Origin of the sequence: Bacillus sp. S2(2019), assembly GCF_005144805.1 — a bacterium.
Taxonomy (GTDB): Bacteria; Bacillota; Bacilli; order Bacillales; family Bacillaceae; genus Bacillus; species Bacillus altitudinis.
The window spans coordinates 1-115,343 of the sequence record NZ_SWFL01000005.1; the positions used below are offsets into that span (position 1 = coordinate 1).

Here is a 115,343-nt window from a genome sequence, read left to right on the forward strand (position 1 = left end):
TGGCTCCGGTCGCTCCAGTAGCACCTGTATCTCCAGTAGCGCCGGTCGCTCCTGTTCCTGTTGCCCCTGTGGCACCCGTATCTCCTGTGGCTCCGGTCGCTCCGGTTGCGCCTGTATCTCCAGTAGCACCGGTCGCTCCTGTTCCTGTTGCTCCCGTGGCACCCGTATCTCCTGTGGCTCCGGTCGCTCCAGTAGCACCTGTATCTCCAGTAGCGCCGGTCGCTCCTGTTCCTGTTGCCCCTGTGGCACCCGTATCTCCTGTGGCTCCGGTCGCTCCGGTTGCGCCTGTATCTCCAGTAGCGCCAGTCGCTCCTGTTCCTGTTGCTCCTGTGGCACCCGTATCTCCTGTGGCTCCGGTCGCTCCAGTTGCGCCTGTATCTCCTGTTGCTCCTGTTCCTGTTGCTCCGGTTGCACCCGTATCTCCTGTCGCACCCGCAGCGGCTAGAAGCGTATAATCTGGTGATGTATCCGGTGTACCCGTTGGTGATGCTGTGTTTGCAAGATACGTTCCACCTTCATATGTCACTACTTGACCCAATGGATATCCTGGTGCCGCTGCCGCATCAAAAGGAACGACTCCAGTTAGACCTACACCAGTGGCTCCTGTTGCACCCGTCGGACCTGGATCTCCGGTGACACCTGTTGGTCCTGTACCTGTTGCGCCCGCAGCTGCTAAAAGCGTATAATCCGGCGATGTATCAGGCGTACCTGTTGGTGGTGCTGAATTTACCACATACGTACTGCCATCATATGTCACCACTTGACCTACTGGATACGCCGGGGCTACCGCTGGATCAAATGCTACAACCCCTGTTAACCCAACGCCTGTTGGGCCTTGTGGACCTGCCGGGCCGGCTGGACCCGCTGGGCCTACTGGACCCACTGGACCCGCCGGACCTGCTGGGCCTCTCCTTCCTCTTCCCCCTGGCGGTCCTTGAATGACACACACACAAGGATCTTTTCCGCAGCATGGATTTTTTACTGGTTTCCTTTGTTTGTCTGATTTACCTTTCTTACAACTATCACATTCCCAGCCATCATCCTTATACGCATCATACCAGCTTCCTTTTTGGTAGTGGTCTGTCGAATGAGTTGGGTATATCTTTCCGCATTGTCTACATTTTCTCATAGAATCACCCCAATCCATCGTATTCATCATGATCGATAAAGGTGTATGTACAATTTTATTTTTATCAAAAAATTTGAAAGGCCTTGCACTCTACGTGCAAGGACCTCTCTCCATCGTTAAAATGTCATCGTCATTTTTAAATCTTTTCCTACCATACTATATTCAATATCCGCTGGACGGATCGCCTTTTTTAGTTTTTTCACACCTTCTCCTTCAAAAAAAGTAGGTGCATCTTTCCCTCCGATTAATAAAGGTGCCATATAGATAACAGCTTCGTTCACAAGGGATGCTTCTAAAAATGACGCACTCACACTGCCCCCTGCCTCTACAAGCACTGACATCACAGAGCGCTTCTTCAACATGTGTAACACATCCTGAAGATCTGTCCGGTGTTCTCCGCTTGTGACAAATACTTGATGACCTTTTTGTATCAACTGTTGATACTTTTGATGATCATAATCTTGTGATGTACAAATTATGGTTTCTGCCCTATGATCTGTTAAGCATTTGGCATGAAGCGGTATCCTTAATGTTGAATCTAAAATGACACGAATGGGCTGATGGTTGAATGAATCCTTTACAATTAAGCCGGCATCATCTTGAATAATCGTTTCCACTCCTGTCAGCACCGCATCTGCTTCTTGACGTAAGCGCTGCACTTCTGTTCTCGCTTCTATTCCAGTGATCCATTTGCTTTCTTGCTCAGCCGTGGCAATTTTCCCATCTATCGAAATAGCTGATTTTAAGACAACATATGGAAGGTTTGTTTGCATCAAATGAAAAAAAGGAGCATTTAAACGATCTGCTTCCTGTTTACATATCCCTTGCTCCACTTCAATTCCAGCCTTTTTCAAAAAGGCAATTCCTTTACCTGCAACAACCGGATTCGGATCTTGGGTGGCAATCAACACTTTCTTCACACCACTTTTGATGATTGCTTCGGTGCAAGGGCCTGTTTTTCCGTGATGTGTACAAGGTTCGAGTGTCACATACATGTCAGCTCCCTTCGCCTTTTCTCCTGCCATTAGCAGTGCATGAATTTCAGCATGAGGCTCGCCAGCCTTCATGTGCGCACCAATCCCAACGATCTTACCGCTCTGAACAATCACTGCACCAACAAGCGGATTGGGTGAGGTTTGTCCTTTCATCGCCTTCGCGTTGGCAATCGCCAGCTTCATATAAAAAACATCGTCTTTCATCTCGGGCTCCTTTCTTCTCTCAAGGGAAAGAACTCCTTCAGAAAATGAAGGAGTTCTATTCTCATGTGCTATACTTTCTCAAGCCGTTTCTTTTCAGATCGATCATAGTAAGGCAAGGAATAAAACAGTTTATATGATGCTCGTTGTTTACAAAAACAGCATTTGCGACATTCATATTTATTAATGAGGAGCACATGCGGACAATTGAGTACAGTCAGACCTTTTTTCATATGTTCCTTGCAAACACTTATCATGAGAATCCCCCGCTTACATTCTTTTTCTTAATGAGAGATTACTTCTTTCGGAAATTGTTCAAATAAGCGCAGTACTTCCGTATGTGTGCCATCTTCTCGAATATGATAAATACCACCGTCATATGAGCTTGCATACACATCATTTCCTAGTTGTCTAATGGCACTAATGCCATTCTTAGCAATTCGAATCGGACCTGTATTGACATCTAGCTCTGGATTCCAGACCACAATATATCCCCAATAGTCTCCGCTCACAATATAGCCAGAGTCTGTCACAGTGATGGATTTAATGGAATATTGATGCTCGTTGTGCTGATTTAAAATTCTGCCTGTATGCAAATCAAACAATCGGACGTTTTTATCACGGCTGACAATGGCAATACGATCTCTTTTGCTATCAATAAATACATCATTTAACAGCTCTGTCGCCCCGATATATTCTGCTGTTAAGGACAAACTCTTTTTATCGAGAAGACAGATGGTTCCTTCAACTGCCGCTGTGATGATATGATCTCCTTCTACCTTTAATGCTTTGACCGCGCAATCATGTGCTTTAGAACGGCCGATTTCCTTTAAGTGTTCAGTCGAAATGACATGCACATAACCGCCATAAGTGCCGATATAAAATTGACGATCCTCCTCATGGAAATACACACTATTGACAGGACCTGTGTTGAGATCAAAAGAGACCATTTGCTGCAATGACTCGTGTACAATATGCACCTGACTCGCATGATCGCCCCATGCATAATAGCTTCCATCCCGTGCAACAGCCACTCCATTTGTGAGAACACCTGTTGACTTTGCGATTTCGATTCCATTCTTTCTGAATTTTCCGTCATCTGATGCAGTGATAATATCACCCGCTTCAGTCAACGCAATATCATTAATAGAAGGTGTCGCCAATTCCTGCTCATCAGAGATCACTTTTCCTTCTTGAATTGACCATTCACAATACGTTTTCCCAAAGCTGGCTCCTAAAATGGCTTGCTCGTCTTCTGTCCAAACAAGCGAGCGCTCCCATTGATATTTATGAGGCAGCAACGTATCAATTAATTCACCGGTTTCATAATTCCACAGCTTAATTAAATGGTCATAACCCGCTGTGAGCAAGTAGTTACCGCTCGGCGAAAAGTTTACACGTTTCACACCTTGTAAATGAGCTTTAATGATTTTTTTCTCCTGTAATGTAGCGGCATCATAAATGATGACCGTGCCATCGTCTCTACCAAAGGCGAATACTTCTTTTTGATTGCTGCCGCTGATGGTATCCAGCTCATAATCAAACGGGCCAATTTCACCTACAATTTCTCCTGTTTCATAGAGCCATACAAGGACATAGCCATCGTCACCAGTTGTATAAGCTTTATCCTCATGAATCCATACAGCTAATACATCCTTGCTATGTCCATGAAATTCTCTTAAAATGGCTCCCGTTTCAATATCCCAAACTAAGCATCTTCTGTCTCTGGACACTGATACAAGAAGCGTATCCTGCTTTGCAAATGCGACAGCTTCCACATCATCCGCATGACCATATAGCGTACGAATTCTTGTATGTGTGCCAGTATCATATAATTGAATGGTATAGTCTGACGATGCACTCGCTAAATACGTTCCATTTTCCGAAAGGGATAAAGAGTTGATGATATGCTCGTGACTGCCAATGAATGTTCCTTCTCCCGTGGCACGGTCCCATTTATAAATACAGCGATCATAGCCACCTGTGTAGACAATTTGGTCATGCTGAGTTGATAAAACGGATGTAATCGGTCCTCTATGCATGGTTTTACACTCCCACCTTTATATGTTGTTTTTGACGAGTAACTACACGAAAACCAGTAAATCGAAAAACAGGGTCTGGGTGTTTACCGTGTCTTCTTGCGACTCTGCATAAATCTCCGCCTCTTGCGAAGGAGCCACCTTTTAAAATGTAGTAATCACTGCCGAGTGTCTCGGTTAAATCATCTACAACCTCAATTCCGCCTTCATATATGTGATACTTGGTGTTGACCCATTCTTCGACATTGCCACCCATATCATATAGTCCAAATAGAGATCTTCCTTTTTCGTAATGACGGACAGGTGTCGTTTTTTCAATATTTGATTCGTGTGTATTACAGTAAGAGGGGTTAAACTCATCTCCCCAAGGATATTGATGTCTCGTATTGCCCCGGGCAGCATATTCCCATTCTTCCTCAGTAGGAATCGATACCTCATATCCAAGCTTCCCGCTCAGCCACTGACAAAATGAGAAAGCTTCCTCGATGTCCATGCCCCAAGCTGGATGGTCTTTTCCCCCGCCAAGTTCTAGGTTCGTCAAGCTCTCTGGATAAGGCTTTCCTGTCTCGTCGCAATAGCTTTGATACCATTCATTGGTGACGACCGTATCTGAGATGAAAAATTCACTCATATACGGCTGATAAGATGGAAATTCTTTGTACAGCCATTTTTGAAATTTTTTCTCACGGCCATAGGCTGGATTCAGAAGTTTGTCCTTCCAAAATTCTGATGCCTTTTTCATATCTTCTTCATTACTTCCAATCGTCGCATAGCCGCTTGGGATTTGAATCCAATTGATATCAGGTTTCACGCTTTTCTCCCGCCTTCTTTAAATAAACTCATCTACTGATTAATTAATTTCTTCTCATCGACCATATGCCCTGATGCTGCTTTTGCCTTTAAATACGCCTCATTATAGAGAGAGGCTTCTACCGTATGATCAAACCGTAAAACCGGAAGACCGTAAGCAGCAATGGAATCGACTTTATCTGGATTATTGGTTAAGAGATGCAATGGTTTCCCTTTGTTTAAATAGTGCAAGACAGCCGCTGCTTCCTCGTAATGCCGATCATCATCTCCGCAGCCGATCAACCTGTTCGCCTCAAATGTATCCAGTTTCATTTCCTGTAATTTATACGTGAAGGCTTTGGCCATTAGCCCAATAGAGCGCCCTTCTTGATTGGCCATATACACAAGCATGCCTTTTCCGTAATCGGTGATTTTTTTTAGCGATGATGCAAGCTGTGGACCGCAATCACATTTCAGTGACCCAAACACATCCCCTGTTTGGCAGACACTATGAATTCGCACAAGCGGCGGCACTTCATTTTCAAAGTCGCCAAAAAGGAGACAAGAGGAAAATGTTTGCTGCTCGGTACTCATTTGTACAATAGACTCAACCGTTGGCGTTGTATCAGCTTCTACAGACGCAAAGGCATACCATGTAAACTGCACTTCTTCATGTTCAATAGAGATCGGCAGGTTCACTGGCCCCACGAGCAAATAGTGTTTTTCTTGAAATGTAAAATGATGAATCATTGATTGTAGTTCAGCTACAAACTTGTTCATTTGTCTCCCCCTATTCATCACTGCACCCCATTGAACTCTCTCAGCGCAGTGATGGCGTGATGAATATGTGTATGCACTCCCTTTGCACCCTGAGCACCGGTTCCAGCTAGAATCATGGCTCAGGAGAAATTTCCTGACATACTGGCTGAATAGATGTGCGATGCCAATCATCCATCAGTACCTTTCATAAAGACTCTTTTTAGACTGTCACTTGTCCAGTACAAAGGAGCAGAAATCGAGCTTCATACGCTGTATTCTCTGTAAGAGAGCAACACCATTTGATGATTCTTGAATGGAAACTGACATGCTCTTTCTCTAAAAGAATATCTCTGCTAGCTTCGAGCTGCTTTCTCCTTTACTAGAAGCTCTGGTCCTTCAAATGCACGTCATCCGGTTGTACCCTTTGATTGGATGAATAGTCCGTACTTCAATTCAGCTACATTGATTGAAGCACTCGCCTAGGTATGCACCAAGAACCATCACATCAAACATCGCGTTTATCCTCCTTTGCACTAGATTTTGACAGCAATGACATGATGCTGGCTGATCCCAGCCTTCGCTTGTAATGGTGTAATCGAAACGAGCTCAAGCCCTGATGTACAAATCTTTTCTCCAAGCTGAGTATCTGAGAATGAAAAATGGAAGCGTCCATCTTCTCCGATTAAGCCTGTTTTCCACTCTTCTCCCCATACAACAAGGGAAAACACACCACCTTCATGAAGCAGCGAGGAAATCTGCTTTAAGTATCGTTCGTGGTCATCAGGGTGCTGATGGTGAAAGCAGCCATGATCTAAAATCAAATCAAACGTCAGCTCGCGCCCTTGATCCATTGACCAAGACATAAAATCTTGATGATAAAAATGGACAGGAACCTCTTTTCTCTTCTTCAATCCTTGCCATTCCTCATGCTCATAAAGGTCAATGCCGGTATATGCCGACAGTCCTTGTAAATGTTCAAGAGCCCGTCCATTCCCGCAGCCGATATCCAGCACAGAAGCAAGTGCATCCTTTTCCCTGGAACGCCATGCCTTGAGAGACATCACAGCAGCGTCTGTTAATGATGGATCAGTAGACCACATATCTGTTCTTTGCTCATAGTGTTCTTGAAAAGCCATGCGCATTTTCTCTAAATACAACCCGCTGTCTTCATGATACAAAGCCTTTTTCATCACTTGACCTCCTTCAATTCACAATCACCTTTCCTAACAAAGGTGGTTTTCAAGCAAAAAGCCTTATGATAAAATGAAAGATGGATTTTTTAGGAAATCTGTTTTCTGAAAAAGGAGAGAAGCATCCCACATGTCACTCTTCTTTTTCAGCACTCATCTTCACATACAACCACAGCCATTCAACTATTACAGCGCCTCAGTTTGTTATACATTTTCTTCATATGGGTTCACCTCCTTAACAGCGCTAGGAAAGCGCTTTCTTTATGATGATCCTCTGAATATTACCATTGAGAAGTAGGCATAGTAGAAAAACGAATCTACCGTTCTAAGCTATCTATCATTCATTTCTTTTTGTCTAATAGATATTTCTTCAGTATCGCTTTGCCCCAGAAGTGCTCTTCCTTAGGTCTTAATGCATCATCATTTACAGAATTGATCCTGAAATCCACCTATCAAAAATTTAACAACTAATTCCATAATGACTTGATTAAGCCAAATATATTGTTTTTAGATTATTTTGTCAACAAATTATTTCCTAAACATTAGAATGATTTTCTAATTGAAAATACAGGTATATTTCGTGGTTTTTTGACCTTAAAACACTTATTTCTACACAAAAATACAACTTAAACCAATAGAACTAAGAAATTTATCTACTAAATTACACAAGATTTTTATTTCATTTTGAGATAAAAATAAAGATATCATAATTATTTCCCGAATGGTTTTTTGTGATATTTTCACTACTTTTTTCTTTTTTTTGATGGTATCCTTTGATATTTCTATATTTTCAATTAGACATTTTACTGTTTACCCCAATTTTTTAACCTGTCTTATTATAGTGAAAAAGACAGATGGTAGATTTTAATTATCGCAGCATGAAAAAAAGCCCCTTACAAAAGTAAGAGGCTTTCAGCGTGTAGACAAACCCTCGCATTCTTTGTCAGTCCTGCGTGCTGGTGCTCACGAATGTGAAATTCGCTCCGCGTCAGTACTCGTCCTTCCTAGACTGCAAAGATTTTCTATCACGCTGAAAAGAAGACAAAGGACTAAAATCAAGTTCATTTTAGCCCTTTGTCAAAAATCTGAAAAAAGCCCCTTACAAAAGTAAGAGGCTTTTTACGATGGCGTTTATGCCCAATTTTTCACTTTTTCATGGTCAGTCACAAAGAGAAGAACTTTTCCTTCGTCTAAATGTTCTTCAAATGTCTCAGCTTCTTCTTTTGAGAAACCAATTTCGTGAATCTTATTGCGGAGTTCATCTCCCTTTTTGCTAAAGATGTTTCCAACCGCATGCTTGAGTCCAACTTCTTTTGGACCTATCGTATTGGCATCTGCGTTGCTTGCAATACGCTCAGTTCGATCATCGTCATGGGACAGAACATAAATGTCCTCTCTTGCAACACCGAGTTGTTTTAATTGCTCCACATCTCTTTGAAGTGTTTCATCATTTGAATACTCTCTTACAACAGGTTTCATTTATTATTCCTCCTTTAACGTCTTACGAATCTTTTACCCGTCACTTTTGTCATTAAACCCTCCTCCGGCACATCCATTTTTACTCTGTGAACTTAATGCGTCTATGGACTTATTTTTGACAAAAAGACTGTAAAAATGACTAAATTTTCTGAAAAATTATATGCTTTCCTTGTCATTTGTTGTACAATTCTTATACTGGAGGCTAGAAATGGGGGGGAGCTGATGTATTATTTTTCAGCTGAGCAGCAGTTTAATGCATGGGTTGTCAGTGATTTGGTGAAACAGCTTTTTCAAAAATGGAATCCTGAAGAATCAAAAGCAAAGCCGCTTACTTTGTTTGCTGAACAGCACTTTCACATCTGCATCGATTATCTCTTTTCTATTATTATTAACATTGGAGATATCGAGTCAATCGAACAAGATCCACAAGACCTGTTGTCCTCATATTTAAATATCCTTTTTCCTTTTGTGACGCACGATATGATGAAAGCCTCCATGCAAAATGCAAATGAATATTTATTAAAAGAACGTGATGCGGATGAGTATCAACTGTTTGGTTGTCTCCCGCCGCTCCTTTCTGTCTCTCTTCAAAAAAAGTAGTCCCCTTCTTTTAGATGGTGGCTGCTTTTTTGTATGTGCTTGGAAAAGACCGTATGTTTTGAACGAAAAGAAGCATCATGTTAATGTAAATCTAGGTTGCAAGTGAAAGGGAGGATTTGACATGAGTCAACAAAAACAAATTCAATTAGCAAAACGTCCAAAAGGGTTACCTACTAAAGATGTTTTTCATTTTGAAACAGTTGATATACCAACGCCGCAAGATGGCGAAGTCTTGATTAAAACGAAATATGTGTCTGTAGATCCTTACATGAGAGGACGAATGCAAGATACAAAATCCTATACACCTCCGTTCAAGCTGAATGAAGTCATTCAAGGTGGAGTGGTCGGAGAAGTCGTCGAGTCCAAATCTCCTCAATTTGAGAAAGGTGATTTTGTACTTGGATTCCTTGGCTGGCAGGAATATTCTACTGCCAAAGCAGAGTCTCTGACAAAAATTGATCCATCCATTGCGCCGTTATCTTATTACTTAGGGATTTTGGGCATGCCAGGACAAACCGCCTATTTTGGACTTCTTGCGATTGGTCAGCCAAAAGAAGGCGAAACGGTTGTCATTTCTGGAGCCGCAGGTGCCGTTGGTTCTGTTGTCGGACAGATTGCTAAAATCAAAGGTGCCCACGTCGTTGGAATTGCCGGATCCGATGATAAGCTGGCTTATTTAAAAGAACTGGGCTTTGATGAAACCATTAATTATAAAACAACCAATGATTTAGATGACGCCATTGCAAAAGCCTGTCCAAACGGTGTCGATGTGTATTTTGACAATGTGGGCGGCGAAATCTCTGATGCTGTGATGAATCATTTGAACCGTTTTGCACGTATTCCAGTCTGCGGCGCCATTTCTTCTTATAACATTAGTGCAAGCGAAGACATTGGCCCTCGTGTGCAAACAAAACTCATTAAAACAAGTGCATTGATGCAGGGCTTCATTGTTGCCAACTACTCTGATCGCTTTGAAGAGGCAGCAAAAGATCTCGCACAATGGGTAAAAGAAGACAAACTGACTTACAAAGAAACCATTATCGAAGGCTTTGACAACATTCCTGATGCATTCCTTGGACTATTCAAAGGGGAAAATGTCGGAAAACAACTTGTCAAAATTTCATAACAAAAAAGGACCCTGCCAATTATGGAGGGTCCTTTTATTATGCCTGCTTGGGCGCAAGGTGCAGCTGGCCTTGCTTATACACAATTTCTTCAAGCGAAAGATTCAGCTTTTTCGCCATTTTTTTCAGCATTGATTGCTCTTGAGGTGTGACAAGACTGATGACTGCGCCTTCTTTTCCTGCGCGTCCGGTTCTACCTGAACGGTGGATGTAACCCTCTTCATTTGGCATATCTGCATGAATCACATATGGCAGATCATCAATATCGATTCCTCTTGCTGCAATATCTGTTGCAAGGAGGAGCGGGAATTCACGCTGTTCAAATGCCTTTAAGATGACAGCACGCTCTGCTTTTTTCGCTTCACTGTGAAGCACACCAAGGTCGACATGGTGATACGCTAATTTTTCTGCATAAATGCTCAAATTCGTAATATCTCGCACAAAGACAAGTGCCTGCATGTCCTCAAGCCGTGATAGCTTTTGCAGTAATTTCACCTTGTCGCGCTGATCACATAACAGGTAATAATGCCCTACCTTCTGCGCTTCTTCTTGGCTTCTGCTAATTCTCAATACCTCTGGTTCAGATGCAATGTCTTTGATCAGCTGAACGGTTTCTTCTTTCAATGTTGCAGAAAAACAAAGGATTTGTCTTTCTTTTAATGTGGATTTAATGATCGCTTGGATCGTTTTCATATGCTCTGGGACAAGAAGTTGATCTGCTTCGTCTAATACAATCGTTTTGACTTCGTGCATTTTCAGTTTCTTGATTTTGATTAACTCTTGTACGCGACCCGGTGTCGCCACCACGATATTCGGGTGTTTTTTTAGCTTTTCCTGCTGCTTCTTGATATTTGCCCCGCCTATTAAGGAAATAGCTTTGATGTCTGAACCTTGTTTGAACTCTTGCACGACATCAAAAATTTGCATCACAAGCTCTCTTGAAGGTGCCAAGATTAAGACTTGCGGATGTTTGATAGTCACATCAATTTTATTTAAAAGCGGCAGAACATACGCAAGTGTCTTCCCTGTTCCAGTCGGTGATTCTGCGATCACATCGCGTTTTTCCGTAATCCACTCTGCTGTTTGTTCTTGTATCGCTGTTGGCTTCTCAAAGCCAGCCGCTTCAAAGTTCTTTTGAATAAATGGCTTTGCTTCTTTAAAAAATGCCCAATTTTCCGTCATGTTGATCTCCTTTATCCTCATTCAATCTATCCTTAAGTATCTCAAAATCAGCTTTGAAACGCAATTTTTCTTTTGATGCTTTTATCGAGCCGGACAGTTCGATATAATCATGAGAGGCACTAGCCGTTTTGAATCTATTTGAGGTGTAAAAAATGATATTATCTGTTAAAGATTTAAGTCATGGCTTTGGCGACAGAGCCATTTTCCACGAAGTCTCCTTCCGGTTATTAAAAGGCGAGCATGTCGGCTTGATCGGCGCCAACGGTGAAGGAAAGTCAACGTTTATGAATATTATTACTGGCAAGCTTGAGCCAGATGCAGGAAAAGTCGAATGGGCAAAAAATGTCCGTGTCGGCTACCTCGATCAGCATACCGTGCTTGAAAAAGGAAGAACCATTCGTGAAGTCCTTCAAGATGCATTCCATTATTTATTCTCAATGGAAGCCGCAATGAATGACATTTACGAAAAAATGGGTGAAGCAGATCCTGATGAGCTAGAAAAGCTTTTAGAAGAAGTAGGCGTCATTCAGGATGCCCTGACGAACAATGATTTTTATATCATTGATTCCAAGGTAGAGGAAATTGCAAGAGGTCTTGGGTTAACAGATCTCGGGCTCGATCGTGATGTGACAGAGCTGAGCGGCGGACAGCGTACAAAAGTACTGCTTGCGAAATTGCTGTTAGAGAAGCCTGAAATTCTTCTTCTTGACGAGCCGACCAACTATTTAGATGAACAGCATATTGAGTGGCTGAAGCGCTATTTGCAGGAATATGAAAATGCATTTATCCTCATTTCACATGATATCCCGTTCCTAAACAGTGTCATTAACTTGATTTATCATGTCGAAAATCAAGAACTCACGCGATACGTTGGTGATTATGATCAATTTAAACAAGTATACGAAGTGAAAAAGCAGCAGCTAGAAGCAGCGTATAAAAGGCAGCAGCAAGAAGTGGCTGAACTAAAGGATTTTGTCGCAAGAAACAAAGCACGTGTCAGCACTCGAAATATGGCGATGTCTCGTCAAAAGAAACTGGATAAGATGGATATGATTGAACTGGCGGCCGAAAAGCCAAAACCAGAATTCCACTTTAAACCGGCACGTACGTCTGGGAAACTGATTTTTGAAACGAAAGATTTAGTCATCGGTTATGATGAACCGCTCTCCCGCCCATTGAATTTGAAAATGGAACGTGGTCAAAAAATTGCGTTATACGGTGCCAACGGTATCGGAAAAACGACACTGCTCCGAAGCTTGCTTGGAGAAATCTCCCCCATTTCTGGTGAGGTGGAACGCGGAGAATTCCTGCATATTGGTTACTTTGAACAAGAAGTAAAAGAGCAAAACAGCAACACTTGTATCGAAGAGGTGTGGAGCACCTTCCCATCGTACACACAATATGAAGTCAGAGCCGCCCTTGCCAAATGCGGTTTAACGACAAAACATATTGAAAGCCGTGTGTCTGTTTTAAGTGGTGGTGAAAAAGCGAAGGTCCGCCTTTGTAAGCTGATCAATGAAGAAACCAACCTACTTGTTCTCGATGAGCCGACAAACCACTTGGATGTCGATGCAAAAGAAGAATTAAAGCGCGCATTAAAAGAATATAAAGGTAGCGTCCTATTGATTTCCCACGAACCTGAATTTTATCAAGATGTGGCCACTGAAACTTGGAATTGCGAATCCTGGACAACCAAAGTATTATAAAGACAAAAAAGCCTTATATCGTTTGCAGATATAAGGCTTTTTTCTATTAATGACCTGCCTGGATATTCACCAAATGCTTACGGCCAAGAAGCAGGATGACCAATCCTAAGAGAACAACAGCCGCCCCTACATAATAAGGGGTGCTTGCTGTGTAAGTTTCAGCGAGTACTCCTGCAATCCAAGGCGCAATCGCACCACCAATAAATCGTACAGCACTGTATGAGGATGATGCAATTGAACGCTCAACAGGAGCTGATCCCATCACAGCCGTCGTCAGCACCGTATTGATCATGCCGAGAATTCCCCCAGCAATGACAATACCGCAAATGACCACGACCACATGTGATGTCCATATTCCAATGCCGAATAAAATCACAGCAAACGAAGCGAAGAGAACAACAAGAGCTGTTAATGTACCCAATTTGCGATGAATGACCGGCGCTGAGAAGACAGATGTCACAGCCAAAAATAATCCCCATCCAAAAAAGACATAGCCAAGACCATGCTCATCAAGATGAAGCACAAATGGCGAATAAGCTAGAAGAACAAAGAATCCAAAGTTATATAAGAAAGCAGCAGATGCCATCGTTAAAAGCCCCTTATATTTCAAGGCTCCAACAGCTTCAAATAACTTCACCTTTTTCTGCGGCTTTTGCATCGGTGGAAGCATAAACGTAATGGCTAAAAGAGCAACGAGCATTAACACTGCCACACCAAAGAATGGCCCGCGCCAAGAGATCGTCCCAAGCTCTCCGCCAAGCAGCGGTCCAACCGAAATCCCAAGACCTAGTGCAGCCTCGTATAAAATAATGGCCTTCGCACTTCCTCCAACAGACACGCCGACAATGACAGAGAGAGCCGTTGAAATGAATAAGGCATTCCCAATGCCCCATCCGCCTCTAAAGCCGATTAATTCATTAATCGTTGAAGAGGTACCCCCTAAAGCAGAAAAGACAATAATAAAAATAAGTCCGATTAATAACGTCCATTTCGCACCAATCCGACTAGAAATAAAACCGGTAAAAAACATCACAAAGCCAGTCACAAGTAAGTAGCTCGTAAACAAAAGAGAGACCTGACTTGGAGATGCATCTAATTGTGATGCAATGGCTGGCAAAATCGGGTCTACAAGCCCTATGCCCATAAATGAAATCACACAAGCAAAGGCCACCGCCCAGACGGCCTTTGGCTGTCTAAGCAGACTTGTACGCTGTTTCAATACTTCTTCTTCCTTCATTCCATCAGAACCTTTCCTACAGTTGTTTAACAAAATAAAATAAACACGCTGAGGTGTTTATTTTTGTAATTGCTCAATCGCATGAGCCGCTCTATCTTTCATCGTTTCAAGATCCTTTTTAAAGGCTTGAATCGTTTCAAGCTTTTTTGTAATCAATTGATGCTGCACAGTTAGCTGCGCCTCAATATCTAACAGTTTTTCTAATCGTTCCTTAGGATCAAGTGACAGCAAGTAGCCTTCTTTATTCAGCTCAAGCTGTTTTCCGATTTCCATAAACGATTGAAGCTCTTGTAAAGAAAAGCCAAGTACTTCTTTGGCCTGCATTACTTTCTCCAGTTCTTCCATGTCATCCTCTGAGTAAAGTCTGACTCCGCCCTCTGTCCGCTTTGGTGCTGATAATAAACCAATCTCTTCATAGAAACGAATGGTCCGTTTCGTCAGACCGCTTCTTTTCGCCACTTGATCAATTTTCATCCATTCCATCACCAGTGCCTCCTGCTCATCAATTCATGTTTTATTATACACCTTTGTGACCTTAACGTAAACGTTAATGTTTGATCACTTGATTTCTATTGTGGTTTGATGCAGAATAAATAGGAATCATTACGTTTTAAAGGAGGTACCATATGTGTTCATTTCCATCCAAAAAAGAACGACACGCACAATTCGGTTCTGTCCCGCCAAGCGCTAGAACAAAACCTAGTCAAAAAGAGGACATGATAGACATCCAACAAACCGAACAGGACTTTTATTTTGATCTGGAACAGGTCGGAATTTGCCGTGTGTCGTACCCTGTACATATTTTGTCTAAAACGACTCCACAGCACCAAACCGCTTCCGCTGATTTTACGCTGAGTACATATTTGCCAGCTCATCAAAAAGGCATTCATATGAGCCGTCTCACCGAGCAGCTTCACTCATTTTATGAGAGCGGAAAGCCAGTTGATGTGGATTCCTTAAAAGAATTGACGGCACAGCTTGCCAAGCAAATGAATCAGCCATCTGCCTCGATTCAAGTTTCCTTTCCGTGGTACATGGAAAAAAAGAGTCCCATCAGCAGAAAGTCCGGTTTGATGCATGCAGACGTGCAATACGACATCCACTTTCATGAAGAAAACGGATGGATTTGTCATATTGGCTGCACTGCTCAGGTGACAACGTTATGTCCTTGTTCAAAAGAAATCAGTGAATACGGCGCACATAATCAGCGTGGCACTGTATCGATTCAGGTAGAGCTGTTTGAACAAGGTCAACTCCCTGACGACATGAAAGCAGATCTACTGCGGATCATCGAGTCTAATGCGAGTGCGCCCCTTTACCCTGTACTCAAAAGACCAGATGAAAAACAAGTGACAGAAGAGGCCTATGAAAATCCACGTTTTGTAGAGGATGTTGCGAGGTTAATTGCAGCAGAGCTATATGAACAAAACTGGATTAAAGGCTTTCAAATTGAGTGCCGAAATGAAGAATCCATTCACCAGCACGATGCTTATGCCAAATGTTCTTATCAAAAAAAACTGTAGAATGTCTCTACAGTTTTTTTAACAGCCTTTATTTTTCATTACTTTCTAATTCCTCAATCATCATCGACAGTTCTGTCCAGCGATCCATCGCATGTTCTAATTCTTCAGCGACGGCTTTTTGCTTGTCCATCAGCTCTTGAATTTTCCCAAAATCACTGCCAGCCTCAGCAATGCTGGCTTCGAGCTGCTGGTGTTTGTCCTCTAGTGCTTGTATCCGATCTTCAATCCCATCCCATTCAAGCTGGTCCTTATAGGATAGTTTTTTCCTCTTTTTCGGTGCAGCTTCTACTGGTTTTTCAGCAGGTTTTGTCTCTGTTCGCTTCTGTTCTTTTTCTTGCTCCATGTAATCGCTGTAAGCACCTTGGAAGTGTGAAATACGTCCATTCCCTTCAAACACAAGCAGACGATGGACGACTCGGTCTAAGAAATAACGATCATGCGACACGGTGATGACTACGCCTGGGAACTGCTCCAAATAATCCTCTAAAATGCTGAGCGTCTCTGTATCAAGATCATTCGTCGGCTCATCTAAAAAGAGAACATTCGGCTCTTCCATCAATACCTTCAATAAATACAATCTGCGGCGCTCTCCCCCTGACAGCTTGCGGATAAACGTGCGCTGCATGGATCTAGGGAATAAAAATCTCTCCAGCATCTGCTCTGCTGTCACAATGACGCCATCTGCCGTTTTGACAATTTCAGCTGTTTCTTTGATGTAATCAATGATATTCAGCTCTTCATTCATTTCGTTATGGTCCTGCGTGTAATAGCCAATGCGGACTGTTTGTCCAATGGTCAATTGTCCATTCGTCGGTTCGATTTTACCCGCCAGGCAATTGAGTAAAGTCGTTTTGCCCACTCCATTCGGTCCGATAAATCCGATGCGATCCCCTGGCACGACTAAATCGCTGAACTGGTCCACAAGGGTTTGACCAGCAAATGTGATGCTGATCTCTTCTGCCTCAATCACTTGTTTTCCAAGCCGGTGAGAACCGATCGCAAAATCAAGCTCTCCTTTTGCATCAGGTCCCTTTTGATCCTTCAGCTCTTCCACTCTGCCGATACGCGCTTTTTGCTTTGTCGTTCGAGCCTTTGCCCCTCTTCTCAACCATGCTAGCTCACGTCTAAGCAGGTTTTGACGTTTCGTTTCTTTTACTTGAGCTTCTGCTTCTCGTTCCGCTCTTTTTTCTAAAAAGACTTCATAATTTCCTTTATATGTGTAAAGCTGCCCCTGATTTAATTCATAAATCCGATTGGCGACACGGTTTAAGAAATAACGATCATGGGTGACAAGAATGACAGCCCCGCTGTATTGACTCAAATATCCTTCAAGCCATTCAATGGTTGCGTTGTCTAGATGGTTTGTCGGCTCATCTAAAATCAGCAAACCCGCAGGCTGAATTAAGTTTTTGGCGATCGCCACACGCTTTTTCTGTCCGCCTGATAACGCATGAACAGATCGGCTCACATCTTTGACGCCAAGCTTTGTCAAAATCGTTTTCGCCGAAAGGTTCGCATCCCATGCGTCGTCCTGATCCATTTTATTTTGCATACGCATAAGCGCTTCTTGTTTTGCCTCGTTTTGTGGATCATGCTCTAAATCAGCCAGCGCCTTTTCATAGGCTTTCATCGTTTGAATCATTGGTGCTGTTCCTGAAAAAATATAGTCGAGAATCGTTTCATCCCCGCTCATTTCAGGATCTTGCTCGAGAAATTCGATATCAAGTGTCCCTGCCTTTGTGATGTCGCCTTCCTCAAATGATTCAAGTCCTGCAATGACTTTTAAAAGCGTTGACTTCCCTGTTCCATTCGGTCCAATTAACCCGATGCGTTCCTTTGGTTCTATATGAAAAGAGATATGATCAAACAGCGTTTTTTCGCCATAGGTTTTATATAATCCTTCTACATTCAATAAACTCATTTTATCAGCCCTTACATAGATTCTTCCTTTATTTTAAATCAGCCAGTAGCAGAAAACTAGTTTTAAAAAAACCCGCTGCTGAAAAGAATGTTTCCTTTTGATGCTCGATACACTATGAAGAGGTGATCTAAAGATGATAACCATTAGTTTATGTATGATTGTGAAAAATGAAGAGGAGGTTTTGGCTGACTGCCTGTCTTCTGTTCAAGACATTGTAGATGAGATGATCATTGTTGATACAGGATCAACGGATCAAACAAAGGACATTGCTCACTCCTTTTCAGCAAAGGTACTCGACTTTGAATGGGTCCAGCATTTTGCAAAAGCACGCAATTTCGCTTTTTCCCATGCGACAAAAGAGTATATCTTATGGCTGGATGCCGACGATGTCCTACTTGAAGAGGACCGGCAAAAACTGCTTCAGCTCAAACAGACGCTAGATCCCGCAGTAGATGCCGTCTCGATGTTTTACCACGTTGGATTTAGCGAGGACGGTCAGGTGAATTTTAAATATAGAAGAAATCGGCTCGTCAAGCGTGCCTTGAACTTTCAGTGGTATGGGGCCGTTCATGAATTCCTTCAAGTGTATGGCAACATTTTTCCCGCTGATATCGCCGTCACCCATCAAAAGCGTAAGAAAACAACCGCCGGAGAGCCTGGACGCAATCTGCGCATTTATGAAAACATGCTTGCAAAAGGCGAAGAGATGACACCTCGTGATCTCTTTTACTTCGCCAATGAATTACGAGATAACAAGCAGCATGTGAAGGCGATTCGCTTTTATCACAAATTTTTAGCCACAAAACAATGCTGGATTGAGGATGAAATTCGCACATGCCAAAATTTAGCTGACTGCTATTATGCAGTCGGTTTTGAGGAAGCCGCCTTATCCTCCTTACTGCGATCCTTCTTATATGATCAGCCCCGTCCAGAATTTTGCTGCCGGATTGGGGATCATTTCAAAGCACAAAATAAATACAAAGCGGCCATCTATTGGTATGAGCAGGCACTGAAGGCACCTGAAATCGAAACAGCCTTTACACTGACACAATATAAAACATGGTATCCTCACCTTCAGCTTTGCTATTGTTATTATCAGCTCGGTGATTTGGCTCAAGCCAAAACCCATCATCTTGCATCCTCAGCCCATTACCCAACCCATCCTAGTGTACTGTACAATGAAAAAATATTTGCTGAAGAAACGTAAATCTCCTGTTATCACATCCGCCTGTCAATGACGGCGGATGTCTTTTGATGCACATTAGACTATTGTGACATTTAATACTTTAGTGATTTAAAGCGTTTTTCAACCAATTGACTAAATTGTCATTTACGCATATACTAACATTCGTCTTACGAAAAGATTTATCCATTAGGAGGTCAACATGAGTTCTTTATTTAGAAAAAAGTCTCTCGATCAGCTCATGCTTGAAAGTCAAACGAAGCGGCTGAGCCGTTCTTTGAATACATTTGATTTAATCTTGCTTGGCATTGGCTGTGTGGTCGGGACTGGAATTTTTGTGATAACGGGGGTTGCGGCTGCGAAAGATGCGGGACCTGCGATTATTATATCTTTTATTTTGGCTGCGATCGCATGCGCCCTTGCTGCTTTTTGCTACGCTGAATTTTCCTCGTCCATTCCAGTGTCAGGAAGTGTCTATACGTATTCTTACGCAACACTTGGAGAATTCCTCGCCTTTTTAATGGGCTGGGATTTAATGCTTGAATATGTTGTTGCGCTCTCTGCTGTGGCAAGCGGATGGTCATCCTATTTTCAATCACTACTCAGTGGATTTGGTCTGCACATACCGAAGGCTTTATCGGCTGCACCCGGAGCCGCTGATGGGGCCATCTTTAACCTGCCAGGCGCACTCATTATTTTACTCATTACCTTTATTGTCTCAAGAGGCGTAAAAGAGAGCACAAAGCTGAATAACATCATTGTGCTCATCAAAATTGCCATTGTCCTCCTCTTTATCATTTCAGGCTTTGCTTACGTTAAACCTGAAAATTGGACACCTTTTATGCCAATGGGCTTCCATGGCGTGATTGCTGGAGCGGCCACTGTCTTTTTTGCTTACCTTGGATTTGATGCAATCGCTAATGCATCTGAAGAAGTCAAAAACCCGCAAAAAGCGATGCCGATCGGAATCATTGGTGCGCTCGGCGTTTGTACGATTTTATACATCGGGGTTTCATTTGTCTTAACAGGCATGGTTCACTATACGAAGCTGAATGTCAGTGACCCTGTCGCTTTTGCGCTTCAAGTGGTTGGCCTGAATAGTGTGGCAGGTATTATATCAGCAGGTGCCATTATCGGGATTACAACAGTGTTAATTGCCTTGGTCTATGCACAAGTTCGCTTAACCTTTGCGATGAGCCGAGATGGGCTCATGCCGAAAATCTTTTCAAACGTTCATCCAAAATCGAAGACACCGGTTGCCAACACTTGGCTGACAGGCGCTGTTGCGGCATGTATCGTTGGATTCGTCAACTTATCAACACTTGCTAATTTAGTCAGCATCGGTACACTTGCGGCCTTTACGGTGATCTCGATCGCTGTGATTATACTCCGGAAAAAACATCCGAATATGAAAACAGCGTTTAAAGTACCCTTTGTTCCTGTTCTTCCCATCATTAGTGCGGTCATTTGTATGATCTTGGCTGCTACACTGAAATGGGAGACATGGCGAGCCTTCCTCATCTGGGTAGCCATTGGTGTCGTTGTGTATTTTACCTATGCAAGACGCAAAAGCCACCTGAATCAAACACAATAGAAAAGAGACACGGGGAATCCCGGTCTCTTTTTTTGTTTAAATCACACTGTTTTTCACTGAATTCGAATCCACCATATCTGGATCGAGTACGCTTGAAATTGGAATGACAAGCGGTGAACAATCTCCATTGTCCTCACCAAAACCCTGGTTCAATTTCATCGAGAGAAAATAATCGATCTGCTGATAAGGTCCTAGCGTCAGTGATGCCCCCCGATCCATTGCATTGATTTTAAAAGCACCGACATTGACGACTGAGGGTGAGAATAACATCACACATCACTTCCTTGGAATAGGTTTAGCTGCTGGCGAAAAAGAGGCAGGTGAGTCCACTTGATCTCGATCATCTACATGGCTCTTTGTTCCGACAAAACCGCTGGCATCTCCAAAATTCTGTCCGTACCCCTGATTTTTTTTATCTGAGTTTTGCCACTCTGCTAACAAATTTTGTCCGACATTCACCGCCGACGCATTTTCAAAGGAATTAATTTTTAACATGAAAATATTAATATTGATATACGGAGTTGGTTGAACCACAGATAAACCTCCTTTTTATAGGTATATGCGAGCACCCATCAAGTATGTTAACAGGAGGTCTTCACATGGACTTCGAAAAAATGAAGCAGTGGATGGACATTGCCCAGCAAATGCATGGAGATGATTTTTGGAAAATGATATTCGATGATGAGCAAAGATCTCCCTTTATGGCAAATGGTCCGTCTCCCTTTACATTCTCGCAGCAAGATCAGCGAGGAACAGATGCATCGTTTCCACCAGTCGACATTGTGGAAACCCCTACTGAATTTCAGTACTTAATTTATCTGCCTGGCTACCGGAAGGAAGATGTTCAGGTGCTGTCATATGGTGAATATTTAGTTGTAAAAGGACAGCGTTTTTCCTTTTTTAACGAACAGGATTTTCGCCAAAGACAAGGAAAGTATGGTCCGTTTGAAAGAAAAATTCGGCTCCCAGATATGATTCTTGGTCAAATGAATGCGGCTTTTAAAGACGGCGTGCTATATATTCGGTTGCAAAAAGATGAAGGAAAAGCAACTGCGATTATCATAGATGACGAATATTGATACTGACTGCGTCTATTAGATCACGATCATCAATCGTTTCAATCGGCAAGATCGTGATCACGCCATCGGCATTTTGTTCACCAAAACCATTGTTTCTTTTGATCGTCGAGCAGTGATTTCGTACGATCGTCGAACCGAATGTCATCGAGGACCCTGTACCAATCGTATTCGTCTTCATATGGGTAATCTGAATGCGTGTAGGCAGCATGCACTTCTCCCCTTTCATGTATCTCTATAAGTATATACCGGGCAGCTTTTCCATAGACTAGAGCAAGGCGAAAGAAAAGGTTGTGGTCCACTTGAAACATTTCATTCAATCACTCTTTAAAAAAACCGAAGCCAGTCCATCCCTCTCTGTCGTCGAGCTGGAAAAAAGACTCACCGCTCTTGAGCAGAAAATGTCTGCACCTGCTCCGCCTGTCTCGGAGGATACGCACATTCACATTGAATCACTGCATGTGGACAAAATTGACTACCATTTAGAGTTTGGTGAGCTTTCCATTGATCAGCTTAAAGGCAGACTCAACATTGGAGCTACCTATTACACGCCAAAGGACCCGCACCTCAAAAAGGCAGCTTCAGTACCGAAGCCAAAAGAAACAAAAACACCAAAAGTCTCCATTCGATCAAAGTCTTCATCTCAGCACGACCGGAAGCCAGAAATAAACCGCAAGCACAATCGCTACAATACTGATCACATTTAGCCAAAAGCCAGCCTTGACCATATCAGATATTTTCAGCACATCTGCACTAAAGACAGCCGCATTTGGCGGTGTGGAAATTGGCAACATAAACGCACATGAGGAAGCTAACGCAGCCGCAGCCATTAAGCCGTACGGCTCCATGCCAATTGCAAGTCCAAGCCCGACTGTAATCGGAATGATCATGTTCGCAACTGCTGTATTAGACATAATTTCGGTCATAAATAAAATTGAAGCCGTTAAAATAATCAGCAGCATGAGGTAAGACAGCCCATTTAAATGCTGTAAATTTTCCCCGATCCATCCTGTTAGATTCGTTTCCGCAAATCCTGTAGCGAGCGAAAGCCCGCCTCCAAACAAAAGCAAAAGCCCCCATGGCAGCTGTTTCATATCCTGCCATTCTAGTATTCTCTCTCCATTTGTCGCAGGAATGAGAAATAACAGCATCGCCCCAAAGATTGCGATCGACGTATCCGAGACAGGAAGCCCGCCAAACAAAAAGATTTTAAAGATCCATAAAAAAGCCGTCATAAGAAAAATAGCAAAAACCCATTTTTCTTCTTGTTTCATTTTGCCTAAATCCTCTAAACCCTTCCGTATAAACGCTGCTCCCATTTCCCCTGTGTGCTCTACCTTGAACTGTATCTTGGTCAAATACAGAAATAAGAGAATAAGCAAAACAGCCGCCACCGGAAAACCAAACAAAAACCATTCAAAAAACATAATTTCTCGATCTAACAGCTTTTTTGACATCGCCGCAAAAACAGCATTTGGCACAGACCCAACGAGTGTCGCCAGTCCGCCAATAGAGGCTGAATAAGCGACCGATAATAGGATGCTTTTACTGAATCGGTCAAGAGATGCACCAGACAAAATATCGTTCGCTTTCACCTCTTTAATCACAGCCAGTGCCACCGGCAGCATCATAAGTGCTGTGGCTGCATTTGAAATCCACATAGATAAAAAGGCCGTTGCTATCATAACCCCTAATACAATGCGGTCACTTCTTGTCCCAATGATGTTTAAAATATGTAAGGCCATTCTTCTATGTAAATTCCATTTTTCAATGGCAATGGCAATCATAAATCCGCCCATGTACATAAAAACAATCGGGTCTCCATAAGCTCTTGATGTTTGCTCCATCGATAGCCCGCCAAGTGTTGGCAAAAGGATGATGGGCAATAAAGAGGTCGCCGGTATAGGCAAAGCTTCTGTGACCCACCATGTCGCAGTCCATGCTGTAATGCCAAGTACCACTCTCGCTGCATAGGTCAATTCACTTTCTGGAATGAGCAAAAAAATAAGCAAAAAGAAGATCGGTCCAAGAACAAGTCCAGTTAGATTCACTTTTTTATAAACGATCACAATTCCTCCTTCATGAAAACGCTTTTAATTTTTTCTAATTTTTCACATTCGATGATCACATAAAAAATCCTTTAAATCATAAGAAAAAATGAAGATATCCTTAAGCAGCAACTGTGTCTTGATTTCATATTTCCACTTCATATCTTGGTCTATTTTCATAGGAGAAACTATACAAATCCTACACAGTAACTGTAAACTATAGAGGATCTAATCAAAAATTGAGGTGTTTTCATTGTATACAGATCAACGAAAATCATTTTGGAAACAGAAAAAAGTCATCATTCCCCTTCTTAGCATCATCGCGATTGCTGCTGCTCTCTTTTTCTTAAAAGATACGCTTTTCTCAAAAGAAAAAGAGGCGCTGAAAGCCGCTGAATCCTTTACGAAACATCTGGAGAAAAAAGAATTCACGAAACTAGCAGATGAGGTCACCAGCGGCTCTCTGAAAGCCAGTGACTTTTCTAAAAAACAACTTGCCGAAAAATACGATAAGATCTTTAGCGGCATTGGTGCAAGTGATCTAAACGTCTCAAACGTCAACGTAGAAAAACAGGACAAAGGAAATGGGTATCAATTCACCTATGATGTCACGATGAAAACGTCACTTGGAAAACTGAATAAACTCTCTTACAAGGGCGTTCTCTCCGAAGAGGATAACAAGTGGAAAGTAGACTGGAAACCAAATCTCATCTTCCCGCAAATGGAAACGGGTGACACCATCAAAGTGACAACGGATCCTGCGGTACGCGGAAATATTGTAGATCGAAAAGGGCGCACGTTAGCCGAAACAACTGGTGGACACGCACTTGGCATCATCCCTGGAAAGCTCGGGACAGGTACGGAAAAAGAAAGCAACATCAAAAAAATCAGCAGCGCTTTTGATATAGATGAAGAGCTGATTCAAAATCAGCTGAAACAAGCATGGGTCACAGATGACACATTTGTCCCGCTAAAGTCTATGTTAGAGCAAAAGCCGATTCCAAAAGACATAAATGGCGTCACCTATCAAACGAAGGAAATGCGCTACTATCCATATAACGAAGCCGCTGCTCATCTGACAGGCTATGTGGGAAAAGCAAATGCGGATGATATCAAAAGAAATCCAGCTTTAAAGGCGGATCAAATCATCGGCAAAACCGGCCTTGAATTCACATTTGACAAGAACTTAAGAGGACAAGATGGCGGAAGCATCCTCATTATCCATGATGAAACAGGTATTGAAGAAACATTACAAAAAACAGACCGAAAAGACGGAAAAACAGTCAAGCTGACCATTGATGCATCTTTACAGAAAAAAGCCTATCAACAGCTGAAAGGTGAAAAAGGGGCTGTCACCATTATGAACCCATCATCAGGTGATTTATTAGCGCTTGTTAGCACCCCTTCTTACGATGTCAATTTAATGACCAACGGGATCACGCCTAAACAATATCAAGCATACAGTGAAAATCCTGATCTCCCATTCCAAGCTCGATATGCGAGCAGATATGCACCAGGATCTACATTCAAAACCATTACAGCAGCGATTGGACTGGAAACAGGTGTCACAAAACCTAATAAAGTGCGCACCATTCATGGACTGAAATGGCAGAAGGATCAATCATGGGGAAATTATCGCATTACACGGGTTCATGACAAAGAACAAGTCAATATGGTCGATGCCCTCGTGTACTCAGATAATATTTATTTTGGACAGGAAGCCCTTGAAATCGGCAAAGATACTTACGAGAAAAAAGTGAAAACATTTGGGTTTGGTGATGATTTAAACATGCCGTTTACAATGAAACCCGCACAAGTGTCTAACGACGGAATTAAATCAGACATCTTACTTGCCGACTCAGCATACGGCCAAGGAGAATTACTCATGTCCCCGATCGAGCAAGTACATGCCTATTCTCCATTTGCAACAGGAGGAAAGCTTGTGTACCCTCGAGTCATTCAGGATGAAAAAACAGCATCACCAAAGCAGATCATCAAAGAAGATACAGCAAATACGGTGAAGGACGCACTCACTCAAGTCGTCACCAATTCAAACGGAACCGCTCACTCGTTGCAAATAAAAGGGGCTGATATAGCCGCTAAAACGGGAACAGCGGAACTAAAGAGCAAACAAGGTGCGACAGACGGTACTGAAAATGGATTTTTACTTGCGTTTAATCCTAAAAAAGAAGATTACGTCCTCGTCGGCATGATTGAAGGTGTGAAAAACCGTGGAGGCAGTGGACTTGTCATTCAAAAAATGAAGCCTGTCATCGCTTCTTTCTATAAATAACCCTTTAGAGACACACGCTCCATCAAGCGCATGTGTCTCTTTTTTTCTAAATCATGACAATTTGCTATTGTTTTATAGTTCACCTTATGAATAAAATGAGGAGAATGAAAAAAAGAAACAAGTTGAATGAAAGGAGGAAGTCTCATTGGCTATTGCTGCTCAAACAAAGGATAAACCTCAAAAAGCGGTCACCGGTTCAACGGTTTATCCTATTTTATTGATTATTGGTATTTGCCATATGCTCAACGACACATTGCAAGCCGTGATTCCTGCCATGTTCCCTATTTTAGAACGCTCAATGGGGCTGACCTTTACTCAATTAGGGCTAATCGCCTTTACATTAAATATGGTCTCCTCTGTCATGCAGCCTGCGATCGGGTGGTACACAGATAAACGGCCGATGCCCTATGCACTGCCTATCGCATTATTTTCAAGTGCTGTCGGCATTTTCGGCCTTGCGTTTGCGCCATCATTTGCGACCATCCTACTGTGCGTCGTCTTTATTGGACTCGGCTCTGCGATTTTCCATCCAGAGGGCTCACGGGTTGCCAACATGGCAGCTGGTCCTAGACGGGGTCTTGCTCAATCCATCTATCAAGTCGGCGGAAATACAGGTCAAGCCTTTGCTCCGCTAATCGCTGCATTCATGCTCGTCCCTCTCGGTCAGCCAGGTGTGGCTTGGTTTACGATTGTTGGAATGATTGCTGTCGGTTTCCTTCTTTATATTTCGAGATGGTACGCAAGAAAGCTTCAAACCATTCGAGCACAAGCGAAAAAAGCGCCTGCAAAAGCAGCAAGATCTGAACTTCACCGCAAGTCAGCGCTCACAGCACTTGGCATTATCGTCTTTCTTATTTTCGCGCGTTCTTGGTATGGAAATGCGATCTCGAATTTCTATGCGTTTTATGCGATTGAGCAATATGGTTTGACGATTAAAGAATCACAAACTTATATTTTCTTATTTCTTATATTGGGTGCGATTGGGACATTTTTAGGCGGGCCGCTTGCAGACCGCTTCGGCAAGAAAACCGTCATTTTAATTTCTTTATTGGCATCCTTTCCGCTTGCCCTACTTCTCCCATTTGCCGGACCAGTTGTTGCTTATGTTTTACTTGGACTTATTGGGATCATTCTGACTTCAAGCTTCTCTGTCACCGTGGTCTATGCCCAAGAACTATTTCCCGGGAAAATTGGCACAATGTCTGGTTTAACTGTTGGACTTGCGTTTGGTATGGGAGCGATTGGATCCGTTGCCCTCGGCTCATTAATTGATGCAGTCGGTTTAACGCCTACCATGATTGGTGTCGCCTTTTTACCGATATTAGGCATCCTAGCCTTCTTACTACCTAGCGATCAAACCATAGCGAAATGGAATGAATCGTAAAATCAAGAACCGCTCATTTACTGAGCGGTTTTTTTCATATCTCATAAAAATGTGTGTCGGGAACATGTTTCTTCGCAATAAATCCTTGCTGAAAATCAGGAAAGATTTCCTGCACCTGTTTGATTTTTTTGTGAACCAAATCCGCATACGGAATATACAAGTGATTCACCAGCTTTTGTTCTGTCATATAGTAATACCAATTCAGATTAAAGTTCTTTTCATCAATGATCGTAAAGGCAGAAAAATGATAGAACAGCAGTGGACATTCGTCGAGATACATATCTCCTTTCACAACGGAGAGCTTATAGTTTTCAATATTCCAAATCGCTGCATTGGCACCTTTAGATGCCACCACATGGACACCCTCAAAATCATCGACCCATCTTTCAACATACCGCTGATCACCATATGTCTTTTTTTCCGTATCCATTTCTACTGTACAGTGCGCAATGCAGTTCTCTTTCCACTGCGTCACAGCCCGTTTGGCCACATCTGTGTTTCGACAGCCTACAAACCCAGTATTAAAACGGCCGGATAATTCATAAAAGTGATAGAATCGCTTGGAATTCATATGATCTGTCAAAAATACATGAGCGAGTGGATTTTCTGCAAATATCGCCTCTGGATCATGATAAAAATACAAATCCGTATCCAAATGAGCGAGATAATCTGCATCAGAGGACTCAAGAATTTTGAGTAGAAACGCAGGCTTAAGCGTCCAGCAATACTCGTGGAACGTACGATCCGCCTTTGCTTTTCGCAGCGAATCATCTTCCACATCTTCAAGCTGTTCATATTGGACATGTGGATGAGGAAATTGACTTAACACCTTGTAAGCCAAAGGATCAGCACATAAGACAGAAAGTTTGTATGATTGAGCCGTCTGTTCAAGTGAATGAATCAGCGCCAGCAGCTTAAATACATGGGTATTCGACACAATGGTTGTGAAATGATAGGATGCCATCTACAACACATCCACTTGGAACAAATCAACATGCAGCAGCTCTTTTGTGAGCCCTTGAATGGCTTCTGCCAGCACCGTGCATCCATGTTCCTGCTTGGCAAGCTGGGCCGTCTCTGACAGCTTTTTCAAAGGGAAATGCTTTGCCGTCAGCACGTCCTTTTGATCACGTTTAATGCCCACATTCCGCTCTGTGATCATATGAAGCAGCTCCAAAAAATAAGCGAGCAGATCATCATATGCTGCATTCTTACGCAGCTGGCGAATGTCTTTCACGATATCATTTGTCACGGTATGAGAAAATGGTCCAGAGAAAGCCAAATGAACATCAATCGAATCAATATTGTTGTACTTCTCGCACATATACAAAATGTTATATTTGATGTCATCGAATGACGTTAAATTACTTGGATGTTCCTGATGCACACTTAAAATATCCTCACGCAGCTCAAATGAGAGGCCAAGCTGATGCAGACGAATGCCTAAATCATAATCCTCAAACCCGTATCGAACGATTTTTTCATCAAACATCCCTAGTTCCATGACATGCTTTCGCTTGACGGAAGAGTTATTTGTGATAAAAAATCGCCACGGCAATTGATAAGAACTTAAATCATAGTCGTACGTGTTTAAAATGTCTTTCAGAATATCAATAAATTCGGACTGCAAGTCGAAGCTTCTCTCTAGAAATGCTCCGTTTTTTATTTCCTCCATCGACACAAGAGACGTTTTGTCTTTCATTTTCCGCTGATACAGTCCTTGTTTTTTTAATCGCTTCACATGATCTTTATCAAAACCGGTGTAAAAATAACGGTAGATTCGCTTCCAGCATACACCGCAAATGACACGGTCCTCATGATCAGCATGTGCCTCTGCGTGCTTTTGAATAAATTGGGGCTCTGCCAACATATCGCTGTCATGGAATATTAAGAGGTCTCCCTCTGCCTCACGAATGGCATGATTGCGCCCCTTGGCAATTCCTTGATTGACAGGAATACGCACCTTTTTGAATGGAAAGTTCACCTCAATGTTTTCGAGCATTTCCATCGTGCCGTCCGTTGACCCATTATCAGCAACAATGACCTCAAATGGAATATCGGTTTCCTGAAGCGTTAAGGAAAAGAGGCTCCCTTCTAAACGCTCTTTCGCATTATAACTCGGAATAATGACGCTGACCTTCGGCTTTTCATTCATGCGCCATCCTCCTCCAGTTTGGCATAGCCGTTAAACATCGGATTGACTTGTTCTACCGATTCAATCACATGACGCAGCACTTCCCGATAGGCTTCTTGGAAAAATGGCAAGTCATCTCTTCCTTTTTCATGGATTTGCTGCATATCATCTTTGCTTAAGATCCGAAATCCGCTGAAATGATAACAAATGAGCGGGCTCCCATCCTCAAGCAAAATACGTCCATTCTCTTCCTGATAAGAATGCTGGCCATAATTCCAGTGACCAATATTCACACCCTTTGTTTGAATATCTTCTACTTTTTCAAACAGCATCGGCATATGATCCAAATACCCTTGATCGCCAAATTTTCCTTCTCCAGGCGCATTTTTGCATTCCTTTAGACATTCTTCTTTCCACCAGCTAAGGCACTTTCGGCCGGCTTCATCTCCTTTAAAATGCAGGAAGCCTGAGTTATAACGCCCTAAAAGCTTCTGAAGCATCTTCACTTCCTCTGGATCAAAGCTTGGAATGACAATATCCCCTCTTGATAGCAGCACAGACGCATCAGGCTGATTTTGAAAAATCACTTGTGGACGCTCATAAAAGAACAAATCCGCATCAAGATACGTCACTTCCTCCGCCTGGCCCTGCTTAAATAGCCACTCAATCCAAATCGGTTTTAATGTCCAGCAATATTCCGAATCATTTCGTTCCTTTTTGATCTCTAGAAGCTCCGGCGTTTCAAGCTCACGCACATGAACAAGATCGACATGCGGGAAATTCATTTGATGAAGCAAATCAAATGCAGCATCATCCATACATAACGTCTTGATGACAGCATCATCTTCTACTTGCTTCAACGATAAGAAAAACGCAATGGCTTGATAAAGTCTTCCACTTGATAGAACCGTACAATATATGCTGTTCATCTGTATACACCTCTATTTTTGAAAGAATTCGCGATACCATTCAATTGTCTTTTCTAACCCTTCATCAATGGAGTAATCAGGCTTCCAATCAAGCAGCTTTCTCGCCTTTTCTGCTGATAAATATTGATGCTTAATCTCATGCGTTCCTTGATTCAAAATACACGGCTTCAGTTCACTGCCCATCGCCTTTAAGATTTTATCAACGAGCTCAAGCACGGTCAGCTGAATTTCATTACTAAAGTTAAATGCTTCTCCTGCAAGCCCTTTTTCCTCCATTTTTTCAGCTAGCAGTAAATAAGCCTTGACCGCATCTTCAATATAGAAATAATCACGGATAAAGGTTCCGTCACTTCTAATTTCTGGCGCCTTTCCCTCTAACACAAGCTGGATGGTTTGCGGAATGATTCGGTTAAAATTCAAATCCCCGCCTCCATATAAATTACCGCAGCGCGTAATACAAACCGGAAGGCCATATGTGTTGTAGTACGTGTGAGAAATTAAATCTGCACAGCTTTTTGACACATCATATGGATGCTTGCCGTTAAGCGGCATGTCTTCATCATAAGGAAGCTGCTCTTGATCCCCGTATGCTTTATCACTCGATGCCACAATCACTCGTTTGATAAGCGGCTGTCTTCTGCATGCCTCCAGCACATTCCATGTTCCTAAAATATTGGCTTCAAATGTAGAGACCGGGTGACGATTTGCGACTCCAACAATCGCTTGTGCGGCCAAATGAAAGACTGTATCAATCTCATATTCTCCTAACGCACGTTCTATCGTTTGCATGTCCTCAAGTGCGCCTTGGACGACATTCATCTTTTCAAATTGACTGCCTTGATATAAGTTCGATCTTGGCACCTGATCACGTACAAGCCCTGTTACGTTTGCTCCTTGATCTATCAATTCCTTGACGAGGTAACTCCCTAACAATCCCGTACACCCAGTCACAAATACGTTTTTCCCATTCCAAAATCCGCTCATGCTGTCACCAAACCTTCCATGGTTGTTTTCCATCTGCCCACATGCCGTTGATTTCTTTCAAGTTTTTATACGTATCAATTGCTGTCCAAAATCCGTGGTGCTCATAGACTGCTAGCTCTCCATCATTCGCCAAGTTCTGAAGAGGCTCTGCTTCGAACACACATTGATCATCATCTGTTAAATAATCAAAAACCTTTGGAGACAACACAAAAAATCCTCCATTGATCATCCCGATACTGTCTGTCTTCTCAGAGAAGGATTGTGCCATCCCGTTATACACCTTCAGCGTGCCGTACTGTGATTTCTTTTCAATTCCTGTGACAGTGGCAGCTGCTCCAAGCTCTTGATGGCGCTTGAGCAAATGAAACATATTGATATTGGCAAGTCCGTCACCGTACGTCATCATAAATGTCTCATCACCAATATAATCCTGTACCTGCTTTAACCGCCCGCCTGTCATCGTATTCTCACCCGTATCTAAAAAAGTGATTTTCCAATTCTCCGAATTCCCTAAAAGCTTCATTTCTCCTGTCGACATATCCAGCTGCATGCTGTGATGCCGCCAGTCGTAGTTGAGAAAGTACTCTTTGATTTTCTCTCCTTTATATCCAAGCAATAAGATAAACTCGTCTACACCGTAATACTGATAGATTTTCATAATATGCCATAGAATAGGCCGGTCTCCGATCATAGCAAGTGGTTTAGGAAGCGCTTGTGTGACCTCACTCATTCTCGTTCCCTTTCCTCCGCAGAGAATGACTGCTTTCATCTTCTCCCCTCATCTCTCTATGAAAATTTTTGATTGAAAACCCTATCTTCATGCGGAAAATCAGTACATGTACCCTTATACTTTGTCCGACATCAGGTTTTGAATCTACTCTATTCATATGTCGGAATAAGAGAGGGTGCCACCTAGCATTTAACTATTTTTCACAAATATTTTAATATTTGATTTTTAAGGTTATTTTAAGGTTATTTTAAGGTTATTTACCTATTTTTATATTGATTTAATTTAACATGAGTGGTTTAATTTAACTATAGGAGGGATTTTTTTGAAAAAAATTATTTTATCAAGTATTGTAATACTAGTTTTCACATTAGGATTAGGAACAAAGACTTATGCTGCAAGTGATATGACTGGTACAGAGTATGTGCATGTGACCACTACTAAAAGCAAAAAGACTTCTTTTACACATACTGCCACAAATCCAAGTAATAAAACTGATAGAGTTAGTTATTCGGTAAGTACTACAAAATCTACGAATGCTGACTTCAGTGCTTCTTATACTTTAAAGCTTATGGTTCACGAGGTCGGAATAAAAACCCAAATCGGCTTAGGACTATCAAAAACAGAAAAAATCACAATGACTTGGTCCATACCACCTAAAAGCACATATAAACTGACTGCTGGCACTAAGTTTGTAAAAGAATCAGGCGTCATAAGAAAATGGAATGCAGGAAAAATTTTAAGCTCTAAATCGGTATCAGCGAAGTGGTCTTATGGAACATGGAGTAAGAAAGTTAAAAAATGAATTTAGAAAAAAAATGGATCACTTTTTTTCTTTTGATGTTGATAGTTAGTCTATCAGGTTGTCATAATATGAAAACTCAAAAAGAAGATAGTGATGCAATTGCACTTCCTTTAGAAGAAAACTTTACACCTCCCAATTTTGAAATAAATAAATTCAAAATTAAAACAAGTCCATTAGGAGTAGAATATTCAATTGACTATACTTTACGAAGCAAATTGCATTTTGTTCTAAATGTGCACAATAGCGAATATTACTTTTTAATAAACATACCTGAAAAAATATCTGCTATTATTAAAGAGCAAGAAACAGATTTGATTCCAGGACAGAGGACTTTTAGTTTTAATCAATTAAATTATAACATCACCTTTAATTTGCAAACATCTCGTATGTTATCAATTAAAGAACAACAAGAGATTAAGACAAATAAAGAAGGTTACAGCTTTTACATTCTAAATCATGAAAAAAGACCAATTCATTTTTTTGATGATATTGAACTTTTATATGAATCATCTAAGTGATAGAATACAAAAAATCCATCTTAAAAATAGATGGATTTTTTGTATTCTTACTCAAAGTTTAAATTGTATATTTTCAGGGTAGATGGTATGATAAACATGTGCATATACAGCACAAACAGCCTCTTTCGATAAAGAGACTACTAGATTGAATGAACTCAAGTGGCAGCTTGCTTCATTCTTAATATGAATCACGGAGGTGAATTCCCATGGCACAAAATGTACTTTGTGAAGTGAACTCTTGCCGTTATTGGGCTGCCAACAGCTGTACAGCCTCTACAATTAAAATTGGTAAAAGCACAATGACTGACGTGACTCGCAATGCTGAAACGGATTGCGAAACATTTGAAACAAAATAATACATGATTTTCTGAGATGAAGGAACTGGCAGGTTCCTTCTTTTCTTTTATCATTCTATCAAGAATGATAATTATTATCAAGCGTTTTTCACGAAACATTTCTCGGGAAATAATGACACGAAATTTCTCCATTCGTTGACGATTTTCACTCCTTTTTCTATACTCAACATATCCAAAGAAGAAAAAGTGGTGACCAATCAGTGGATTTTACGATACGTTTCCTATCATTCTATGTGGTTGAAATAGAAGGTAAAGAGGAACAAGCAAATAAACGGTTTAAACATTACCAAACATTAAACCAAGAGGAATTTGAACAAAGTGAGCTGAAGGACTTTCTAGACGGTGAGCTTAAAAAAATCGTCAAACGAAAAGTGGACAGACACCCTAAGTCTGAGCAAGTACCGACTAAAATTGGCCGATTTATTGTAGAACCAGGGCATGAACTCGATTCAAATCCAAACTACAATTTATTTCATCAGACGAGATTTGCAGATACAAAAGAAGTATTTAACGAATGCAGTGAACAATTTGTTCGCACCTATTTAGATACAAGTGCTGTCAGAGGCGGCGTCTTTTTGGTTGCATCTGCGGTTCCTAAAAAATATTTCGATGACTCTTTTGTCTTTATCATGAAATGTGATTTTGAACAGAAAGTCGCTTCTATTGCTGATACATCTACCTTGATCAAAAAAGTAGAAATGGCGATTACAACAAAAAACATGAAATCGATTCAATACCCGTTTATGCCAGAAGAGGGCATGACTGAGGAAGCCGAAGTGAAAATTCACCAATCCTCACACGCTCGTTATTTTGAAGACTTTCTGAAATTCGTCGAATACGGAGAATCAATGCCTGAAATCATGAAATCACAGGTCATGAATATGGTGCAGGAACACGTATTTGAAACATTACAGGATGAAAGTGAAGAATTAAAACAATTTGAAGAGGACCTTGAAATATGGGAAGCAAGTGAAAAGCGGGAGATTAGGGAGCGCCTCGATACAGAACAGGTCACACTAGCGGCTTCACATATTGTGGAACAAACCCCTGATATCACGATGAAGATGCGTCTAGGCGAAACAGAAATTAAAGGGCTTTTAGCCGACTTCGGCCACTCGATTCATATTGCAAAGGTCAACAATCGATATGTCGTGCTCGTTGAAGCAGATCAAATTGTATTTGAAAAAGGAAGCACACCCGTTGAATTCCATAAACCCAATGGCTTGAAAGAGGTCGTCAGCCAGCTGACACAAAAAGCCTATGATTCAGACTTAGAATAAGAGAATATGACTGCCTCCTGCGATCAGCTGCATGAGGCAGTTTTTTATATAACGTTTTATTTTTTACACTGCACTAGAAGAAACATGCTGCCCGCTTCTTATCCACATGCTGACGAGCATTAAGCTTATGATAAGCATCAGCCAAAAGACGCTGTTTGTTCCGAAAAACTGGATCAACGTATACCCACACAAAGGTCCTAAAGCAGCCCCCATATCTTGAACAAAAGAATAGCTGGCGAGAAAGCGGTTCTTATCTGTTTGAGCAGAAGCTTTTTGAAAGGCAAGTGTATCGGTGAACGTTGTGACAATTGTTGCCATTAGTTGAATCAAAAGCAGCATCAATAGGAACCAGCCGCTTACCTTCAGCATGATCCCAAGAAAACTGAGCCCTCCAAAAGAAAGAAACATCCAGCATAACATTCGTTCCTTCATCACAAGACGATCAAACCATTTACCCGTTCTCGGTGCGAGAAATGGTTCCCATCCCCACCTGAGCGCTTGAATAACACCGCTTAAAGCCGAAGCTCCGATGACAAAGCCAAACAAAGTCAATTCATCTTGGTCAATCTTTGCTTCAATGACATGACTCAGCGTGGATGCGAATAAACCTTGGATGATCAGTGCGATCAGCATGCCTGTTATTAGTACTTTTACCACATCTCGTGTCAACCACTTCTGTTTGATGCCATGATACACCTGCGTGCCTTCTCTCTTTTCAATTTCTTCTAACGATACATAAAAAATGCAGCCCATTAATGTGAGTAAGCCAAAGACAAGCGTCATGGACTGAAAACCGATCAAGCTGGCAAGGATTCCACCAAATAACATGCCAAATAAACTGCCAAGCCGGTAAAGCCCATTATAAAGACCCGTCAAATGTCCTTGTGAGCCTTCGTCCATTTCAGCCAAGACCCTCATCCCACTCATACGGAGTAACGTCCAAGCGAGACCCCATGCACAGCGGCAAATCAATAGCAGCCAAAATCCACTCATACCATATAATATCGTGGTCACTGACGCGATCAAAATTGCGATCAGTACACCGGTCTTCATTGGAATATATCGATAAAGCCACCATACGACAGGTGCTAGCGGGATACGAATGAATCGGTTGATAGACAGCAGTAACCCCACCTCCCAAATGGATGATAAACCAATCTCTTTCCAATAGACCGGGAGAACAATATAGAGCATTGAATCCCCAATAAGGGCAAATGCTGTGATGAGCGCAATTGACACCACTTGCTTTTGACGACGATCCATTTTTTCTTCCCCCTTCGCTACCTTTACGATAAGGGATACCTTATAATAAATCTAATGAATGTTTTTGATTGAATCATCAAAATAATTGATAGGCGGTGCAAAGATGAATTTACATGCCCTCCGTATTTTTGCAAAGGTAGCCGAAACAAAAAGTGTCACACAAACGGCAGACGTGCTGTCTTTGACGCAGCCGGCTGTGACAGCACAATTACGAAGCATTGAACGAGAGATCGGCTTTCGTCTTTTCAAACGAAACGGCCGGGGGATTACCCTGACGGAGATGGGAAAGATCCTGTATCCATATGCCCGGCAAGTATTCGAGGCGGAAAAAGAAGTAGAATATCAGATCACCCTTCTGCAAAACGGAAAAAAAGGAAGACTTAGAATTGCTTCTACCTACGTACCACTTAACTTTTTACTGCCTGATTGGCTTGCCTCTTTTAAAACGGCATCGCCACAGACAGACATTGAATTAAAAAGCGGAAACTCCGCTCAAGTGATCGAAAGCCTGCTTCAATATCAATCAGATGTGGCAATCGCCGTAATAGAGGACCTGCACCACGAAGATCTTCACACCTCTCACTTAACTGATTTAAGTTATGACTTTATCGTGCCTGTGGATCACCCGTTAAATGGACAAACCGTCCCCCTAGAACGCCTAAGCCATGAACCCTTTTTAATGCGAGAAGAAGGCAGTTCGACGAGAGACAAACTTTTTTCCCTTTTTACCGCTAAAGGAATTAAAAAACCGACCGTTGATTTACAATTCAGTGGTGTCCACGAAGCCATTCAAATGATCAAAGCTGGCTATGGCATTACCCTTGTTCCTCGTGACGCTGTTCAGCGAAGCTTAGAACGTGGAGAAATTGGGCGTGTGTATATCGAAGGAATTGACATTATCAGACCTGTTGTGGTCTGCAAACGGGCGAATGACCTTGAGGAAAATAGGACGGTGAATGCTTTTCTGCAAATGAAAGACATCGGACCCTTTACACCACCTGCCTCCAATTAAAAAAGTGCCTGCTTCAGCAACAGGCACTTTTTCTATTCGGATGGCTGAACAAGATCAAATGGGACCGCTTTTGAGGCTATCACTAATTGTTCTGGTGTGATGAGGATTTCATTTCCCCATTCTCCTGCTCCAACGCCTAATATCTCTTCTTCTAATAGCGATGCTTCGATAATCGTGCGGAACCCTTCAGGCTGCCAGCAAAATGGCGGGATGGAGCCAATGCGATAGCCTGTCACTTCAAGCACCGTGTCTGGTGAAGCCATTTTGATATTGCGAGAGCCTGCGGCTTTCTTTAGTTTCCCTGATTTGATGTGCTGGTCAGCACCCACCATTACAAGCAGCTGCTCCCCTTCCCCTGTTTCAAAGATCAATGTTTTGATCATTTGTCTTTCTCTAAAACCAAGAGCTGCCGCTACATTCGCTGCGCCCTTCTCTGTGTCGGCAGAAAATGTTTTGATGTCATACGGGATGCCATGCTTGTCCAAAAAGTCATGTGCTGGTAATTTTTTCAATGGATTGAACCCCTTTCCTTACGATGTTCTTTCATTTAGCTTATCACAATCCTCTCATCCTTAAGATGTATTTTTCAATGGAAAACCTCTGCACACTTCGCCAACATGCTATACTGAACTTGTTTTTGAAAAGGAGTCGGTTGGATATGGGAAATAAGTTTTGGTGTTATACAGGCAGTAAAAGCCTTCTCATGCTAAGTGATATTCTATTTTTGATGACAGTCACATTGGTTATTTATCAAGATACACAATCTGTCGCCTATGCGGCTGTATTTCCGCTCATAAGAACACTATGTCAGCTATTGGCTGAGCTCCTCTCTCCTGTTTTGACAGAACTCTTTCAAGCCAAGCGTCTATTGAAATGGGTCCCTCTTTTACGTATTGGGATGCTCGTCGTATTCACGACCCAATTTGATTTCTTTCAGCAGCACCTGATCTGGCTGTTTAGTGCGTTCGTTTTGATTTCCATCACAGGCGGGTTCATTAGTCCTTTATTGCAAGCCATCATGCCGATGATTGTGCCAGAAAATCAGCTTGTGAAAGCGAACAGTACAGCCTCCGTTTTTTATCAATCTGTTCAAATCGCCGGCTATTCGTTTACTGGAATGCTCGTCCTGTTGATTGGTCCATCTTATTTAATGTGGGCCTCTTGTTTCATGATTGTGTTGTCCTATCTATTGATCCTCCCTGTTTTTTCTCTACTCAAGCAAGAAGACACGGTTCAAAAAGAAAATAAGATGAACGGGTTCAAAGATGGCTGGAAGATCATTTGGACAAACAAAACGGTTCGCATCCTGACTTTCATGGATGTTAGTGAAAATATTGCAGGTGCTTTGTGGGTCGGACCAGTTACGCTTGCCTTTGTCACACTTGTTTTAAAGGAAGGTGCGGAATGGTGGGGATATATCAATGCCGCATATTATATAGGTGCCATTATAGGCGGACTCATGGCTGCATGGCTAAGTCAGTTGATTCAAAAACAACTTCTCCTCTTTATGGCAGCGGGCTCTTTTATTTATGCAGTGCTGACGATCCTATTTTCACTAAACAGCCTGCCATGGCTTGCATTGCTGCTCTGTATTTTAATGGGGCCTGCCTATCAAATTCGGGATGTTTCGCAGCAAACCATCCTCCAAACGGAAACGCCAGTCCATGAGTTATCAAAGGTGTATTCGGCTCAATACGTGCTCTCTTCTATGTCTGTCAGTTTATCTATTTTCTTTGTTGGATTAATTGCGGATACATTCGGAGCGAGATTTGTGTATTTGTTAGGCGGACTGTTTGTACTCATCTGTTCCGGGATTGCCATCACCACTTTCATGATGCAGAAAAAAAGAGCCACTGTTTAAGGTAGCGGCTCTTTTACTTTTCTTTTAACATTGCAAACATGTCACGTGCCATTGCTTCTAGGATATACACAACGGGTGTCTGTGTGGTGATATTGGCTCTATGGACTCGTTCGTCTGTGACGTAATAGGCAATATTTAAGTCAGAAATACGAGAAATCGTACAGTGCTGATTGTTAGTAATACTAATGATCTTGCTGCCTTCTCTTTTTAACTTCGAAATATGATCAATCGTAATACTGTTCTCTCCTGATACCGACAGCACAATGGTGACACTATTGTCTAAATACTGCATATTCATCGGGAAAAACGGATCATTGATGTAAAATGAAAATTTCTCAAGACTTGAAAAGTACCTTGCCCCATACTGCGCCAAAATACCAGAACTGCCCGTCCCAATAAACAGCACATTCTTTGCATCCGCAATGAGCTTCGCTGCCTCTTTAATCTTCTCTTCAAAATCTCCTTTAAGTGTCCGTTCGATAAATTCATACAGGAAATGCTGCGTGCTTTTCAAAGAAGGTGTTTGTTCTGCTTCTAAATACATTTTGAGCTTCACCTTAAATTCTGAAAAGCCTTCACAATTCACTTTTCGACAAAAGCGAAGGACAGATGAGGTCGATATATGTGCGGCATCTGCCAAATCACGAATTCTCATATAGACGACTTTTTCACTGTTTTCCATAATGTATCGGTATAAAGCGCTTTCTAGTTCATTAAAGCTGGAAATGACCTCACTTGAAAACATCTGACTTCCCCTTTCTCCAACAACATGACACAAGACGTTTCTTTTATGTAACAAATCTCTAAATAGGGCACCCTTGCCTAAAGACGCTGAAACCGTTTACGCACAAGGTACTCTCACGATAAGCTATAAATGTACAAACAAATGATAAAAGATTGATTCACTCTATTATAACATTGTGCGTTACATTATTCGGAGGTGCAGAACATGACAAAAGGATTAAAGGTTGTCACAATCGGCGGAGGATCAAGCTATACACCAGAACTTGTCGAAGGATTCATTAAACGGTACGATGAATTTCCAATTAGCGAACTTTGGCTCGTCGATATCGAAGCAGGTAAAGAAAAGCTTGAGATCGTCGGAAATCTTGCAAAACGCATGGTAAAAAAAGCGGGACTTCCAATCGAGGTTCATTTAACTTTAGATCGCCGGAAAGCACTGGTAGACGCTGATTTCGTCACAACACAATTCCGCGTCGGATTACTGGAAGCACGTATGAAGGATGAACGCATTCCTTTAAAATATGATGTCATTGGTCAAGAAACAAACGGTCCAGGCGGTCTATTCAAGGGTCTGCGCACCATCCCTGTCATTCTTGAGATTGTGAAAGACATTGAAGAATTATGCCCGGATGCTTGGCTTGTGAATTTCACCAATCCAGCTGGTATGGTCACAGAAGCCGTACTTCGCTATTCAAACCACCGCAAAGTCGTTGGCTTATGTAACGTACCAATCGGCATTCGCATGGGCATCGCCAAAGGACTTGATGTCGACGCAAGCAGAGTCGAAGTCAGCTTTGCTGGATTAAACCATATGGTATTTGGACTGAACGTGTTCTTAGATGGCAAAAGCATCATGGATCAAGTGATCGAAGACATGGCAGATCCAAACTCCACCATGTCCATGAACAACATTCAAGCGATTCCGTGGGATGCAGATTTCTTAAAAGGGCTTGGTGTGATTCCTTGTCCGTACCACCGCTATTATTACAAGACAAGTGATATGTTGGCTGAAGAGAAGAAAGCAGCAGCGAATGAGGGAACTCGTGCAGAAGTCGTTCGTGCACTAGAAAATGACCTGTTCGAGCTTTACAAAGATCCTGATCTTGATATTAAGCCGCCACAGCTTGAAAAACGAGGCGGTGCTTATTACAGTGATGCAGCATGTAACTTGATCGCATCCATTTATAACGACAAGCATGACATTCAGCCTGTAAACACAATCAACAATGGCGCCATCAGTGACATTCCAAATGATTCTGCCGTTGAACTGAACTGTGTCATCACAAAAGACGGCCCAAAACCAATCGCTGTTGGTGAAATGCCGGTCGCTGTCAAAGGACTTATTTCTCAAATTAAATCCTTTGAACGTGTAGCCGCTGAAGCAGCCGTGACAGGCGACTACAACACAGCACTTGTCGCCATGACCATCAATCCGCTCGTCCCATCAGATGCCATTGCAAAAAGCATCCTAGATGAAATGCTAGAAGCACATAAAGAATATCTACCACAGTTTTTCAATAAAGTAGAAGCATAAAAAGAAGCCGCACTTGTCAAAGTGCGGTTTTTCTTATTTCCCGACAAACAACTGATCCATCTGAGCACGGTCATAGTCTAAGAGCCAGTGCTGTAAACCTTCATAAACTGGACGCAGATGTTCTGGATCTGCCGCAATAAGATCACAGCCTCGATCATCATATAAGTGGAAAATCATCTGTTTTGAGAGATTGATGAGATAAATGTCATAACCAAGCTTTCCTTTCAAGATTTGATTCGGTTTGTTAGAAATCCTCTTGGCATATGGCTTGTAATAGCGTGCGCAATCGAATATCTTGCAGCTGACACTTGAGTGTAAATCTCTCTATTTTCATTGTTTCTTCTTGTTTTGGTTGTACATAGGTCAAACGCTCGTGACGCAATCGGTGACGCACTTGTCGGTCGGCATATTTCTGATAAACAAGGAGCTTTTGATTCGTTAATTCATGTTCATGCTGCGTGTAGACATCCGTGACAAGTAGAATATCGTCTTCTGGATCAAAAGCATATCTGATAATTTTTAAAGCCCGATCGCCTGCTTTTTCTAATACAACCGATTCTTCTCCCAATGACCAATCTGCCACTTCAAAGCGAAGACCAAAAGGCCACATATAAAAAAGAGGCGGCGCGAGGACAAGTTCAGGAAAATGACTTTTTAAAAAACGATTGGTTTGATCGCTCATCTCATGTCCTTCCATTGGTTTTATTTCTTATTTTACCGTTGAAACTGATGGAAATTCAATTGGAAATAAACTGTTATTTCTTATATGATAGAAAGAGATGGAGGTGTGACCAATTGAAAAAATGGTTTTTACAGGTGTTCCTCACCGCATTGATCACGATGTGGATACAGGCTGGACTTGATCAGGCGAACATCATTCATATCAACAATGTATGGGTCGATGTCAGCAGCTGGATCCTAATCTTCTTTGTCATCTACGCACTTTTTGAATGGACTGCTCACGTCTTAGCAAAACGGAAAATCGCTCATCGCTGAACATCTCTTTTTACAGAGATGTTTTTTGTTGAAACTCTTCCTGCACAAGTTCATGAATCACGCCCATTCCTGCCTGACTTCCGGCTGCTGCTGCAAGAACAAGCTGAGCAGGTCCGCCTAAATTATCACCACATGCAAAAATACCGCTGACGGTTGTACGCCCAAGAATATCTGTTTCAATGCCCCCATTTTTCGTCATTTGACAGCCTAGTTTTTCAGCAAAAGGGGTTGACTGCTTGAAATCACTTGCGACAAATCCGCCTTCTCTTTTCACAGTTTCCCCATTCGCAAGGTGAAGAGAGTGAAGCTGCCCATTGTCATGATGGATCGCTACAATTGGTACATCAATGACTTGAATAGAATGCGCTGATAGCAGTGCTTTCTCCTCTTCAGCTAACACTTGCTGTCCATTTGTAAACACAATCAAATCCTTTGTCCAATTGGAAAGAAGTTTCGCCATATGCAAAGCGCGCTGGTTCTCAGCAATCAGAGCCAGCGGCTTGTCCTTTAGCTCCCAGCCATCGCAGAAAGGACAGCTAAACAACGTCTTTCCATACACATCATGAATCCCGTTGATCTTTGGCAATATATCCTGAAGTCCAGTTGCCAAAATGATTTTTTTCGCTTCGAATCTTTCTCCTTCTTGTGTCAGTAACGCGAAGTTGTCCTCATGATTTTGTATCTCCACAATTGTGCTTCGTTTGATTTGGATATTGGGGTAGTTTTGGAGATCCGCTTCTCCTGCTTGTCTGATCTCAAACGGTGTCATTCCATCGTTTGTAATAAATCCATGTGATTCCTGAGTCACTCGATTTCTTGGCATCTCGTCATCGAATATCATGACCTGTTTTCTGCCCCGCCCCACAACAAGAGCTGCATTTAATCCGGCTGGTCCGCCTCCGATAATGGCACAATCTAATAACATGTCAATCTCTCCTTTTTATAAAAGACTTTAAAGACTCTTAATATCTATAATTTACTCAAAAAAAATCACATCTTGAAAAATGGATTTTTTTCTGTCTGCTCTATTTGGCTTGCAATATCAACTAACCGCTTTTGACTTAACGTCTCCTGCATTTTCATTTCAACATCCTGCATGACTTGTTCAATCAAACAGCCATCGTGAGGCATGAAAGAATCATGTTCTAAAGAACAACGAAATAAATGGGTTTGTCCTTCTACCGCCTGAATGACGTCTAAAAACGAAATGTCTTCTTTCTTTTTCAGAATGGTGTAACCACCTTTTGCGCCAGGTGTTGATTCAATCAACCCCGCCTTCACAAGCTTTGTTAAAATTTTAGATAAATAGGTAGGTGAAAGATCTTGCATCTTGGCGAGAGGCTCAACGCCTATTGCTTTCCCCTTTGGTGCAAGGGTTAAAAATACCATCGTATGAAGCGCATAGTTGGTCGCTTTAGAATATTTCATCGAAACATTCCTTTCTATCTATTATAGACCTTTTATATCTGTAATTGATCATAAAAGATTCAAGAAGAAAAAGCAAGTATTGTGGATCTGCTTCTTTTTTCATTCCACATTTCGCATTTCCTTCCGATAATAGAAGTAAGCACGAATAAAAGCTTGATGAAGACTAGAAGGAGTGAAAAAAATGTCAGATCAACAGCACAATGCAGCACACGAAGAAGAAGAGGAATTTAACGTATACGACATGCTTCCACCCGCAGGAACAATCATTGGCGAAGCAACAGAAGAAGAAATGGAAGCTGCGGCAGCATTAGAAGTGAGACATTACGCCTTTATGCGTCTGCAAGACTCGTACATTCAATTTGATGGATCTTCTTATAAAGAATTGCTTAAAGACTTTCAAGAACTAGAATTTGATTCTGCAAAGTTTTGGAGAGCCATCGCACGACGCCTGCAAGTCCCATACGAATGGCCAATCCGAATCGACCATGCAAACGGTCCTATTTATATTGGTGAAACAGAAGATAGCCGTGATGTTGAGGAGAGTGCGGAGTAAAGGAATTGGTGACCCCCTTTTGGTGAGGGGGTCTTTTTAATAATTTAAAAGATTTCTATTTCTGATATTTTTCACATGAAATAGATATTCTTATTGCTCTTCTAAATCAAATTCCAACCATAATGATATATTAAAAGCGATTTCATGCATTTCTTCTATTTTTGATTGATTCAATTGCTCCGCAAAACGACGTGCCCTTTGAAAAATATCGTCATTCTGCTTAACCACCACATCATTCAGTGTAAGGATTGTGCTGAGCGCCCAGCCAGCAGTTACTAACATATTTTCGTCTTGAATGGAATTCATAAAAGTTTCTACTTCTGAAAAAAACCACTTGATATCATCAATTTGGTCTAAATGAAAAAACACAATTTTATGAAGTGCCTCAGGGTCTCGAGTCTTCAATATGTCTTTCACTTCTTCTTTTGATAATGGCGGATTCTGCTTTTCATATTCAGCCTGCCACTCTTCATCTGACATCCCATCTTCTTCGCTATCCTCTGCGGTATAATGCCCCGCAATCAATTCATCAAACGAATCCGCTAATTTAAAATCCGTTTCATATTCTAGATCAAAGTAATGAACCGGCGGATGTTCCTTTGTTTCTCTATAATCCAATGCGATCCACGTATGTCCATCTCCACAAATCAGCACAAGTCCCTCAGGCAATTCCCATTCTTCTATTAAATAATCACTGTCCATGATACCTTCGCCTTTGGCAATTCCTCTTAAATGATCAAATGACACATGATCCTCTGCCCATCCATTCGGCTGGTCTGTTGGAAAAGCATTATGTAGGGTATAACCGCCATTTTGTTCGAGAATCAGTTTCTTATATGTATCAGGCAAGATGACGCCTAGTTTCTTTTCCGCTTTTGCAATGCCTTTTTCATTGATTTTCTTAAATGTCTCTTCACTTTCTCTGTCTGTGTCCCAAAATGGTTTCAAATAAAATACCTCCAATTGTTATTTCTATCTCATTTTACCATTTAAGAAAACTAGTTTAATAGTCCTATTCATAAAAAAAGAGAAGGGTTCTCCCTCCTCTTGTTGATCATGATTGTTCTTGATTTCTCGCTTCAAATTCATCTAGCATTGCACGCACTTCATCTGTTGATGATGTGTTCATTAATTGGTTTCTTAGGAAGCTCGCTCCTCTGAATCCTTTTACATAAATCTTAAAGAAACGATGCAGTGCCTTAAATGGTCGCAAACCTAATGAAGAATATTGATCATGAAGATCAAGATGCAATCTTAAAAGACCTAGCAGTTCGTCACTCGTATGCTCTTTCGGCTCTTTTTCAAAGGCAAATGGGTTATGGAAAATTCCGCGCCCAATCATCACTCCGTCTATCCCATATTGCTCAGCGAGCTTTAAGCCCGTTTGACGATCAGGAATATCACCATTGATCGTCAAAAGCGTATCAGGGGCTACTTCATCACGCAATTTCTTAATCTCAGGAATGAGCTCCCAATGCGCATCTACCTGGCTCATTTCCTTTCTAGTACGAAGGTGAATCGATAAATTCACAATGTCTTGCTCCAAAATGTGTCTGAGCCAACCACGCCATTCATCGACCTCTGTAAACCCTAGTCTTGTCTTCACACTAACAGGTAATCCCCCTGCTTTTGCCGCTTGAATCAGCTCTGCCGCAACGTCTGGGCGAAGAATCAATCCACTACCCTTTCCGTTTTGCGTAACATTAGGGACAGGACAACCCATATTAATATCAAGCCCCTGAAATCCTAACTCCGCCATTCCAATACTCATTTGTCTAAAGTTCTCAGGCTTGTCTCCCCAAATATGAGCAACAATCGGCTGCTCATCCTCTGTAAATGTTAAACGGCCTTTCACACTTTGAATGCCATCAGGGTGGCAGTAGCTCTCACTGTTCGTAAACTCTGTAAAAAACACATCCGGTCTCGCCGCCTCACTCACAACATGACGAAACACAACATCTGTCACTTCTTCCATTGGTGCTAATATAAAGAATGGCCGTGGTAAATCACGCCAGAAATTTTTACTCATCTTTCATCCAATTCCTCTCATGACATAGCACCTAAAGGGCATGTCCTTCTGTAAAATATCATTATATACATTATTAATCATTATAAGCAAAAGGACCATAAAATGAACATTAATAAATGCTATCCCACTTTAATAAAATATCAAAAATTTGAGGAGACGTAAATGCCGTTCCTACTAGGAAACGTGTCACGCGATGGACAGCAAGTAATCATTTATCAGGATACCAACTTGAAAAGAAGTTTCTCCACACCAAAAACAAACCGCAATCTTCCCATAAAAATAAATTATAATGAAATAACCACACAAAATATAGAATAAAATTACTATTTAAACTTAATATGGTTATTGTTACAATTTTATGCATGTTGTGAAAAGGAGTGATTTCTTATATAAAAGACCTATACATGTTTAAGTCATATTTCACTGGATTTTCTTAAGAAGTATTTTATAATTGAGGCTTGAACAACAAGAATTTTCTAACTTATAAACAGCCTCTTCATTAAATTTTCGGAGGCGAAATTAACATGACTTTCAGAAAAAAATTTGTTCCAATACTACTAAGCGCAACTTTATTGACTTCTGGCCTTGGTGCGACTACTGCATTTGCAGCAGAGCCAGCTAAATTAACAGCTCCAGTACATACGAAGGTGTATAAAACTTCTTTACAACAAGCCGCAACAAATAACACTACTAGCAGCCCTATTCAGTCAAATACTTTAGCAACTCAAACAGCCGCAAACGGGGAAGTATCTACTCAAGGGGTTGTTTCGTGGTCATATAAAGCTTTCCGAGGTGCTCTACGTTCTGGAGGATGGTTACTGTCAAAAGCGTTGAAACCTTTTAATCCAAAGGCTGCTGCTTGGATCAGAAAGAATTCTGCCAAAATCGCAAAAATAATGGATAAAGGAGAAAAGTGGACGGAAAAACAATTCACAAAAGCTTTTACTAAAATAGGTGCTCCTAGAGATGTTGCTAAAACTTTGGCAAAGTTCATCATTAATCTTATCTAAATATAAAAATAAGTGCTATTAGTTTTCTAATAGCACTTTTTTATGGAGGGTCTTCATGTCTTTTTCTTACGTTATTTTAATGACTTTTTTAGTGCTCCTTTTAGTGTCTATCATGCTCTATACCTTTTTCAGAAAGAAAAACATTGTAGATGAAGCACCTGGCGCTTTTGCTGCCGTTCTTCTTATTTTACTAATATTTTTTTCCCTTAGTATCGTTATTGCCCTTCCAACTGCCATGCTTTATTTAGTCACATTGGGAGTGAATTTTCTTTTCGGTGAATACATTACTTATGATTCTTTCTCCTCTTTGATCACCTTTTCATTGTTAGTCAGCATCATCGTAGTTTTTTGGTCGTTTATAGTTTTATTTATAGGGAAAGGAATCACTTTTTTGTTGAAGGTCCCAAAATGGATAACCTATATTTTAGAATTTTTTGCTTCGTGGGCTCTTATTTACTTCACGATTAAATATGTACTCAATTTAAAGATAATTGAAGTTTCTATATGGGGGAACGGTGTATTAATTTTATCTTTCTTTGTTAGCTTTTTATACATCGGACTTGATATCATATCCTCTGCGCTTGATCAAAAAAATCAGAACATAGAAGAAGAACCCCCTATCCTATAATGGAGAAGGGGGTTTATTTAATTCATAGCTTTTCTAACGCTACTTTAGCCTTTGGACCATAAATACCATCAGCTTGATTCTGAAGCTACTCTCGTTCTTCGTTTGAAATTTCCCTTTTAATGTGTTCGTCATTTGCTTTCTTCTCACCAATACAAATCACCATCTATCAGCAAATCCAACCTATTAATTTTAGGCAAGTAGTGATACAAAAATATCCCGATATCGATGTTTTTCTCGAAATCGGGATGTCTCTCAATACATTACTAATTAATCACAAGACTTGCCACACACTCCACATGACTCGTATGCGGAAACATATCCACCGGCTGCACTTCCTCTGTCACATACCCGCCATCTTCAAGAATACGCAAATCACGAGCAAGCGTACCAGGATTACAGGAAACATAAACAACTCGTTTTGGTTTCATCTTTAAAATGGTGTCAAGCAGTGCTTCGTCACAGCCTTTTCTTGGCGGATCAACAACTAGCGTATCTGCTATGATGCCTTCTTTGTACCAGTTTGGGATAACAGTTTCTGCTTCGCCGACTGCGAATTCGACGTTGTTGATTCCGTTTAAGGCAGCGTTGCGTTTTGCGTCTTCAATTGCTTCTGGCACAATTTCTACGCCATAGACTCTGCCTGCTTTTTGTGCGAGAAATAAGGAAATCGTACCGATTCCGCAATACGCATCGATCACGGTTTCTTCTCCTTGCAGCTCCGCATATTCAAGGGCTTTATCGTAAAGCACCTTTGTTTGAGCTGGATTCACTTGATAAAACGAGCGGGCTGAAATAGCAAATTTGATGTCGCCAATCGTGTCATAAATGTATTCTTCTCCCCATAAAACGGTCGTTTCGTCTCCGAAAATGACATTTGTCTTCTTTGAATTCACGTTTTGCACAATTGACCGAACATGTGGGAAGCGTGCTATAATCTGCTCAATCACCTGTTGCTTTTGCGGAAAATCAGCCGTTCTTGTGACAAACACAACCATCATTTCACCTGTTGCCATGCCGTAGCGAACCATGACATGACGCAGCCAGCCTTTATGCCGCTCTTCGTTATATGCTTTTATGCCAAACGCATTGCAGATGTCTTTTACTGCCTGTACCACTTCGTCATTTTCTGATTGCTGGATCAAGCATTTTTCCATATCAATGATTTCATGGGTACGCTGCTGATAAAATCCTGCAACAAGTCCGCCTTCTCGTTCACCAACTGGTACTTGTGCTTTGTTTCTGTAATTCCAAGGGTCTTCCATGCCGAGTACAGGATGAACTTTTACACGGCTCATATCAAGCTTGCCGATCCGCTCCAATACGTCCTTTACTTGTTTCTGTTTAAAAAGCAGCTGGCCTTCATAGCTCATGTGCTGGATTTGACAGCCGCCGCACTGCTTATAGATAGGACATGGCGCATCTTGCCTGTGCTGACTTTCCTTTGTCAGCTCCATGAGTCGTCCAAAAGCAAATCCTTTTTTGACACGTGTGACTTTGATTTTCCCTTGTTCGTCAGGAAGGGCATTCGGTACAAACACAGGGAAACCCTCAACTTTCGCTACACCTGCACCTTCGTGCGTTAAATCTTCGAAGGTTACATTGTAGTATTCATTTTTTTGAACAGGCGGTTTCATTTTCACCAATTTTATCACCTCATTTGCAAAGAAAAACTTGGTCGCCATAAGGAACCAAGTTCAGTCTTCACCCTATTTTTTCAGCTGTTGCTTTTGGCACAATAAATTCAATATGGCGATACAGGTTTTCAAATTCACCTGGCAGCATGCCGCCGTACTCACCATCTAAATTCAATTGCATTTTATCTTTTACATCTACCTTCACGCGATTCGCTTTTGCGTAGATGACATTGTTATCATGAATATGCTCGCCTCTGAGTGCAAGGCTGACCACTCGAATGGCTTCTGCTAGATTGACCTTCTTTAGAATGATCAGGTCAAACATCCCATCATCTAGAATGGAATCTGGTGCGAGCTTTTCAAAGCCGCCTACTGAGTTTGTTAGTGAAACAAGAAACAGCATGATTTCTCCATGAAACAATTTGCCGTCATATTCAATTTCGACTTCTGTCGGGCGAATGGAAGGAAGCATCTCCATGCCTTTCAAATAATACGCAAGTTGTCCTAGCATGGTTTTCAGCTTACTAGGCACTTCATAGGTCAGCTCTGTTAATCGGCCGCCTCCCGCAATATTAATGAAATACTGTCCATTCACTTTACCAATATCAAGCGGCTTTGCTACACCATCAATGATGGCATCTGTCGCTTTTAAAATATCTTCTCTTGGAATGCCAAGTGCTCTTGCGAAGTCATTGGTCGTTCCAACTGGAATGATTCCTAATTTTGGTCTTTTTTCAAGCGGCGCTAATCCGTTGACGACTTCATTAATCGTGCCGTCTCCACCAGCTGCTACAATTAAATCAAAGTCTCTCTGTGCGGCTTTTTCGGCTGCTTGTGTTGCATCTCCTGCACATGTCGTCGCATGACAAGATGTTTCATAGCCAGCCTGTTCAAATTTTTGCAAAACCTGCGGTAAATTCTTCTTAAAGAGTTCACGTCCAGATGTCGGATTGTATATAATTCGAGCACGTTTCATTCATCATCATCCTATTATCATTATGCAATCTATTTTCACCACTAACAACCTTTAATTATACTATGAGATTTGAAAATGGCAACAGAACAACCCCCTAATATTTGAAATCTCATGGCACGTTTCCCTCAGCAGATCAGCATTCTGATAAGATAAAAGAAAACGATGAAAAGGATGGTATGCCATGAAAAAGCCTGTCTATTTCAATCATGACGGCGGTGTTGATGATCTCGTGTCCTTATTTCTGCTTCTTCAAATGGAACACCTGAAAGTGATCGGGACGTCTGTGATTCCTGCTGATTGTTATTTAGAGCCTGCGCTGAGCGCCTCTCAGAAAATTATTGATCGTTTTAGCCCTTATGAGATTGAAGTAGCCGCTTCCAATTCTAGAGGTGTGAATCCATTTCCAAAGGAATGGCGTATGCATGCTTTTTATGTAGATGCCCTGCCGATTTTAAATGAAAAAGGTGCTATTGATACAAAAGTATCTAAGCTTCCTGCACATCTTCACCTGATTGAAACGGTGAAAAAGTCAACCGAACCTGTTACGCTGCTCTTTACAGGACCGCTCACAGACCTTGCACGCGCCTTAGAAGAAGATCCTTCCATCTCAAATAAAATTGAGAAACTGGTGTGGATGGGCGGCACATTCCTTGAAAAAGGCAATGTCGAAGAACCCGAACATGATGGAACAGCAGAATGGAATGCCTTTTGGGACCCTTATGCTGTGAGCACCGTATTTCAAGAGCGTTTTCCAATTGAAATGGTCGCACTGGAAAGCACGAATCAAGTCCCGCTCACACTCGATGTCCGTCAACGCTGGGCTTCCCTTCGCTCTCACATCGGGATTGACTTTATTGGACAATGTTATGCCTTTTGTCCGCCTCTCATTCATCACGAAACGAACTCGACTTACTACTTATGGGATGTGCTGACAACGATCACTCTTGCATCCACCTCATTTACCCGTTCAAAAGAAATGAATGCAATTGTTTATACCGAAACACCAAGACAAGGACGTACTGAAGAACATCCAGATGGAAAATCGATTCAAGTCATTGACCACGTCGATCGGGATGCCTTTTTCGAGGCATTTGAAGAGCTGATGAGAAAAGCGGTTTGTCAGATTTCATCATAAAAAAGCCCCGCTAATAAGCGGGGCTCAAATTGTTGACACAGGGCTAAAATGAACTTGATTTTAGCCCTGTGTCTTCTTTTCAGCGTGATAGAAAACCTTTGCATTCTAGGAAGGACGAGTACCGGCGCATAGCGAATTTGACATTCGTGAGCACCAGCACGCAGGACTGACAAAGAATGCGAGGGTTTGTCTACACGCTGAAGCCCCGCTCATGAGCGGGGCTTCCTCTTACTCTTCTTCAGCGTACTTTTTCTTACGTCTAAACTTGCTTAAGATTTCATACACGATTGGCACGATGACCAATGTGAGAAGTGTAGAACTTGTTAAACCGCCAATAACGGTGACGCCAAGTCCTTTTGATACGATCTGACTTCCGCCTTCAAAACCTAATGCGAGTGGCAGCAATGCACCAATTGTCGCAAGTGCCGTCATTAAGATTGGGCGTAATCTTGTTGTACCTGCTTCAAGTAAGGCTTCTCTTGTTGAAAGTCCTTCTTTTTCTTTATGAATCACTCGGTCAATTAAGACAATGGCATTTGTTACAACGATTCCGATCAGCATCAGCAATCCAATCATGGCATTTAAGCTGATGGTTTCTTTCGCTACAAACAATCCAACGAGTGCACCAATAATCGTAAATGGAAGTGAGAACAGAATCGCAAATGGTGCAAGACCTCCGCCAAATGTAATGACGAGAACGAGGTATACAATAGCAATCGCTGCAAGCATTGCGAGTCCTAGCTGTGTAAAGGATTCCTCAATATCCGCACTTACACCGCCTGTATCAATCGTAACGCCAGATTTTAAATCAAGCTTGTCAACTTTCTTCTGGACATCTTGTGTCACACTTGATACGTCGTCTGTTGTCATGTCACCAGATACTTCAGCGTAAATCTTCCCATCACGCTTTGTCACAGTGTTTGCTGTTGTGCCATCTTTCACTTTCACCACATCGCCAATTCGGACTTGTTGTCCTGTTGGTGTTGTGATCTTTTTATTCTCTAGATCTTTTTTACTCTTGTATTCATCTTTTTCCGTTTGAAGCTTCACATCTAGTTCTTTGCCGTCCTCTGTTACTTTCGTCAACGTTGTTTCATTACTTTGAGGAGCGATCGCCTGTGCGATTTGTGAAGCGGTCAAGCCTAGTTTCGCCAGTTTTTCTTGATCTGCATTAAACGTATATTCGTCATACTTCTCAGATAAACTTGTGCTGACGTTTTTCAAGTTCTTCTCATCTTTTAAAATGTTCTCGACATCTTTGACTGTGCCTTCAATATCACTTGCTTTGTCACCGTACACATAGTACGTCACTGTATTGCTTGCGCCAGCAGATGAGAAGTCTTGTGATTTCCATTCTCCTTTAGACGTTTTGTCCTGCAGGGCTTTAACCACACGATCTTTTTCTTTATCAAAGTTCGGTGTGTCATCGTCGTATTGTACGAAGAATAATGCACCGTTAGAGTTTCCACCAACACTTGCTGTCAGTGCATTTGAAGAGCCTAATGAATATTGAACCGTATTGACATGATCCCGTTTCATTAAGTAATCTTCTGCCTTTTTCGTTTCAGCAATGGCTTGTTCTCTTGTTTGTCCAGGCTCTGGCGTGTATGTCACCATTGCCGTTTTTTCTGCTTCCTGTGGTAAGAAGCTGACACCGACAAGTGGTGCGAGGAATAAGCTTCCGATCAGCATCAGAATCGCAATTCCTGACGTGATCCATTTATGGTTCAATGTCCAATTGAGTACACGTCTATAACCACCAGCAAGTTTGCTTGGTTTGTGTTCTTTTACCTTTTTCGCTTTGCCGTACAGGTTCTTTTTAAATAGGCTATGAGCCATCATTGGAACGATTGTAATGGCGACAAGTAGTGAAGCCATTAGAGCAAACACAATGGTTAATGCAAATGGGATGAATAGTTCACCAATCATTCCACCCACTAGCGCTAATGGCAAGAATACCGCAATTGTGACAATCGTCGAAGACATAATCGGAATAAACATTTCTTTTGTGGCTTCTCTAACGAGTGCTTTGCCTTTTAACGGTTCATCTTTTAACGCCATTCGTCGATAGATGTTTTCTATGACGACAATCGAGTCATCGACAACACGTCCAATGGCGACTGTCATGGCACCAAGTGTCATGATATTTAATGTGATATCTAGCTGATTTAATAATAAAACAGCAATCAACAGGGATAACGGAATAGAGATGACCGAAATTAATGTTGATTTGATATCTCGAAGGAACAACATGATGATAATGATCGCAAAGATTGCTCCGATGATCGCCTTGTTCAGCATTGTGCTGACAGATTCTTTAATCGGCTCTGCTTGATCATATGTCGTGCTGACTTTGATTCCTTTATTGTCTTTTTTGAATGTTTCAAGTTCTTTTGTGACTGCTTCTGCTACACTCACTGTGTTGGCATCAGAGCCTTTGACAATTTGCAGACCGATACTGTCTTTTCCGTTCGTTCTAGAAATCGATTCTGCATCTTTCACGACTTTAATATCTGCAATCTCAGAAAGTTTGATCGTCGGTAGCTCTACCGATTGACCGCTTGCTGCACCTGCACCAGTTTGCTGCTGAGCTGCTGCCTGCTGCTGACTTGCACTTCCAGCCTGTTGATCAGCACCTTGAGCTCCTGCATTTCCTGAGCCGCTAGAAGGCGCTCCAGCTCCTGCGCTTCCCGCACCGCCGCTTGCACTTGGTGTAACAGGAATTCGCATGTTTTTCAAATCTTTAACACTTAAAATATTGCCATCCACTACGACTGATTTTTGCTTGTTGCCAAATGTGTATAACCCTAAAGGTACATTGACATCAGAGCCTTTGATCATGTTTTGGACAGTTTCTTCATCTAAACCATATTCCTTTAATTTCTTTTGTTTAAAAGAAAATTCTACTTCTTTGATTTGTTGTCCAGAAGCTTCGACAGAAGAGACACCATCTAAGCCTTGAAGAGAAGGAATAAGATCATTTTCCACTTTTTGTGTCAGGTCTTGTAATGATTCTTTATCACCGGAGACACTAAGAGCTAAGATTGGAATCGCGTTGATGCTAAAGCGTGCGATTTTTGGTTTTTCTGCATTTTCTGGGAAATTGATATTGCTAATGGCATCTTCAATTTCCTTCTTTGCTTCATCCATATCTTTATTGTAATCGTACTCGATTTGAATCGATGAGGCATTTTCAAAAGAATTAGAAGTGACCACATTCACCCCATTGAGATTTTGTATCGACTTCTCAATTGGATCTGTCACCTTATCTGATACTTCGTCCGGCGTTGCGCCAGGATACGTTGTAGAAACCGTAATGACTGGAGTGTTGATATTCGGGATTGATTCTTGTTTCATATTCAATCCGGCATATAGACCAGCAACTGTTACGATAATCGTCATGAGCCATACAGCGAACTTGTTCTTTAATACAAAATTGATGATCGAATTCATTATGTCCTCCATTTTCCTTTATGTATTGACTGACTGGTCATTCTATATCATAATAAACGGTGATATACAATGCCGTCAACCATTTCACTTGCGTTTGACGTAACATTCTAAAGCTGAAGGGGCCTTATTTCATGAACGAAAAAAAAGAAAAAATCATTAAAGCAAGCATTCAGTTGTTTGCGAAAAAAGGTTTTTCTTCTACGACCATTCAGGAAATTGCAGATGAATGCGGAATTTCTAAAGGTGCATTTTATTTGCATTTCAAATCAAAAGAACAGCTTTTCAACAGAGCGTTTGAATATTATATCGACACGTCTATGCAAAGTATTGAAAAGATTCGAAAAGAAAATCAACATCTTGCGCCTAGAGATATCTTTCAGAAACAAATCGCTGAACAGTTCCAGCACTTTGCTGAGAACAAGGATTTTATCATTTTGATCCTCAGCGAGAACATTATTCCGGAAAACCAGCAAATTAAAAAGTATTCCAAAACGGTTAAAAAGCAGATGAATGATGAAATCCAAATTTCTATTTTGACCACGTATGGACAGGAGATCGAACCATATATAACTGACCTGTCAGTCATGATTCAAGGAATCATCCAATCTTATGTGCAAGTACTGCTTTTGCAAGATCAGATGCAATTATCATGTGATGAGCTCTCATCCTTTATTCTCGACCGATTTGATGATTTGGTGCATGGGCTTCTCCGTTCTCATGCGAAGCCGATTCTAAAGCAAAACATTTGGGATGATGAAGCGCCAAATGCCGCTACTCTTCAAGAAGAGCTTCGATTGTTAAAATCTGAGCATCTGCTTTCGGATGATACCCTTGTATCCATTGAAGTTATTGAAGAAGAATTGGCCAAAGATGAGCCGCGCAAGCCGGTCATTCAAGGGATGCTGACAAATTTAGAAACGTGTGAGGACTCCGCTGTCCAAAGAGCTGTGGAACAATTGAAGCTATTCCTCCAATGACAATACGTGGCGATGTTCACTTTAGTTCACCTTTATCCCCTTCGAATATGTGCTAAAGCTTATGCTTCATTATAAAAAAAGAACCAATGAATTGATATACGGCGGTGGTCTGAATCTGTGATAAGACCCTGTCATATCCATCAACAAAAAAACCGCCTCAATGAAGAGGCGGTTTTTGCGATTTATCGTTTTTTAATTTCTTCGAGAAGAATCTTGTTGACCATCGGTGGGTTTGCTTGTCCCTTCGATGCTTTCATGATTTGTCCGACTAAGAAACCAATTGCGCGGTCTTTTCCATTTTTGAAGTCTTCAATGGATTGCGGGTTGTTATCAAGAGCTTCTGTGACAAGTTTGAGCAGTGCACCTTCGTCAGAAATTTGGACAAGTCCTTTTTCTTTGACGATTGTTTCTGCGTCGCCCCCATTTTCGATAAGCTCTTTGAATACCTTTTTGGCAATCTTAGAAGAAATCGTTCCTTTTTCGATAAGCTTGATCATACCAGCCAGTCCTTGCGGCGTTAGCTTCGTATCTTCCAGCTCTTTTTGAGCCGAGTTTAAGTACGCAGATACTTCACCCATGAGCCAGTTTGATGCTTGCTTCGCTTCAGCACCTTCTGAAATGGTCGCTTCAAAGAAATCAGACATTTCTTTTGTCAGCGTCAGTACCATTGCGTCATATGCAGGAAGTCCAAGTTCATCAATGTAGCGTTTGCGGCGCTCGTCTGGAAGCTCTGGAATCGATGCTCTTACACGTTCTTTCCACTCGTCATCAATATACAGCTCCACCAAATCTGGTTCTGGGAAGTAACGGTAATCATCAGAACCTTCTTTGACACGCATCAGGATCGTCTTTTTAGACGCTTCGTCATAGCGGCGAGTTTCTTGTTCGATCAAGCCGCCAGAAAGCAATACTTGCTCTTGACGTTTTTCTTCGAATTCAAGACCTTTTTGGACGAATGCGAATGAGTTCAAGTTCTTGAGCTCTGTTTTTGTTCCAAACTCTTCACGGCCGATTGGACGAAGAGAAATGTTGGCATCACAACGAAGTGAGCCTTCTTCCATCTTACAGTCAGAGACGCCTGTATATTGAATAATGGATTTTAATTTTTCTAAGTAAGCATACGCTTCTTCTGGCGTACGAATGTCAGGCTCAGATACGATTTCAACAAGTGGTGTACCTTGACGGTTGAAATCGACGAGTGAATAACCGTCGCCTGTGTGCGTTAGTTTTCCTGCATCCTCTTCCAAATGAAGACGTGTAATACCAATTCGTTTTGTTTTGCCGTCTACTTCAATTTCAATCCAGCCGTTTTCACCGATCGGTTTATCAAATTGAGAAATTTGATACGCCTTTGGGTTATCAGGATAGAAATAGTTTTTACGGTCAAATTTTGTATCAGTTGCAATCTCACAGTTCAGTGCCATTGCTGCTTTCATCGCAAAGTTCACCGCTTCTTTGTTCAGCACAGGTAGTACGCCAGGATAACCAAGATCGATGACACTTGTTTGCGTATTGGCAGCCGCACCAAAAGGCGTCGGTGAGCTTGAGAAAATTTTTGATTGTGTTTTGAGCTCTACGTGGACTTCAAGTCCAATTACCGTTTCAAAGTTCATTCTGATTCACCCCTTACAGTTCAGGTTTTGCTTTATGATGATCTGTTGCTTGTTCGAAAGCGTGAGCCACGCGGTAAACGGTTCCTTCATCAAAGTGTTTACCGATGATTTGCAGTCCTAACGGAAGACCATTTGCAAATCCACAAGGCACACTGATTCCTGGGACGCCTGCAAGGTTAACAGGGATCGTTAAAATGTCGTTTGCATACATCGTCAGTGGATCGCTTGTCTTTTCACCAATGTTAAATGCCGGAGTTGGTGTTGTTGGTCCTACAATGACATCATACTTTTCAAAAACATCTTCAAAGTCTTTTTTGATCAGCGTACGGACTTTTTGCGCTTTTTTATAGTATGCATCGTAATATCCTGAGCTTAGAGCGAATGTGCCAAGCATGATGCGGCGTTTGACTTCGTCTCCAAAGCCTTCAGAACGGGTATTTTTATATAAATCAATCAGGTTGTCTGCATTGTCTGTACGGTAGCCATAGCGAATACCGTCAAAACGAGCAAGGTTTGCAGATGCTTCTGAAGATGAAAGCAAGTAGTAAGTCGCAAGCGCATATTTAGAATGCGGAAGAGACACTTCTTCCCATGTGGCACCAAGTCCTTCTAATACTTTCAACGCTTTAAGAACAGACTCTTTTGCTTCTTCGCCAACACCTTCGCCAAGATATTCTTTTGGCACAGCGATTTTCAAGCCTTTGATGTCGCCAGTTAATGAAGAAAGAAAATCTGGTACATCGACATTTGCACTCGTTGCGTCCATTTGATCAACACCAGAAATCGCTTGAAGAACATATGCATTGTCCTCAACATTACGCGTAATCGGCCCAATTTGATCTAATGATGAAGCAAATGCGATTAAACCGTATCTGGATACACGGCCATACGTTGGTTTAAGACCAACAACACCACAGAATGATGCCGGCTGGCGAATGGAGCCGCCTGTATCTGATCCAAGAGAGAATGGTACTTCTCCAGCTGCAACAGATGCTGCTGACCCACCACTTGACCCACCTGGAACGGTGTTTAAATTCCACGGGTTTTTCGTTGCTTTGAAGCCTGAGTTCTCCGTAGAAGATCCCATCGCAAATTCGTCCATGTTTAATTTGCCGATTGTGACAGCTTCCGCTTCTCTTAAGCGGTTCACAACGGTTGCATCGTAAATAGGATCAAAGTTTTGCAAGATTTTACTTGATGCCGTTGTACGTAAATCTTTCGTCACGATGTTATCTTTGACACCGATCGGCATACCGAACAATAGACCAAGCTCGTCCTTTTCACCAACTGCCTCGTCCAATTCCTTTGCATACGCACGTGCTTTCTCTTCGTCCAGCGCTAGGAATGCTTGTACTTTCCCGTCTACTTCATGGATTCGTTTATAAGACTCGTCCACTAAATCAGAAACAGACAGTTCCTTTTTATGTAAAAGCTCTTTTAATTCAGAAATTTTGTGGTCAAACAGTGACATGCCTCAGGCCTCCTTTAGTCCAAAATTGATGGCACACGAATATAGCCGTCTTTATGATCAGGCGCGTTTTTGATGACTGCCTCAATGGAAAGACCTTTATTCGGAACATCTTCTCTCATGACGTTTTTCATTTTTAATACGTGTGTTGTCGGTTCAACGTTTTCCGTATCTACCTCGTTTAACTGCTCTGCAAATGAAATGATGCTATCAAGCTGTTCTGTAAACATCTCAGCTTCTTCTTCTGTAATCGCAAGCCGTGCCAAATGCGCAACATGCTTTACTTCTTCTATTGAAATTCTTGACATGCAGGTTCACCTCCAAAAATGATACGTGTTCGTGGTCATGATCATAAGTCATATACACTTTATCATATCAAATTTTACTGTTCTAAAGCAACTTTACGAAGACGCCTAGAAAGGCTTTGTCCACTAATATGTCATTGTGGTGTAGCCAGTGTCTAAAATATTCATCAAGCTGACTTTTTATTTTTCAGAAAATTTTTACTTTGATTTAATTTAGTAAACGCTTACATATAGACGCTCATCACGCATACACGTATTTTTTTTGTATGATGAGGATGTTTAAGAAGGTTGATCACTTGGGAATACTCTGATAGGTTAAGTAACCATAGCAGTGAGCAGACAGTTCAATAGACTGTTCTTTGTATATTTTGATTGAGGTGATGTCAAATTAATACGAAAAAGGTGATATGGAAACATGAGTATTGAGATTGTAATTTCTCTATCTATTTATTTTATTGGAATGCTGGCTATTGGCTGGTATGCATTCAGAAAAACAAATGACTTGAATGATTATATGTTAGGCGGACGCGGGTTAGGTCCTTATGTAACGGCTCTATCTGCTGGTGCAGCTGATATGAGTGGGTGGATGCTGATGGGGCTTCCAGGCGCTATGTATACAACCGGTCTTTCATCTGGATGGCTTGCTGTTGGTTTAATTAGTGGGGCTTACTTAAACTATCTATTCCTAGCGCCACGATTGAGATCATATACAGAAGTTGCTGATGATGCGATTACCATTCCAGACTTTTTTGACAAACGGTTTAAAGACTCATCTACTTTATTGAAAGCTGTCTCAGCTGTCATCATTATGATTTTCTTTACGCTTTACACCTCATCAGGTATGGTATCAGGCGGACGCTTATTTGAATCAGCGTTTGGTGCTCATTATATGTTTGGTTTAATCTTAACTTCTAGTATCGTGATTTTGTACACACTATTCGGCGGCTTTTTGGCAGTTAGTTTAACTGATTTTGTTCAAGGAGCTATTATGTTTTTAGCATTAGTGCTCGTGCCGATCGTTGCCTTTACTCAATTAGGTGGACCTGTTGCCACATTCAATGATATTCAACAGATTGACCCTAAATTGCTTGATATTTTTAGAGGAACGAGCGTCATTGGCATTATTTCCTTCCTCGCTTGGGGACTCGGTTACTTTGGACAGCCGCACATTATTGTTCGCTTTATGGCGATTACGACTGTAAAAGATTTAAAGCCAGCACGTCGTATCGGTATGAGCTGGATGATTGTGTCTGTCATTGGTTCACTATCTGTCGGTTTAGTCGGCGTGGCGTATGTTCATGAAACAAGCACCACTTTGGCAGACCCAGAAACCATCTTTATTGTGTTTTCTAAAGTGTTATTCCATCCATATATTACTGGATTTTTACTTTCTGCCATTTTAGCTGCAATTATGAGTTCAATTTCTTCTCAGCTGCTTGTCACTGCAAGTGCGATGACAGAGGATTTATACCGTACATTCTTTAGAAGAAAAGCCTCTGACAAAGAACTTGTGATGATTGGACGTATCTCTGTACTAGTCGTAGCGATTGTTGCCATTTGTCTCTCTCTAAACCCAAGTGATACCATTCTTGACCTTGTCGGTTATGCTTGGGCTGGATTTGGATCTTCATTCGGTCCCGTCATCTTGTTATGTCTATACTGGAAACGAATGAATCATCATGGCGCTTTAGCCGGAATGATTGTTGGGGCTGTTGTCGTTCTCGTTTGGATTTCAACAGGCTTAAACAACACGACTGGATTGTATGAAATGGTTCCTGGATTTATTTTAAGTGGTTTGACTGCTATTATTGTCAGCCTCTTAACAAATAAACCGTCTAAAGCTTCTAAAAAGCTATTTAGCAAAATGGAAGACCATCTCGAAGAAGAAACAAAATAACCAGACATGAGGAGTCATCTGCATTATGCGGATGACTCTCTTTATTTTTAAATAAAATGCTTTTCTTTCTCCCGTTTCTGAATAAAATAGAAGTTGTGCAGCCATATGGGCTGTGAGAAGATCATATACATGATGTGAAACGTACATGAAGTGAAAGGAGCGATACGCATGTTTTGGACAATTGAATGGGATACGGTCTTAAAATTAGCCGTTGCCACCTTAATCGGTTTGATCATCGGTCTTGAACGCGAACTTAAGAAAAAGCCGCTTGGGCTGAAAACGTGTATTGTCATTGCTGTCAGCTCCTGCGTATTAACCATCATCAGCATTGATGCAGCCTACAATTTCCCTCGAGTCTCTAAGCTTCAAATGGACCCACTCAGGTTACCGGCGCAAATTATATCTGGTGTTGGTTTTATTGGAGCAGGTGTGATTCTTCGCAAAAGCAATGACGTCATCTCAGGTCTTACGACATCTGCGATGATTTGGGGAGCAGCAGGACTTGGGGTTGCAACAGGTGCAGGTTTTTATAAAGAAGCCTTCCTCAGTCTTTTCTTTATTCTTGTCAGTGTGGAATTTTTACCTTGGCTCTTCCAGCGGATTGGCCCCATTCGCTTACAGGAAAAAGAAATCCGCATCAGAATGTCACTTTCTGATCGAAACCGTATGACAGAGATTTTAAAAGAAATGAAAGCACTCAATATTCGGATTCATTCTGTACGTATTGATGATTTAAAGGAAAAGGACTATCCGATCATGGAAGTACGTGTTCGCGTACATAAAGACCGCTATACAACCGATGTGTACTTTGATATTAAAGATTTAGAAGGCGTTGTTGGTGTGAAGTGTGATACGGTGTAGGATAAAAAGCCCCTTGCTATGTGAAACAGCAAGGGGCTTTCGATTTATGTTGTTAGCTGATGAAAGTCAAAAGGCGTAATTGGGGTTTTGTCCTCAATCTCCTTTCGAAAACGCGCCAGCATGGCACTTTCGTCAGCGCTTAGTGTTCGGAGATCAAATGCTTGATGTAAAAGCCCATAAATAAGCATATGACGCAGCATAAGGAAATCTGGTATTGTCGCCAGCCATGCGTCATCAAGCTCATTCTCCTGTCGATAGCCTTTGAGAAAATGGCTCATAAATTCACCCGTAAATTCAGCTTTATCCTCATACGGAATCACCGGATACCAAAGAACGTTGTATAGCAAAATGCTCATATCGTTGATAAACCAGTGATACCCACAATCATCAAAATCAAATGCAATGATTTCTCCATGATGATAGTGGAAGTTCCCGTGATGTAAATCCGCATGCACCAGTCCATAGACATCCTTGGATATTCGGAGCTGGTGAAGCTTTTGCATCAGTTCATCTTTTCGCTGCAACACAACCGTTTGATCAGAAGGAATATACGTTTCAAGCTTTAATTGCTCCTCCTCATACCACTCTTGACGCTTATAGCGAGGATCTTTCACTTGATATTGTTTAGTCGTTTGATGCATACGCCCTGTATAGGCTCCTAACGCTTGAAACAACTGTCCATTCCAATCTGCTTCGGTCACTTTTCTGCCGGGCGCCTTTTCGTACACTCTCAGCAAAAAAGCGCCTCCTGCTTGATCGGGAATCGCTTCAACATCTTTTCCTCTTGTGGATAAAACCGGTTTAGCTACTGAGATTCCATGTTGAGATAAATACCGAATCCAGTCCATTTCTCCCAAAATATATGTGCGGGAGCGGCGAATGGTATGGGTGATTTTCAATATATAACTCGACCCTTTTTCATCCGTATATTCATACACATAATTTTCTGCATCGGCTAGAAATGTGACCTGTTCTGGCTGAAAATGATAGAGTAGAGCCGCTTTCTTTAAGACCATTTGTTCATCGTATCGTGCTTTTACTTCTTTATGCATGCTGATTCTCCTTTTATCGTCTTTTTACTTATATATGACGGTAATCAGCATTTATACGAGCATCAACATACCTGCCTTTCCTTTTGGTTTCTTCACATACTTTGACAAAAGTTGAAAGATTCCTCTAATTAGAAATAAAAAACCGCCAAAAGGCGGTTTTTATTTAGTCATATATATGGACCGTTGGTTCTTTATCTTCGGCATTTTTTGTGATGAGGGCTTCTTGCTGATCAGAAGAGGTGATGTTGATTTCTATATTGGTGCTCTTATAGTAATCCATGACTTCACCTGTTAAGTATTGCGTGAATGCCACGACTTCTGTTTTTCCGTAGAATTGCATTGGAATTTCTACTTTCATTTTTTGCAAGTTCCCGTTTTTATAGAAACCTTTGCCTACCACACCTGTGTAATTCGGGAAGTAGTCTTCTACCTTTGTCTTGAAGCGGTCAAATCGCTCTGAATCATCTTTGTAGCTGCTCTTGGCATTATCTGAAGGGAAGAAGACATTCTCTTCTTTAATCGTATCCCAACTGCCAATATCAGCTGATCCTGCTTTTACATCAGTTTTAGCGATGAAGTTTCCTGGAACAATAGATGATTTTGGTGCTTGTTTATAAAGAGCAATCATGACTGGGACTTTTTGCAGTCCGTCCATTTGACGAAGGCGTTTAATGACTTGTTCCGCAATTTTTTCGCCCTCTGCTAAAAGTTTCTTTGAATTCTTCGATGAATCGATGGTCACCTCTTGCTGAGGATCTCCGATATTTTCGCGATAATAATAGACAGAGTTAAGCGCAAGACCGATAACAACCCCGCCAAGCTGTAAGCTATTTTTATCTTTTCTGATTAAGTAATTATGCTCTAGCATGGAAGCTAAGTAGATTGGACTATTTTCGTTTTTTGACTTTGTTGAACCTGAGTTTGGAAGAGCAGGGTTTAAGCCTAAGTTCTTAAAGTCTTTGTCTTCTTTTTCAGCCTTTTTCAGATCACTGCCTGTTTTTTTGCGGGCAAGCCAGCTGAGAACAGTATCTTCATCTAAATGCTGTCCTTCTTGGAACAGATAATCGTTTGTATTGAATGATTCTGTTGCCAGGCGCATGAGTCCTGTTTCAAATTCATCAATGTCTAAGCGTGTATTGAGACGCTCTGCTGTTAGTCCTCTTGCCGCTCCTTGTTTAAACGGCAGCACCATTTTGTAATAGGAATCAGAGATGTTGTACATTGGGATGATCGCTGTTTCTTTCGTTTCATCCGTTTTTTGTGTAACCTCTTCCTCATCCTTTCCCCCAAAAGGTGCACACGCTGACAATACCAGTGTGAGCATTGTCAGCAGCAATAGCAACTTTTTCAATAGAAAACACTCCTCTTATTTCTTTAGCTCCTCGAGCATTTTGGCTTCGTCCCAAATTTCAATATTGAGTTCTTCTGCCTTTGTCAGCTTGCTTCCAGCTGCTTCGCCGGCAATGACTAAGTCTGTTTTTTTACTTACGCTACCTGCTAACTTGCCGCCTAATGCTTCGATCGCTGCCTTTGCATCATTTCGCGACATTTCTTCTAATTTTCCCGTCAGCACAATCGTTTTTCCTGCAAAGTAGGAATCACTTTCTTCTACTTTCACCGGTTTTGGCCCTGTGTAGGTCATATTGACCCCAAGTTCTTTTAGTTCATTTAGCAGATCTAGTATTTCTTCTTTCTCAAAGTACGTGACGACTGCATCGGCCATTTTTTCACCAATTTCATCTACTTCAAGTAATTGTTCTTTCGTTGCTTGTTTTAACTGATCGATATCCTCAAAGTGCATGGCCAACGTCTTCGCTGCTTTAGAACCAATAAATCGAATACCGAGTCCAAATAATAACCGTTCAAGAGAGTTTTCTTTCGATTGCTCGATCGAACGCAGTAAGTTATCGACTGACTTTTCGCCCATTCGTTCTAGCTGAATCAACTCTTCTTTTGTTAAACGGTAAAGGTCTGATACACGAGAGACAAGCTGTTCTTTGAAAAGTTGTGTAATGACTCGCTCGCCTAGCCCATCAATATTCATCGCATTACGAGACACAAAGTGAATGAGTCCTTCACGTATTTGAGCGGGGCATTGTGGATTGATGCACCGAAGCGCCACTTCTCCTTCAATTCTGACCAGCTCACTATGACACTCTGGACATTCAGTCGGCATGTGAAACGGCTCTTCTTCTCCTGTTCGCTGATCAACAAGAACCCCTGCAACCTCTGGGATAATATCGCCCGCTTTTTTGACAATCACTTGATCAAAAAGGCGGATATCCTTCTCTTTGATTAAATCTTCATTATGAAGAGATGCACGTTGCACTGTCGTCCCTGCCACTTTTACAGGCTCAAGAATCGCTGTTGGGGTGATGACGCCAGTACGCCCCACACTTAGTTCAATATCAATCAGCTTCGTCACGACTTCTTCGGCCGGAAATTTGTACGCAACAGCCCAGCGTGGACTTTTTGCTGTGAAGCCTAGTTCTTCTTGCTGAGCCAATGAATTGACTTTAATGACAATGCCATCGATTTCGTATGAGAAATCAGCACGCTTTGTTTTCAGTGTTTCAATGAGGTCGATCACTTCTTCAATGGTTTGGCACATCCGTCTTTCTTTGTTCGTTTTAAAGCCAAGCTCATCGAGAAGATCAAGTCCTGCGCTTTGCGTTTCAACACCAATTTCATCAAGCTCCGCTATACTGTAGACGAAGATATCAAGGTTTCGTTTCGCTGCAATTTTCGTATCGAGCTGACGAAGTGAGCCAGCAGCCGCATTACGCGGGTTCGCAAACGGCTCTTCTTCGTTTTGTAATCTTTTTTCGTTAAGGGCTTCAAAAGAAGGTTTTGGCATAAATGCCTCGCCTCTCACTTCAATCGACAGAGGCCGATTGATTTTGAGCGGGATGGAACGAATGGTTTTGAGGTTCTCGGTAATATCCTCACCTGTTGTGCCATCACCCCGCGTGGCACCCCGGACAAACACGCCATTTTCATAACGGAGAGAAACAGCGAGTCCGTCAATTTTCAGCTCGACATTGTAAGCGACGTCGTCACCGACTGCTTGACGAACCCGGCGGTCAAAATCAAGAAGGTCCTGTTCATGAAACGCATTGCCGAGACTGAGCATCGGTGTGCCGTGACGTACTTTTTGGAAGGCGTCTAAAACAGCTCCTCCTACTCTTTGCGAGGGTGAATCCGCTGCTTTTAAATCAGGGTATTCTTCCTCCAGAGAAATCAGCTCACGCATCCGCGCATCATATTCAGCGTCAGGAACACTTGGACGATCCAGTGTGTGATATTCGTAGTTGTATTGATTCAAAATCTGGTGTAGTTCCTCGATCCGGCGTTTCGCTGCTTCTTTATCCATCTGCTTCTTCCTTTCACTTCATCCGTTTTGTCAGTCCTATCAGTTTATTGCTTTTCGATTGGCGCAAATGCGGCAAGGAGACGCTTAATGCCTGTAGGGCTTGGGAAGGCAATATCAAGCTCTGTACTATCTCCACTACCTTTTACACTCACAACCGTGCCAACGCCCCATTTTTTATGAGCGGCTTTATCACCGACAGCCCAGCCAATGCTGCCGCCGCCTGTGTTTTGAATGGTTTGCGTTTGGGGACGTGAGACAGGCCCTCGTCTTTGCGGTCTTTCTCTCGTTTGGCCAAACGGTGTTTTCGTTTCTTTTTTCTCATTTAGGTTGTCCAATAAATCAGCTGGTATTTCTCTGATAAATCGTGATTCCAGATTCATGTTCGTCCGGCCGAATAACGTTCTCATCTTCGCACTTGATAAATAAAGCTCTTCTTCGGCCCGTGTGATCCCTACATAAGCAAGACGGCGCTCTTCTTCCATCTCGGCATCTTCCATTAGTGAACGGCTGTGCGGGAAGACGCCTTCTTCCATACCCATTAAGAACACAACAGGGAATTCAAGTCCTTTTGCTGCGTGGAGGGTCATTAAAATGACCGCATCCTGATCTTCTTCCTCAGCCTCATCCAGCTTATCAATGTCTGCGACGAGGGCGAGGTCTGTCAGGAAGGTGACAAGTGATTTATCTTCATTTTGTTCTTCAAAGTTTTTAGTGACCGATAGAAACTCGTCAATATTTTCTAAACGGCTTTGTGCTTCAATCGTTTTTTCGATCTTCAGCGCTTCACGGTAACCTGTTTTCTCTAGGATCTCTTCCGTTAATTCAGTGACAGATAAATAATCCTGCATGTTTGTCATTTGGTCAATGAGCTGTTTGAACTCATCAAGTGCATTGGCTGCTCTTGCACTGAGTCCAATGAAATCCACCTGACCAAGTGCTTCAAACATAGAGAGATCATTCATTTCTGCGTATGCGGCAATTTTATCAACAGAAGTCGCCCCAATTCCACGCTTTGGTACGTTGACAATGCGCGCAAAACTAATGTCGTCATCTGGATTTGCCACAAGGCGTAAGTATGCCAAAATGTCCTTGATCTCTTTTCTGTCATAGAACTTCGTGCCGCCGACGATGTTGTATTGAATGTTCGCCTTCATTAACGTTTCCTCTATGACACGTGACTGAGCGTTCGTTCGATAGAGGATCGCAAAATCAGATAACTTACGCTTGCCGCTCTGATGGAGCTGACGTATCTTGCCAGCGACAAATTGACCTTCACCGAATTCATTATCTGCACGGTAATAGGCAATCTTCGCTCCTTCGTCATTTTCTGTCCAAAGGTTTTTTGGCTTACGGTTTGAATTGTTTTGAATGACCGTGTTTGCAGCATTCAGAATACGTTTAGTCGATCTGTAATTTTGCTCAAGCAAAATCACTTCACTGGACGGATAATCTTTTTCAAAGGAAAGAATGTTTGTAATATCCGCTCCACGCCAGCGGTAGATGGACTGATCCGAGTCACCGACCACACATATATTTTGAAAACGCTGAGCGAGCAATTTCACAAGCATGTACTGCGCTCTGTTTGTATCCTGATACTCATCGACATGAATGTATTGGAATTTTCGCTGATAGTGTTCTAATACTTCAGGGATCCGCTCAAACAGACGAATCGTCATCATAATAAGATCATCAAAATCGAGTGATTGGTTTTTGAGTAATCGTTTTTGATAATCTGTGTAGACGTCGCTGACCACTTGATCGTAAAAGTCACCGGCTGTTTTTGCGTATTCCTCTGCGTCAATGAGTTCGTTTTTTGCACTACTGATTGAACCTAAAATGCTACGTGGATCAAACTTTTTAGGATCGATATTTCGTTCTTTTAAAATGTTTTTAATGACTGAAAGCTGATCAGATGTGTCTAATATAGAAAAGTTGCGATTCACACCAATACGGTCAATATCGCGTCGTAAAATGCGCACACACATGCTGTGGAACGTAGAGATCCAAATGTCATCCGCACCAGGCCCTAAAATGGCTTGTACACGCTCACGCATTTCTCTTGCTGCTTTATTTGTAAAGGTAATCGCTAAAATATTCCACGGTGCCACATGCTTTTCTGCCATTAAATACGCAATTCGATGCGTGAGCACTCGTGTTTTTCCACTACCTGCTCCTGCCATCAGTAGCAGCGGCCCGTCTGTTGCTTTGACCGCTTCTTTCTGCGCGTCATTCAGCCCTTCTAATAGATGATTCGATATTTCATTCATTTCATTCACCGCCAATTCGAACTTATGTTCTATTTTAACCCGTTTCGTCTTGTTTGACTATGATGACTTTTTCACTGCGTCGACTGTCTTTAACGCTTCTTGAAAATTGTCATAAATGACGTTTCCCACTACGACAACGTCTGCATGCTGTGCAAAGTCTTTCGCCTGCTCTTTGCTTTCAATACCGCCGCCATAAAATAGAACCGTTTCATGTAGCACTGCTTTGGTTTCTTTCACAAGCTCTATGTCTCCAAGCGTCCCGCTGTATTCTAAGTAAAAGATGGGCAGTTTCATCAAGTGCTCTGCCACTCTCGCATATGCCCTTACGTCATCTATATCCAGTGCCGTATTTGCCTCTGTCAGCTTAGCCGCTTTACACTCTTCGTTTAAGATGACATATCCTTCCGGCACAATCTCTTCCATTGACATCAAATCACCGTATTCCTTCATCGCATCCTTATGCAGACCAACAATCCAATCAGGATGAGCGCTGTTTAACACAGTGGGGATAAAATACAAGTCAAAGCCAGGCACAATCATCTCATGTGTCGAGATTTCAAGGACACATGGCACAAGAAAGCGGCGCACCTTTGACATCAGTTGCAGCACGTTGTCTTCTGTCACGTTGTCACTGCCGCCAATCAAAATGGCATCCGTACCGGATTCACAAATCGCTTCAAGTTGTTCATCGGAAATCTCTTTATTTGGATCGAGTTTAAAGACATGCTTCCACTCGGTAACATCATACATGAAAAACGTTCCTCCATTCGTTTCATTCCATTTAAATATTATAACAAAATCAGACACCGCAAAAAATGGGTAACCTCCTTCAGCTAAAAGTTTCATTCTTTTGAAAATAGTCGATTTTCACTTTAGGCGAGGTGAATGGAGACTATATGAAAACTCCACTTCAAGAGGAGCTGAGGGAGATCAATAGATGGATGCTGAACTGAAATGAGAGCTACTTCATCTCATCACATGATATTATACATGAAAGGAACATTTTACTATCGACCAAGCAGGTGAATGATTTGAAAAGAACCATCACATATGATCAAACGATCGACATCGGATACATCTATCTCATCCCGCCTCGAATCGGGACAATCAAAGAAACCATTGAATTAGACGTGAATGAATGTGTGAACGTAGACATCGACAAAGAGGGCCGAGTGGCTGGGCTGGAGTTATTTGCAGAAGAAGCCAAGGTGTTGAAGCACACACCCGTTTATGAGGACGAGCTTTCGTTACGTTTTACGGATCAGGAAGTTCTCTCAACCTATCATTTATCGGGCATTGAATTTCTTTTCTCGACGCCTGATCACAAAGGGTTGATCGGTTTTACGATTGTCGATCCTCTTCGATATCACATCAAAAAAAAGACAAGAAAAAACCGTTTTGAATGGTCAAAACGGTTTTTCTAAACTATTGTCTCACTTCATTAAAATAATGAACAGATGTCATGGCCCCTTCATCGACCATCTTGTTGTCTTGAATATCTAACGGATCAGGGTGACCAGCTTTTTCAGGAACCTTTTCATCTGATCGGAACATCCTTGCCCATTTTTTGAGATGCTGTTTATTTTTCACTGCTAATAACACTGCACCACCAACCCCTAATCCTGCAAGTACATACGCATTCGGACGCTTATTCATGTATGTTCCCTCCCCTTATGATCTTATTTGTAAGTTACCCCGCCTCTTCATTTCTAAACGTCACAATCTGTTGAAGTGGTTTCTCTTTCAATGAAAAGTGGAATAACAACAATAATGATAGAGAAAAGAGGGGATTTTCGTGACAACAACTTTCATCGTCATTGGCGCATTATTAGTGATTTTTTTCATCATACCAATCATTTTATTCATCTGGATTTGGATGCGAGATGAAAAACAGGAAGAGCATTCTGTCCTACGAAATTATCCGGTCATTGGAAAGCTACGGTTTATTTTTGAAAAAATAGGACCTGAGCTTCGTCAATATCTGTTTCTAAATGATCGAGAGGAGCTTCCTTTCTCAAGAAGAGAATACGAGCAAGCTGTCATGTCTGGGAAGTACAAAAGCCGGACAATGGGCTTTGGATCAAAACGTGATTTTGACAAGCCTGGTTACTATATTCGCAACGTCCTATTTCCAAAGCAGCGAGATGAGTTACGCATCGATCAATCTGAAAAAATCCAAACAAAAGTGTATCAGATCGATCAAGACAATTTGTTGAGAAGAAGTGAACATACCAAAGAGATCGAAGCAAAACCTTACTATCTCCATCAAGACGATGTACAAGTGATAGGCGAGCACACATGTCAAAAGCCTTTCCGTGTAAAAGGCCTGATTGGTCAGTCAGCCATGAGCTACGGATCTTTAGGCGACAGGGCCATTACAGCATTATCCTCAGGATTAAAGATGGCTGGCGGTACGTGGATGAACACAGGTGAAGGCGGGCTTTCTCCCTATCACCTCAAAGGCGGAGCTGATATTATATGCCAGATTGGGCCTGGTCTATTTGGCGTGAGAACAGAGGATGGCGCTTTTTCCTTTGAAGAGTTTAAGAAAAAAAGCGAGCACGAGGAAGTCAAAGCCTTTGAGCTGAAGCTGGCTCAAGGAGCTAAAACACGCGGCGGACATATTGACGGTGAAAAGGTCACCGAAGAAATTGCAAGCATCCGTAAATTGCCGCCCCACCAATCCATTGACAGTCCAAATCGATTTGAGATGTTCCACTCCATTCCTGATATGTTTGATTTCATTGAACAGTTGCGAAGTATAGGCGGAAAGCCTGTCGGCATCAAGCTTGTGGTCGGACATAAAGAAAACATTGAGGAACTTGCAGCGTACATGAAAAAAAGCGGAAAGCATCCTGATTTCATTACAGTAGATGGCGGAGAAGGCGGCACTGGTGCTTCCTTTCATGAATTGGCAGATTCCGCAGGGCTGCCGATTTTTACGGCACTCCCAATGGTTCATCAAATATTGAAAGAATACGGTGTCAGAGATCAGGTAAAACTCTTTGCTTCTGGCAAACTTCTCTCCCCTGATAAAATTGCGATTGCCCTTTCCATGGGAGCAGATTTTGTGAATATCGCACGGGGCTTGATGTTCTCGGTTGGCTGTATTCGGGCGCAAGTATGCCACACGAATAAATGCCCAGTTGGGGTTGCCACGACAGATCCAAAGCTGCAAAAAGGTTTATCCATTGAAGAAAAGAAATACCGCGTCTGCAATTATATCCTGTCCCTTAGAGAAGGTTTGTTTAATTTATGCGCAGCAGCTGGAATTGAATCACCTATTCATTTTAACGAAAAACATATTATTTTTAGACAAGAAAACGGTCAGACAAGTGAAGTCCCTATGTTCTCAGGCACAGAGCAGTCTGTCTAGCTTAAAAAGGTGCGTTTCCGCACCTTTTTTCGTTGACATTCTTGCTCAATCACGTATAAAGAACTTAATAGATCTTTGATAAGGAGAAAGAGTATGCGTGAAAAAAAGGTCCGCGGTATGAAACGAAAGACTCAACAGATCATAAAAGAAATGAACGCAAATACGCAGTCGTTTCCGGAGAATGTTTCTGACTACTGGCACCTGCCTCTACCAGCGGCTTATGATTTTATGACTTCCAACAGAACACCGAAAAAGATCAAACGTCTATGCATTCAAACTCTATTGAATAGAGCTGAGCATCTCATTGATTTGAAACCAAACGACGGGGACATATATCGTGTCGTGGTCGCAGTCGATCTGCCTGGATTATGGCATTCACAAATCATTGTGTTTAAAGGGGATTCTTATGTGAAAGATTTCTTCAACAGACAAGATGAGTATCAGACATGGCTTCCCCTTTCTGATCAGAGAAATATTCAAAAAGATTGGGATTTATCTGTTCCGCAAAATATGCGAACTATCGGTTTTAAGGAAGTAATCACTGATGACGATGAAGTGTCCTATGAAGGTGAACGATGGTTTATGGGGGAACTTGATGACATCAAATAGAGCCATTTCAAATGAAATGGCTCTTACTTGTTCAACTTCAAAACGACAAATCATAAAGAATGTTTGCAGTGAAAGCTGCTTTATTTTGTTTCGTCCGTTGCTTGTTGCTCTGCTACGCGGTCAAGTGCCATCGTATAGGCATCATTTCCGTAGTTCAAGCAGCGTTTGACACGTGAGATAGTGGCTGTACTTGCACCTGTTTCCGTCTCAATTTTATGATACGTATTTCCCTCGCGAAGCATACGCGCTACTTCAAGACGCTGTGATAAAGATTGGATTTCATTGATGGTGCACAAATCATCAAAAAATCGATAACATTCTTCCAGGTCTTTAAGGGATAAGATGGAGTTGAATAGCTGATCTAAGCTTTTGCCCCTTAATTTATCAATTTGCATCTTTATACATCTTCTCCTTTACTATTGGCACACCGCTCCGCACTGACTTTTCCGAGAAAGCGGTATCTTTCCTGACTCATTTTTTTCAACCTCAGCAATGAGCTTTGAACGAATCATGACAGGTTTGGTTCTACGCTGAAAATGCCATCAGGTTCTTTCGTAAGCCGAAGCTTCTTTATCGTAAACAAATTCGACAAGTTTTGTCATATTCCTTGTGCGACAATCTGACAAACTTGTTTGCCTCCGATATCTAGAACACTTCTGCTCTGTTAGGTCTTTCCCTAAAAAACAGTATGTGTAGAAAGCTTGGCGAGACGACAAACCTGCGCCCCGCCTTGCTTGATTATTCAAAATATGTTGGTCGGCCAGCGTAACCGACAGATTCATTTTACAATTGGGCACTTCATTCGTCATGTCAAAGCCCTATGCTTTGTCACCATATCTAGCAGCGAAGAGATCTTTTGCTCACTCCTGCCCTATAACAGCGGTCAGAAATCTAGCAAATATGATACAGCTCCACTCTGTTATATTTTAACGCATTATAGACGGAAAGAGTACAGTTTTTTTCATGACATCAAATATTCCTCTTGGTGTCACCCGAATATACGGCAAGTGTGTGCTTTGGAAAAAGACAAGTGTATCAATCGGGCAGTCAAATGGATACCCGCGCTCAATGAGTAGCTCGCGTAACGTTTGCTCCTGCTGAAGAACCGTTTCAAACGATTCAGCTGATGCACAGCCTGATAATTGCAACGGGATTTCATGCAAAATCTTTCCGTTTTCTGCGAGCACAATTCCCCCGCCAATTTCTTTCATTCGCTTATGAGCAAGCATCATATCATCTTTATTTTTCCCAATCACTAAAATGTCACCAGTGGTTGAAAATGAGCTGACAAACCCTTGCACCTTGTTTGCAAATCCTTTTAACATTGTGTTCACGCGCCACTCGCCTTTTCGATCAATCAGACTGAAGAAGCTTTGATCATGGTCACAGGACAGCTGATTGACAGAGTTATCAATCTCCACTGTATAAGGCTCCATAATGACAGCATTTCGCATTTTGACACCAAGCGGCATTGAGAATTGCAAGTCACTCATTGTCAGGTCATAGCTTAAATCTAATGGTTCAAGCCCGCCATTTTCCCATTTTGTCTCTTGGAATTGATGCTGGTTCTCCCCCTCTAATTTAAGGATCACCCCTTTAGAAATCACCGTTTCTGGATTTGGATTCATCGGATCATCTAAAATATTCAAAGAAGCCAATCGACCAGGACCGACCACGCCTAATAAGTCATCAATTTGATAGTATTTCGCAATGTTAAAGGTCGCCATATTGTACGCATCAATAGTAGGCACGCCTTCTTCAAGGGCAATGGAAATGAGACGATTGATCATGCCTTCTTCATAAAAGTGAGGCGCTGATCCATCTGTTGTATAGAAAAAGTGATCGTAGTGCCTAAAGTCACGCTCATGCAACTCTCTTAAAATGTTCACTAAATCTGGGCGGATGGAAGAATGACGCAACGACACATGATAGCCAAGAGACAAGCGTTTGAGCACATCGTCTGCATTCATTGCTTCATGATCACTGTCCGCTCCAAACAGCTTCATTTTTGTTAGCGTTTTCTCAGAAGCCCCAGGGAAATGCCCTTCAATTCGTTTTCTCTGCTTCTTCGTTTCTTGCATGCAATATAAAATGAGATCATCACCGTCCATTAATCTTGGCCAGCTCGTTAATTCGCCGCCTTGTAGGACGTCGGGATGATCAATCCATTCTTTCCGATAGTTAATAGGAAGCATCTCATCTTCATACCTGACCTCGGTTTGAAGATCGTATCTGGACCACCAGAAATACTGAAATGGCTGCTTTTTTAATTCGCATAGAGTGGAAAGCGCTTTCTTTTCATTGCTTTGCAAAAGAAGAAATAAGTTATCGCTGACCATCGTTGTTGTGCCAAATTGAGACACATATTCTGCAAGTGATTGGGGATTATAAATATGGAACGGATGCGCGTGAGGTTCAATATACCCCGGCACAATGTATTTACCTTCACAATCAATCACACGTTTAGCTGATTTATTTTGAGGAAGCTCTGCTCCGACATAAACAATTCGATCATCATGTATCCAAATATTTGCCTTCACCCATTGCTTCAAAAACGGGTTTAGCACGAGTCCATTCGTTAAAAGGAGTGTTGGAACTATTTTTGAGTCGACTACATCGATTTGTGTGCGGATGTCATTGTTTCTCCAATTAAAAGTACGTTCGGACATTCACATACTCTCCTTCATTTGTATTAGCCCTATCGTAACATAACGAACCACGTTACGCATTAATGAAACGTTACAATTTCTTGAAATCACACTTAAAATAATTTAAAAAAGGAGAATCACTTGCAATGAAACCTAATCTTGGCTTAATGGAAGCGCTCATGAGAATTGCCTGCGGAATGACGATATGTACTGTAGCTGGATCCTTATATGCTCGAAAACCATGGAGTAAAATGCTGCTTTTTGGCATCATGCTCGGCGGATTAAAATTGGGCTCTGGTATTCTTCGTTTTTGTCCAGTGACCTATATGTGTGAACAGCAGAATACACATAAAGAGAAGGCTGAGTAGACAGCCTTCTTCAGATTGTTGACAAAGAGCTAAAATGAATTTTATTTTAGCTCTTTGTCTTCCTTTCAGCGTGACATGAAAACCTTTGAAGTCTAGGAAGGGCGAGCAACGGCGCACAGACCAGCAGGCGAATGCGAGGGTTTATCTGCACGCTGGAGAAGGCTGAGTAGACAGCCTTCTTTTTTTGTGTGTGAATCACTCCGCTGCTTCGCACCATTTGACCAACGTACCAGCAATGATTTCTGCTGCTTCAATGACATGTTTGATCTCAATGGATTCATTCGGGAAATGGGCAAGCTCTGTCGTTCCAGGTCCAAACACAATGATTGGGATATCCGCTGCTTGTGACAGTAATCCGCCGTCTGTCCCCCAAGGGGCGGCTTCTACCTTTGGCGGGTGCTGCATGACCTCTTCATATTGTTCCTTCAATAGACCTAAAAGCGGGTGATCAGAGTCGATTGACCCTGGAAGCCACCTAGCACCAAACCACTCCACCTCCACTGGATGTTCTTGAAACCAATCATCTTTTTCAGCGAGTCCAGTCATCCAATTTTCTAATTCCTTCTCTGCCTGCTCAACTGTCTCACCTGGCATCACACCAAGCCTGCCTTCCATTGTGACAAGATCTGCGACAGAGGACGGCCAATCACCGCCTTGAATTTTCCCAATGTTGATTGGAATTGGAATCGGGATGTGCTGAAACAGAGGCTCCGTCACTCGCTGATTTCTTTCTTTTTCTAGTGCCGCTATATGAGAAAGGACCACCGTGCTCTTTTCAATAGCCGAAACACCGTGATACCTTGTTCCGCCATGAGCTGCCCTTCCTTTAATATGCAGCCTGAACCACTTTGATCCTTGCTGAATCGGAAAAATGTTCATATGACTTGGCTCTGGAATGATGGCAGCATCCGCTGTGTACCCTTTCAATATTGCTGCAAGTGTGCCTGCTCCGCCGCTTTCCTCTTCGACGACACTATGAAACACCACATCTCCTTTCAGGGGAATCTGAAGCGTATGCAGTGCCTCAAGCGCAAAGAGTAAAGAAACGTTTCCACCTTTCATATCTGTTGCCCCGCGTCCATAAAGTCTCCCGTTTATGATATGCCCGCTGTAAGGTGGATATGTCCATTGATTCTTATCTCCTGCCGGAACCACATCTACGTGCCCGTTTAATAAAATCGATTTGCCGCCACCTTTTCCTTTCAATCGCCCAGCAACGTTGGGACTCCCTTGAAAAGATCGGCGCGGGGAATAAAAATAAGGATGCTCTAGTAATTCATCGCCGCCAATTTCCCAAACGTCTACATCAAAGCCAATGGCGGACAGTTTATTGGCCACGATCTGCTGAACCTCTTCTTCATTTCCTTGGGTGCTGTCACATTGCACCATTTGCTGAAGAAGCGTAATGGCTTCATCCTGATGCTCTTTCATCCAGTTTCTGATACGTGTCATTGGCTGCAAGTCGTTCATCCTTTCTACACAACAGATTTGACATCAGGCGCTAAAATTAATGGCGCTTCAGTCGCCCTGATGACATCTTCCGGCTGAAATGGCGGCATGACTTCACGTAAAATGAGCAGCTGAGACTTGACCTCAATGACCGCCATATCCGTAATAATCAAATCGACACACGCTTTAGCGGTTAATGGCAATGTACAAGCCGTTTTCACTTTAGATCGACCGTGTTTATCCAGATGGCTCATCACCACTACCACTTTTTTCGCTTTTTGCGCCAGCTCAATCGCTCCGCCCATACCCGGTACTCTTTTCCCCGGTACAATCCAATTGGCAAGATCCCCTTGGCTGCTTACTTCAAGTGCACCCAAAATCGTCATATCCAGCATTCCTTTTCGGATGATGCCAAAAGCAGTCGTACTGTCCATGTACGAGCCGCCCTTTGTTAACGTAATGGGAAAACCACCGGCATTGCACAAATTCGGATCTTCTTCCCCTTGCAGAGGCGAGGCTCCTGCCCCCATAATGCCGTTTTCTGCATGCAGCCACACCTCGTAATGTGATGGAATGTAGTCTGCTGCTAGGGTCGGAATGCCGATCCCAAGATTCACAATCATGCCATCTTCAATTTCTTGTGCTGCTCTTTTAGCAATGCGGTGTCTTAAATCGATGTCTCCCATGCCCATGCCCATGTCCAGTTCACTCCTTTTGATTGCACGATTTGATTCACAAATACGCCTGGCGTAACGATTTCTTCTGGATCGAGCTGCCCCGCTCCCACAATTTCTTCTGCCTCCGCAATGGTCCAGTCTCCTGCCATCGCCACAATCGGGTTTGTATTCCGTGCGCTTTTATCAAAAATCAGGTTTCCCACTTCATCTGCTTTGTAGGCATTGACGATGGCAATATCCGCTGTGAGCGCAGGCTCTAACATATAATTCTTCCCATTCAATTGAACCAATTGTTTCTCATCGAGATTCAGGCTATCCATCCCAACATCTGTCACAATGCCCGCCAGCCCCATTCCGCCTGCTCTGATTTTTTCTGCAAGAATGCCCTGCGGATAAAAATGAACGTCTAATGTACCAGCCTGCATTTTCTGTCCGGCAATGGGATTTGAGCCGATATGGGAGGCGATGATTTTTTTCACTCTTCCTTCTGTGATGAGCCGGCCCACACCAATTTGCGGGAAACCTGCATCATTTCCGATCAATGTCAGATCTTGAATATTTGCTTCCAAAATGGCATCAATCAACGATGGTGGTGAACCCACGCCGCCAAATCCGCCAAACATGATGGTCATGCCATCTTTTAATCGCGTCATCACTTCATCCAAACCCACAGTTTTGTTCATGTTCGTTCCTCCTTACATAGCAGATGGGAAAAACCCTCGATTGATCACTTCTTGTTCGACTTGTGTGATGGTCTGCCCGAATAAATCAATGAGTTCATCCATTTCCTGCTGTGTGATGGAAAGCGGCGGTGCGATCATAACCGCTGCGCCTCCAACCCCATCCTCTCCAGCGCTTGCTGGATACACCAGCAGTCCATTTTGTTTTGCCGTTTCAACGACGAGATTGGTTATCTGAGCATGTGCAGGAAATGGCGTTTTGGATAAACGATCTGCGACAAACTCAATGCCAATAAGCAATCCCTTCCCTCTCACATCTCCTATGATGGAATGATTTACTTGCAGATCTTTTAAAGCATTCATCAGATATCGCCCAGAAAGGTCAGCCCGGTCGGGAAGCTGATGTTTTTTCATATATCGAATGACCGCTAATGAAACGGCTGCTGAAAGCGGATTGGCACTATATGTGTGCCCTGCCATGACAGAGCCGGAGCCGCTGATAATCGGTGCCATCACACGATCCGTTGAGACAACTGCTGCGATTGGAGAATAACCTGCGCTCATGCCCTTTCCGAGAACCATGATATCTGGTACCGTGCCCCAGTGTTCCATCGCAAACATTTTCCCAGTTCGTCCAAAGCCCGTCATGACTTCATCTGCGATCATTAAAATGTCGTTTTCTTCACAGACACGCTTCATCGCTTCGAAATATCCGTCTGGCGGCAGGAGCGCCGCTCCCGCTGCGCCAACAATCGGTTCAGCAATCAACGCGGCGATCCTCTCTTTTCCTATACGCTGGATGACGGTCTTAAATTCCTGAACATACCACTCGACCTGCTTGCTGTCTTCCTTTGGCAGCCATGACCGGTAGCTATAGGGCGGTGACAGCACTGGGTGTTTTTCAAGCAGTGGTTCAAAGCGCTCCCTCCTTGCAATATGACCTGACATTGACAGCGCCCCTAATGTAATGCCATGGTAACTCATCCATCTTGAGATGATATGATTTTTTTCCGTCTTCCCCTGCTCCTGCCAATGCTGAATCGCCATTTTCATAGCAGTTTCCGTTGCCTCTGAACCGCTCCCTACAAAAAAAGACCAGTTCAGATCACCTGGGCAAAGTGTACTCAATTCATACGCTAGTTCTTCCGCTGGTTCATTCGTAAATTGTGATCTGTACGTAAAGCTCACCTTTTTCGCTTGCTCCGTCATCGCATCAATAATGTCTTGTATGCCATGTCCAATACTTGCCGTGACTGCCCCTGATGAGCCATCTATATATTTTTTTCCGTCCCGATCATATAAATAAATCCCCTCTCCTCTCACAGCCACAGGATATTGCTGATTTAACATCGGTTTGATTAAGTAATCCCGGGTCTCCACTTTGTCATTCCTCCCTCTCTTGTCAGCAGCTGCACTTTTCTTTTTACATGAATCGCAAGAAAATTTTGTATACTTGGTATAAGATTAGCTTAATCAAGAGGGCAGTCATCCTCCATTCGCCATATGCCCGAATTTCACATGTGTTTTTTATACATGGTGTATAAGAGTGTTCAAAAGGAGGTCATGAGTCTATGGCGATTCTCGTCAAAGATGCACTCTCGCTCGATATGATGAAAGAAACCAAACTGCTTGCTGGAGAAAATGGACTGGATCGTCTTATCCAGTGGGTGACCATTGTGGAAATTATTGAAGACACATCTAGACTTTCCGAAGGAGAATTACTTGTTACAACTGGATTTGGGCTGACAGAAAATAAAGAAAGACGCATCCGGCTTGAAAAATTGATTCAATCTCATCGTCTTTCAGCCATTGCCATTTATAAAGGCGTGTACTTAACGGAAATTCCCGCATCACTCATTGAAGCCGCCGAAAATAGCGGTATTCCGCTCATCGAGATTCCGCCCCATGTCAATTTTTCAGACATCACAAAAGCCGTTCTAGAACAAATCGTCAGCAGTCAGCTCCATCAGCTCAAATATTCTTCCGCGATTCATCAAAGACTGACCCATTTAAATGTGAGCAATAAAAATGTCACGCAAATTACAGATGAACTGGCACATCTCACAGCGGCAAATATCGTCGTACTGGATGTGTTTTTGCACCAAACAGCAGCTCATCTCGAAACAGACGAAGTGACCTATTCTCCTGCTTTTGGCTTTCTAACAGATGACGAACCGATTGAAACCTCTTCTCTACTCAAGCAGGCAGAGGAAAAAGGCCGGCTCGTCTATGACACATATGGTGCGTTTGTTCTAGCTGCATGCCCTGTGATTGCAATGGGGGATATTTTTGGGTTCATTGTGGCGTTAAAGAAAAAAGAGACGTGGCACCATCTCGATGCCATCGCCATTGAGCATGCCGGTGCGGTGTATGCGATTGAATGGTTGAAACAAAAAGCCATTCAAGATACAGAAAACCAAATGCAGGGGCATTTATTGGATGATATGCTGCAACAGCAATACACAGAAGAAAGTTATGTCATCGAACAAGCAAGAAAGCTGCAATATGATATGAGCGAAGAACAAGTCGTCATCTACTTTCAATTTCAGCATCAGCACACACAGCTCGATCATCAAATGGTGCAGCGCCTATCCCAATTGCTCACATCCATTTTTGAACGCAGACAAATTCCTTTTTTATTAAAAGCAAGGCTTGATTCCATTTTCGTTCTGACACCCGCAGGAAAAAACACGTATCAAGAAACAAATTGGTATCGCGCATCAGAAGAATGCCGCAGTACTTGGTCTTATTTTTTCCCCGTCCATCCCATTGTGATTGGCATTGGAAGAGCCTACGACCAGATCAGTCTCTTTGCTAAAAGTGCAAAAGAAGCCCAGTATGCAGCAAGGCTTCTTCCTCTTTTGAAAACAGATGACAGCATCATTCATTATCAGAAGCTCGGCCTATATGGGATGCTGCTTGAAATGAACGAAGCCGGAATGAATTTGCATGACTTTTATGTGGAGCTGTTAAGCCCGTTGCTTTATACAAAAAAACAAGGAGCTGACCTGATTCATACACTCGAAGTGTATTTGGCACACAATGAAAATATTCAAAAGTCAGCGGGGGAATTGTTTATTCACCGGCATACGTTAAGCTACCGGTTGAAACAAATTGAAACGAGAACAGGCTGCAGCCTCAAATCCACTGATGATCGGATGAAGCTGCAGCTGAGTATCATGGCGTACCGCCTATCTGGTCTGCTTGATCAGATGAGAACCATTTCATGATTCATTTGGCGTTTTGACCCATAGATTCATATCTTCAATTTTGTCAAAAATATAGCAGTTGTTTTGAAAGCGTCCGGTGTATGTATACCCGAGCTGATAAAATACTTGATTCATTCCATAGGACAGTGCACGGGCAAGAGAATAAAAGACATAAATGTGCATGGATTGAAGCTCTTGTTCGAGGGCTAGAATCAAATGATGCATGAATCCTAGTTTTCTGTATGTGGGAAGGGTTGCACAATCTGTTAATTCTGCATGACCATACGGCACATTGATTTCAGCGGATGCGGCACTTACAAGTTGACCGTCATGTTCAACGGCATAAAAAACCGTCCCTTCCTCCATTACCTTTCGGATGTAATCTGGCTCGTTCATTGGCGTGGGGTACGTTTCAAAGACCGTATCATAGAGCGCTGCCAGCTTGTGCACATCCTCTGGACCGGCTTTCCTCATCACATACTCATCCTGCCACACGCCTTGGTCTGTTTTGATCGGCTTTTCTTGAATAGACGCAACGATTTCATCTTCCTTCAACCAAAATGGGCTGTTCATTCGATCTTCGGTCAGAAAGAGCGACATGCCGTACGCATCACTTCCGAGGAAATAATGAGAAAACACACCTTCAAGCCGAAAGCCTTTTGCTAAAAAAAGAGGCATATGCTCACGCCTTACTTTTACAATAACCTTAGACGCCTTGCAGTCCCCCGCTTCCTGAAGCACGGACTGAATCACATCCTGCACCCTGCCGCTATAGTCATCCAAACGAATTCGCTCATTGAATGGATCCATACAGATCAAAGCAGAAAAACGCTCGTTTGCAAGTTTCTTCAATTGCACCATACACTCATTCCCCTCTTAGCTAATGAAAAACTTCCAAATTAAAAATGAAGAAATAGCAACGCCAGAAAAAATGGATAGGATCATATAACTAATGGCAAAGCCTTTTTTCAATTTATTCTGCTTAATGGCAGTCACCATGATGTTATTTATAGTTATGAGATATAAAACAAGCATGACGTTTGCAAAGATGATAAATGCTTTGATTTCCATGTTGCCTCCCTAAATCTATTCGTGATCCCATACTACTTCTTCATCATCTGCCCGCATCCCTCCTATGAACAGAAGAAGAAAAAAACACCTTTCCATCTCGTCAGATAGAAAGGTGTTTTGATTAAACGTTTTTCCCCGCAGCCTTCAGCGCACGGGCGCCAATGTCACGGCGATAAAATAAACCTGGCTGAATGATTTCTTCAACCGCTTCATACACTCTTGATCTTGCCGCTTCAAATGTGTCGTCAAATGCGGTCACATTTGCTACTCGGCCGCCATTTGTGACAAATTGATCGTTTTCTTTTTTTGTTCCTGCGTGGAAGGTCACAACATCAGAGACCGTTGTTTGCAAAGCACCGATTGGTGTGCCTTTTGCGTAGTCTTCCGGGTATCCTTCTGAAGCAAGAACCACACTGACAGCGGCTGTGTCTTTCCACTGCAAGTCCACATCTTTTCCGTCCAGAACATCGAGGAATACTTGGACTAGATCTGATTCAAGACGAGGGAGCACTACTTGCGTTTCAGGGTCGCCAAAGCGTGCATTGAATTCAATGACCTTTGAGCCTTCTGGTGTTAGCATTAAGCCTGCATATAAAATGCCTGTAAACGGACGCTCTTCCTGCACCATCGCGCGGGCTGCCGGTTTGACAACGTCTTCCACCGCTTTTTGTACGACTTCATCTGAAATTTGTGGAACCGGTGAATAAGCGCCCATCCCGCCGGTGTTTGGTCCTTTGTCATCTTCAAATGCCCGTTTATGATCCTGTGCGATCACCATCGGATACACCTTTTCTCCATTGACAAAGGCCATCAGAGAAAACTCTTCACCTGTTAAAAATTCTTCAATGACAACCGATGCACTCGCATCGCCAAACTTTTCATCCTCTAAAAAGTCATGCAGGCAGTTGATCGCCTCTTCATGTGTCATTGCCACAGTCACACCTTTTCCTGCGGCAAGTCCATCTGCTTTAATGACAATTGGAGCACCCTTTTCTTCTACATATGCCTTCGCTTCTTCAAACGATGTAAAAGTGGCGTAAGCGGCTGTCGGGATATCATAATTTTTCATTAAGTCTTTTGCAAATTCTTTTGAGCCTTCAATGACTGCGGCTTTTGCATTCGGTCCAAATACCTTGAGACCTGCTTCTTCAAATGCATCGACGACACCTGCAATTAAAGGAACCTCTGGACCAACAATTGTTAAGCCGATGTTATTGTCTTTTGCAAAACGAATTAACGCCTCATGATCACCTTCGTCGATCGGTACAAGCTTTGCTGCGTCTGTCATTCCATCATTGCCGGGTGCGACAAATACTTGGCTGACAAGTTCACTTTGATTCACTTTCCATGCGATGGTATGCTCTCTTCCACCTCTGCCGATAATTAATACGTTCACACTGTCATCCCCTTAATGTTTGAAATGTCTAACGCCAGTGAAGACCATGGCGATGCCGTATTCATCTGCCTTTTGAATCGATTCTTCATCACGAATAGATCCACCTGGCTGGATGATCGCTGTAACGCCTGCCTTTGCAGCAGCTTCCACTGTATCGCCCATTGGGAAAAATGCATCAGAACCTAGTGCACTGCCTTTTGCCTTTTCACCTGCTTGCTCAATCGCAATATTAGCCGAGCCAACACGGTTCATTTGACCAGCGCCGATACCTGCTGTCATTTGATCCTTCGCTAGAACGATGGCATTTGATTTCACATGCTTGACGACTTTCCAAGCGAGCTTTAAGTCTTTCCATTCGTCTTCAGTCGGCTCTCTTTTCGTTGGGATAGAGATCGTTGCTTCCTCTAAGCCGTATGTGTCGATATCCTGAACGAGCAATCCACCATGAACACTTGTGAGCTGCTTTTCTTTTTTCCCAAGATCTGCTTCTACATCTAATGTTAGTAGACGAAGGTTCTTTTTCGCTGTTAACACGTCAAGTGCTTCTTGGCTAAACGATGGAGCAATGACGATTTCTAAGAAAATCGTATGGAGCACCTCAGCCGTTTGCTTGTCTACTTCACGATTAAGCGCCACAATGCCGCCGAAAATAGATGTTTCATCTGCTTTAAATGCACGGTCAAATGCTTCTGCAATCGTTTCACCTGTCCCAACACCACATGGGTTCATATGCTTTACAGCCACAGCCGCTGGCTCCGTAAATTCACGTACAATTTGAAGAGCTGCATCTGCATCTTTGATGTTGTTGTAGGAAAGTTCTTTTCCATGTAATTGCGTTGCCGTAGCTAAAGAGCCTTTGCTTGGAAGCGCATTTTCATAGAACGTCGCCGCTTGGTGCGGGTTTTCTCCATAACGAAGAGATTGTTTTTTCTCAAATGTAACTGTGAACTGTTCTGGCTCTGTTTCACCAACAAAGTTCGTTAAATAATCCGCAATCAGGGCATCGTAAGCAGCTGTATGACGGAATACTTTTGCTGCAAGCTCACGTTTTTTCTCTAGTGAGACGCCGCCTTCTTTGATTTGTTGAACGACAGAATCATAATCACGCGGGTCTACAATCACCGTGACATCCTGATGGTTTTTAGAAGCAGCACGAAGCATACCCGGTCCGCCAATATCAATGTTTTCAATCGCTTCTTCATACGTGACATCGTCTTTGGAAATGGTCTCTTTGAATGGATATAGATTCACAACGACAAGATCAATCGGCTGAATGCCGTGCTTTTCAATCTGTGCCATATGCTCATCGTTTTCTCTCACTGCTAACAGTCCACCATGAATGTTCGGATGAAGCGTTTTGAGTCGTCCGTCCATGATTTCTGGGAAGCCAGTCACTTCAGAAATACCAATGACATTAATGCCGTTCTCTTGAAGAAGTTTGTGTGTACCACCAGTTGAAATCACTTCAACGCCAAGTTCTGTTAGTTCTTTCACAAAAGGTACAAGATTTGTTTTATCGGAAACACTGATTAATGCGCGTTTGATCGTCATGCCTTTGTCACCTCATTAAGATAATTCTAAAAGTGATTTGATCACTTTTGGATATAGTGTATGTTCTAATTCATGCATTCTTTTTTCAATGGATTCAAGGTCTTCCCCTTGTTCAATATGAATGGCTGCTTGGTCAATAATCGGGCCGGTATCCATGCCTTCATCGACATAATGAACCGTGATGCCAGCCACTTTGACTCCTGCTTGATAGGCTTGTCCAATCGCATCGAGTCCAGGAAATGCTGGCAATAAAGAAGGGTGGATATTCACGATTTTCCCTCTAAATGCATCAAGCAATGTCGGACCGATCAGTCGCATATACCCAGCGAGGAAAATCCATTCCACTTCATGCAGCTTCAGCTGTTCAATGATGGTTTGCTCAAAAGCGGCTTTACTCGGGAAAGCCTTCGGTGTAAAAGAAAAGGACGGAATGCCCTCTTTCTCTGCCCGCTCCAGCACCTTCGCACCCGGTTTATCACAGATCACAATGGCGGCTTTTGCCGGCCACTGTTCTTCTTTTAACGTATCAATAATGGCTTGAAAATTTGTCCCGCTTCCAGAGGCGAAGATCGCAAACTTTTTCATGAGAGGCTTCCACCACCGAAAGTGACGCCTTCTCCTTTTTGAACTCGTCCGATAAGAAAGGCTTTCTCTCCGTCTTGTTCAAGTCCGCTGATCACATCCACAAGATCATTTTCTTTGACGGCTAGGACAAAGCCGATGCCCATATTAAATACATTGAACATCTCTTCTGCTTTTAATTGCCCTTTTTCTTGAATAAAGGAGAAAATAGGTGGAACTGGCCATGAGCCGTTATCAATCTCAACACCAAGTCCTTCAGGTAGCATACGTGGTAAATTCTCAATAAAGCCGCCGCCTGTCACATGTGCCATACCGTCAACCTTGCCAGCTTTCACTTGTTTAAGAACAGGCTTGACATAAATCTTCGTCGGTTCAAGCAGCTCTTCTCCAAGTGGTCTTGTAAAAGGTTCATACGTTTGGTGAAGATCTAGACCCGCATCTTCAAGCAATACTTTTCGTACAAGAGAATAGCCATTGCTATGAATTCCGCTAGAGCTGAGTCCAATCAGCAAATGCCCTTCCTTGATGTTCTCTCCTGTGACGATTTCATCTTTTTCAACGACACCTACAGAAAATCCAGCAATATCATATTCTTCTTCTGTGTAAAGACCCGGCATTTCTGCTGTCTCTCCGCCGACAAGCGCTGAACCAGACTGCTCGCATCCGTCAGCTACACCTTTGACGATGGATTCAATTTTCAAAGGATCTGCTTTTCCAACTGCTAAGTAATCTAAGAAAAAGAGCGGCTCTGCCCCTTGTGCAAGTACATCGTTCACACACATAGCAACAGCATCTACACCGATCGTATCGTGTTGATCCATTAAAAAAGCGAGCTTTAATTTCGTACCAACACCATCTGTTCCTGAGACAAGAACAGGCTTTTTGTATGGCAGTTCAGATAAATCAAACATCCCGCCAAATCCACCTAGAGCGCCCATGACACCTGCTCTTTTTGTACGTTCTACGTGTGTTTTCATTCGTTTGACGGCTTCGTATCCTGCTTCGATGTCGACACCGGCGTTTTTATATGCTTCTGACATCCCATTCACTCCTTTTATCTGCTTGTCTTTCATGTATTTTCGGCAGAATGAAAGAGCAGCATATCAAATCACGTTGACTGCTGCTCCATTATTCGATTATTTCGTCAGGACTGTTTCCTTCACATGAGGAAGGACAGTATCTTCATAAATTTCGGTCGGGTATTTTCCAGTAAAGCATGCTAAACACTGACCGCGCTGCGGATCATCATACTTTCTGCCAATCCCGTCCATTAAACCGTCTACAGATAAAAATGCAATGGAGTCTGCACCGATTTCCTGTCTAATTTCTTCCACTGAATGAGATGACGCAATCAGCTCTTCGTGTGTAGACGTATCAATTCCATAAAAACACGGATGAGCAATTGGCGGTGAACTGATGCGTACATGCACTTCCGTCGCACCTGCTTCTCTTAGCATCGTCACAATTCGGCGGCTTGTTGTTCCTCGTACGATGGAATCATCCACCATGACGACACGTTTGCCTTCGACCACCCCACGCACAGCAGACAGCTTCATGCGCACGCCCTGCTCACGCAATGCTTGAGACGGCTGAATAAATGTCCGGCCGACATAACGGTTTTTAATTAAACCTAGCTCATATGGAATACCTGTTGCTTCGGCATAACCAATCGCTGCAGAAATACTGGAGTCTGGCACACCTGTCACGACATCTGCTTCGACATGTGCTTCTTCTGCAAGCTTCTTGCCAAGATTCTTTCTCGCACTATGCACATTGATGCCATTGATATTGCTGTCCGGTCTTGAGAAATAAATGTATTCCATGCTGCACATGCTGCGGTTAATGTTCATCGAGAAGCGCTCAGATTTTAAGCCTTCATCATTAATGATCAGCATTTCGCCAGGCTCTACATCTCGTAAATAGGTAGCACCAACGACATCAAATGCACATGTTTCAGAAGCGACAACATAAGCATCTCCAAGCATACCAAGTGAAAGTGGGCGTAATCCGTTCGGATCAAGTGCTACGATCATTTCTGTTTCCGTCATGATTAAGAAAGCATAAGCTCCTTTTAACATAGACAGAGCATTTTTGATTTGATCCTTCAAATCCATATATCCGCTGCGCTTAATTAAGTGAGCAAGCACTTCTGTATCAGAAGACGTTTGAAAAATACTTCCTTGGTTCTCTAGCTGCTGTTTTAATTGCGTTGCATTGACCAAGTTTCCATTATGAGCAAGGGCAAGACTGCCATTGTTTTGCGAGCGGAAGAAGAGGGGCTGCACATTCTCAAAGCCGCCTCCGCCTGCTGTCGCATACCGAACGTGTCCGATCGCACCTTTTCCCTTTAAATCCTTAAGCTCACCATTTTGGAACACTTCCGTAATCAGTCCAAGGCCTTTGTGTGACGTCAGGTTTTCACCGTCTGTTGCAATAATTCCCGCACCTTCTTGTCCTCGGTGCTGAAGGCTATGCAATCCGTAATAGGTGATTTGCGGGGCTTCTTCGTGTCCCCAAACCCCAAAGACGCCACATTCTTCGTTTAAGCCTCTGATTTCAGCAAGCATGGGATCGCTCCTTTCCATGCGCGTTCAAGCTCGTTGACTGCCGCATGAATCCATTGTTGTCCTTCTTGATTTTTGACAGTGAATACACCATCATTTGTGACCGTTCCGACTTCTTTTGCATCTTGCACAGCCGCAGCAAACGCTTCGCGATTTTCTGGTTTCACTGTGACGACAAAACGTGACTGTGATTCACTGAATAGTGATGCTGCGCTGTTTAGATCGAGCTGGATATCAGCGCCAAGACCGTCTGTTCCAAATGTACTTTCAGCTAGTGCTACACCAAGACCGCCTTCAGACACATCATGTGCTGACTGAACAAGTCCGTTTTGAATCGCTGCTAATAGGGCTTCTTGACGCGCCAGCTCTACATCCAAATCAATTTCTGGTGCTTTTCCGTAGATACGGCCTTCTGTCATTTTTTGAAGCTCACTGCCTGCGAATTCTTCCTTCGTTTCACCAATGACGAAAATCACATCACCTGCCTGCTGGAACGATTGAGTCGTAATATGAGCTGTATCTTCAATCAAACCAACCATGCCAATGACTGGCGTTGGGTAAATGGCTGTTCCATTTGATTCGTTATATAAAGAGACGTTACCGCCGATGACCGGTGTACTTAATGTACGGCAAGCTTCGCTAATGCCATCAGCAGATTTTTCAATCTGCCAGAAGATTTCTGGTTTCTCCGGGTTACCGAAGTTCAAGTTATCTGTTACTGCAAGCGGACGAGCGCCTGAGCAGACAATGTTACGTGCGGCTTCTGCAACGGCGATCTTACCGCCAACCTCTGGATCAAGGTAGAGATAACGTGCGTTACAATCTGTTGTCATCGCAAGGGCTTTTTTCGTCCCACGGATTCTGAGCACACCCGCATCAGAGCCAGGTGCAACGACTGTGTTTGTACGAACCATATAGTCGTATTGATCGTAAACCCATTCTTTACTCGCAATCGTTGGCTGCTTTAACAGCTGTTTCAATGTATCTGCTGCATCTGTGATCGCTGGAGCTTCCACTTTTGTTTCTAAAAACTCACGATAGTATGCAGGCTCACTTGACGGCTTGTGATAAACCGGTGCTTCTTCTGCAAGTGCATCAACTGGAAGCTCACACACTACTTCTCCTTGATGGAGTAAACGAAGCATTTTATCATCTGTCACATGACCGACTGAGACTGCTTCAAGGTCATATTTTTCAAAAATATCAATGATTTCTTGCTCACGGCCTTTTTCAATGACCAACAGCATTCTCTCTTGGGATTCAGACAGCATCATTTCATACGCTGACATGCCTGTTTCACGCTGAGGGATCAGGTCTAGGTTCATTTCGATACCTGAACCGGCTTTACTTGCCATCTCTGCACTTGAGCTAGTTAAGCCAGCCGCTCCCATATCTTGAATGCCCACAAGCGCATCATTTTTGATGACTTCAAGACATGCTTCAAGCAAAAGCTTTTCCATGAACGGATCGCCGACTTGAACCGCTGAACGTTTTTCTTCTGATTCATCAGAAAATTCTTCAGACGCAAATGTTGCACCGTGAATTCCGTCACGTCCTGTTTTGGCACCAACGTACATGACCGTATTGCCAACACCTTTTGCCTGCCCTTTCTTGATGTCTTCATGGTTGATTAACCCTACACACATCGCGTTAACGAGCGGATTGCCTTCATAGCTTTGATCAAAATGAACTTCTCCGCCGACTGTTGGAATACCGATACAGTTTCCATAGCCTGCAATCCCTGCCACTACTTCTTCAAACAAGTACTTCACGCGCGGTGAAGTCAGTTCACCAAAACGAAGAGAGTTTAATACCGCAATTGGACGAGCACCCATGGAGAATACATCACGGATGATTCCGCCAACACCTGTTGCTGCTCCTTGATACGGTTCAATTGCAGATGGATGGTTATGTGATTCGATTTTAAATACAACCGCTTGGTTGTCTCCAATATCAACGATTCCAGCGCCTTCCCCAGGACCTTGAAGAACATGCTCTCCTTTTGTCGGGAATTTGCTTAAAACAGGCTTTGAGTTTTTATAACTGCAATGCTCTGACCACATGACAGAAAAGATACCCGTTTCCGTGTAGTTTGGCAGCCTGCCAATAATGGATTCGATTAAAGCGAATTCTTCATCACTCAATCCCATTTGCTGATACAATTTCTCTTCTTTAATTTGCTTGTGACTTGGTTCAAGCAGTAGTGACATGAGTGTCCCTCCAATTTTTCACGATAGATTGAAACAATTTAAGTCCGTCTGCGCTGCCTAGTAATGAGTCAACCGCGCGCTCAGGGTGCGGCATCATGCCGAGTACATTGCCCTGTTCATTCGTTACACCTGCAATTCGATTGACACTGCCGTTAATATCGTCACCGTAAGTGAAAGCGATTTGGCCTCGTTCAATCAGCTTCGCTAACGTGTCTTCGTCACAGTAGAAGTTGCCTTCTCCGTGTGCTACAGGAATCGTAATCGATTCACCTTTTTGATAACCGCTTGTAAATTGCGTTTCGTTGTTCTCTACAATGAGTTCAACTGGACGACAGATAAATTTTAGATCTTTATTCCGTCTCATTGCACCTGGCAGAATGCCAAGCTCCTGAAGAATTTGGAACCCGTTACAAACACCAAGAACAGGTTTTCCTTCCGAAGCTGCTTTTTTCACAGCCGGCATGATGTTAGAAAAACGAGCAATCGCACCGCATCTTAAGTAATCCCCATAAGAAAAACCGCCTGGTACGAGTACACCGTCAAAACCATCAAGACTCGTTTCGTCGTGCCATACATATTCAACTTGTTCACCTAACTCATCTTGAATCGCATGGTACATATCGATATCACAGTTAGAGCCAGGCAAGACGATCACTGCAAACTTCACTGTGCGACAACCTCCTCCACCTCATAGCGGTAATCTTCAATCACCGTATTGGCAAGCAATTTTTCACACATTTCTTTGACCACTGTATCTAAGTCACGTTCTGATTTCTCAATGACTAACTCCATATATTTCCCGATACGGACATCCTTTACTTCCTGATAAGACATACTGTGCAAAGCGTGCTGCACGGCACTTCCTTGTGGATCAAGAACGCTCTCTTTTAAGCTGACAAAAATTTTCACTTTATACATGTTTATGGCCTCCAAGTCTTTTGAAAATTTCTTCGTATGCATTTGTTAAGCCGCCCAGGTTTCGTCTGAACACGTCTTTATCAAGCTTTTCGTTTGTGTCTTTGTCCCAAAGCCTGCACGTATCAGGTGAAATCTCATCAGCTAGCAAAATACGATTCTCGTGATCTATTCCGAATTCAAGCTTGAAATCAATTAAATTCACATGGCAATCTGAAAAGATTTGCTTCAATTCTTCATTCACTTGTCTTGTGATCTGTTTCATTTCCTCGACCTGCTCAGGTGTCGCTGCATGTAAAATGCGAATATGATCTTCTGTAATGAGCGGATCGCCAAGTGCATCATCTTTGTAGTAAAACTCGATCAAAGGTGTGTCCAGTTTCGTTCCCTCTGGAATCCCAAGACGTTTTGACATACTGCCTGCCACCACGTTTCGCACAACGACTTCAAGCGGTACAATGTCTACCTTTTGAATGAGCTGTTCTGTTTCAGATAGGCGTTTCACAAAGTGATTATTGATCCCTTTCTCATGTAGCATTTGAAAAATCAAGCTGGAAATTTCGTTATTCAGTCTGCCTTTGCCTTCAATTTCCGCTTTCTTCTCACCGTTAAATGCTGTAGCTGAGTCTTTATATTCAACATATAAAATATGCTCGTCATCGGTCTGATAGATTCTTTTCGCTTTGCCTTCGTAGAGAAGTTCTTGTTTCACAGTCATTCAGATTGGCCTCCTAATTTGAATGTTGGCAATTTTCAGGATTAGACGCCTGACTAGCAGGCGGCCCATTTCTTACGCAAGACCTAGACGTTCGAAAATCATATCGACATTTTTCAAGTGATAGTTGTAATCGAAGCAGTCAGCGATTTGTTCAGGTGTTAAGCGTGAAGTGATTTTCTCTTCTGCTTCTACTAATGTACGGAATGGTACTTGTTTTTCCCAAGCTTCCATCGCTTTTGGCTGAACCGTGTCATATGCTTCTTCACGTGCCATACCTGTATCAATAAGTGCAAGAAGAACACGCTGAGAGTAGATCAAGCCAAGTGTGCGGTCCATGTTGCGTTTCATATTCTCAGGGAACACCGTCAAGTTCTTCACAATATTAGAGAAACGGTTCAGCATATAGTTCAGTGCAATCGTTGCATCTGGTAAAATGATGCGTTCAGCAGATGAATGAGAAATATCACGCTCATGCCAAAGCGGTACATTTTCATAAGCAGTCAGCATATAACCACGGATGACACGGGCAATTCCCGTCATATTTTCAGAACCGATTGGGTTTCGTTTATGCGGCATCGCTGATGATCCCTTTTGTCCTTTTGCAAAGAATTCTTCTACTTCACGTGTTTCACTCTTTTGAAGACCACGAATTTCAACAGCAAATTTCTCAATGCTTGTTGCAACTAAAGCAAGGGTTGCCATGTAATCTGCATGACGATCACGCTGCAAGGTTTGGGTTGAAATTGGTGCAGCTTTGATGCCAAGTTTCTCACATACATATTGCTCAACAAACGGGTCGATGTTCGCATATGTGCCAACAGCACCAGAGATTTTGCCGTATTCGATGCCGGCTTTTGCTTGTTTAAAACGTTCTAAGTTACGCTTCATTTCCTCGTACCAAAGAGCAAGCTTCAAGCCAAATGTTGTCGGTTCAGCATGTACACCGTGCGTACGGCCCATCATGACTGTATATTTGTGCTCTTTTGCTTTTTCTTTTAGTATGTCAACAAATCTCTCAATGTCCTTGAGCAAAATATCGTTCGCCTGTTTTAATAGATATGAAAGCGCCGTATCCACTACGTCTGTAGATGTTAACCCGTAATGAACCCACTTTCTTTCTTCTCCTAGAGATTCAGATACAGCACGCGTAAAGGCAACCACGTCGTGGCGCGTGTCTTGTTCAATCTCTAGAATACGATCAATATCAAAGCTTGCATTCTTACGCATAGTCACAACGTCTTCTTTCGGAATGACACCAAGTTCTGCCCAAGCTTCACAAGCGAGAATTTCTACTTCAAGCCATGCATTAAATTTGTTTTCCTCTGTCCAGATTGCTGACATTTCTGGTCGTGCGTAACGTTCGATCATTTCCCGTTTCCTCCATCTCTTTCAGTCCATATCTTTGTGATGTTTGCCATCCATTCATCATCAAGCTGTTTCATAAATGTCATATGCCCCATTTTACGGCCGGCTTTTACTTCATGTTTGCCATATAGATAAAGCTTCGCTTCCTTTAAAAGCTCAGGATGTTCTTTTGGGATGTCCACTTCATCGCCCAGCAAATTCACCATCATTCCCTCTGATAAAAGAGCTGTTCCGCCAAGAGGCAAACCGCATATGGCGCGAATGTGCTGTTCAAACTGACTCGTCTCACATAAATCCAATGTGTAATGTCCAGAGTTATGTGGGCGCGGTGCCAGTTCATTGACGAGCAGCTTCCCTTCATTTGTCAGGAACAGTTCAACAGCAAGCGTACCGACCAGCCCTAGCTTTTCAGCAAGCGTTGTTGCCAGCTCTTTTGCTTTCTCCTGAATGCTGCCATCTACCCGTGCAGGCACGATGCTTTGGAATAAAATATTGTGCTTATGAATGTTCTCAGCGACTGGGAATGTCGCAATTTCCCCATGAACAGACCGCGTCACAATCACAGACAGTTCCATTTGGAAAGGAACCCAGCTTTCTAAAATGCACGTTCCATGCGTGAGAAGTGCAGCCGCTTCATGAAGCTGATCCTTCTCTTTGATCACGTACTGTCCTTTACCGTCGTAACCGCCTCTGCATGTTTTCAGCACAGCTGGCAAACCAAGCGCATTTACTGCGTCTTCCAGCTCCTTCTCATCATGAACAATGCGATAAGGGGCGACTTCACAGCCTGCATCTACAATCCCTTTTTTCTCCGTTTCACGGTTTTGGGTTAAAAGAAGGAGTTCGCTTCCTTGCGGTAAATACGCCTCTTCCTTCAGTTGATTGAGTGCATCATAATCAATGTTTTCAAATTCATATGTGACCACATCACTGATGTCCGCCAGCTGCCTTATTGCTTCAAGGTCACTGTATGCGGCTGTAATTTCTGTATCAGCAACCTGTCCACAAGGAGAAAGTGTGACTGGGTCAAGAACTGCTGCACGGTAGCCCATTTGCTTTGCACTGACGGCCATGTATCTGCCAAGCTGTCCGCCGCCGATGATACCAATGGTTGCGTTTGGAAAAATGGTCTGCTTAGCCAAGCTGATCACTGCTTTCTAATACAGTTTGTTTTGTTTGCTCTCTTCTTTCTTCAAGGCGTGCTGCAACGGCTTCATCGAATGCTGAAATCATTTGTGCGGCTAGAAGCCCTGCATTTGTTGCACCGGCTTTGCCGATTGCCACTGTAGCAACAGGTACACCGCCTGGCATTTGAACGATGGATAATAAGGAATCCAGCCCGTTTAATGCTTTTGATTGTACGGGCACACCAATGACCGGCAGTGTCGTTTTTGCTGCGACCATCCCCGGTAAATGTGCTGCGCCTCCAGCACCGGCAATAATGACCTTGAGTCCTTTACCTCTTGCTTCAGTCGCATATTCAAACATCAAATCAGGTGTCCGATGTGCGGATACAACCTGTTTTTCATACGGAATGTTTAATTCCTCTAAGATATCGCACGCATGTTTCATTGTTTCCCAATCAGATGTACTTCCCATGATGACACCTACAAGCGGCTTCATTTTGTCCCCACCTTTAAGCTATTATTCGATTTTGTATCGTTTGACACGCTTCCCAAACCTAAGTAGCTTGTCAAACGCCGAACAAAAAGGCCCGGTTTGTATTGCATTGTTAGGAAGCAACACAAACCGGGCCATGGTAAGCGCTGTTCGCTTTTAAAACGCCATGTCAGTTTTGTTCACTATCCTGCATAGTCCAGTCATTTACGGTAACTGGGTAGAAACTTATGGGCCATATTCCCAAGATTATATGAGGCTCGTGTTTTGATTTCATGTTTATCTTAACAACGGATGTTCATGATGTCAACGGATTTATCGAACAATCTATGAAGTCGTCGTTTTAATGTTCGGATTTAGAGTATTTTTCCCTCAAATACGATTTTTTTCCCAATCGGAATGATCTGAATCGACCCATTTTCCTTCTTTTCCTGAAAGATGGGCTCCTCCATTCGTCGGACAGGTGAGTAGCCTTCGTCCGCCATCTGGGATAACACTTGATCAATCGTCATGTTGTCTTCCACGTAGAATTTCTTTTTCTTTGGTTTTGCGGTCATTCTTTAATTCTCCTTTTCTTCACAGCCTTCACCCAGAAGCCGCCATGAATCGTTTTGGGCTCATACGAAATGATAAACGCCTTTGAATCAAGCGTTTTAATCGTTTCATATAATTGCAGTTCATATTTTCTCGGTGTTAAAATTTGCATCGCTGACCGGTCTCCTTCAAGACCTCCTACTACCCAGTTGGTGACGCCATATCCTTTTTCTCTCAATTGTTTTGGGAGATCTAGATCGATTTCTTTTGTAATCACGTTCACAGTAATGTAGCCAAGTGCCAGCTTCTCTTCAATTTTCATCCCGACAATGATTCCAATCCCATAACCTAGCGCATACGCAATGACATTTTGTACTTGATCTAAGTTATCTAATACGATACTTAAACCAATGACATAAATCAGCATCTCGACAGTACCAGCAAAAGCGGCTGCATACCTTCTGCCTTTCATTGTTAAAATTAAACGCATAGTGGAAAAAGAGACATAGACAATGTTAATCACTAAAATAATCAAAACCATGGTGAACGCATTGGATAAAAGTTGTTGAAGCACGATTCGAACCCCCTGCACTAAAAATCAAATAAAGCACCCCATATTCTACTAGAGAACAAACCTTGATACAATTAAATTTGCGCGAGAAAAACACATATATCTTTCGACAACAAGGGGTGGTCTTTGTTACCAAGAGTTTACCCGTTTTTTCCTCTTCTCAACATGAAAAACCTCCTTTTTCAAAAGGAGGCTTTAGATGGTTGATAAAGGGCTAAAATATACTTTATTTTAACCCTTTGTCTTCTTTTCAGCGTGATAGAAACTTTTGAATTCTAAGAATGACGAGTACCGGTGCGAAGCGAATTTCACTTTCGTGAGCACCGTCACGCAGAACTGCAGCCGATTGCAAAGATTTGTCTACACTCTGAAACGTGTTTTTATCCAAACCGAACTGGAACAAGTGATGGGATCAAATACTCTCCGACAATGCCCCATAAAAGGGCAATGATAACGAGCTCAATCAACAAAAAGACCCAGCCGGCATACATCAAGTCTCCCCGTACAGCATCTTGCTCTGATTGAATGGAGCGGAAGAGCACAATGGCAATCAGCTGAAGACCAAAAAACATCATCACGGATAAAATCACCGTTACATATGGAATATTCAGCATGGCAAATACAAGCCAAAGGATAGATAAAACCAAAACTGGCACAAGCACGGCACCGAACTTCATGATCACTTCTTTCAGCGATATGTTCCCTTTCAGCATGTACTTACCGAGCACCCAAACCGTCAGCATCATCAGTGTCAACAAAATGAGTGTAAAGACCGCTACCTTTAAAAAGGCGTCACCAAAAGAATAATGAATACCAAAACCTAATAAACGGGTCTTTGACGCCTTTAATTGAACGTAGTTGCCTAAAGCAAAAAACACACTGAATAACACAATCGAGATCCAAGCGTACTTCATACGCAATGTTTCTGCTTGATTGATGGCCTGGCTCGGTGATTTTAACATCGCCAGTCCATATGAACCATAACGCTTAAACGCGCCTCCTGCACCTTGCAGTATCCGCTGGATAGCTGAACGCTCATCATCCGCTGATTTTGGGGTTCTTCCACGTTTTGCAGCGCTGCGGCTGAGGCGGGATTGCCTTGTTTCTTGATCTATTGATGACTCTTCGTTTTTCTTTTCAGATGTCCCCTGATCTTGATCTTTCTCTAACATCTCATATCAACTCCTATCCAATCCTTACAGGCTCAAGTAAATGATCTGTTCGGATGACTCCTCTTAAAGTAGCGGAGTCTCTCTATTCAGTCAAGATTCCTTGACGTTCATACGAATAGACGGATAAAAGGCAGCAGAGGTTTTAAATAAGACAAAACAAAAAAGCTGACGGCCTCCATCAGCTTTTTATCATGTTAAAATCCGTCAAGAACGATAGTGACTCCGATTTCCTTGCTGGACCCGGATATTCTCCTGATGAGCGGGGAACCGAGTCTTTTTGGTCGTATCGACCTGTGTAATATGTCCATTATGAATGGTGATGACCACTGATCCATAGTCGATCCCTTTTAAGGCAGATAAAATATAATTCAGCTTTTGTTCATCCATCGCTCATCCCCCTATTTTTGTTTTCGCTCTTTTAAATAGAGAACCTCATTTTCCAGCTCATGAATTGTATAATGCATGAGCGCTTCCTGTTTTTCTTCATGCCCCCATAAAAGGAGCTTTTGAATCAGCACCTGCTTTTTTCGTTCAATCACCTGTCTAAGCCAGCGTGACAAAAGACATCTCCTCCCCTTTTGAATGTCTGCAAGAAAAAAAGGCACCCTGAAACCTTCTATTAAAAAAGGAAATCAAAGCGCCTTTGGTGATCCAATCAGCGAATTATGTCTTTTTATCATAAACACATAATTCCTATAAGTCAACTATGTTTTGATTTTTTTAACGAAAAAACAGCAGCCTTCATGAGCTGCTGTTTCAAATGTTCAATTAATGATTTAAGAAAGCAAAATATAGAATAAAGATGACAAACAACCCGTACATGATTGGATGCACTTCTTTGGCTTTCCCTTTAAAGATCATCGTAATCGGGTAGAAAATAAAGCCAACCGCAATCCCTGTTGCAATACTGTATGTCAGTGGCATCATAATCATCGTTAAGAACGCTGGTACCGCAATTTCAAAGCGATCCCATGCAATCTTTGCAAGCGGAGCGACCATCAGTGCACCAACAATAATTAAAGCAGGTGCTGTCACATTAGGTGTAACAATGGATAAAAGCGGTGAGAAGAACATCGCCAGCAAGAAGAAAATCCCTGTGACGACAGCTGCAAAACCAGAACGCGCACCAGCCGCTACACCTGAGCTAGATTCAACATAAGATGTCGTTGTAGATGTACCAAGAATAGAACCTACAACAATAGAAGAAGAATCCGCCAGAAGCGCTCTTCCTGCACGAGGCAGCTCATTATTTTTCATTAAACCAGCCTGTGTTGCCACAGCCACAAGTGTACCAGCTGTATCAAAGAATCCAACGAATAGGAACGTTAAAATAACCACAAGCATTTGAATGGAGAAGATGTCTGGCAAGTGAATCAAGGCTTGACCAAAGGTTGGAGACAAGCTTGGAATACTTCCCACAATTTGAGATGGTACTGGTATAAGACCAAAAATCATCCCGGCAATAGCAGTCACAAGCATCCCAATGAAGACACCTGAATTCACTCGAAGAACCATTAAAATGACCGTCACAACAATACCAAACACTGTTAACAGGACTGGACCGCTATGAATGTTCCCAATCGAAACGAGCGTATTATCATTATTGGCGATAATGCCAGAGCCTTGCAGACCGACAAACGTAATGAACAAACCAATACCTGCACCAACCGCCAGCTTCAGCTCAGCCGGAATGGCATTGATGATTTTTTCACGGAAACCTGTTAAAGAAAGAGCAACGAAAATCAATCCTGAAACAAACACACCTGAAAGTGCTGCTTCCCATTTGATGCCCATGCCAAGCACAACCGAAAAGGCGAAGAACGCATTCAGGCCCATTCCTGGGGCTATTGCTATCGGATACCTGGCGATCAATCCCATCAGGATACACCCTGCAGCAGAAGCTAACGCCGTTGCTGTAAAGACTGCCCCCTGATCAATTCGTAATTTATCTGGAAAATCCGGCACAGACACTAATGCAAGTGTGATCGGATTAACAAACAGAATGTAAGCCATCGACAAAAATGTGGTTAAACCACCGATGATCTCTCTGCGGTAATTCGTACCTAACTCATCAAACTGAAAAAACTGTTTCAAGCCAACTGACTCCCTTCATGTCCTTTTGCTTTAGCCTGCCCCATTCACTAGTCAAATAAAAAACGCCCCAACAATTTTGGGACGCTTGACTACATATGTGAATTCAGACTGTGACATAAAACAAGAACAATGCATGATTTATATCAAACGAGTGTGAATTGACGTAGTCAAGCCATTTACGGTAGCTTGGTAGAAACTTGCGGGCCATATCCCCGCGATTATACGACTTCTATCTATTTGATTTCTGTGTCTATTGTACCAACTTCATTTTTAAAACACAATACGAAAAGCGAACATTTTTCAAAGAAATGTCCGCTTCATTCGTCTTATTACACGAATTTGGAAATTCACATCTAGTTCTTTATACACCCTTTCCCAAATCCTTCTCTTTTGCAAAAACCGCTTCGGCTACATGGAAAAACTCTTTCACTGCCGGAGAAGCTTGAGAGAGAGACGGACAGGCGAGCGCAACCTCACGATGATGAGAGACATTCAGCTGACGAATATGCACAAGCTGCTGCGTTTTTAAAAATAACTCAGGGCCTATTGTGACGCCAAGTCCTTCCCCGACCATACGGGCAATGGTCGTACAATCATGAACTTCAAATAAAACAGCTGGCTTCATTTGCGCCTCCGAAAAAATATCCTCTACATGTGATTGATACATGCCAGTCGGCATAATAAATGGTTCATCCGCCAAATCTGTTATATCTACAATGGGCTGCTGTTCATATCGATGATTTGGGTGATAGGCGACCACCATCTCATCTTTCATAAGCGGCAGTAAATCAAAGGCTTCATCCGCATGGCCTTTCACAACAAATCCAACATCAATGATGCCTGAATCCAGCCACTCCAATATTTCTTCATACGTTCCCTCATAGAATTTAAATTCGATTTTTGGATGTTTTTTCTGATAGCTCACAAGCAGTTTAGGCAATAAACAAGCAGAAGCACTGGCAAATGTGCCGATACGAATCAAACCTGTTTCAATATTTTTCGTTAACGCAATTTCTTGCTGGATTTTCTCCACTCTATTTAACACTTCTCTAATATGCGGGAGAAGCGTTTGACCAATATCCGTCAGCATAACGCCCTTTTTTCGGTCACGAATGAATAAAGACACGCCCCACTCTGACTCTAAATTCGCCACTGCATGACTCACAGCGGACTGCGTCATATTTAATGCTTCAGCTGCTGCTGTAAAACTGCCAAGCTCCACAACTTTTGCGATAATATCAAAGCGAACAAAGCTCATGAGTATTTACTCATCTCCTTCATGAAAAACATCAATTTTACTTATGTTAGCACGGAATTTAAACTAAAGACAACGTATCAACATGAAGGTAGGGTTCAAAATGAAAAACACATCTCATCAGCTATTGATCATTCTTTTAGCTGTCGGTTCATTTGTCACAGGCACGTCAGAATTCGTCGTGTCAGGCATTCTAGATATCATTGCTGTTGATTTACACATCTCCATTCCTGCTGCCGGTCAGCTCATCACCGTCTATTCTCTTTTTTATGCAGTAGGCGCTCTCTTTTTAGTCATGGCAACATCGAAACTGAACCGAAAAAAGGTTTTGTTATCGGCTATTTTTGTGTTTATTTTAGGAAATTTGCTCGCCTTTTTCAGTCATCATTTTGTGCTGCTCCTGCTCTCTCGGGTCATCATGGCCATGAGCGGCGGCTTATATATTGTCGTCGCCACGAATTATGCAGCGCAGATCGCCCCGCCAGAAAAAAAGGGAAGCGCAATGGCAACTGTCATCACTGGATTCACTGTTTCACTCGTACTTGGTGTGCCGATTGGAACATTTCTATCAGGTCACGTGGATTGGCACTATATTTTTCTCATCATTGCACTAGGTACTGCTTGTCTCTTCTTGCTTCTTTATCAATTGCTGCCACGCATAGAGGGACATTCTCATCTGCCATTGAAGCAGCAATTACACATCCTTCAAGACCGCAGGGTGATTAGCGGCCTAGCAACAACCGTCTTTTGGATCTTAGGCTACACGATGGTTTTTGCTTATATCTCTCCTTTATTGCGACAGACCGCCGGCTTTTCACTTGAAATGACAAGCATTGCCTTGCTCGTCTTAGGAATTTCTGCTTTTATTGGCTCACGCTTTGGCGGCTTCGCCGTCGATCAATGGGGACCAAACCGAACGATCTCAATCAGCATCACGATTCAGATGTTCGCTCTCTTTGCCTTATTCTTTACGCAATTCTCTACAATTAGCGTCTTGATCACGCTTGCCATTTGGGGCATCGCTACATGGACAACAACACCAGCGAAGCAGTTTTATCTGATCTCCCTTAAACCCCATGCATCTGAAACCGTGCTGAGCTTTAATACAGCGATAATGAACATCGGCATGATGCTTGGATCGTCTATTGGCGGTGTGATTATACAGTATACAAATGTAACGAATTTAAGTTGGATTGGCGGGTTAGCTAGTTTTGCTGCGTTGATGTTGATCAGGTATTCGTTCAACCGTCATCGACTGGCGGAACAACAGACAAAAAGCGAACATGTGTAATCATGTTCGCTCTTTTATTTATTGACTAGCTTTTGAAGTTTCTTTTTTGACTGGAATGGTTACGGATATTTCTTTTTTCGGTGCCAACAGATTCAGATCTGACAAATTAAGATAAAGCCCATAATCCTTAAATGAAAAATGGTTTAATGATAATTTTTCTAACTCCTTCACATCAAAATCAAAGGTGGATTGCATAGAAGCTGTCTTCAAATTGGTCACCTTCGCATTGTTACCCTTCAAGTAATATCCGTTTTCGTAATTTACTTCAGGATTGGACCATGATTTCATTTTTTTAACATCGCCTAATCCAATTGATCCACCGACGTTCTTCATATCAGCCTCATCTAATTTTTCCTTATCTACTCCAGTAAATTGATAATCAACTGTTACAGAACGCCCTTTTTGCTTTATTTTATTGATCTTGATCCCAATTTCATGGTGCTTTGTTTTGAACTGCACAGGCAGCTGATTCTGGAGTGAAATGATTTTGCTTTCTTCATGTTCATATATCCCATTAATATAAAATGTCAGTTCAGTAGTGTTTGAAGCAATTGGCTTATCCAAAATGGTCAAAGCATTTTGTCTAGTTTTTTCAGTTGAAAGTTGTTTTTCCTTTAATGTTGCTCCATTCATAAGCCTGTACTTACTTCCCAAATTATCTCTCATTATATCTATAGAGATATCATCATCTTTTGCGACACCATTGTAATCAATCGCATATTGAATCACAGAGGAATTCACTCCATTTTCCACCTTTATATCTTTCACTTGATAACGTCCATTTAAAATAGATACTTCTTTTTGTCCTGCTAATAAGGTGGTTTTTTGCTTAACCACAGGCAACTCAAAGCGCCAATTCCCTACAATATCTCCAATTTTCGAAATCACGAGTTTTGCTTTTTGACCTTGTTTAATCGTCTGTCCATTTGTAAAGAATTCCATTCGTCCAGCATATCGACCATCTTTTAATTTTTTCAACTCGGGACTATCTATATTGGGTTGAAAATTTTCATTGATCTGATCTGAATCAATGTTGATCGGTATAAAATCTTCTTTTGTGTGGAAATTCTCCACAGTAAACGTATAAACAAGCCGCCCGGCATCATAGTACACACTGTTTACTTTCACAGTCACTCCTCTTGATTCAGCCCCCTCATTGACATGCTTTACCAAATCACTCTGAAAAAGAGACATTCCTACTTTATCGTGAAACATCATATAAAACTGCCCAATAATCGGTACACGTGCCATTGCTGTATTAAGAGAAGGAAAAAGGAAACCTGATGAAAAGTAAAGGACGATGAGAACAATGGCAGAGTATATTGGCGTTCTCCAGTTCCATTTGAACCAATGTCTTTTCTGTTCCGCTTTTACATCTCCTATTGCTTGACGAATCGCAGAGGTCACTTCAACCGTTGGTACATCAATCTCATCATAGAGCTTTTTCATTTCTTTTCGTTCCATCGACACTCTCCTCCTTCTCCAATGTTTGCTTTAATAGCTTTCTTGCTCGATACAAATGAGTTTTAACCGTTCCTTCAGGCACACCCATCTGTTCAGAAATCATTGAAATCGAATAATCTTGAAAATAAAATAGCTGAATCACGAGCTGATATTGCTCATCTAACACATCAAGTGCATTTTTTAAATCGAGCTTGTCTTCCAAAAAATCATGACGCTCAACGCTCTCGTGATGCTGTTCAAACGGAACAACATCTTGCTGCTTTTTCTTCATCGCAAAAATCGTATGAATCAAGATTCTAGTCAGCCAGGTAGAAAAATAAGCCGGTTCTTTTAATCCAGATAAATGCTTAAATGCTTTCATGACCGTCTCCTGAACAGCATCTAACGAATCCTCTTTATTTCTTGTGTAGAGAAAAGCCGTTTTATATAAACGCTCTTGATACATCAGCATTAATGTCTCAAATGCCGGGACATTCCCTTTTTGTGCTTTTTTAATTAGACGCACTTGTTTCATCTCATCCACACCTCCTACACCTGTTAGAGCAAGGTTTCTCTCAAACGGTTTCAACAAACGAAAATTTCTTTTCCTTACCATATGTCGGACAAAAATAGAAAAAGTGAAGAACAGGCCGCAAAGATTATGTTGAATATTTGATATAATGGAATAAATATCTACAAAAAGGAGGATATTGATTGTTTCTATTTGAAGAACCCACGTGTGCTAGCTGTCAGAAAAAGATAGAAGGAAACGAAGAAGTGTACGTCAAGCTGATCTATCCAAAAAGACGAGGGATGACAGAGGTGAAGGCTTGGCTAAGGAATGAAGGGGTTTTTTATTGTAAGGCATGTTATGGAAAAGCAACATAAAAACAAGCATTTCAACTAAAATGCTTGTTTTTACTTTCTACTTTTTTATTTCCGCTTACTACGAAGTTCAATGAGTGCTAGTTTATTGTCATTGAAAAAGAACTCTAGAATGATACCGTTTGATTGATCTTGATATTGTATACCTTTGCTATACCCTTCGACAAACCAGAGCTTCTTGAATTGCTCTCCATATGTTTGTATCACAGATGAATAATCTTCTCCTATTTTAACTCCCTTAGATGTTTGAAGATTTTTCTGTTTTGACTGATTGTAAATAGATGTAACTCGATGATGTTGATCAACTGATACTACAAAATCTTGATTTTCTTTTTCCATATAGACACTCTGTTTAGGATGAGAGAATTGAGTATTCTCCGCAAAAGTATGATCTCCCTCAAATTTTTCACCGATCTTAAAATGACCTAACGATTCATTTATTAAAGATACAGAGTGAAAATTAAAAAACATAGCCACCCAAACAATTAGTGCGGTTCCTCCTAAAACAGAACCTACAATCACTAGCACTTTAGATTGAATGATTCCCTTTATAAATAAATAGATCACTAAAGATACGGCGATCATCACGATGACGATCATAATTAGAAAAATGCCCATTTCAATTATCCTCTTTTATCGAATTCGTTTGTGAATTATTCCCACAATCATATTCTCATATTACACCAAAGCATTACACAAAATCGACCAGTACAGGTATAATTTAAATAAAATTGCACAAGGAGAAAAATATGACTAGACGTGAACTGGTATTCCCGCAATCATTTCCAACAATACATACCGAAAGACTAATCTTAAAACAAGCGACGATCGAAGACGCTGAGGATATGCACATCTATTTATCCAATGAAACCGTGTGCCGCTACATGGGCATTGATGCTCATGAAACAATTGAAGACACAAAAGGAGAAATCCAGTGGTATGACAACATCTTCAAAGAACAAACAGGCATCCGCTGGGGCATTTCTTTAAAAAATGATCCTGCGATCATCGGCAGCTGTGGATTTCTTAACTTGGAAAAACAGCACTGCCGCACGGAAATTGGCTATGAATTGCATCACGATCATTGGCGAAAAGGCATCATGAGCGAGGCGATTGCTGCGGTATTGCGATATGGATTTCAGGAATTGAACCTGAACCGGATTGAAGCGATTATTGATCCAGCAAATACGTCCTCTGTTCAATTATTGGAGAAGGTTAATTTTGTACGAGAGGGTTTATTGAGGGAGTATGATCTTGGTCAGAATGGGTTTGATGATGTGTTTATGTATTCGATTTTGAAGAGGGATTACGAATAAAATAATATTAGAATCGAGGTGAGATAGATGAAAGAAGTACGAAGAAGTAACGCCCAAAAAATCGGAGGTTCTGGAGAAGGCATATTAGAATATACACTGAAATTTCATGGAGCGGTAAATAGATTTGTAAATGACTTTGGTATCGACTTTATCTGTTCTCTATTCTCTGAAAAAGGGTTCTACACTGGACACACTTTTTTTGCTCAGTGTAAAGGAACTGAAAATTACGATCCTCTTAAAAATGAATTTAGTTTAAGTGTACAAACATCTACGGTTAGATTTTGGATGAAACAGCGCCATTTAACTTTTCTGTTTTGTGTTGATATAAAAACAAAAAAGGTATATTGGGTAGATCCTATTGAACAACTTAAGGATAAAATGAAGAAAATTGCTGACAATCAACAGACTATAACTATTAAAGTTCCACAAAAAAATATATTCCCAGATAACTCTGACAATTTATTCCCAGATGAAATGATTAATTGTATGCGTAGATTCGATGAAAAGTTATTTAGTGGTTACTTTGTACAAGTTAATAAAGATATCGATATTTTTTCAAATTCTGATTATTTTTCAAACGATTTAGTTATTTCTGATGGAGTCGATTGTATTAATATAAAATATAGAAATGTTAATTTAATTGGATTCTACTGGAGCTATAAAAAACTCCATAGTGATGGGTCATGTCTAATTCAAATAATCCGACATATTAAAAAGGCAGAAAATGATCTAACTTTTAATCATCAGCAAATTCTGGATTTATTTTATCAGGGATTAAATACCAAAATTGAATATGGTAATCGAAAATACATAAAAGATTTTATGGATAGCTACGGACAATTTATTGTAGACCTTGGGAACAGCAGAATATACTTATACCCGGATGAAGTTAAAGATTTATGTAAAGTAATTGATATTTTTATGGAAAGATACTTAAAAAGAATATATAAGTACCAGAAACTAATAGGGAGTCTTGGATTTGAGCCATTTAACAAAGATTTAAAGTTATTCAAATTGATGACTGTAGATCTAAGTTTATGGAAATTAATACTTCTCCAAACAAGAAATTATGCGTCAAATGATAATTTTTATGAAATCGGTTATAAATTTTCCGAAACAACTAATGAGAATATTATAGAATTACTAAACAAAGATGGTAATACACTATTTATTATTGAGGGCTATAAAAAACTAAAGCACTCTAATTCTGAAGCAATTGATGTAGACGTAATTTGGAAGTACCCAGAAGATTATTACAATGATAACTCTACTCAAATATTTTTCAGTGTCTCAGAAACTTATGAATTTATAGTTAAAAAAATTCTCCAAAGTTTTAAAACGAATAACAAAAGGATTTTTAGGAATAAAGTTGATACCAAAGGAATGAATTTCTCAAAAGAAGCCATTAGACAACTTGTTTTTAAGTCAAATTATAAATTGGATCTAAATAATATTAGTGACATTAAAGATCTTATACAAATTATTTTAAAGTTAAGAGATTTTTTACTAAGTAAAAATTATCTTGAGCTTGATTATATTCCATATAAAGATTTATGTATCTATATAGAAAAAAGGATATTTTTAAATTTGACAAACTACAATGAATATAGTGTTAATTTTTTTGAGATAAGAAAAAAGAAAAACAATATTATTTTTGAGAACATTGAAGAACTAAGTATTAAACGCGCAAACATAAAAAGCAACTACTATGCCTCTATTCTTGATTATATAGCATCAATTTTAGCTGAGTTTTCTGATATCTTTACCACAGAAGATCCAGTCTTACAAAATTTATATAAAGATCTACAAAAAATTATAAATTGGTATAATGAAGAGAAATTAATTAACATGTTAATTTAATTTGGCCATTGAATATATTTTGTTAAGAAATAATTTTAACTTGAAACGACAAGAGAAAATCTAAAGAAAACATGATCTAGAAAGTCACAGAAAAAAATTATAGACATTCCTATTAAATTATCTTTAAAGAAAAAGACCCTTTAAGAAATTCTTAAAGGGTTCCAAATTCGAAAACTTGTCTTGTTTTACTTAGTGGGATGAACATATTATATTATTAATTTATTTAAATATATAAGTATATTAGATTATTTAAAAAGCTCCACTTTATTCATATTTCTCTTGTCAACTTTCTTCAATTCTAGATTAACCAACATATTATCATTTTGTCTTGTATAGACGTCTATTATTTTGTTTATATTATCTAAAACAGGTCTAAATTGATTAAAATTTATATCTGAGTAATTTTGTGAAATATGTTGTGAAAATATTTCTTTTCCATAATATTTCGATACGTCATAACTATCCTTTTTTGAAAATTCTTTACCCTCTATTTTCAGAAATAGAGTATTGTTATCAAACAAGTCCTCTATATCACATTCTAACTTCCCATTAATTAATGGAACAGTTAAAAGGTAAAGACTATCAACAATATTGACCATGTTTTCCTTTTTAAGAGTTGTTTTTTTCTCATCATCAAGCCCTGCATAATTAAGAAATTTACCTATCGGTTTTTTATTCCCACTCTTAATTTCATTATCAAACAATAAAATCACAGGATTTTCTGGTGAATTCCCACTAATTTTTTTAAAATAATTTAAATAATTAAGTTTTGAATTTTTAGAACCAAAAAATTGATATATATTATTTAGCGCGTTGGCCCCATCTTTATATATTCCAAGAAAGTAACTCAATCTTTTTGTTTTCTTTAGAAAGTGGATTTTAAACTCAAATGATCCATCTTTATGTTTGACAATTAATTTAGGATAATCTTTGTAAAGACTTTTTAAAGCTGATTTTAAATACCTAACATCTGTCTTACCTTCTGTCACAATTACAGGTTTAGAATTAGCAAAAAAGTATTTATAAAATAGAAACCTTTGATATTGTTGTTCTCTTGAGGTGAAGTTATTGAAATTAGCAGTTATACCATCTACTAAATTATTGTGCCAAGTTAGTTGATTAATAAATGCAAATCTACCCTCAAGCTGATTAATGGTTGCGGGTTCATCATTAATCTTGAAACTTCCTTGTTTATATAGCTGATAAGCCATTGCTCTTGTTTCTTTGTAATAAATTCTATTTACATTTATTTTTTTGTTTACTACTAGCCCTGTTACCACTTGTCTTGAATCCCTAAGTTGTAACCTATTCTTCTTTTCATTAATTTTAAAACCCGTTCGTATTAGTTCTTGGGATATTTCTTCATAAAATTCCCTCTGTAGAAATAAAAAATTTTTATCATTAGTCGAAAATGTTAAATCATCTGCATATCTTGTATAGTTCACCTTGTATTTTTTCGCAATTTTCAATAATCTATAATCGAGTATTTCACAAATTAAGTTCGAAATGATTGGAGAACTTGGAGCACCTTGAGGCAACCTTCCTTCATAACATGCTATTTGTGCTATAACTGTGGCTACATCTATAGGCAGTGAAAAATTTTTATTCTTGTTAAAAAAACCTCTAACACGACCAAAATGAATACTTTCAAAGAAGTTCTCTAAGTCAATATTCAAAACAATTCTCTTATTTCTATGGACTATCGCATTTGTTATGATAGATCTATTTCTTTCAAACCCATGAGATATATTCCTGTTAATCCATTTATTTCCTATTTTCTTGTACAAAACTTCTTGTAGCCTTCTTTGAATACCTTTAAGTTCTTCTAAAGGAGCATTAATTTCTCTAAAGCCACCATTTTTCTTTCTTATTTTAAACGAATTGTACAAATTATTAATACCTTTTACATATAATACATAACTAAGTTGTTTCCTTGGAATATTCAAAAAGTCAGCAAGTTCATTTCTTGTTTTTATTTGGTTGAATTCCTTCATATATAACTCCCTATTGTTGAACGTGTGGCTACTCATTATGCGATGCAGAAACATTGAAAATTTAACGTAAATACACCAATAGTAATACGAATAGCAGAAGCTAATGCTCCTACCATTTTGGTCAACACTTGCGAAACACAAGCGAATAATCTAGCCACACGTTTATATTATTATACAATATTTTTCTTAAAATTTGGTTATTAAAAATAAAATTAACACAACAAAAAAATATATATTTCAATTCCCTATCAATCGCAGCAGGCGGCTTCCCCGTAATATCATACACCACACGGTTAATACGCTCACTTCATTCATAATACGAGCTAAAATCTTCTCAACACGTCCCAAGGGATTCTTGCCCAGTCACTCATCATACATCAATAGATGTAACGGCACGATGCCGATTGTGTATCTTGCGTATCCTATGACACTAGGCTGCGGACGTCTGTAAGAAAAAGTCGCAGTTGGCAATGAATCGCATCCGATTCCCGGATGATTTCTAGATTTTATTCAGAAATTCCACCCAGTACATGGATACCTAGTCCTGAACCTAGGACTAAAAGGTCCATTCTAATATTACACATAGCACAAAAAGTCAAGTTTCCTAAAAAGCATTTCCGCTATACTAAACTCGTAAGGCAAGGAGGTGCTCGGTTGTCCTATCAAGAACATGAGAAAACGATTCAAGAAACATTAAATTATATTGAACAGCATCTGAAAGATGATTTACCGCTTCAAACTCTAGCGAAACACGCCGGTTATTCTAGGTTTCACTTTCACCGTATGTTCAAAAAAGTGATTAAGAAATCAGTTGTGGATTATATAAGGGAACGACGGATGACCCAAGCGGCGAAGGATTTAATTCATACGGACCAAAGGGCGATTGATATCGCATTGCAGTATCGTTTTGGTTCACAGGAATCCTTCACTAGAGCCTTTAAGAAGATCTATGACATGTCACCCGCACGTTATCGGAAGTTATTAAGGAATATCATTGATGAGGAGGAAACGAATATGGCTGCAAATAAGAACACACCTACTGGCTGGATTATGACGGGGGACACCCCATCTGATTATGAAACAGGTTTAGATAACAGAATTGTACACAGTGGTACGTACTCCGCTTACCTGAAATCAAAGGATGAAAAAGCACGAGGATTCGCGACATTGATGCAGCAAATTAAGTCTGATCGTTACCGAGGAGAACGCCTTCAATTTTCTGCTTTTGTCAAAAGCGAAGATGTGAAAGGTTCAGCTGGTTTATGGATGAGAATTGATCATTCTTCAGGTGAAGTTCTTGCGTTTGACAATATGATGAACCGTCCCATTACAGGAACAAACGGCTGGAATCATTTTAGTGTAGTATTGGATGTTCCAGTCAAAAGTGAAGTCATTGCGTTTGGCATATTGCTACATGGTCAAGGTCACATATGGATGGACGAACTTAGTTTTAAAACTGTAGATGAAAGTGTGCCAGTGACAGAACAAAATACTGTGGATCATTTAGAGGATGAACCAGTGAATTTAAATTTTGAAGGCTAGCAGACTGAATTTAAGAGGAGGTTCATTGCCATGAAAAAAATTGGTTCGATTTTATTGTTCGCTATGAATTCACTCACCTTTATTTGTGGCCTTGGATTTTTATTTGGTGAAGAGGATTAAAAATGAAGATAGGCACCCAGAGGACAAAAAAAATCAATTAAAAAAGATATCCCTATCACTATCTCTTTTTTGTAGACTTGGTATAATAGAAAAAATCAGAAAAATGAGAATGCGATGATAAGGAATAGTACTTGCCGAAATGTTTTCAGAAAGTTGCTGGCTGATGAGAAGCAATAACAAAAAGGCAAGGAACTCACCTTAGAGTAGCCTTAGTGAAATGAAAAGGATTGATGTAGTTAAGGTCGGCACCCCACCGTTATATGGGAAGGATATAAGATCAAACAATCTGTATCCGAATAAGGGCATGATAATGTTTGTTTATCATGAAACAGGGGTGGTACCGCGTAAGAAGAAGTCTTTCGTCTCCAAGTTAAATCTTGGGGATGAAAGGCTTTTTTTATATTCTATTTTCTAGGAGGAATCGATGATGTTTAACCACAAAAAATACGAAAAGAAATACTTTTTGCCACCGAACCTTACTTATGATTGGGTGAAGAAAGAAACATTAGAAAGTGCTCCGATATGGTGCAGTGTGGACTTACGGGATGGTAATCAAGCATTACCTATTCCTATGAACTTAGAAGAGAAATTGGAAATGTTTCAGTTACTAGTAGAGATCGGTTTTAAAGAAATTGAAATCGCATTTCCAGCTGCTTCTGATACAGAGTTTAGGTTTTTGCGGACACTGATTGATCATCATATGATTCCAGACGATGTCACGATTATGGTGATCACGCAAGCGAGAGAGCATATTATCCGCCGAACCTTCGAAGCCATTAAGGGGGTACCGAAAGCGATTGTTCATTTATATAATTCGACTTCAGAAGCGCAGCGCAGACAAGTATTTAAGAAAACAAAAGATGAAATTAAACAAATTGCAATGGATGGAGCTATTTTAGTAAAAGAACTTGCCGAAAAAACAAATAGCGATATTTATTTTCAATATAGTCCTGAAAGCTTTCCAGGAACAGAAGTTGATTATGCGTTAGATATTTGTAATAGTGTTTTAGATATTTGGAAACCGACACCAACTCATAAAGCAATCATCAATATTCCGACAACAGTTGAATATTCAATGCCTCATATCTTTGCAAGTCAGATTGAGTATATACACAAAAATCTGTCTTACCGAGACAGTGTGACATTATCTGTTCATCCTCATAATGACCGCGGCTCTGGGGTGAGTGATGCAGAATTTGGTGTTCTAGCTGGCGCAGAAAGAGTCGAAGGTACATTATTTGGTATCGGTGAACGTACAGGGAATGTAGACTTAATTACCTTGGCGATGAATATGTATTCACAAGGTTATGATCCAAAATTAAATTTCAATAACCTAGAAGCTATTCGTAAAAAATATGAAAAACTAACAAAAATCACTGTTCCTGAGAGGCAGCCCTATTCTGGGGAAATGGTTTTCACCGCATTCTCTGGTTCACATCAAGATGCGATATCTAAAGGTATGAAATATAGAAAGGAAAATAATGTTGATAAATGGGACGTTCCGTATATCCCAGTAGATCCAGTTGACTTGGGGAGGAATTATCAAACGGATGTGATTCGAATCAATAGCCAGTCTGGAAAAGGCGGCATAGGCTATATACTAGAAACAAACTATGGCATTCAACTTCCTTATCAAATGAATGAAGCCATGGGATATGAAGCGAAGAAAGTATCTGATCAGACAAGTAAGGAATTGTCTGTCGAAGAAATATATCAAGTCTTTAACGAACAGTATGTTGATTTTCACCCTCATTTCCAGCTGCTTGATTATCAATTTCATAAAGGAGAGAAGCAGGAAGTCACCTTAACTTTGCTGAGAGATGATCAACAAATTGACATACAAGGAACTGGCACTGGAAGTTTAGATGCCATCAGTAATGCGTTAAAAGCATATTTTCATCTCGAGTATGTTTTGGAAGTCTATGAACAGAATTCTTTGGGCAAGGATTCCCAAGCAAAAGCCTGTGCACAGATTGGAATTTCATCTCAAGGAAAAATGCATTGGGGCGCTGGAATTGATAAAGATATTATAGAAGCAACCGTGAAGGCCCTGGTGGTGGCAGTAAATAAACTAGAGGTTTGGATGTAAATGGAAAAAGATAAACTTGAAAAACATGAAGTGATGCAATATTTAAGAGAATATAACGAGCAAGAAATCTTTTATCAACAATACCAACAGAAAAAGCATGACAATCAATCATTGCAATTATTTTTGAAGGATTATAATAAACACAATTTAATGCATAAGCAAATATATATAGAAGAATTTTTGCAAAAAGGGCAGAACGAATTTGAAAAAGAGGATACCATGTGGTTAGGTCAGGAGAAAGATATCGAAGTGAGAAAGTATAGCCGTTTTATGCCTCAATTGTCGGCTATACATGATTTCTTTGAAATGATCTATGTTCTGGAAAATGAGATGTATGTAGAAGTGGATGACAAAAAAATGACTCTAAAATCAGGAGATATTGCCTTTATTCCACCTAACACAATTCACAAGCCAATTGTAATGGAGAATACAATCGCCATGCAAATCATGATCCGTAAGAGTACTTTTCAAAAAGTGTTTTTTAAAATGTTAAAAGGAAATCATGTCATTTCAGAGTTCTTTTTGAATGCATTGTATATAAAAGAAAATAAACATATTCTTATTTTCCATAGTCACTTGGATAAACATTTGCTAGACTGCTCTCTTCAACTATTTGCAGAAAATTATAATCGGTTCCCTAGTTACCAGTTGATTATGAATAATGTGTTTGAGATATTATTATGTCTCTTATTAAGATTCAAACCAAGCCATATGAACGTCAATCAGGTCAAACAATCTAGTGATATACGTATGATTCAAATGCTACAATATATTCAGCAATGTTGTGAGCATATTACCATCGAGGAGATGGCAGAGGAATTTAACCTTTCTCAATCTTATCTGTCAAAATATATAGCTCGTAAGCTTGGGAAATCATTTCGTGAGGTTCGACAAGAAATAAGAATGGAAAAAGCCTGC

At 41.5% G+C, this 115,343-nt stretch carries 108 protein-coding genes, 1 pseudogene, 2 riboswitches and 1 other annotated feature (1 of these 112 running past the window's edge); of the genes and pseudogenes, 37 read left to right on the forward strand and 72 right to left on the reverse strand.

Features of this window, described 5'->3' with window-relative positions; all coding sequences use genetic code 11:
• From FBF75_RS16805 to FBF75_RS16840, 7 genes and pseudogenes are all read right to left on the reverse strand, one after another.
• Nucleotides 1-1,129, reverse strand: a pseudogene (locus FBF75_RS16805) (exosporium glycoprotein BclB-related protein); the annotation flags it as partial.
• A 116-nt stretch (nucleotides 1,130-1,245) separates the two neighbouring features.
• Nucleotides 1,246-2,328 (reverse strand): bifunctional diaminohydroxyphosphoribosylaminopyrimidine deaminase/5-amino-6-(5-phosphoribosylamino)uracil reductase RibD, encoded by a 1,083-nt coding sequence (ribD, locus tag FBF75_RS16815; RefSeq protein WP_135226991.1) that lies wholly within the window; start codon nucleotides 2,326-2,328, stop codon nucleotides 1,246-1,248.
• 281 nt (nucleotides 2,329-2,609) lie between these two features.
• Entirely contained in the window at nucleotides 2,610-4,367 is a 1,758-nt protein-coding gene (locus tag FBF75_RS16820) for a WD40 repeat domain-containing protein (protein WP_136944970.1), read from the reverse strand.
• 4 nt (nucleotides 4,368-4,371) lie between these two features.
• A complete protein-coding gene (locus FBF75_RS16825) occupies nucleotides 4,372-5,175 on the reverse strand; it encodes a formylglycine-generating enzyme family protein (protein ID WP_017360403.1) in 804 nt (267 codons plus the stop codon).
• Nucleotides 5,176-5,207: 32 nt separating this feature from the next.
• Nucleotides 5,208-5,933: a GTP cyclohydrolase II gene (locus FBF75_RS16830; RefSeq protein WP_017360404.1), complete on the reverse strand. Its 726-nt coding sequence runs from the start codon at nucleotides 5,931-5,933 to the stop codon at nucleotides 5,208-5,210.
• Nucleotides 5,934-6,445: 512 nt separating this feature from the next.
• Complete coding sequence (locus tag FBF75_RS16835) at nucleotides 6,446-7,102, reverse strand: class I SAM-dependent methyltransferase (RefSeq protein ID WP_007496773.1); 657 nt, start codon at nucleotides 7,100-7,102, stop codon at nucleotides 6,446-6,448.
• Nucleotides 7,103-8,233: 1,131 nt separating this feature from the next.
• Nucleotides 8,234-8,581, reverse strand: a complete 348-nt coding sequence (locus tag FBF75_RS16840) for a YflT domain-containing protein (RefSeq protein WP_007496775.1) — start codon at nucleotides 8,579-8,581, stop codon at nucleotides 8,234-8,236.
• Nucleotides 8,582-8,803: 222 nt separating this feature from the next.
• Between FBF75_RS16840 and FBF75_RS16845 the strand changes: the two genes are divergently transcribed.
• Together FBF75_RS16845 and FBF75_RS16850 are read left to right on the forward strand one after the other, a co-directional pair.
• A complete protein-coding gene (locus tag FBF75_RS16845) occupies nucleotides 8,804-9,181 on the forward strand; it encodes a YfmB family protein (protein ID WP_017366799.1) in 378 nt (125 codons plus the stop codon).
• Between the two features lie 121 nt (nucleotides 9,182-9,302).
• Nucleotides 9,303-10,307 carry an NADP-dependent oxidoreductase gene (locus FBF75_RS16850; protein ID WP_060780865.1) on the forward strand — a complete coding sequence of 335 codons (1,005 nt, stop codon included), beginning with the start codon at nucleotides 9,303-9,305 and terminating at the stop codon, nucleotides 10,305-10,307.
• Nucleotides 10,308-10,344: 37 nt separating this feature from the next.
• Here FBF75_RS16850 and FBF75_RS16855 read toward each other — a convergent pair whose 3' ends face one another.
• On the reverse strand, nucleotides 10,345-11,487 hold the full coding sequence (locus tag FBF75_RS16855) for a DEAD/DEAH box helicase (protein ID WP_008343190.1): 1,143 nt from the start codon (nucleotides 11,485-11,487) through the stop codon (nucleotides 10,345-10,347).
• Nucleotides 11,488-11,639: 152 nt separating this feature from the next.
• Here FBF75_RS16855 and FBF75_RS16860 point away from each other — a divergent pair, with 152 nt between their 5' ends.
• A complete protein-coding gene (locus tag FBF75_RS16860) occupies nucleotides 11,640-13,193 on the forward strand; it encodes an ABC-F family ATP-binding cassette domain-containing protein (RefSeq protein WP_008343192.1) in 1,554 nt (517 codons plus the stop codon).
• Nucleotides 13,194-13,239: 46 nt separating this feature from the next.
• Here the strand turns inward: FBF75_RS16860 and FBF75_RS16865 are convergent, their stop codons facing one another.
• A complete protein-coding gene (locus FBF75_RS16865) occupies nucleotides 13,240-14,430 on the reverse strand; it encodes an MFS transporter (RefSeq protein WP_017360409.1) in 1,191 nt (396 codons plus the stop codon).
• A 57-nt stretch (nucleotides 14,431-14,487) separates the two neighbouring features.
• Entirely contained in the window at nucleotides 14,488-14,913 is a 426-nt protein-coding gene (locus FBF75_RS16870) for a MerR family transcriptional regulator (RefSeq protein ID WP_017360410.1), read from the reverse strand.
• Between the two features lie 143 nt (nucleotides 14,914-15,056).
• Here FBF75_RS16870 and folE2 point away from each other — a divergent pair, with 143 nt between their 5' ends.
• Nucleotides 15,057-15,953 (forward strand): GTP cyclohydrolase FolE2, encoded by an 897-nt coding sequence (gene folE2 / locus FBF75_RS16875; RefSeq protein ID WP_060780863.1) that lies wholly within the window; start codon nucleotides 15,057-15,059, stop codon nucleotides 15,951-15,953.
• A 28-nt stretch (nucleotides 15,954-15,981) separates the two neighbouring features.
• Here folE2 and FBF75_RS16880 read toward each other — a convergent pair whose 3' ends face one another.
• Nucleotides 15,982-17,874, reverse strand: coding sequence for an ABC-F family ATP-binding cassette domain-containing protein (locus FBF75_RS16880; RefSeq protein WP_017360412.1), 1,893 nt, complete (start codon nucleotides 17,872-17,874; stop codon nucleotides 15,982-15,984).
• 133 nt (nucleotides 17,875-18,007) lie between these two features.
• Here FBF75_RS16880 and FBF75_RS16885 point away from each other — a divergent pair, with 133 nt between their 5' ends.
• Both FBF75_RS16885 and bcaP read left to right on the forward strand, forming a co-directional pair.
• A complete protein-coding gene (locus FBF75_RS16885) occupies nucleotides 18,008-19,081 on the forward strand; it encodes a tetratricopeptide repeat-containing glycosyltransferase family 2 protein (RefSeq protein ID WP_017360413.1) in 1,074 nt (357 codons plus the stop codon).
• Nucleotides 19,082-19,259: 178 nt separating this feature from the next.
• Complete coding sequence (bcaP, locus tag FBF75_RS16890) at nucleotides 19,260-20,651, forward strand: branched-chain amino acid transporter BcaP (protein WP_008344176.1); 1,392 nt, start codon at nucleotides 19,260-19,262, stop codon at nucleotides 20,649-20,651.
• 36 nt (nucleotides 20,652-20,687) lie between these two features.
• On the opposite strand, the gene FBF75_RS16895 is transcribed toward bcaP, so the two are convergent.
• Nucleotides 20,688-20,921 (reverse strand): hypothetical protein, encoded by a 234-nt coding sequence (locus FBF75_RS16895; protein ID WP_008344178.1) that lies wholly within the window; start codon nucleotides 20,919-20,921, stop codon nucleotides 20,688-20,690.
• A gap of 6 nt (nucleotides 20,922-20,927) precedes the next feature.
• Nucleotides 20,928-21,185: a hypothetical protein gene (locus FBF75_RS16900; RefSeq protein WP_008344180.1), complete on the reverse strand. Its 258-nt coding sequence runs from the start codon at nucleotides 21,183-21,185 to the stop codon at nucleotides 20,928-20,930.
• Between the two features lie 65 nt (nucleotides 21,186-21,250).
• Here FBF75_RS16900 and FBF75_RS16905 point away from each other — a divergent pair, with 65 nt between their 5' ends.
• Nucleotides 21,251-21,730, forward strand: a complete 480-nt coding sequence (locus FBF75_RS16905; RefSeq protein WP_017360414.1) for an Hsp20/alpha crystallin family protein — start codon at nucleotides 21,251-21,253, stop codon at nucleotides 21,728-21,730.
• On the opposite strand, the gene FBF75_RS16910 is transcribed toward FBF75_RS16905, so the two are convergent.
• Nucleotides 21,711-21,938 carry a hypothetical protein gene (locus FBF75_RS16910; protein ID WP_017360415.1) on the reverse strand — a complete coding sequence of 76 codons (228 nt, stop codon included), beginning with the start codon at nucleotides 21,936-21,938 and terminating at the stop codon, nucleotides 21,711-21,713. The two genes, FBF75_RS16905 and FBF75_RS16910, sit on opposite strands and share 20 nt — an antisense overlap.
• An 82-nt stretch (nucleotides 21,939-22,020) precedes the next feature.
• Between FBF75_RS16910 and FBF75_RS16915 the strand changes: the two genes are divergently transcribed.
• Nucleotides 22,021-22,434 carry a hypothetical protein gene (locus FBF75_RS16915; protein WP_230677322.1) on the forward strand — a complete coding sequence of 138 codons (414 nt, stop codon included), beginning with the start codon at nucleotides 22,021-22,023 and terminating at the stop codon, nucleotides 22,432-22,434.
• On the opposite strand, the gene FBF75_RS16920 is transcribed toward FBF75_RS16915, so the two are convergent.
• Nucleotides 22,366-23,796, reverse strand: coding sequence for an SLC13 family permease (locus tag FBF75_RS16920; RefSeq protein ID WP_035391394.1), 1,431 nt, complete (start codon nucleotides 23,794-23,796; stop codon nucleotides 22,366-22,368). The two genes, FBF75_RS16915 and FBF75_RS16920, sit on opposite strands and share 69 nt — an antisense overlap.
• A gap of 232 nt (nucleotides 23,797-24,028) precedes the next feature.
• Here FBF75_RS16920 and pbp4 point away from each other — a divergent pair, with 232 nt between their 5' ends.
• Both pbp4 and FBF75_RS16930 read left to right on the forward strand, forming a co-directional pair.
• Entirely contained in the window at nucleotides 24,029-26,068 is a 2,040-nt protein-coding gene (gene pbp4 / locus FBF75_RS16925) for a penicillin-binding protein PBP4(5) (RefSeq protein ID WP_017360417.1), read from the forward strand.
• Nucleotides 26,069-26,213: 145 nt separating this feature from the next.
• Nucleotides 26,214-27,452: an MFS transporter gene (locus FBF75_RS16930; RefSeq protein ID WP_017360419.1), complete on the forward strand. Its 1,239-nt coding sequence runs from the start codon at nucleotides 26,214-26,216 to the stop codon at nucleotides 27,450-27,452.
• A gap of 34 nt (nucleotides 27,453-27,486) precedes the next feature.
• Here FBF75_RS16930 and FBF75_RS16935 read toward each other — a convergent pair whose 3' ends face one another.
• Genes FBF75_RS16935 through rfbF form a run of 5 tightly spaced genes read right to left on the reverse strand, consistent with a single transcriptional unit; the run spans nucleotide 27,487 to nucleotide 32,268 of the window.
• Nucleotides 27,487-28,416, reverse strand: a complete 930-nt coding sequence (locus FBF75_RS16935) for a putative nucleotide-diphospho-sugar transferase (protein ID WP_019743932.1) — start codon at nucleotides 28,414-28,416, stop codon at nucleotides 27,487-27,489.
• Nucleotides 28,417-29,607 carry a glycosyltransferase family 2 protein gene (locus FBF75_RS16940; RefSeq protein ID WP_046342904.1) on the reverse strand — a complete coding sequence of 397 codons (1,191 nt, stop codon included), beginning with the start codon at nucleotides 29,605-29,607 and terminating at the stop codon, nucleotides 28,417-28,419.
• Nucleotides 29,604-30,515, reverse strand: coding sequence for a putative nucleotide-diphospho-sugar transferase (locus tag FBF75_RS16945; RefSeq protein ID WP_057078350.1), 912 nt, complete (start codon nucleotides 30,513-30,515; stop codon nucleotides 29,604-29,606). Before FBF75_RS16945 ends, FBF75_RS16940 begins: the two co-directional genes overlap by 4 nt.
• Nucleotides 30,516-30,527: 12 nt before the next feature.
• The gene (locus tag FBF75_RS16950; protein WP_017360423.1) at nucleotides 30,528-31,499 is read right to left on the reverse strand and encodes a GDP-mannose 4,6-dehydratase; all 972 of its coding nucleotides are present in this window, start codon (nucleotides 31,497-31,499) and stop codon (nucleotides 30,528-30,530) included.
• Nucleotides 31,500-31,503: 4 nt separating this feature from the next.
• Nucleotides 31,504-32,268, reverse strand: coding sequence for a glucose-1-phosphate cytidylyltransferase (gene rfbF / locus FBF75_RS16955; protein ID WP_008344198.1), 765 nt, complete (start codon nucleotides 32,266-32,268; stop codon nucleotides 31,504-31,506).
• Nucleotides 32,269-32,551: 283 nt separating this feature from the next.
• Here rfbF and FBF75_RS16960 point away from each other — a divergent pair, with 283 nt between their 5' ends.
• From FBF75_RS16960 to FBF75_RS16975, 4 genes are all read left to right on the forward strand, one after another.
• Nucleotides 32,552-33,031: a hypothetical protein gene (locus FBF75_RS16960; protein ID WP_052320981.1), complete on the forward strand. Its 480-nt coding sequence runs from the start codon at nucleotides 32,552-32,554 to the stop codon at nucleotides 33,029-33,031.
• Between the two features lie 68 nt (nucleotides 33,032-33,099).
• Nucleotides 33,100-33,549 (forward strand): hypothetical protein, encoded by a 450-nt coding sequence (locus tag FBF75_RS16965; protein ID WP_123766726.1) that lies wholly within the window; start codon nucleotides 33,100-33,102, stop codon nucleotides 33,547-33,549.
• Between the two features lie 206 nt (nucleotides 33,550-33,755).
• Nucleotides 33,756-33,905 carry a DUF1540 domain-containing protein gene (locus FBF75_RS16970; protein ID WP_080995756.1) on the forward strand — a complete coding sequence of 50 codons (150 nt, stop codon included), beginning with the start codon at nucleotides 33,756-33,758 and terminating at the stop codon, nucleotides 33,903-33,905.
• 200 nt (nucleotides 33,906-34,105) lie between these two features.
• On the forward strand, nucleotides 34,106-35,185 hold the full coding sequence (locus FBF75_RS16975) for a DUF3900 domain-containing protein (RefSeq protein ID WP_136944971.1): 1,080 nt from the start codon (nucleotides 34,106-34,108) through the stop codon (nucleotides 35,183-35,185).
• Nucleotides 35,186-35,248: 63 nt separating this feature from the next.
• Here the strand turns inward: FBF75_RS16975 and FBF75_RS16980 are convergent, their stop codons facing one another.
• A complete protein-coding gene (locus tag FBF75_RS16980) occupies nucleotides 35,249-36,448 on the reverse strand; it encodes an MFS transporter (protein ID WP_136944972.1) in 1,200 nt (399 codons plus the stop codon).
• 103 nt (nucleotides 36,449-36,551) lie between these two features.
• Here FBF75_RS16980 and FBF75_RS16985 point away from each other — a divergent pair, with 103 nt between their 5' ends.
• Nucleotides 36,552-37,460, forward strand: a complete 909-nt coding sequence (locus FBF75_RS16985; protein WP_058214229.1) for a LysR family transcriptional regulator — start codon at nucleotides 36,552-36,554, stop codon at nucleotides 37,458-37,460.
• Between the two features lie 32 nt (nucleotides 37,461-37,492).
• Here FBF75_RS16985 and FBF75_RS16990 read toward each other — a convergent pair whose 3' ends face one another.
• Nucleotides 37,493-37,972, reverse strand: a complete 480-nt coding sequence (locus tag FBF75_RS16990; RefSeq protein ID WP_017360428.1) for an aminoacyl-tRNA deacylase — start codon at nucleotides 37,970-37,972, stop codon at nucleotides 37,493-37,495.
• Nucleotides 37,973-38,118: 146 nt separating this feature from the next.
• Here FBF75_RS16990 and FBF75_RS16995 point away from each other — a divergent pair, with 146 nt between their 5' ends.
• The gene (locus FBF75_RS16995; protein ID WP_136944973.1) at nucleotides 38,119-39,321 is read left to right on the forward strand and encodes an MFS transporter; all 1,203 of its coding nucleotides are present in this window, start codon (nucleotides 38,119-38,121) and stop codon (nucleotides 39,319-39,321) included.
• Between the two features lie 13 nt (nucleotides 39,322-39,334).
• Here FBF75_RS16995 and FBF75_RS17000 read toward each other — a convergent pair whose 3' ends face one another.
• Nucleotides 39,335-40,066 carry a MurR/RpiR family transcriptional regulator gene (locus tag FBF75_RS17000; protein WP_136944974.1) on the reverse strand — a complete coding sequence of 244 codons (732 nt, stop codon included), beginning with the start codon at nucleotides 40,064-40,066 and terminating at the stop codon, nucleotides 39,335-39,337.
• Nucleotides 40,067-40,270: 204 nt separating this feature from the next.
• Here FBF75_RS17000 and FBF75_RS17005 point away from each other — a divergent pair, with 204 nt between their 5' ends.
• The gene (locus FBF75_RS17005) at nucleotides 40,271-41,599 is read left to right on the forward strand and encodes a 6-phospho-beta-glucosidase (protein WP_125590628.1); all 1,329 of its coding nucleotides are present in this window, start codon (nucleotides 40,271-40,273) and stop codon (nucleotides 41,597-41,599) included.
• Nucleotides 41,600-41,632: 33 nt separating this feature from the next.
• On the opposite strand, the gene FBF75_RS19855 is transcribed toward FBF75_RS17005, so the two are convergent.
• Together FBF75_RS19855 and FBF75_RS17010 are read right to left on the reverse strand one after the other, a co-directional pair.
• Nucleotides 41,633-41,827, reverse strand: coding sequence for a DUF3885 domain-containing protein (locus FBF75_RS19855; RefSeq protein ID WP_240692398.1), 195 nt, complete (start codon nucleotides 41,825-41,827; stop codon nucleotides 41,633-41,635).
• A 16-nt stretch (nucleotides 41,828-41,843) separates the two neighbouring features.
• Nucleotides 41,844-42,281 (reverse strand): DUF3885 domain-containing protein, encoded by a 438-nt coding sequence (locus FBF75_RS17010; protein ID WP_240692400.1) that lies wholly within the window; start codon nucleotides 42,279-42,281, stop codon nucleotides 41,844-41,846.
• 113 nt (nucleotides 42,282-42,394) lie between these two features.
• On the opposite strand from FBF75_RS17010, the gene FBF75_RS17015 reads away from it, so the two are divergent.
• On the forward strand, nucleotides 42,395-42,595 hold the full coding sequence (locus tag FBF75_RS17015) for a hypothetical protein (protein ID WP_073414504.1): 201 nt from the start codon (nucleotides 42,395-42,397) through the stop codon (nucleotides 42,593-42,595).
• Nucleotides 42,596-42,605: 10 nt separating this feature from the next.
• Here FBF75_RS17015 and FBF75_RS17020 read toward each other — a convergent pair whose 3' ends face one another.
• Together FBF75_RS17020 and FBF75_RS17025 are read right to left on the reverse strand one after the other, a co-directional pair.
• Nucleotides 42,606-43,520 (reverse strand): NAD(P)/FAD-dependent oxidoreductase, encoded by a 915-nt coding sequence (locus tag FBF75_RS17020; protein WP_136944975.1) that lies wholly within the window; start codon nucleotides 43,518-43,520, stop codon nucleotides 42,606-42,608.
• Between the two features lie 65 nt (nucleotides 43,521-43,585).
• On the reverse strand, nucleotides 43,586-44,023 hold the full coding sequence (locus tag FBF75_RS17025) for an Rrf2 family transcriptional regulator (RefSeq protein ID WP_017366776.1): 438 nt from the start codon (nucleotides 44,021-44,023) through the stop codon (nucleotides 43,586-43,588).
• Nucleotides 44,024-44,204: 181 nt separating this feature from the next.
• Here FBF75_RS17025 and FBF75_RS17030 point away from each other — a divergent pair, with 181 nt between their 5' ends.
• Nucleotides 44,205-44,576, forward strand: coding sequence for a hypothetical protein (locus FBF75_RS17030; RefSeq protein WP_007496834.1), 372 nt, complete (start codon nucleotides 44,205-44,207; stop codon nucleotides 44,574-44,576).
• A 90-nt stretch (nucleotides 44,577-44,666) separates the two neighbouring features.
• Here the strand turns inward: FBF75_RS17030 and FBF75_RS17035 are convergent, their stop codons facing one another.
• Nucleotides 44,667-45,524 (reverse strand): SMI1/KNR4 family protein, encoded by an 858-nt coding sequence (locus FBF75_RS17035; protein ID WP_046342884.1) that lies wholly within the window; start codon nucleotides 45,522-45,524, stop codon nucleotides 44,667-44,669.
• A gap of 106 nt (nucleotides 45,525-45,630) precedes the next feature.
• Nucleotides 45,631-46,605: a tRNA dihydrouridine synthase gene (locus FBF75_RS17040; RefSeq protein ID WP_035391414.1), complete on the reverse strand. Its 975-nt coding sequence runs from the start codon at nucleotides 46,603-46,605 to the stop codon at nucleotides 45,631-45,633.
• 524 nt (nucleotides 46,606-47,129) lie between these two features.
• On the opposite strand from FBF75_RS17040, the gene FBF75_RS17045 reads away from it, so the two are divergent.
• Both FBF75_RS17045 and FBF75_RS17050 read left to right on the forward strand, forming a co-directional pair.
• Nucleotides 47,130-47,615 carry a hypothetical protein gene (locus FBF75_RS17045; RefSeq protein ID WP_136944976.1) on the forward strand — a complete coding sequence of 162 codons (486 nt, stop codon included), beginning with the start codon at nucleotides 47,130-47,132 and terminating at the stop codon, nucleotides 47,613-47,615.
• 55 nt (nucleotides 47,616-47,670) lie between these two features.
• Entirely contained in the window at nucleotides 47,671-48,243 is a 573-nt protein-coding gene (locus FBF75_RS17050; protein ID WP_136944977.1) for a hypothetical protein, read from the forward strand.
• 263 nt (nucleotides 48,244-48,506) lie between these two features.
• Here the strand turns inward: FBF75_RS17050 and rlmD are convergent, their stop codons facing one another.
• Both rlmD and FBF75_RS17060 read right to left on the reverse strand, forming a co-directional pair.
• On the reverse strand, nucleotides 48,507-49,883 hold the full coding sequence (gene rlmD, locus FBF75_RS17055; protein WP_167403899.1) for a 23S rRNA (uracil(1939)-C(5))-methyltransferase RlmD: 1,377 nt from the start codon (nucleotides 49,881-49,883) through the stop codon (nucleotides 48,507-48,509).
• 61 nt (nucleotides 49,884-49,944) lie between these two features.
• Nucleotides 49,945-50,853, reverse strand: a complete 909-nt coding sequence (locus FBF75_RS17060; RefSeq protein WP_007496845.1) for a diacylglycerol kinase — start codon at nucleotides 50,851-50,853, stop codon at nucleotides 49,945-49,947.
• Nucleotides 50,854-51,034: 181 nt separating this feature from the next.
• On the opposite strand from FBF75_RS17060, the gene FBF75_RS17065 reads away from it, so the two are divergent.
• Entirely contained in the window at nucleotides 51,035-51,988 is a 954-nt protein-coding gene (locus FBF75_RS17065; RefSeq protein ID WP_136944979.1) for a nucleoside hydrolase, read from the forward strand.
• A 228-nt stretch (nucleotides 51,989-52,216) separates the two neighbouring features.
• Here the strand turns inward: FBF75_RS17065 and FBF75_RS17075 are convergent, their stop codons facing one another.
• A complete protein-coding gene (locus FBF75_RS17075; RefSeq protein WP_056408166.1) occupies nucleotides 52,217-55,441 on the reverse strand; it encodes an efflux RND transporter permease subunit in 3,225 nt (1,074 codons plus the stop codon).
• Between the two features lie 131 nt (nucleotides 55,442-55,572).
• Between FBF75_RS17075 and FBF75_RS17080 the strand changes: the two genes are divergently transcribed.
• Nucleotides 55,573-56,418, forward strand: coding sequence for a TetR/AcrR family transcriptional regulator (locus FBF75_RS17080; protein WP_017359798.1), 846 nt, complete (start codon nucleotides 55,573-55,575; stop codon nucleotides 56,416-56,418).
• 182 nt (nucleotides 56,419-56,600) lie between these two features.
• Here the strand turns inward: FBF75_RS17080 and gatB are convergent, their stop codons facing one another.
• The 3 genes from gatB to gatC are packed head-to-tail and all read right to left on the reverse strand — an operon-like array spanning nucleotide 56,601 to nucleotide 59,807.
• Nucleotides 56,601-58,031 (reverse strand): Asp-tRNA(Asn)/Glu-tRNA(Gln) amidotransferase subunit GatB, encoded by a 1,431-nt coding sequence (gene gatB, locus FBF75_RS17085; RefSeq protein ID WP_007496855.1) that lies wholly within the window; start codon nucleotides 58,029-58,031, stop codon nucleotides 56,601-56,603.
• Nucleotides 58,032-58,044: 13 nt separating this feature from the next.
• Nucleotides 58,045-59,502, reverse strand: coding sequence for an Asp-tRNA(Asn)/Glu-tRNA(Gln) amidotransferase subunit GatA (gene gatA, locus FBF75_RS17090; protein WP_017359799.1), 1,458 nt, complete (start codon nucleotides 59,500-59,502; stop codon nucleotides 58,045-58,047).
• Nucleotides 59,503-59,516: 14 nt separating this feature from the next.
• Nucleotides 59,517-59,807: an Asp-tRNA(Asn)/Glu-tRNA(Gln) amidotransferase subunit GatC gene (gatC, locus tag FBF75_RS17095; protein WP_003213898.1), complete on the reverse strand. Its 291-nt coding sequence runs from the start codon at nucleotides 59,805-59,807 to the stop codon at nucleotides 59,517-59,519.
• Nucleotides 59,808-60,219: 412 nt separating this feature from the next.
• Between gatC and putP the strand changes: the two genes are divergently transcribed.
• A complete protein-coding gene (putP, locus tag FBF75_RS17100; RefSeq protein ID WP_061418249.1) occupies nucleotides 60,220-61,701 on the forward strand; it encodes a sodium/proline symporter PutP in 1,482 nt (493 codons plus the stop codon).
• Nucleotides 61,702-61,869: 168 nt separating this feature from the next.
• Entirely contained in the window at nucleotides 61,870-62,562 is a 693-nt protein-coding gene (locus FBF75_RS17105) for an MgtC/SapB family protein (protein WP_008344247.1), read from the forward strand.
• 44 nt (nucleotides 62,563-62,606) lie between these two features.
• On the opposite strand, the gene FBF75_RS17110 is transcribed toward FBF75_RS17105, so the two are convergent.
• The 5 genes from FBF75_RS17110 to pcrB form a co-directional block, all read right to left on the reverse strand.
• Entirely contained in the window at nucleotides 62,607-63,614 is a 1,008-nt protein-coding gene (locus FBF75_RS17110; RefSeq protein ID WP_008344249.1) for a phosphotransferase enzyme family protein, read from the reverse strand.
• A 163-nt stretch (nucleotides 63,615-63,777) separates the two neighbouring features.
• Entirely contained in the window at nucleotides 63,778-64,965 is a 1,188-nt protein-coding gene (locus FBF75_RS17115) for a CamS family sex pheromone protein (RefSeq protein WP_008344253.1), read from the reverse strand.
• 15 nt (nucleotides 64,966-64,980) lie between these two features.
• On the reverse strand, nucleotides 64,981-66,987 hold the full coding sequence (gene ligA, locus FBF75_RS17120) for an NAD-dependent DNA ligase LigA (RefSeq protein WP_017359803.1): 2,007 nt from the start codon (nucleotides 66,985-66,987) through the stop codon (nucleotides 64,981-64,983).
• 44 nt (nucleotides 66,988-67,031) lie between these two features.
• Nucleotides 67,032-69,254, reverse strand: coding sequence for a DNA helicase PcrA (gene pcrA / locus FBF75_RS17125; protein ID WP_017366764.1), 2,223 nt, complete (start codon nucleotides 69,252-69,254; stop codon nucleotides 67,032-67,034).
• 57 nt (nucleotides 69,255-69,311) lie between these two features.
• The gene (gene pcrB, locus FBF75_RS17130) at nucleotides 69,312-70,004 is read right to left on the reverse strand and encodes a heptaprenylglyceryl phosphate synthase (protein ID WP_035391431.1); all 693 of its coding nucleotides are present in this window, start codon (nucleotides 70,002-70,004) and stop codon (nucleotides 69,312-69,314) included.
• A 281-nt stretch (nucleotides 70,005-70,285) separates the two neighbouring features.
• Between pcrB and FBF75_RS17135 the strand changes: the two genes are divergently transcribed.
• The gene (locus FBF75_RS17135) at nucleotides 70,286-70,678 is read left to right on the forward strand and encodes a DUF2283 domain-containing protein (protein WP_035391433.1); all 393 of its coding nucleotides are present in this window, start codon (nucleotides 70,286-70,288) and stop codon (nucleotides 70,676-70,678) included.
• Between the two features lies 1 nt (nucleotide 70,679).
• Here the strand turns inward: FBF75_RS17135 and FBF75_RS17140 are convergent, their stop codons facing one another.
• Complete coding sequence (locus FBF75_RS17140) at nucleotides 70,680-70,910, reverse strand: hypothetical protein (RefSeq protein ID WP_035391434.1); 231 nt, start codon at nucleotides 70,908-70,910, stop codon at nucleotides 70,680-70,682.
• A 139-nt stretch (nucleotides 70,911-71,049) separates the two neighbouring features.
• On the opposite strand from FBF75_RS17140, the gene FBF75_RS17145 reads away from it, so the two are divergent.
• A complete protein-coding gene (locus tag FBF75_RS17145; protein ID WP_035391436.1) occupies nucleotides 71,050-72,630 on the forward strand; it encodes an FMN-binding glutamate synthase family protein in 1,581 nt (526 codons plus the stop codon).
• A gap of 93 nt (nucleotides 72,631-72,723) precedes the next feature.
• The gene (locus tag FBF75_RS17150; RefSeq protein WP_035391438.1) at nucleotides 72,724-73,239 is read left to right on the forward strand and encodes a DUF3916 domain-containing protein; all 516 of its coding nucleotides are present in this window, start codon (nucleotides 72,724-72,726) and stop codon (nucleotides 73,237-73,239) included.
• A gap of 80 nt (nucleotides 73,240-73,319) precedes the next feature.
• Here the strand turns inward: FBF75_RS17150 and FBF75_RS17155 are convergent, their stop codons facing one another.
• Together FBF75_RS17155 and FBF75_RS17160 are read right to left on the reverse strand one after the other, a co-directional pair.
• Nucleotides 73,320-73,634, reverse strand: a complete 315-nt coding sequence (locus tag FBF75_RS17155) for a YerC/YecD family TrpR-related protein (RefSeq protein WP_007496879.1) — start codon at nucleotides 73,632-73,634, stop codon at nucleotides 73,320-73,322.
• Between the two features lie 531 nt (nucleotides 73,635-74,165).
• Nucleotides 74,166-75,908, reverse strand: coding sequence for an adenine deaminase C-terminal domain-containing protein (locus FBF75_RS17160; protein ID WP_007496880.1), 1,743 nt, complete (start codon nucleotides 75,906-75,908; stop codon nucleotides 74,166-74,168).
• 125 nt (nucleotides 75,909-76,033) lie between these two features.
• On the opposite strand from FBF75_RS17160, the gene FBF75_RS17165 reads away from it, so the two are divergent.
• Nucleotides 76,034-76,255, forward strand: coding sequence for a YgaP family membrane protein (locus tag FBF75_RS17165; protein WP_008344274.1), 222 nt, complete (start codon nucleotides 76,034-76,036; stop codon nucleotides 76,253-76,255).
• Nucleotides 76,256-76,450: 195 nt separating this feature from the next.
• Here FBF75_RS17165 and FBF75_RS17170 read toward each other — a convergent pair whose 3' ends face one another.
• From FBF75_RS17170 to FBF75_RS17185, 4 genes are read right to left on the reverse strand one after another with little or no spacing between them, the layout of a single operon-like run.
• A complete protein-coding gene (locus FBF75_RS17170; RefSeq protein ID WP_050827027.1) occupies nucleotides 76,451-77,716 on the reverse strand; it encodes a peptidase in 1,266 nt (421 codons plus the stop codon).
• Nucleotides 77,717-77,730: 14 nt separating this feature from the next.
• Nucleotides 77,731-78,396 carry a 3-oxoacid CoA-transferase subunit B gene (locus FBF75_RS17175; RefSeq protein ID WP_025206868.1) on the reverse strand — a complete coding sequence of 222 codons (666 nt, stop codon included), beginning with the start codon at nucleotides 78,394-78,396 and terminating at the stop codon, nucleotides 77,731-77,733.
• Complete coding sequence (locus FBF75_RS17180) at nucleotides 78,372-79,064, reverse strand: CoA transferase subunit A (protein ID WP_136944981.1); 693 nt, start codon at nucleotides 79,062-79,064, stop codon at nucleotides 78,372-78,374. Before FBF75_RS17180 ends, FBF75_RS17175 begins: the two co-directional genes overlap by 25 nt.
• A 12-nt stretch (nucleotides 79,065-79,076) precedes the next feature.
• Nucleotides 79,077-80,441, reverse strand: coding sequence for an aspartate aminotransferase family protein (locus FBF75_RS17185; RefSeq protein ID WP_035703546.1), 1,365 nt, complete (start codon nucleotides 80,439-80,441; stop codon nucleotides 79,077-79,079).
• A 191-nt stretch (nucleotides 80,442-80,632) separates the two neighbouring features.
• Here FBF75_RS17185 and FBF75_RS17190 point away from each other — a divergent pair, with 191 nt between their 5' ends.
• Nucleotides 80,633-82,291: a PucR family transcriptional regulator gene (locus FBF75_RS17190; RefSeq protein ID WP_046526923.1), complete on the forward strand. Its 1,659-nt coding sequence runs from the start codon at nucleotides 80,633-80,635 to the stop codon at nucleotides 82,289-82,291.
• Here FBF75_RS17190 and ablB read toward each other — a convergent pair.
• The 21 genes from ablB to FBF75_RS17295 form a co-directional block, all read right to left on the reverse strand.
• Complete coding sequence (gene ablB / locus FBF75_RS17195) at nucleotides 82,286-83,131, reverse strand: putative beta-lysine N-acetyltransferase (RefSeq protein WP_046526924.1); 846 nt, start codon at nucleotides 83,129-83,131, stop codon at nucleotides 82,286-82,288. The two genes, FBF75_RS17190 and ablB, sit on opposite strands and share 6 nt — an antisense overlap.
• A gap of 15 nt (nucleotides 83,132-83,146) precedes the next feature.
• Nucleotides 83,147-83,341: a hypothetical protein gene (locus FBF75_RS17200; protein ID WP_046526925.1), complete on the reverse strand. Its 195-nt coding sequence runs from the start codon at nucleotides 83,339-83,341 to the stop codon at nucleotides 83,147-83,149.
• Between the two features lie 121 nt (nucleotides 83,342-83,462).
• Nucleotides 83,463-84,737, reverse strand: coding sequence for a phosphoribosylamine--glycine ligase (purD, locus tag FBF75_RS17205; protein ID WP_136944982.1), 1,275 nt, complete (start codon nucleotides 84,735-84,737; stop codon nucleotides 83,463-83,465).
• A 12-nt stretch (nucleotides 84,738-84,749) separates the two neighbouring features.
• Complete coding sequence (purH, locus tag FBF75_RS17210) at nucleotides 84,750-86,288, reverse strand: bifunctional phosphoribosylaminoimidazolecarboxamide formyltransferase/IMP cyclohydrolase (RefSeq protein WP_007496894.1); 1,539 nt, start codon at nucleotides 86,286-86,288, stop codon at nucleotides 84,750-84,752.
• Between the two features lie 15 nt (nucleotides 86,289-86,303).
• On the reverse strand, nucleotides 86,304-86,873 hold the full coding sequence (gene purN / locus FBF75_RS17215; protein ID WP_008344288.1) for a phosphoribosylglycinamide formyltransferase: 570 nt from the start codon (nucleotides 86,871-86,873) through the stop codon (nucleotides 86,304-86,306).
• Nucleotides 86,870-87,910: a phosphoribosylformylglycinamidine cyclo-ligase gene (purM, locus tag FBF75_RS17220; RefSeq protein ID WP_017359818.1), complete on the reverse strand. Its 1,041-nt coding sequence runs from the start codon at nucleotides 87,908-87,910 to the stop codon at nucleotides 86,870-86,872. The genes purN and purM overlap by 4 nt, the downstream gene beginning before the upstream one ends.
• 96 nt (nucleotides 87,911-88,006) lie before the next feature.
• Nucleotides 88,007-89,437, reverse strand: a complete 1,431-nt coding sequence (gene purF / locus FBF75_RS17225) for an amidophosphoribosyltransferase (RefSeq protein ID WP_008344290.1) — start codon at nucleotides 89,435-89,437, stop codon at nucleotides 88,007-88,009.
• Nucleotides 89,413-91,644 (reverse strand): phosphoribosylformylglycinamidine synthase subunit PurL, encoded by a 2,232-nt coding sequence (gene purL, locus FBF75_RS17230; RefSeq protein ID WP_024719398.1) that lies wholly within the window; start codon nucleotides 91,642-91,644, stop codon nucleotides 89,413-89,415. The genes purF and purL overlap by 25 nt, the downstream gene beginning before the upstream one ends.
• Nucleotides 91,628-92,311 carry a phosphoribosylformylglycinamidine synthase subunit PurQ gene (gene purQ / locus FBF75_RS17235; protein ID WP_136944983.1) on the reverse strand — a complete coding sequence of 228 codons (684 nt, stop codon included), beginning with the start codon at nucleotides 92,309-92,311 and terminating at the stop codon, nucleotides 91,628-91,630. Before purQ ends, purL begins: the two co-directional genes overlap by 17 nt.
• The gene (gene purS, locus FBF75_RS17240; protein ID WP_008344293.1) at nucleotides 92,308-92,562 is read right to left on the reverse strand and encodes a phosphoribosylformylglycinamidine synthase subunit PurS; all 255 of its coding nucleotides are present in this window, start codon (nucleotides 92,560-92,562) and stop codon (nucleotides 92,308-92,310) included. Before purS ends, purQ begins: the two co-directional genes overlap by 4 nt.
• Complete coding sequence (gene purC, locus FBF75_RS17245; protein ID WP_007496901.1) at nucleotides 92,555-93,277, reverse strand: phosphoribosylaminoimidazolesuccinocarboxamide synthase; 723 nt, start codon at nucleotides 93,275-93,277, stop codon at nucleotides 92,555-92,557. The genes purS and purC overlap by 8 nt, the downstream gene beginning before the upstream one ends.
• A 72-nt stretch (nucleotides 93,278-93,349) precedes the next feature.
• Nucleotides 93,350-94,645: an adenylosuccinate lyase gene (purB, locus tag FBF75_RS17250; protein ID WP_046526928.1), complete on the reverse strand. Its 1,296-nt coding sequence runs from the start codon at nucleotides 94,643-94,645 to the stop codon at nucleotides 93,350-93,352.
• Complete coding sequence (purK, locus tag FBF75_RS17255) at nucleotides 94,642-95,784, reverse strand: 5-(carboxyamino)imidazole ribonucleotide synthase (protein ID WP_035391450.1); 1,143 nt, start codon at nucleotides 95,782-95,784, stop codon at nucleotides 94,642-94,644. Before purK ends, purB begins: the two co-directional genes overlap by 4 nt.
• Nucleotides 95,777-96,265 (reverse strand): 5-(carboxyamino)imidazole ribonucleotide mutase, encoded by a 489-nt coding sequence (purE, locus tag FBF75_RS17260; protein WP_017359824.1) that lies wholly within the window; start codon nucleotides 96,263-96,265, stop codon nucleotides 95,777-95,779. The genes purK and purE overlap by 8 nt, the downstream gene beginning before the upstream one ends.
• Nucleotides 96,266-96,434: 169 nt before the next feature.
• Nucleotides 96,435-96,536, reverse strand: a riboswitch (purine riboswitch).
• A gap of 79 nt (nucleotides 96,537-96,615) precedes the next feature.
• Nucleotides 96,616-96,816 carry an NETI motif-containing protein gene (locus tag FBF75_RS17265; protein WP_017366746.1) on the reverse strand — a complete coding sequence of 67 codons (201 nt, stop codon included), beginning with the start codon at nucleotides 96,814-96,816 and terminating at the stop codon, nucleotides 96,616-96,618.
• Nucleotides 96,813-97,367, reverse strand: a complete 555-nt coding sequence (locus FBF75_RS17270) for a DUF2179 domain-containing protein (RefSeq protein ID WP_008344300.1) — start codon at nucleotides 97,365-97,367, stop codon at nucleotides 96,813-96,815. Before FBF75_RS17270 ends, FBF75_RS17265 begins: the two co-directional genes overlap by 4 nt.
• Before the next feature lie 377 nt (nucleotides 97,368-97,744).
• Nucleotides 97,745-98,536: a hypothetical protein gene (locus FBF75_RS17280; RefSeq protein WP_136944984.1), complete on the reverse strand. Its 792-nt coding sequence runs from the start codon at nucleotides 98,534-98,536 to the stop codon at nucleotides 97,745-97,747.
• Nucleotides 98,537-98,740: 204 nt separating this feature from the next.
• On the reverse strand, nucleotides 98,741-98,923 hold the full coding sequence (locus FBF75_RS17285) for a YezD family protein (RefSeq protein WP_136944985.1): 183 nt from the start codon (nucleotides 98,921-98,923) through the stop codon (nucleotides 98,741-98,743).
• 11 nt (nucleotides 98,924-98,934) lie between these two features.
• Nucleotides 98,935-99,096, reverse strand: coding sequence for a hypothetical protein (locus FBF75_RS19710; RefSeq protein ID WP_166644707.1), 162 nt, complete (start codon nucleotides 99,094-99,096; stop codon nucleotides 98,935-98,937).
• A gap of 208 nt (nucleotides 99,097-99,304) precedes the next feature.
• Nucleotides 99,305-100,630 carry an NCS2 family permease gene (locus tag FBF75_RS17290; RefSeq protein ID WP_136944986.1) on the reverse strand — a complete coding sequence of 442 codons (1,326 nt, stop codon included), beginning with the start codon at nucleotides 100,628-100,630 and terminating at the stop codon, nucleotides 99,305-99,307.
• A gap of 144 nt (nucleotides 100,631-100,774) precedes the next feature.
• Nucleotides 100,775-100,876: riboswitch (purine riboswitch) on the reverse strand.
• Nucleotides 100,877-100,991: 115 nt separating this feature from the next.
• Nucleotides 100,992-101,888 (reverse strand): LysR family transcriptional regulator, encoded by an 897-nt coding sequence (locus tag FBF75_RS17295; RefSeq protein ID WP_136944987.1) that lies wholly within the window; start codon nucleotides 101,886-101,888, stop codon nucleotides 100,992-100,994.
• Between the two features lie 100 nt (nucleotides 101,889-101,988).
• Here FBF75_RS17295 and FBF75_RS17300 point away from each other — a divergent pair, with 100 nt between their 5' ends.
• Entirely contained in the window at nucleotides 101,989-103,176 is a 1,188-nt protein-coding gene (locus FBF75_RS17300; protein WP_136944988.1) for an MFS transporter, read from the forward strand.
• Nucleotides 103,177-103,194: 18 nt separating this feature from the next.
• On the opposite strand, the gene FBF75_RS17305 is transcribed toward FBF75_RS17300, so the two are convergent.
• On the reverse strand, nucleotides 103,195-104,640 hold the full coding sequence (locus tag FBF75_RS17305; RefSeq protein WP_136944989.1) for a DUF4179 domain-containing protein: 1,446 nt from the start codon (nucleotides 104,638-104,640) through the stop codon (nucleotides 103,195-103,197).
• A complete protein-coding gene (locus FBF75_RS17310; protein ID WP_035391460.1) occupies nucleotides 104,609-105,154 on the reverse strand; it encodes a sigma-70 family RNA polymerase sigma factor in 546 nt (181 codons plus the stop codon). Before FBF75_RS17310 ends, FBF75_RS17305 begins: the two co-directional genes overlap by 32 nt.
• 179 nt (nucleotides 105,155-105,333) lie before the next feature.
• On the opposite strand from FBF75_RS17310, the gene FBF75_RS19860 reads away from it, so the two are divergent.
• Nucleotides 105,334-105,507 (forward strand): hypothetical protein, encoded by a 174-nt coding sequence (locus tag FBF75_RS19860; protein WP_034282854.1) that lies wholly within the window; start codon nucleotides 105,334-105,336, stop codon nucleotides 105,505-105,507.
• Between the two features lie 45 nt (nucleotides 105,508-105,552).
• Here the strand turns inward: FBF75_RS19860 and FBF75_RS17320 are convergent, their stop codons facing one another.
• Nucleotides 105,553-106,122, reverse strand: coding sequence for a hypothetical protein (locus tag FBF75_RS17320; RefSeq protein WP_048002799.1), 570 nt, complete (start codon nucleotides 106,120-106,122; stop codon nucleotides 105,553-105,555).
• Between the two features lie 131 nt (nucleotides 106,123-106,253).
• On the opposite strand from FBF75_RS17320, the gene FBF75_RS17325 reads away from it, so the two are divergent.
• Both FBF75_RS17325 and FBF75_RS17330 read left to right on the forward strand, forming a co-directional pair.
• Entirely contained in the window at nucleotides 106,254-106,820 is a 567-nt protein-coding gene (locus FBF75_RS17325; RefSeq protein WP_048002798.1) for a GNAT family N-acetyltransferase, read from the forward strand.
• A gap of 27 nt (nucleotides 106,821-106,847) precedes the next feature.
• On the forward strand, nucleotides 106,848-108,680 hold the full coding sequence (locus FBF75_RS17330) for a DUF4365 domain-containing protein (RefSeq protein ID WP_048002797.1): 1,833 nt from the start codon (nucleotides 106,848-106,850) through the stop codon (nucleotides 108,678-108,680).
• 245 nt (nucleotides 108,681-108,925) lie between these two features.
• On the opposite strand, the gene FBF75_RS17335 is transcribed toward FBF75_RS17330, so the two are convergent.
• Nucleotides 108,926-110,674: a retron Ec67 family RNA-directed DNA polymerase/endonuclease gene (locus tag FBF75_RS17335; RefSeq protein WP_099496358.1), complete on the reverse strand. Its 1,749-nt coding sequence runs from the start codon at nucleotides 110,672-110,674 to the stop codon at nucleotides 108,926-108,928.
• A gap of 654 nt (nucleotides 110,675-111,328) precedes the next feature.
• Between FBF75_RS17335 and FBF75_RS17345 the strand changes: the two genes are divergently transcribed.
• The 3 genes from FBF75_RS17345 to FBF75_RS17355 all read left to right on the forward strand — a co-directional run.
• Nucleotides 111,329-112,216, forward strand: coding sequence for a helix-turn-helix domain-containing protein (locus FBF75_RS17345; RefSeq protein ID WP_099496357.1), 888 nt, complete (start codon nucleotides 111,329-111,331; stop codon nucleotides 112,214-112,216).
• A 225-nt stretch (nucleotides 112,217-112,441) separates the two neighbouring features.
• Nucleotides 112,442-112,706, forward strand: a binding site (T-box leader).
• A gap of 57 nt (nucleotides 112,707-112,763) precedes the next feature.
• Complete coding sequence (locus FBF75_RS17350; protein WP_052320942.1) at nucleotides 112,764-114,425, forward strand: 2-isopropylmalate synthase; 1,662 nt, start codon at nucleotides 112,764-112,766, stop codon at nucleotides 114,423-114,425.
• On the forward strand, nucleotides 114,426-115,343 hold the 5' portion of the coding sequence (locus FBF75_RS17355) for a helix-turn-helix domain-containing protein (RefSeq protein WP_099496356.1). 138 nt of this gene lie beyond the right edge of the window; 918 of the gene's 1,056 nt are visible here — the first part of the coding sequence; its start codon is at nucleotides 114,426-114,428; its stop codon lies beyond the right edge, outside the window.

Coding starts and splice junctions, on each gene's coding strand:
- ribD (WP_135226991.1), bottom strand. CDS start 2,328: ATGAAAGACGATGTTTTTTATATGAAGCTGGCGATTGCCAACGCGAAG.
- FBF75_RS16820 (WP_136944970.1), bottom strand. CDS start 4,367: ATGCATAGAGGACCGATTACATCCGTTTTATCAACTCAGCATGACCAA.
- FBF75_RS16830 (WP_017360404.1), bottom strand. CDS start 5,933: ATGAACAAGTTTGTAGCTGAACTACAATCAATGATTCATCATTTTACA.
- FBF75_RS16835 (WP_007496773.1), bottom strand. CDS start 7,102: ATGAAAAAGGCTTTGTATCATGAAGACAGCGGGTTGTATTTAGAGAAA.
- FBF75_RS16840 (WP_007496775.1), bottom strand. CDS start 8,581: ATGAAACCTGTTGTAAGAGAGTATTCAAATGATGAAACACTTCAAAGA.
- FBF75_RS16845 (WP_017366799.1), top strand. CDS start 8,804: ATGTATTATTTTTCAGCTGAGCAGCAGTTTAATGCATGGGTTGTCAGT.
- FBF75_RS16850 (WP_060780865.1), top strand. CDS start 9,303: ATGAGTCAACAAAAACAAATTCAATTAGCAAAACGTCCAAAAGGGTTA.
- FBF75_RS16855 (WP_008343190.1), bottom strand. CDS start 11,487: ATGACGGAAAATTGGGCATTTTTTAAAGAAGCAAAGCCATTTATTCAA.
- FBF75_RS16860 (WP_008343192.1), top strand. CDS start 11,640: ATGATATTATCTGTTAAAGATTTAAGTCATGGCTTTGGCGACAGAGCC.
- FBF75_RS16865 (WP_017360409.1), bottom strand. CDS start 14,430: ATGAAGGAAGAAGAAGTATTGAAACAGCGTACAAGTCTGCTTAGACAG.
- FBF75_RS16870 (WP_017360410.1), bottom strand. CDS start 14,913: ATGGAATGGATGAAAATTGATCAAGTGGCGAAAAGAAGCGGTCTGACG.
- folE2 (WP_060780863.1), top strand. CDS start 15,057: ATGTGTTCATTTCCATCCAAAAAAGAACGACACGCACAATTCGGTTCT.
- FBF75_RS16880 (WP_017360412.1), bottom strand. CDS start 17,874: ATGAGTTTATTGAATGTAGAAGGATTATATAAAACCTATGGCGAAAAA.
- FBF75_RS16885 (WP_017360413.1), top strand. CDS start 18,008: ATGATAACCATTAGTTTATGTATGATTGTGAAAAATGAAGAGGAGGTT.
- bcaP (WP_008344176.1), top strand. CDS start 19,260: ATGAGTTCTTTATTTAGAAAAAAGTCTCTCGATCAGCTCATGCTTGAA.
- FBF75_RS16895 (WP_008344178.1), bottom strand. CDS start 20,921: ATGTTATTCTCACCCTCAGTCGTCAATGTCGGTGCTTTTAAAATCAAT.
- FBF75_RS16905 (WP_017360414.1), top strand. CDS start 21,251: ATGGACTTCGAAAAAATGAAGCAGTGGATGGACATTGCCCAGCAAATG.
- FBF75_RS16910 (WP_017360415.1), bottom strand. CDS start 21,938: ATGCTGCCTACACGCATTCAGATTACCCATATGAAGACGAATACGATT.
- FBF75_RS16935 (WP_019743932.1), bottom strand. CDS start 28,416: ATGGCATCCTATCATTTCACAACCATTGTGTCGAATACCCATGTATTT.
- FBF75_RS16940 (WP_046342904.1), bottom strand. CDS start 29,607: ATGAATGAAAAGCCGAAGGTCAGCGTCATTATTCCGAGTTATAATGCG.
- FBF75_RS16945 (WP_057078350.1), bottom strand. CDS start 30,515: ATGAACAGCATATATTGTACGGTTCTATCAAGTGGAAGACTTTATCAA.
- FBF75_RS16950 (WP_017360423.1), bottom strand. CDS start 31,499: ATGAGCGGATTTTGGAATGGGAAAAACGTATTTGTGACTGGGTGTACG.
- rfbF (WP_008344198.1), bottom strand. CDS start 32,268: ATGAAAGCAGTCATTCTCTGCGGAGGAAAGGGAACGAGAATGAGTGAG.
- FBF75_RS16965 (WP_123766726.1), top strand. CDS start 33,100: ATGAAAACTCAAAAAGAAGATAGTGATGCAATTGCACTTCCTTTAGAA.
- FBF75_RS16970 (WP_080995756.1), top strand. CDS start 33,756: ATGGCACAAAATGTACTTTGTGAAGTGAACTCTTGCCGTTATTGGGCT.
- FBF75_RS16980 (WP_136944972.1), bottom strand. CDS start 36,448: ATGGATCGTCGTCAAAAGCAAGTGGTGTCAATTGCGCTCATCACAGCA.
- FBF75_RS16985 (WP_058214229.1), top strand. CDS start 36,552: ATGAATTTACATGCCCTCCGTATTTTTGCAAAGGTAGCCGAAACAAAA.
- FBF75_RS16995 (WP_136944973.1), top strand. CDS start 38,119: ATGGGAAATAAGTTTTGGTGTTATACAGGCAGTAAAAGCCTTCTCATG.
- FBF75_RS17000 (WP_136944974.1), bottom strand. CDS start 40,066: ATGTTTTCAAGTGAGGTCATTTCCAGCTTTAATGAACTAGAAAGCGCT.
- FBF75_RS17005 (WP_125590628.1), top strand. CDS start 40,271: ATGACAAAAGGATTAAAGGTTGTCACAATCGGCGGAGGATCAAGCTAT.
- FBF75_RS17010 (WP_240692400.1), bottom strand. CDS start 42,281: ATGAGCGATCAAACCAATCGTTTTTTAAAAAGTCATTTTCCTGAACTT.
- FBF75_RS17020 (WP_136944975.1), bottom strand. CDS start 43,520: ATGTTATTAGATTGTGCCATTATCGGAGGCGGACCAGCCGGATTAAAT.
- FBF75_RS17025 (WP_017366776.1), bottom strand. CDS start 44,023: ATGAAATATTCTAAAGCGACCAACTATGCGCTTCATACGATGGTATTT.
- FBF75_RS17030 (WP_007496834.1), top strand. CDS start 44,205: ATGTCAGATCAACAGCACAATGCAGCACACGAAGAAGAAGAGGAATTT.
- FBF75_RS17040 (WP_035391414.1), bottom strand. CDS start 46,605: ATGAGTAAAAATTTCTGGCGTGATTTACCACGGCCATTCTTTATATTA.
- FBF75_RS17045 (WP_136944976.1), top strand. CDS start 47,130: ATGACTTTCAGAAAAAAATTTGTTCCAATACTACTAAGCGCAACTTTA.
- FBF75_RS17050 (WP_136944977.1), top strand. CDS start 47,671: ATGTCTTTTTCTTACGTTATTTTAATGACTTTTTTAGTGCTCCTTTTA.
- FBF75_RS17060 (WP_007496845.1), bottom strand. CDS start 50,853: ATGAAACGTGCTCGAATTATATACAATCCGACATCTGGACGTGAACTC.
- FBF75_RS17065 (WP_136944979.1), top strand. CDS start 51,035: ATGAAAAAGCCTGTCTATTTCAATCATGACGGCGGTGTTGATGATCTC.
- FBF75_RS17075 (WP_056408166.1), bottom strand. CDS start 55,441: ATGAATTCGATCATCAATTTTGTATTAAAGAACAAGTTCGCTGTATGG.
- FBF75_RS17080 (WP_017359798.1), top strand. CDS start 55,573: ATGAACGAAAAAAAAGAAAAAATCATTAAAGCAAGCATTCAGTTGTTT.
- gatB (WP_007496855.1), bottom strand. CDS start 58,031: ATGAACTTTGAAACGGTAATTGGACTTGAAGTCCACGTAGAGCTCAAA.
- gatA (WP_017359799.1), bottom strand. CDS start 59,502: ATGTCACTGTTTGACCACAAAATTTCTGAATTAAAAGAGCTTTTACAT.
- gatC (WP_003213898.1), bottom strand. CDS start 59,807: ATGTCAAGAATTTCAATAGAAGAAGTAAAGCATGTTGCGCATTTGGCA.
- putP (WP_061418249.1), top strand. CDS start 60,220: ATGAGTATTGAGATTGTAATTTCTCTATCTATTTATTTTATTGGAATG.
- FBF75_RS17105 (WP_008344247.1), top strand. CDS start 61,870: ATGTTTTGGACAATTGAATGGGATACGGTCTTAAAATTAGCCGTTGCC.
- FBF75_RS17110 (WP_008344249.1), bottom strand. CDS start 63,614: ATGCATAAAGAAGTAAAAGCACGATACGATGAACAAATGGTCTTAAAG.
- ligA (WP_017359803.1), bottom strand. CDS start 66,987: ATGGATAAAGAAGCAGCGAAACGCCGGATCGAGGAACTACACCAGATT.
- pcrA (WP_017366764.1), bottom strand. CDS start 69,254: ATGAATGAAATATCGAATCATCTATTAGAAGGGCTGAATGACGCGCAG.
- pcrB (WP_035391431.1), bottom strand. CDS start 70,004: ATGTATGATGTTACCGAGTGGAAGCATGTCTTTAAACTCGATCCAAAT.
- FBF75_RS17140 (WP_035391434.1), bottom strand. CDS start 70,910: ATGAATAAGCGTCCGAATGCGTATGTACTTGCAGGATTAGGGGTTGGT.
- FBF75_RS17150 (WP_035391438.1), top strand. CDS start 72,724: ATGCGTGAAAAAAAGGTCCGCGGTATGAAACGAAAGACTCAACAGATC.
- FBF75_RS17155 (WP_007496879.1), bottom strand. CDS start 73,634: ATGCAAATTGATAAATTAAGGGGCAAAAGCTTAGATCAGCTATTCAAC.
- FBF75_RS17160 (WP_007496880.1), bottom strand. CDS start 75,908: ATGTCCGAACGTACTTTTAATTGGAGAAACAATGACATCCGCACACAA.
- FBF75_RS17165 (WP_008344274.1), top strand. CDS start 76,034: ATGAAACCTAATCTTGGCTTAATGGAAGCGCTCATGAGAATTGCCTGC.
- FBF75_RS17175 (WP_025206868.1), bottom strand. CDS start 78,396: ATGGGCATGGGAGACATCGATTTAAGACACCGCATTGCTAAAAGAGCA.
- FBF75_RS17180 (WP_136944981.1), bottom strand. CDS start 79,064: ATGAACAAAACTGTGGGTTTGGATGAAGTGATGACGCGATTAAAAGAT.
- FBF75_RS17190 (WP_046526923.1), top strand. CDS start 80,633: ATGGCGATTCTCGTCAAAGATGCACTCTCGCTCGATATGATGAAAGAA.
- ablB (WP_046526924.1), bottom strand. CDS start 83,131: ATGGTGCAATTGAAGAAACTTGCAAACGAGCGTTTTTCTGCTTTGATC.
- FBF75_RS17200 (WP_046526925.1), bottom strand. CDS start 83,341: ATGGAAATCAAAGCATTTATCATCTTTGCAAACGTCATGCTTGTTTTA.
- purH (WP_007496894.1), bottom strand. CDS start 86,288: ATGACGATCAAACGCGCATTAATCAGTGTTTCCGATAAAACAAATCTT.
- purN (WP_008344288.1), bottom strand. CDS start 86,873: ATGAAAAAGTTTGCGATCTTCGCCTCTGGAAGCGGGACAAATTTTCAA.
- purM (WP_017359818.1), bottom strand. CDS start 87,910: ATGTCAGAAGCATATAAAAACGCCGGTGTCGACATCGAAGCAGGATAC.
- purF (WP_008344290.1), bottom strand. CDS start 89,437: ATGCTTGCTGAAATCAGAGGCTTAAACGAAGAATGTGGCGTCTTTGGG.
- purL (WP_024719398.1), bottom strand. CDS start 91,644: ATGTCACTACTGCTTGAACCAAGTCACAAGCAAATTAAAGAAGAGAAA.
- purS (WP_008344293.1), bottom strand. CDS start 92,562: ATGTATAAAGTGAAAATTTTTGTCAGCTTAAAAGAGAGCGTTCTTGAT.
- purC (WP_007496901.1), bottom strand. CDS start 93,277: ATGACTGTGAAACAAGAACTTCTCTACGAAGGCAAAGCGAAAAGAATC.
- purB (WP_046526928.1), bottom strand. CDS start 94,645: ATGATCGAACGTTACGCACGACCAGAAATGTCAGCAATCTGGACAGAG.
- purE (WP_017359824.1), bottom strand. CDS start 96,265: ATGAAGCCGCTTGTAGGTGTCATCATGGGAAGTACATCTGATTGGGAA.
- FBF75_RS17265 (WP_017366746.1), bottom strand. CDS start 96,816: ATGACCGCAAAACCAAAGAAAAAGAAATTCTACGTGGAAGACAACATG.
- FBF75_RS17280 (WP_136944984.1), bottom strand. CDS start 98,536: ATGTTAGAGAAAGATCAAGATCAGGGGACATCTGAAAAGAAAAACGAA.
- FBF75_RS17285 (WP_136944985.1), bottom strand. CDS start 98,923: ATGGATGAACAAAAGCTGAATTATATTTTATCTGCCTTAAAAGGGATC.
- FBF75_RS17295 (WP_136944987.1), bottom strand. CDS start 101,888: ATGAGCTTTGTTCGCTTTGATATTATCGCAAAAGTTGTGGAGCTTGGC.
- FBF75_RS17300 (WP_136944988.1), top strand. CDS start 101,989: ATGAAAAACACATCTCATCAGCTATTGATCATTCTTTTAGCTGTCGGT.
- FBF75_RS17305 (WP_136944989.1), bottom strand. CDS start 104,640: ATGGAACGAAAAGAAATGAAAAAGCTCTATGATGAGATTGATGTACCA.
- FBF75_RS17310 (WP_035391460.1), bottom strand. CDS start 105,154: ATGAAACAAGTGCGTCTAATTAAAAAAGCACAAAAAGGGAATGTCCCG.
- FBF75_RS17320 (WP_048002799.1), bottom strand. CDS start 106,122: ATGGGCATTTTTCTAATTATGATCGTCATCGTGATGATCGCCGTATCT.
- FBF75_RS17325 (WP_048002798.1), top strand. CDS start 106,254: ATGACTAGACGTGAACTGGTATTCCCGCAATCATTTCCAACAATACAT.
- FBF75_RS17330 (WP_048002797.1), top strand. CDS start 106,848: ATGAAAGAAGTACGAAGAAGTAACGCCCAAAAAATCGGAGGTTCTGGA.
- FBF75_RS17335 (WP_099496358.1), bottom strand. CDS start 110,674: ATGAAGGAATTCAACCAAATAAAAACAAGAAATGAACTTGCTGACTTT.
- FBF75_RS17350 (WP_052320942.1), top strand. CDS start 112,764: ATGTTTAACCACAAAAAATACGAAAAGAAATACTTTTTGCCACCGAAC.